Source organism: Mesorhizobium sp. LSHC412B00 (assembly GCF_000503035.1).
In the GTDB taxonomy this organism is placed as follows: domain Bacteria; phylum Pseudomonadota; class Alphaproteobacteria; order Rhizobiales; family Rhizobiaceae; genus Mesorhizobium.
Window position 1 is genome coordinate 173,015 of the sequence record NZ_AYWB01000004.1, and the last position, 115,343, is coordinate 288,357.

Genomic DNA, 115,343 nt, shown 5'->3' on the forward strand with positions numbered 1-115,343 from the left:
GCAATGTGGCGGTGAAACTGCCGCTGCCGGCCGGCTGCCTGCCGACGCTGTGGAATGCCGACGAGCGTTTCCGGCAAGCCTATCTCGAGGAATTTCCCGGCTTCTACAAGACGGCCGATGCCGGCATGATCGACGACGACGGCTACCTCTATGTCATGGCGCGCACAGACGACATCATCAATGTCGCCGGACACCGGCTGTCGACCGGAGCCATGGAGGAGGTGCTTTCAGCGCATCCCGATGTTGCCGAATGCGCCGTCATCGGCGTCGCTGACGCTATGAAGGGCCAGGTCCCGCTCGGCTTCGTCGTGCTCAATGCCGGTGTGTCGCGCGATACCGCTGCCATCGAAGGCGAAGTGGTGGGGCTGGTGCGCGAACGGATCGGCCCGGTCGCGGCCTTCAAGACCGTGGTGACGATCAAGCGCCTGCCCAAGACGCGCTCCGGCAAGATCCTGCGCGGCACCATGCAGAAGATCGCCGACAAGGAAGAATGGACGATGCCGGCGACTATCGACGATCCCGCCATTCTTGACGAGATCACCGCGGCGCTCAAAGCCCGCGGCATCGGGGTCTGACGGCCCCAGTGGCGTTGTTCCAGCGATCCAGGCCCCCCCGGCCGGCGCCGCGCGAGCGCCTGGAAATGGATATGGACGACACCGTCGTCTACGCGATCGGCGACGTGCATGGCTGCTACAAGGAATTGCTGTCGCTGGAGCAGAAGATCCAGCTCGACGCGCTGCAATTTCGCGGCCGCAAGATTATCGTCATGCTCGGCGACTATATCGATCGCGGGCCGCAATCGGCGCGCGTGCTCGACCACCTCTTGGCGCTGCCGCCAACAGGGTTCCTGCGCGTCTGCCTGGCGGGAAACCACGAAGTGGCCATGCTGAACTATCTCGACGGCTATCTGTCGCGGGACCGCTGGCTGGCGGTCGGCGGCCGCGAGACTCTGTTTTCCTATGGGGTCGATCCGGCGCGGCTTGCCAGCCTCTATGCCTCGAGCGACGCGGTCGACCGGCGCGTGAAGGAGGTCATTCCGGCCAGCCATATCGACTTCCTGCGCAGCCTGCCGGTGCTGCTCTGTTCGGATAAATTCGTTTTCGTCCATGCCGGCATCAGGCCGGGCATCGACCTGGTCGCACAGGATGAGCAGGATCTGCTCAACATCCGCGACGAGTTCTTCAAGGCCGCACATCTGCTCGACCGCCTTGTGGTGCATGGGCACACGCCGGTCGATATCCCCAGGCTTGACGGGCGAAGGCTCGGCATCGACACCGGCGCCTTTCAGAGCGGACGGCTGACAGCGCTCAGGATCGCGGGTAAGTTCGGCAAGCTGATCTTTTCCTGACCTGCCGTGCTTCTTCGTTTGAGCGTGATCTTTTCCGAAAACCGGATCCGCTGTCCGGATCACGCTCCTTTTCAGGATCGCGCTCCGTTCAGGCGGCGGTCTTGGCTCGCACGTCCGATTTCTCCAGATAGTAGGTCGAATAGCGGTCGAAGAACTTTTCCGAGCCGCCGAGCGAGCCGTATTTCGGCAGCTTCTTCAGATCGACCTTGTTGAGCACGGCGCCGACGACCTTGCTTGCGACGTAGGGTTCCTGCTCCAGCAGCGAGCGCACCATGGCGCGCGGCGTGCGGCCCCATTCGGCAACCAGCACGAAGCCGTCGACCAGCGGCGCAAACGCCTTGGCGTCGACCACGGGGCCGAGCGGCGGCAGGTCGACGATGATGTACTCGAACGTCTCCTTGGCGTTGTCGATGAAGCGCCGCATGCCGGCCGACGACAGCAGCTCGCTGGTATGCGAGAATTGCCCACGCAGCACGGCCGGGATGATCGCCAGCTTGGTCTGGCGGTCGACTTTGCCGACCGACTGCCAGGTCTGGCCGTTGACCACGGCCTCCATCAGCCCCTGCTCGGCTTCCATGCCGAGGTTGCGGCTGAGGCCAGGATTGCGCAGATCGGCGTCGATCAAAAGCGTCTTCGAGCCGTTGGCGGCCAGCAATCCGGCGAGATTGGCGGCGACCGTAGACTTGCCCTCGCCGGGCAGGACCGAGACCACGCCTATGACCCGGCTGCCTTGCCCTTCCATGACGACGTCGAAGGCGATCTTGGCGTTGCGCAGCGTTTCGGAGAACATTGATGCCGGCGCATCGACGCTGACCCGCATGCGCGCCCGTTTCTCGGCCGCCGACAATGTGTTGGCGCCTTTGGCATCCGCCGCACCGCCGTCGGCGTCCTTGCCGAGCCTGCCGCCGATCATCGGCAAATAGCCGAGGAATTTGAGGCCGACGCGATCGCGAATGTCCTCGCCGGTCCTGAAGAAGCGCTCGTTGAACTCATTCAGGCCACCAAAGCCGGCGCCAAGCAGCACGCCAAGCACCATCGACAGCGCCAGCACCCTGGAGGTGCGCGGGCTCGAGGCGGAAAGCGGCGTTGAGGCATCCGAGATGATGCGGACCTTGCCGACCGGGAAGGATTGCTGCTGCGAGGCCTCCTCGTAGCGGCTAAGGAAGGTCTGGTAGAGCGTGGTCAGCGCCTGCGCCTGCTGGTCGAGTTCGCGCAGTTTGACCTGGCTCTGGTTGTCGATGGAGCTCTTGCCGGCCGCGTCGGCGATCTTCTGCCTCAGTGAGGTCTCGCGTGAAAGCGCGACTTCATATTCATTGCGATAGCTTTCGGTCAGTTGCTTCAACTCGCCGAAAATCTGGGTCGACAGGTCGGCCTTTTCCTTGGCCAGCGCCACCGCCTGCGGATGGTCGGCGCCGAAATTGGCCGTCACGTCCTGCAGCCGCTTGGCCACTGCGAGATAGCGGGTCTTGAGCGTTGCAATGACGGAGCTTGCCGGCTGATCGCTTGAGATGGCGGAATCGTTGAAGGCATTGTCCGAGCCGCTTTCGACGATGGTCTTGTATTGCTGATAGCGGGCGCTGGCGCGCGCCGTATCGGCCTGCGCGACGATCAGTTGCGCGGTGAGATCGGCAATCTGCTTGTCGCTGATCAGCTGGCCGTCGCTGTTGGCGGCCAGACCATGCTCGGCCCTGAATTTCTCGACCGCCATAGCGGCCGCCTGTGAGTTCTGACGAAGCTCGGTCAGCCGGCCCTGCAGCCAGACCGCAGCGCGCTCGGTGGCGTCGAAGCTGGCATTGAGCTGGTCGGCGAGATAGGCGTCGGCATAGGCCTTGGTGATGGCGGTGGCGAGCGCCGGATTGGTCGACTGGTAACCGATGGCGAGCACATAGGAGCGGCCGTTGCGCTGCGCCAGCACCTCGCTCTGCAGCTTCAGCACGGCATAGTCGTGGCGCGCCGTCTGCATCATGGCCTGGCGTGTCGCCTCATCGACGTTTTCCATGCCGGGAATCTGCTCGGCGGAACTTGAGCGGAAATAGCCGATCACGCCGCGCACGAAGCCGATGCCCTTGACCAGCGCCGATTGCGGCGGGTTCATGAACTCTGCGTTCTGGTCGAGTTTCAGCTTGTCGACCACCACCGAGGCCAGCCGCGCCGAGGTGATGATTTCGATCTGGCTGAGCAGGGCGGCGTCGGTCTGCATGGTGACGGATGCAGCCGAGATGTCGTCGATGACCTTGTTCAGGCCTTCGTCGATCAGCACGCTGGCGACCGACATGTATTGCTTGGGCGTGGTCTGCAGATAGAGCAACCCCAGGAACAGGCCGATGATGGCGCAGACCGCCACCACCTTGACCTGACGCGCCGCCATGCCAAGCAGGCGCTCGACGTCGATGAAGTCTTCACCCTTTTCCTGATCGGGGTTGGGCAATGGCATCCTCTTGTCGAGAGGAAAGCTGGCATAATTCATCTTCGATCCAATTCTAGGTTACAGGCGCCGGAGCGAGACGGGTCAGGTCCCACCTCGTCCGAAGCTGCGGAGATCGGGGGCAAGATATGCAACGCAAGCTTCATGCCATCCGGCGCCGGGCCTGAGCGGCCAGGCGTGCAGGCATGAGCCGCGCCATCGTCCAAACGCATATGCCCTCGAAAGATGGGCATTATGCGGCCACTTCCTGACGCTCATGCGACCGCACGAACGCCTGCAGCATTTCCAGCACAGGTCCCTTCATGTCGTCGCGCGCCAGCGCGAAGGCGATGGTCGCCTCTATGAAGCCTTCCTTGGAGCCGCAGTCGAACATGCGGCCATTGAAAGGCTGGGCAAAGAAAGACTGGCTTTTCGCCAGCCGCACCATGGCATCGGTAAGCTGGATTTCGTTGCCGGCGCCGCGCTGCTGGTTGCCCAGCAGCGAGAAGATCTCGGGCTGCAGGATGTAGCGGCCGTTGATGTAATAGTTCGACGGCGCATTGGCCGGCGCCGGCTTTTCGACCATGGCCGTCACCTCGAAGCCGCTGCCTGTCTCGGCGCCGCGCCCGACGATGCCGTATTTGCTGGTCTCGCTGGGATCACAGCGCTCGACGGCGATCACATTGCCGCCGGTCTGCTGATAGAGATCGACTGTTTCAGCCAGGCAACCTCGGCGACCGAACGACACCATATCGGGGAGCAGCAGGGCGAAGGGCTCGTCGCCGATGACTTCGCGTGCGCACCACACCGCATGGCCGAGACCATGTGGCGACTGCTGGCGGATGAAGCTGGTGGCGCCGGCCACGGGCAGCATGCTTTCGAGCGCCTCCAGCTGGGTCTTCTTGCCGGTTTGTTCGAGCGTTCCAATCAGTTCGGGGTGCAGGTCGAAGTAGTCCTCGATGACAGCCTTGTTGCGGCCGGTGACGAACACGATGTGCTCGATGCCGGCTTCGAAGGCCTCGTCCACCGCATATTGGACGACCGGCCGGTCGACCACGGGCAGCATCTCCTTCGGAATCGACTTGGTTGCCGGCAGGAACCGTGTTCCAAGCCCCGCCACAGGGATGACTGCCTTCCTGATTTTCTTCATCGCAAATTCCTTCTGAGCAGATCGATTTCAGCCTGTTGCAGGCCACGAACAAACGTCTTCATGTACTCGCCCTCCTTACTCCGCGCCGACAGCAAACTGCGCCGCCACCCTTTTGAGGCGGACGGCGATCGGCATCGACATGTGCCTGACAGCCGCCGGATCACTTAGCGCGGTGCGTATCGCTTTCAACGGCGAACGCGCCTTGATGTGCTGGACCAGCGACAGGAACGATGCCGCCTTGCGCAGGCTGCGGGCGCGTTTGGCGAAGGCGGCCGCAGCAGCAGCGTCCATGGAATTGGTCTCGGCGAAGACCGCGTCGGCCTTGCGCATCGCCTCGATATGGTGAAGCTCGAGCACGCGCGAGATCGAGCCCGTGCGGATGTGGTAGATATAGCCGGTCGTCGGCTCGACGACGCATTTTCCGCCCTTGGCCAGCGCGTTGGCGAGCAGGATGTAATCCTCGCCTATGCTCAGACTTTCATCATAGCGAAGCCCGTTTTCGATCAGGAAACGGCGCTGGAAGATCGGCTTGAGATAGCCAAGGTTGAACGTGGATTCGAAAACGATGTTGCCAGCGATGTAGTCGGCGAGCGTGATTTCACGCAGGCCCTCCAGATATTCGGCGGGAAACATCGTCGCTTCGGCAATGCCGTCCTCGCGCACCACCTGGAGGTTGTCGACGGCGATCACAGCGCCCGCGCTTTCGGCCCGCGCGATCATGGCAGAAAGCCGCCCGGGCAGGACGGCATCGTCGGAATCGAGCACCGCGACCCAGCGGCCGGAAGCCAGTTCGAGCCCGGCATTCCTGGCGCCGCCAGGGCCACGATTTGCCGGCAGCGCAACCACTTTGACGACATCTTTTGGATAGGCTCTTGCGACGTCGAGCGTGTTGTCGCGCGACTGGTCATCGGCGACGATGATTTCGACGCTGACATCGCGCTGGGCCATGGCGCTTGCGATCGCCCGGTCGAGCGTGGCCGCGGCATTGTAGGCTGCGATGACAAAGGAGACGTCAGGCTGCACGCTTGCCTCCTTGCTGCGGGGAAGACAGTCCGTATTGGCGAATTTCGCTGATACCGACCAGGCCGCTGACGACGCCGACATGCATGATGCCGCGCAGCACGCTGCGGTTGCGGCGGACCGGGCTAATCGCGGTCAACGCCGCCATGCCGAAGCAATAGACGGCCTTGGCCGAGGCAAGGCCGACAGCCTTCGCACGCTCTATCACGCCTGCGTCATGGCCGATGAGGTGGCCGTGCGTCTGGCCGAAGCGGAAGCGGCGGCGGCGCAGCCAGTCGAAAGCGGCTCGCGAACGCGGCACGACTTCCTCGACCCACGCCTCCGGCGCAAAGGCGATGCGACCGCCTGCCTTGACCATGCGGTTGAAGAATTCGGTGTCCTCGCCGCCGCTCTGGCCGCGCGCCAGGCTGAAACGACGGTCGCGCAAGCTGTCGGCGCTCATCCTCAAAAGGACGTTGCAGGTGTAGCCGGTGCGGATTTCGCCCTGCACCCAGACCGGCAAGGTCGAATGGAAATCGCCCTTGCGCATCCAGTCCGGCGCATCCGGGCGGTAGAGCGCCCGCACCGGACCGAGCACGGCCTCGGCGCCCCTTGTCTCCGCGATAGCAATCAGTTCGGCCAGCCATTGCCGGGAAGCGGTTTCATCGTCGTCGATGAAGGCGACAAAATCGGCCGTGCTGGCATCAAGACAGGCGTTGCGGGCAACCGAGATGTTGCGCGCCGGAGCGTGCCGGTAGCGGGCCACGAGCTTCAATTCGCTCGCCAGCGCGGTCACCAGCGGCTCGGCGGTCGGCTCGTCGTCATTGTCGGCGACGATGACGCCGATGCCGAAACCGGCAGGCATATCCATGGCAGCGAGCGACCGCAGCGTGTCGGCCAGTTCCGGCCGCCGGAACGTGCAGACGCAGATGTCGATTCGGCGGCTGTCGGCGACCATCATGCCACCCCGCGCTGCGATCGCGAGCCGAGCAGTTGCAGCCAAAACCCGAGCGACCAGCCGAAATGCATGACCATCGCCGAAATGCCCGCCAGCACATTGTTGGGACTGCGCTGGCTGATGGCGGTCACAGCGCCGTAGCCCAGACAGACCGAAGTCCAGACCAGCAGCGGCACCGCCGCCAGCCAGTGGATAAAGGAAAATACCGCGAGAAGGACGACCGGCGCCACCAGCAGCGGGATCATCTGCCGAACTTTCGGGATCATTCGGTGCTTGAGCACATTCTTGGCGCGGCCGCGGCCATAGCCGAGATATTGGAAATACAGGCCCTTCAGCGACGAACGCGGATAGTAGACCATCTGCGTCTTGCCGCTCATCCAGATGCGGTAGCCAGCCTGGCGCAGCCGGTAGTCGAGTTCGGCATCCTCATTGTGGCTGAAGCTCTCGTCATAGCCGCCGACCGCGGTGAAGGCCGAAATCCGGATCAGCGCGTGATGGCCGTGGTCGACCCATTCGCCGGCCGAGAGGTGCCGGTGCTTGGAGCCGCCGGTGCCGAGCTTGGAATTCTGCGCCGCCGCGACCGCTTTCTGCACCGCGCCGCTGCCGCTGGTCAGCATCGAGACGACGACCGAATCGGCTGAAGTGGCGAGCGCCTCCTCGACCAGCCGGTCGCAATAATCGGCGGGATAGCCGCCATGGGCATCAATGCGGATCAGGTATTCGGCGCGGTCACCGAGGCTGGCGACGGCGAGATTGATCGCCGCGCTCTGGATACGTTTTGGGTTGTGCAGGAGGACGACCTGAGGGTCCTTGGCCGCAACCGCTTCGACAATGGCCAAAGTACCATCGGTGCTGCCGCCATCGGCAACGACGATGCGGGCGCCGAGCCTTAGCGCTGCCGGCCTGAGCTGCTCGAGCAACGCGCCGATATGGGCTGCCTCATTCAGGCACGGAATGACGATCAGGCTTGGCGGCAGCGCTTCGGTTTGCGTCATCGGCGCCTTCCCATGCTCTGTACTTTTCCCATCATCAGCCATCGCTAAGCCAGCGCTTCGGTGACGAAGGGACCTGGGACCGCCGCCAGACCGCGCAGCCTGTCGACAAAGGCGCGGCAGTCGCTGCGGTCGTAGCTCCAGGTTCGTGGGTTGCGGGCCAGCACACGCGCCTTGGCCTTGCCGAAGTGCTCCTGGTCCATGCGGCCGAGCGCGGTTTCCAGGATTTCGGGCGTGGCATCGGAAAGCAGGACGCCAATGTCCTGCTGGTCGAGAAAGCGCCCGGTCTCGGTATTGCCCATCGAGATCGGCACGGCGCCGAAGCGGCAGCCCTCATAGAGGCGGTTGGGCAGCAGCCATTCCGAATTCTGCCCTTCCTCGAAGAAATCGATCGCCCAGGAAAAATGCACTTCGCCGTAGATCGCGGCCATGTCTTCCGGGTTGCGGTAGGGGCCACGAAAGGAGAGATAGGGTTCGGCCTCGACAAAAGCGTGGAAATCCGGGAATTCCGAGAGTGCCGGACGGCCCCGGAGGACGACCTCGAAGCGCCCGCCCTGACGGCGCGTGAAGTCGGCCAGCAGCTCCAGCGAGCGGCGGCAGCGCAGCGCGCCGAACCAGCCGATGCGCCACGGGGGTGCTGCAGGGTTTTCGGCCTTTGACCTGTCATCCAAGGCGATCGGCGCGGTTTCGAAGTATTTGTTTTCGACCAGTTCCACCGGTGCGGCGACCTGCCCGAACGGCTTGAAATAATTGGCGATGAAGGCCGGTGAGCTCGTCACCAGAAGCTTCACGTCGCGGGCGAGATAACGCTCCGCTGTGCGCAGTGCTTTGCCCAGCATGTCATTGCGCAGCACCAGGCGATGGATGTCGAGGCATTCGTAGACGATCGGCACGCCGCCGCGAAAGGCGGCCTTGGCGCGCCTGGCCAGCGCCAGCATTTCCAGATTGCGCGCGATGATGAGGTCGGGCTTCGGCATCGCCGCAAGCTTTGAGCCTATCGACAGCGCCGCCTTGGCGACCGCCGCCAGACGCTGGCCGAATCGGCCGTCACGCGTCGCGCCGAGGTCGACCGGCTGCAGCCCCTCGACGTCGGGAACAGCATTTGTGGTCCGACGGAAGCCGGCCAACGTGACCCGCGCGCCGCCTGCCTTGAGCATTATGATCCGCCGGCGCACCGCCGGGTCGGAAACATCGTGCACAAGGTACAAGACATGCAGCATGAAAACTCGACCGCTGTTGGCCCACCCACGGGAATGCTAACCCAGCTTTTGCTGCATCGCAACATTTTTGGTGCGCCGTAGCATAAGTGCACGTTTTTTGTTGCACTGCAAAATTGATGCGTTACCCTCCGTCGGGCTTGAGCGCCGCTCTGGCTGGTCACCCAGCCCGATGCAGCGATGGATTGTGACGCGAGCCGCATCGGGATCGTCCTGGCGTGGGTATTTTCGGTCGCCATGCCCGTCCTAGGCACCGCAGGCCACGCCGCGGAATCTGCTGACGAAATGAGGTATCCCATGAAGATCGTCGTTGAAAACACAGTCTGCCTGAATACCGGGGATGCGGCCATTCTGCTGGCGATCCGCCACATTCTCAAGACGATCGTGCAAGGCGACGTGCGGTTTGCCGTCTTCGACAGCCAGCCCGAGGTTGCGGAACGACTCTATCCGAAGACGGATTATCCCGACCTCGAATTTCATAAGCTGCTGTCGGAATCCCTGTTCCGATACAAGAATGGCAGCGGGCTGAGGGACCGGTTCAAGCCGATCTACAATCGGCTCGTTCTCCAGGCCCTGCGCTGGTTTGGCAGCAGCGCGCTAGGCAATTTTTTCAGCCATCGCGACCGGCGCGGTCTCGATATCTACGCCGACGCGGATATGGTGGTCACCACAGGGGGAACCTATCTCGTCGAGAACTACAATCTCGAACGACGCCTCAATCAGTTCAGGCTCGATGCCGTATTTGGCAAAGATCCGGTCTTCTTCACGCAATCCCTCGGTCCGTTCGACAAAAGTTACAACCGCCAGGAGCTCGGCCCGATCTTTGACCGCAGTCCGCTCATCCTGTTGCGCGACGAACGGTCGCGGACCCATATCCGGGACTTGGTGAAGGATCTCGGCAAGTGCCACGTGGTGGCCGATGCGGTATTCGCCTTGGCCGATACCGACAGGATCCGCAAGCGTCTCGCTTCCAGCCAGCCGCCGGCGTCGACGGGCCGCGTCGCTATTTCGGTCCGCCACTGGAACTACGTCAGCGACGGTGAGGGCGGCATGCGCCGCTATCTGGATTCGATCCGCGAGATCGCCACAATTCTTGTCAGGGACCTTGGCAAGGAGGTGACCTTCGTCTCCACGTGTCAGGGCGTGCCGGAATATGCCCATGACGATTCCAAGACCGCGCAGGCCATCCTTGCCGAGCTCGATCCTGAGATCGCCAGCCACGTAACGGTGGACGCTTCGTTCCACACGCCGGACCAGTTGATGGCGCTGGTGAAGGGCTTCGACTTCGTCGTCGCGACGCGCATGCATATGATGATCATGTCGCTTTGCGTCGGCACGCCGGTGCTGCCGATCGCCTACGAGTTCAAAACCAAGGAAGTGGCCAAGCGAATCGGTGTCGACGATGTGCTGCTCGACATCGACACCGTGACGCCCGAAGAGGCGCGCGAAAAGCTCGGCCGGTTTGCGGGAAATCTCGACCGCTATCGCAAGACAAGCCTTCAGGCCGTGCTCGAAGAACATGCTTCGGCAATGTCGGCCACAAACCTGCTGGCGCCGCTGATCGCCGGCCGCTCAGCGGATATTGCGCGCGGCGTTGGACAGGGTGGTGAACAAGGCGCGTCGCGACTGCGGGACGGCAAGCATGAAAACGAGACCGATGCCGTAGTTGAGGGCAAGCGCCAAAAAGACCGCGAGCAGGTCTGACTGGCCCGTTAGAGACGCCGGCAACCACAGGTACAGGAACCAGGCAAGCAGGGACGAGGCGATGAAAAGCCCCTGCATGAGCAGGAAGTCGGCGGCGGTCACCGGACCGACGCGATGGACCAGTAGCGCCAGCACGGGAACGCGCAGCACGTAACCGCTGATGGCATAGGCCGCGGCAACGCCGACGGCGCCCCAGTGCAGGCCGACGACGAAGGCAGCGACGGTCGTCAGCGACGAATAGATGCCCCAATGGAACATGGTCTTCGTCTTGCCCTGACAGATGAATATCCATCCCGTCGTGCTTGAAACGGACTGGACCAGGCTGGCGATGCCCAGCCAGGCAAAGATCGGTGCGACCGGTGCCCAGCCCGCGCCGAAGAGAAGTCCGACGATCTGATTGGAGGTCAGCGTCAGCGCCGCGATGCCCGGCATGGTAACGGCCGCCAGCATCCAGTTGGTGCGCACATAGATATCGCGAAAGCGGGCCTTGTCATCGTGGATGCGGCTGAGCAGCGGCACCATGACCCGTGTCAGCGGCTGGTTGATGTTCTGCAGCGGGAACAACAGGAGCTTGTAGGCGCGGTCGTAATAGCCGAGTTCGATCGCACCGGAATATTTGCCGATGAGAATGTTGTCGAGATTGCGCGAGAAGAAGTTGGCGAGGTTGAAGCCGGTCAGGTTGGCGCCGAACGACAATATATCGGCATCGACCTTCAGGTCCGGCCGCAAAGGCGTCCAACGCGCCACCAGCCAGGCGGCAGCCAGGGCGATAGCTGCCGAAACCGCCGGGCCGATGACCAGCGACCAGTAGCCCAACCCCGCATAGGCCGCGATCGCGGCGGCCAGAAGTCCGGCGGCGGCGCTTATCACGTCGTTCAGTGCGAGCTGGCCGAACTGCAGGTGCCGGTTCATCAACGCCAGCGGCACTGCGGCGAGACTGCCGAGAAGCAGCGGCAGGGCGGAGCCAAGGGTGATGCCGGACATACGTTGATCGCCATAGAACGCGGCGATGGCAGGCGCCAGGCCGGCCACTACCACGGCACTACCCAGCCCGACGAGCGCGCTGATCCAGAACACCTGGTTGAGCTGCTGGTTGCTGATGTCCTTGCGCTGAACCACAGCCTGCTGCAGGCCCAGATTCTGAAGCAGCCCGACGAAGGCCACGATCGGCCCGACGGAAGCCACCAGACCGAAATCCTCGGGGACGAGCAGACGGGCCAGCACGATGACGGAGAGAAACTGGATCGCCATCTTGAAGCCCTGGGCGCCGATGGTTACCAGCCCGCCGCGCAGGGCGACACGACCGAACTGGGGGGGCGGATTGGCGTTCATGCAAGCGACCTCGTTTCGCCAAGCCGCATGGCGATTTCCACGAAATGTTGGTTCAGCAGATCGGAGTTGAACTCCGCCTCGATCTTCTTGCGCGCCGCGAGAGCGATCCCTTCACACGGCTTCGGATTCTCGGCGATCCAGGCAAGCTTGCCGGTCAGCGCCGCAACGTCCCGCTCAGCCACGAGAAAACCCGTCTTGTGATCATCGATCAGTTCAGGGATCCCGGAATGATATGTGCTGACCACCGTCAGGCCGGCGGCCATCGCTTCCATCAGCGAAACCGGAATGCCTTCCAGATCGCCATCGCGGGCGCCGACGCTGGGCAGCAGGAACACATGCGCATCGCGCAGACGCTGTTTGACTTCGCTGTGCGGCCGGGGCCCAAGAAAATTCACCCTGTCGGCAATGCCAAGCTCTGCGGCGATCCCGTTCAGCTGCTCGAGAAGTTCTCCGCCGCCGATCACCGAGTAGATCCAGTCTCGCCGCGGCAGGCCAGCAAGCGCGCGAAGCGCATATTCGATGCCCTTCTTTTCAGTCAGGCGGCAGACCGAGATGAAAGAGAGCGTAGCCTGCTCCCATGAACGCCACCGATAGTCGATGTCACTCGGCCGCACCCCCATATGGTGAACCACAACCTGCTCCGGCGATGCACCGACCTCAATCAAGGCATCGCGGAAAAACGCATTCACCGGCAGTTGAAGAACGCCCTTTTCGAACACAATCTTGTAGCGCGCGAGCGTATTGTCATGCAGCGGTTCGCCGACATCACGGCCGTGAAATATCGTCACCAGGGGAGCGGAAATCCTCCCGCGCTTGATCGCGCGGGCCACGCGCATGCCGTTGTTGCCGAAATGGGCAACGATGACGTCGGCGCCCTGCAGTTTTCGCGCATGAGCAATGTCGATGGCGGTCGAGAGCTTGTCCCAGAACCTGCCGGACCACTTCCTGAGCAGCGGGCGATAGCGACCCAGGCCACCCCACCAGCATACGACCTTTCCTGGCAACGCCTGCCAGCGCGGATCATCGATGTTGCTGTCCCTGCCGAAGGGCGTCTCGTTGCAGACGACGCCGACTTCCATGCCGCGCTCAAGGCATCCGGCTATCTGGTCGAGAACAAAGGTTTCGGACAATGAGGGAAACTTGTCGACTACAAAGCAGATCTTCATCGGCAGGATGCGCTCGTCCGGGGAGCCGGTGTCCCTTTGACAAAAGCCGGGCCGAAGACAGGGTGGCGGAAGCACAAGACATGCAGCATGGAACTCTACCGCTGTTGGCCCACCCGCAGGAACGTTAGTACAGGTCTTGCTGCACTGCAACATTTTTGGTGCAGTGTAGCAAGATTTCCCTCAGCTTGGCGTGCCTGCCGATCAAACGCAGAGGAGCAGTGTCAGCCGGCAGATGAAGGATCCGCCAAGCCCTCGGAAACGCCGACATGACCGGTGGGTGCATGCGCAGGGCTCGATGTGGCCAGTTGGGTAACGATCTGCGCAAAACGTTCATTCAGAACATCTGCGTTGAAGTCCTCCTCGACTTTGCGGCGTGCGGCAAGCGCGATACGCTCGCATTCGGTCGGGTGCTCCGCGGCCCAGGCAAGCTTGCCGGCAAGCGCTGAAATATCTCGCTCGGGCGCAAGCAACCCCGTCTCCCCATCCTTGATGAGCTCCGGGATTCCCGAATGATACGTGCTGACCGCAATCAATCCGGCGGCCATGGCCTCCATGAGCGCGACCGGAATGCCTTCCATATCCCCGTCGCTGGCAGTGATACTTGGCAGCAAAAAGAGATGAGCCATGCGAAGCCGTCTTTTCACCTCTGCGTGAGGGAGGCTGCCGAGGAATGTTACGCGACCAGCCAAGCCCAGCTCTACGGCCAGCTTCTCCAGATTCATCCGCAGAGGACCGTCGCCAACAATGTCGTAACGCCAGTCTAGCTGCGGCTGGGAGGCCTTGAGAGAGGCCAGGGCTCGCAAGGCGAACTCGACGCCTTTCTTTTCGACCAGGCGGCAAACCGTCGTCACGACCAGTTGGGTGCCTTCCCACGATTCCCAGCGATAGCCGATTTCGCGGGTGTCAATTCCCATATGGTGGACCGTCGTGCTCGCCTGGGACAGGCCGGCTTCCAGCAGCATCGTGCGGAAGTAATCGTTGACGGGCAGGTTCAGGGTCCCATGCTTGGTCAGCCCGGCATATTGTGTCGCGAGCACTGCCTGCCGCGCCGGGATCGCCACGTCCGCGCCGTGAAAGATGGTTATGATCGGTGGTTTGAGCACCTTCCATTTCTTCAGTGCGGCTGCTCTCTCGCCGTTCTGTCCGAAGTGGGCGACAATCACGTCGCAGCGGTTCAGGCGGCGTGCAAAGGCGATGTCGAGAACGGTCGAGGCCTTGTATCGCAGACGCGGCGGCAGACGCTGTACAAATTTGCTGATTACAGCGGCCCATCGCCACCAATGTCGGGTTCTGGCGAGCAGCGTCGCCATCGGCTCGCTTTGCCGGTCAATTCGGTGGTCACCTTGCATCTTTTCGCAGACCACTTCAACCTGAAAGCCCCGCGCCAGCAGCCCAGCCATCTGGTCCACGACGAAGGTTTCCGAAAACAGAGGGAATTCGCCGACGACAAAGCCCACGCGCATGACCCGCCCATAAGGTTGGGGCTTGCTCGGACCAAGCGGTCCATATCGCACAAGCCCTAATGTAGACAGGCAGAATACACGTTGATTGCTGCAGTGCCACAAAATATTGCACTGCAGCAATTAAAAGTGATCCGGACGGGCGCACGACGCCTGGACCTGGCTAACGGGAACTTTGCGCGACCACGGTCGTGCAGCGTCTCAGCTGAACTGCAACACGACGCGTTTAGGCTGCGCGCTCCAAACCGACACGTCTTGCGCGGTCGAGAACGCCCATGAACGTTGCGAACTGGCTGTCGGGGTTCATTTGCCGCCGCTCCGAAAACTGACGTGCTGTCGCTGACAGCCGCTTGTACTCGGCCTCGTCGCTCCACAGCCGCCTGACCGTTGCGACCCAGTCGGCGAGCGGGGCGTCGTAGTCCAGTACCACGCCGCCGGCGCCTATCGCTTCCGGCAGACCGCCGCGCCGCGAGCCGACCACGGGAATGCCACTACAATGCGCTTCCGAGGCCACCCGGCCCCAGGCTTCTTCCCATTTGCTGGGCGCAAGCAGGATTTTCGTGCGGCCGTAGACCGTCTTCATGTCGCTGGTGCGGCTTTCCAGCTTGACGTTCTGGAGGGGAGAGATTGTTGCTTCGATCCGGGCTCGATGATCGTCGTCGAGCTTCCAGCTTTCGACGAACAGGAACGGGATCTCGGGACAGGCGGCGGCAATGCGCACCGCAAGATCGAAGCCTTTTTCCTCATATGGATTGATGAGCGTGACAAATTCACCGGTCGTCGGTGTGCTGTAGAACGCGGGATTGATGGTCGGCGGAATAACCGTCGAATCGATATCGAATTTTGCCTTATAGGCGCGCGCGGTGAACTCGGAGTTGGCGATATAGACCGCCGAATGGAGCTCACGCAGATCGCCGGCCAATTCGTCGAATTCGACATTCCTCAGATAGACGGTCAGCGGCACGCCAAGCCTCTGCAACTCTCTGCCGATCGGCACCGAATTGTGGCACTGCACGACCGCGACATCCGGCCTCAACTTTTTGACGGCGAAGTCGGCCGCTTCCCAGGGGAACCACGCCCGTACAACCGGATAGCCCGGGAAATTGTCGATGACCGCGCGCTGACGAAGGAGCTTCATCTTGGCGCGCGCCCTGAAGCCGAACATGCCGTCGCCGAACAGGGCTGCCAGAACGGATGCCTCGTGACCGTTTTCGCGCAATTGCTCGACCAGGTGGTGGGTGCTCGACTGGACGCCCCCGCTGAATTGCGGCGTGTAGCCGGTGCCGCCTGCAAACAGAACTTTCATGAACCTGGCTCCGCGTTGTGCCGCCCTGCCTTCACGCCGCCATCCTGCCGATCGAGAAATACTCGATGCCGTGACGGGCGATGACCTTGGGATCATAGAGGTTACGGCCATCGAAGATGACCGGCGTGGTCAGGGCATCCTTCACCGCGTCGAAGGACGGGGCGCGGAAACTCTTCCATTCGGTGGCGATCAGCAACGCGTCGGCGCCGCGCAGTGCCGCCTCCTTGGTGCCGCACAACAAAAGGTCGTCGCGCAGGCCGTAGATGGCCTGGCATTCCTGCATCGCCTCGGGGTCGTAGGCCTGCACATTGGCGCCGGCCTGCCACAGCGCCTCCATCAGGACGCGCGCCGGCGCCTCGCGCATGTCGTCGGTGTTGGGCTTGAAGGCGAGGCCCCAGAGCGCGAAGGTCTTGCCCTTGAGACTGCCCTTGAAATAACGGTGCACCTTGTCGAACAGCACCGACTTCTGGGCATTGTTGCGCTCCTCCACGGCGCGCAGCAGCTTGGCGTCGAACTTGACACCTTCGGCGGTCTTGATCAGCGCGCGGACATCCTTGGGAAAGCACGAACCGCCATAGCCGAGGCCGGGATAGATGAAGTGGTAGCCGATGCGCGGATCCGAGCCGATGCCCTTGCGTACCTCCTCGATGTCGGCGCCGAGCTGCTCGGCCAGATTGGCCATTTCGTTCATGAAGGAGATCTTGGTCGCCAGCATGCAGTTGGCGGCGTACTTCGTGAATTCGGCGCTGCGCACGTCCATCACGATCATCTTCTCGTGGTTGCGGTTGAACGGCGCGTAGAGCTCCCGCATCACCGCCTCGGTGCCCTCGCTGTTGGTGCCGACAATGATGCGGTCAGGCTTCATGCAGTCGGCGACGGCGGAACCCTCCTTGAGGAACTCAGGATTGGAAGCGACGTCGAAAGCCAGGTCCTGGCGCCCGCGCGCCTTCAGCGTCGCGGCGATTTTGGCCTTCACCTTTTCGCAGGTGCCGACCGGCACGGTCGACTTGCCGACGACGATCTTGGGACCGTCCATTTCGCGGCCGATGGTCTCGGCCACCGCCAGCACATATTTGAGGTCGGCCGAACCATCTTCGCCGGGTGGCGTGCCGACCGCAATCATCTGGATCTCGCCATGCTTGACGCCGGCGGCGGCATCGGTGGTGAACTTGATGCGGCCGGCGGCGTGGTTCTCCTTGACCAGGGCCTCCAGTCCCGGTTCGAAAATCGGCACCAGGCCCTGGTTGAGCCGCTCGACCTTCTTTTCATCGACATCGACGCACACCACCTGGTGCCCGACCTCCGCCAGCACCGCGGCCTGCACGAGACCGACATAGCCAATTCCAAAGACCGTCAAATTCATTCGGGTTAATTCCTGTTCACGCCCTTTGGCCTTATATAGCCGGGCCGGTTCAGATCTACTTTATGCTGCTTACACTGCATGCCAGCGATTCCGGAAACTGGCACGGCTGGCCGAGCGCGGTGAAGGCGACGCGCTGCACCTGCATCGTCACCTGGCGGCCGGGGTCCGAAAAGGCGCCCATCCAGTTTTTCAGCGTGTCGCTGCCCCAGAGGCTGAAGAATATCTTCTGCGAGTGGGTCGGCAATTGCTCGGGATTGGTCACTTCCTGGACCAGCTTGCCGTTGACGTACCAGCGCAGCCGGTCCTTTTCCCAGATAAAGGCATAGTCGTTGAAGCCCTTGTCGGCGCCGCCTTCGACCTCGGCCAGCTTCTCGTTCTTGGGCTTGCCGGCGATGTAGCTGTTGACCTGCACCTTGGATGTATCCTTGGTCAGCACCTCGAAGTCGATCTCATACCAGGGCTGTTTGTCGGCAGGGCCGATATAGGTGAAGAAAGCGGCGTTGAGACCGGATCCGGTGTCGGTCTTCATCCGTGCTTCATAGGTCCCATAGCCGAAGCGCTGCTTGGTCTGGATCTCGGCGCAGGCGAACTCGCGGTCCTTCAGTTTGCGCTTTTCGAAGCCGAGCGTCAGCATGTTGTCGGAAAATTTTACCAGGCTTTTCGACCAAGTGCAGTTCTGGTGATTGCCGTTCGACCAACCGTCGGAGACATACCAGCGCGAACCATCGAAACTCTTGAAATCGTCGACGAAGGACGGTGCGCTTTGCATCTCCGGGGAGGCGTCCTGGGCGCGGGAGGGGTGGGCGGCGCCGAGCAGAGCTGCGGCTGCCGCCAACAGAAGCGCACCAACGGATAGAAGACGCGTTGGGTTTACAAGACGCATTGGCCGATTTGGCCGCGTCGAAATCATGGCATCGATTGCCGCCATGGGCGTCGTCTTCGGATCTGCGTTCATATCAATTCACCTTTGTGCTGTTCCGCCCCAACCCAAAGTCACCGATTGGCCCACATTGCTAACGGGCCGATCCCGATCCTCCGTCCCCGAACTTTCTCTTCTGTGTCTCGTGTGACCGTGTTCAGCCGAAGCGACCTGCGGGTTTGACATATTCCCCGTGCGAATCAGAACTCTGGCCATCCTCGCCGACGATCGCGTCGAGTGAATGACGCAGTTCCTTCATCCGGCTCGTCTGGCGCACCAGCTCGGCGATGCGCTGTTCGCAGTTCAGGATGGACTTCGTCAGCTCGCCGACTTCCGACAGCTTGCGTGCCGACGCCGAGCCGTTCTCCATCGACTCGACCAGGAAGGCCGCGTTGGTGGACTTCGACCGGTAGCGGGCCTCCAACCCGGTCTTCTCGGCCGCAATCTCGGCCGTGATCTGATCCAACAGCTTTGCCAGACGGTCGAAACGCGCCAGATCGGTCTGCTTGTCGCGCGCTGGGTCCCTGGACCTGAAGCCGAAAATTGAAGCCATCCGGTTGGCCTTCCAAAATTGCTGCACCGCAACATACAGTGCCATCGTCGGGGCGTGTAGGCAACCTCCGAGTTTCAGAAAGGCAATTTTTTCAGCCTTGCGGCCGCCGTCCCGGACTTGGCGGAGCCTACTTTTGCGCCGCCGTGCTGGTACCGGCCATGAGGAAGCGCAAGGGCGGCACCGGCTGCTGCCGCGGGGACAGACCGGCGTGGCGAAACAACGCATCGAGCTTGTCGGCGGCCACGCCGACAACGATGGGAATGAAGTTCGACTGGCTGGCCAGCGCATAGGCGGCGGCAGACGCCATGCCGCGCTCGGCCTTCACATCGAGGAAATTGCGCAGCCGGTATTTGTCACGCACATGCCGCTCGTGCTTGCGCAGCAGGGCCTTGGAGCCTTCCGGCAGGCTGTCGATCTCGAGCAGTGCCAGATCCGCATCGGCGAGGCGCTTCAAATCCTGTGTCTTGTGGCGCCCGCTCAACGAATCGGCGCGCACGATCGCGCCATAGCCGCAGGAACGGATGACCTTGAAGCGTGCGCCAAGGGCAAAGGCGCGAGCGTAGAGTTCGTAATCTTCGCCGAGACGCAGGTTCTCGTGGTAACGCAGCCCATGCCTGTCGAGGAAAGCTCTTGATATCACCGGCTTGAGAAAGCCGAGTTCGCCGCGCTGGACACGCCGTCTGGAGATGTTGCCCTCGATGAACCGCTCGAAGTCGAGGAATTCCGGGTCCGCCGAAAAGGACGGGGCGACGATCTTAGAGACGTCGGTCGCCGTATCGTCACGGATCAGCATGATGTTGTCGGCGGCGAAATCCCAGTCGGTGCTGGCAAACAGCTGGCGAAACCGTCCCTGAAGGAAGAAATCGTCGGCGTCGAGAATGCTGATGAAAGGCGATTTCGACCCGGCAATGGCGGCATTGCGAGCGAAGGACGGGCCGCGATTGACGTCGAGCCGGATGACCGAAAGCCGACCGCTGCCATCGTCGGCAGCGCTGGCCACTTTTGCGGTGTCGTCGGTGGAGGCGTCGTCGACGACAACGACTTCCGCCACCTCCGGCTCGCGCAGCGCCGAGGCGATGGCTGCGGGAATGGTCCGGGCCGCGTTGCGCGCCGCGATGATCACGCAGACCCGGGATTCTGTCATGGACATAGGGTGGCCTTTCGATTGCATAAAGTGTCGCATTGGTCCCTCGCCCTCCCGGCGCGCGGCGCCGGACCCAGATCCATCCCCCGATCCATCCCCAGCGGATCGGGACGGAACGTTATCTGCCTGCTGCATGACGACCCTCATCGTCACCGGCTTTCCCGCTCGAAAATCCGCCGGCTGAGGTCGGCTGACGCGGCCCAGCCGGCCTCGGTCAGGTAGCGGACAGGTTCGCGGCCGCACAATTCCCACAAAACGGTGCGCCGTTGCGGCCATCTGAGCGACGACAGCCACGGCGCGATGACCATGTGGAACAGGTCTTCATTGCCGATGCGTGACAGGATCCTGGTGGCCCGATCCGACAGCAGCGTGCCGGCGCCACCAAGCAGCACATCGGCGGCGCGCAGGCCCAGCAGCAGGGTGTCAGCCAGCCCCTGCTCGGCCGCGTAGTCGAGCACAGTCTGCTGCTCGGCCTCGCTCAGCCGACCGGCAGCGGCCCGGATATCGCAGACATAGCCCGCGCATGGCTCGCGGTTGAACAGCGCCTTTGCGACACTGATGCAGGACAGAAGCAAAGTGTCGGAGGCCGAGATGAACGGCACGCTGGAGCCGGCGATCGCAAGCGCGCGCTTGCGGCGCAGGAACCCTTCCGTATCGCGCGGGCTGGGCGATCCCGGCTGCTGGAGCCGGTAATGGAGATCGACGGTGGACAATTTCCGACCTTGGCTGCGAACCATGTGCTGCTCGCCCAGAAAGCGCACCCACCAGACGGAGCGGGACTTGCCGGCGACCTCGTAGCCGATCGAGCGCAGCGCATCGCGAGCTCTAAAGAAGCCGGCCGGCGACACCAATATGTCGACATCTCCGGACGGCTTCATGAAATGGTCGCCATAGAGCAGTTGCTGCTGGAGGGGGCCCTTCAGGAAGACGAAATCGATGCCGCTGCCGCGCAGCGCCTTGTCGATGGCCATCGAATCCATGATGCCGGACGAGTTCATCGCAATCGTGCGCCGGCGATAAGTGTCGAGCCACTCGAGCAATCCCGGCGGCGTCTCGCCCGCCGGTGGGCGCGACAGCGCCTTCAGCATGAAGGTGGCGACCTTGTTCAGCCTGGCGATGTCGCAAACATCGGCAACGGAGATGGCCGGTGCAGGCGCGGCGCTGGGGCTCGCCCTGGAGGCGAAGAACAGCCGCAGGCAAGCCTGCACATAGGCCACTTCGTCGGCGCAGCCAGCGGCGCGCAACCTTTCGAAGGTCCCTTCCTGCAATGCCATATGCTGCAGCATCTCCGCAAAAAATTCGCCAGGCGCGTTATATTGCAACTGCGAAGCAAAGCATCGCCAAATTCATGCGCCGCGTCCAGTTTTTCCTTTGGCGCCAATTTTCCTGCAACCTGAACGTTTCGCAACACAGTCCTACAACGAGATGCAAGGCGCCGCCTGATCGGGGCTTGTGGCGGGTACGTCAGCAACAATTTTGTGGGAATGCGCCAGCGCCCAAGTGAGGAGCATTCGAAGGAAAACTTAACGTAATTAAATCAGATACTTAGTTGATGGCCTCGGACACTCTGCTGAATTCTCCTGGGATGTGAAAATGCAAAGCGCTTTGATCACCATTGAAGGGAGTCGCAACCGAGAATTGATTAACGGCTGGTAAATCAGGCTTGACTCATAAATGCTGCCATGCAGCTATTGCGGTGCAGCAATAGCTCGCTGCCGGCAATCGACAGGCCGCTTCCAGTCCACAAGTGGAGAGTAAATTGGAACAGAATGTTGAAAAGCATGAGTACGAAACCCCTAGCCTGACGGTCCACGGCTCGATCGAGACCATCACGCAAGGCGGTAGCGGTACTACGGCACTCGACGCCTCGTTTCCGGCACATACGCCGGTCGGCGAACTCACCTTCTCCTGAGTATTCTCTCGTTGGGGTGACAAAGTCCGGACTCTGCAAACAGAGCGCACTAAGGAGAGTCGGGGGTCAAACCCCGGCTCTCGCGTCTTTGTCCGGAATTGCCGAAGCGTTGGTTGTGAGCGAGGTTTAGGATGGACTGGAACCCCACGGACCATGATCGGATGAGCGCGAGCAAGGATGCCGTGGCCTGCGAATTCGGCAACGGCCTGGCGCTGCTCGATATGAGGTCCAACATCTATTACAGCCTGAACGGCGTCGGCGCCTATATCTGGGAGCTGATCCAGGAGCCGCGGCCGATTTCCGAAATCCGCAGCGCCGTGCTGGATCGCTACAATGTCGATCCGGAACGCTGCAAGGCCGATGTCGATGGATTGTTGAAGGGCTTGGCGGACGCCGGGCTTGCGAGGCTCCATGATGAGGAACTTGTCTAGAGCTTTCTCACTGAGCGGGCCGGAGATGCTCTTTCTCGCCCACTGCCTTGCGGTGGTCGTGTCGGTGCGGCTGGGGCTGACGCTGCTTTCCTACAACAAAGTGCGCCGCATGGTGACCCGGCTCGACGCGCGCGAACCAGCCGACATCGGCGATCTCAGGCGTGTCGCCTGGGGCGTGGCTGCGGCTGCCCGCCTGGTGCCTGGCGCAAGCTGTCTGACCCAAGCGCTTTCCGGCCAATATTTGCTTGCCCGCCAGGGCAACGCCTCAAAAATCCGCATCGGCATCGAGCGCGATACCGGCACCGAGTTGAAGGCGCATGCCTGGCTGGTCAGCGGCGACCATATCGTGCTCGGCGGCTCGCTTGGCAGGTTTAACCATCTCGTCGACCACGGCCAGTGAGCGATGAGCGGCGTCGCCGGAATTCTGCTGAGGCAGGAAGGCAGGCAGGCCGCCGCGGCCGACATCCAGCGCATGCTTGCCCGCATGCAGCATCGCGCGCCTGACGGCAGTTCGTGGTGGATCGACGAGGGCGTCGTTCTTGGCCACGCCTGGCTCAACACCACCGATGAAGCCGGCCCCGGCCCGCTGACCATGGCCGGCGGCAAGCTCGCAATCACCGCGGATTGCCGGCTGGACAACCGCGACGAACTCTTGGCCAGGCTCGGCATCCGGGACAATTCGGTTGCCGACGCCGTGCTTGTGATGAGCGCCTATCTGCGCTGGGGCGAAGCCTGCCCCGAGCATCTGCAAGGCGACTTCGCCTTTGCCATCTGGGATGGCGAGCGCCGGCAGCTGTTTTGCGTGCGCGACCATTTCGGCGTCAAACCGTTCTACTATCATTCGAGCGACCGGCGCTTCGTCTTTGCCTCGGAGATCGGGCCGATCCTCGATGCCGGCGGCGTCGACATGCGCATCAGCGAACACCAGATTTCGGGATTCCTGGCCGGGCTGCCCGACGATCCGCAGTCGACAGCCTATGCCGATATCTTCCGCCTGCCGGCGCGCCACAGTCTGACAGTGACCGGCAACCAGGTGGTGCTGCGCCGCTACTGGCAGATCGAACCCTCGCCAAGGCCGATGCGATCGGACACGGCCGAGGAATTCCGGCATCTGTTCTCGCAATCGGTCCGCAACCGCATGCGCGGCACGCCTGCGGTCGGTGCTATGCTGAGCGGAGGCCTCGATTCCTCCTCGATCGCCTGCGTGGCGGGCCTGCAGAATGCCGCCCAGCAAAGATCGAGGCTGCCGACCTTCTCGCTGGTGTTCGAAAAGGGCTCGCCGATGGATGAGCGTCCGTTCATCGAGGCGGTGCTGGGCCAGCAGAAGGTCGACGGCACTTTGATTTCGGTCGGCAATTATGCCCCCTTCGCCGAATTCGACCGCATCCTGGAGGAGCAGGAAGAAACGTTTCTTGCGCCCGGCCTGTCGCTGACCCGCGACATCTACAGGACCGCCGGCGGCAAGGGCATGAAGGTTCTGCTCGACGGCCATGGAGGCGACGAGGTGGTTTCGCAGGGCCACGGCCATCTGCACGAACTCGCCTATGCCGGCAAATGGATGGAGCTGTGGCGCGAGCTGCGCAGCGCCTCCAACACTTATGGCGATGGCATGCTCGGCCTCTACTACCAGTTCCTTACCCTTTACGGGCCGGCCTGGCGCATCGCGAGAATCAAGCGGTTCGCGAACCGCGTGCTTGGCAAATTGCGGCGCCATCCCACTGGGCGGCCGGCGACGAGCTGGCGCGCCCTGATCAATCCGGACCTGGCGATGCGTACCGACCTCGTCGAACGGTTCCGCAGGGCCGGCTATATGCCGCCCGCGGTCAGCGCCAGCGAGACCTTGACCCATCGCTGGCTGCTGTCGAACGGCATGGTGCCGCACGCCTTCGAGGTACTCGACAAGGCGGCGGCGAATTTCGGCGTCGAGCCGCGCTACCCCTTCTGGGACAAGCCTCTGGTCGAGTTCTGCCTGGCACTGCCCGGCGCGGAAAAGCTGAACCAGGGCTTTGGCCGCTCGGTGTTGCGCCGTGCCATGGAAGGAATTTTGCCCCCGGCGGTGCAGTGGCGGCGCGACAAGATCGATTTCACCTCCAATTTGGTCAAAGGCATGCTGGGCAACCACCGCGATCTCCTGGACAAGGTGCTGGTGAAAGATGCGGCGCGGATTGCCCCTTACGTCAACCTGCCTGAGGTGACCGCCGCCTATGGCCGCATTTCCAGCCAACCCGAGGCCGCGACCTTGCCCGATGTCCAGTATGTATGGCGTTCGATTTCGCTATCGTTGTGGCTGCGGCAGGTGCAACAGCGCGGGAGCCACTGATGATGCCGGCCAACATGCCTCTTGCCGCTGATGACCGCCATGCAATTGCTGCTCGCGCACAGCACTTGTACAAAGCCTATGGGCTGACGATCGCTTCGCAGGTCGAACTGCCTGAGCTAGAGCCGAGCGAACCAGCTTGCGTCGATGTGCTGATCACGGTCGGCCCGATCGACCTGCCAAAACCCTCGCCCGAGACCGGAACCGCTTTCCGTTTCGAGCCGCGGCAGCAATATTTGGCATGGCAGACGGTCGGCGCCTTCCTGATCACCGATGCCTGCCGGATCGAGGTGGAGCCGGCGCCCGATGTCGACGATGCGCTGCTGGCGTTTCCGCTGCTCGGTCCGGTCATGGCACTGCTCCTGCACCAGCGCGGCCTGCTCATCCTGCACGCCAGCGCCATTGCGGTCGGCGGCAAGAGCGCTGTCTTCATGGGCGACAAGGGCGCCGGGAAATCGACGACCGCGAGCGCGATGATCCGCGCCGGGCATCGATTGCTGACCGACGATGTCGTGGCGCTCGATCTCACGGACCGGCCGATGATCGTTCCGGGTTTTCCGCAGCTGAAACTCGCCGCCGATGCGGCCGCCGCGTTTCCCATCCGCCAGGCAGAGATACGCCCGCAGGTGCATGCGGCGATCGACAAGATGCAGCATCGCCTGCACGCCGGATTTGCGGCAGACGCGGTGCCGGCGACCCGGATCTATATCCTCGAGCGCAGCGACAAGGCAGCGATCACGCCGCTGCCAGGCATCGGCGCCCTGCCGGCCATCATCAAATTTTCCTATGTGACGCGTTTCGGCCGTCCAGCCCTGGTCGGCGATTTTGCCACGACACATCTTCGCCAATGCGCGGCCCTGGCCAGCCAGATCGGCGTCTGTCGCCTCGAAGTGCCCACCGGGCTCGACCGTATCGGCGAAGCCGTCGCCCTGATCGAAAACGATCTGGCGGCCGACAAAGGGCCGCGGTGACTGACATGTCCGCATCGCAGATCCTGCGCTTTTCGTTTTACCGCGATGTCGCCGGCTTCGGCGCCGCCATGGCCCGGATCGGCGGGCGCAGGACCTTCACGGCATTGCTGTTCCTGATCCTGGGAAGCCTGACCGAAGGCATCTCGATCCTGCTTCTGGTGCCGCTGCTGCATCTGGTCGGGCGACCCGAGCAGAATTTCGCGGTCAGGTTGCCTGACCGCGACTGGGTGCGCTGGCTGGCTCCGGACGGAACGCTGCAATTGACCACGGTGCTTTGCCTGCTGGTCGGGCTTGTCGCGCTGCAGGCAGCGTTCAACCGCTATAAATCCGTCTACATGGCGCGGCTGCTGCTCGACTTCATCAATCGCCTGCGCATGAACCTGTTCGAGAGCATCGGCAAGGCGCGGTGGGGGATATTCGCGCGCATGCGCAGCTCCGATCTCGACCATGCGCTGACCGGCGATATCGACCGCGTGCAGTCGGCGGCGTTCTCCCTGCTGATGCTGGTGCAGATCGCCGTGCTTCTGGCGGGTTATCTCGTTGTCTCGCTGTTCATTTCGACAGTGATGACGGCGTTTGCCATTGTCGTCGGCATCGTCACCTTCCTGGCGCTGCAGCCGTTTCGGGCACGAGCCAGCGCCTTCGGCCGGGTTTTGACCAGCAATCGCCAGGAGCAGTACCGAACGGTCTCGGAGTTCCTCGGCGGCATCAAGGTGGCCAAGAGCCTGAATGTCGAGGCGACCTATTACGCGCAGCTTCGCGCGACACTGGAGAAGATGAAGGCCGACAACATCAACTATGTGCGCAACAGCACCATCGGCACCGCTCTGTTCCAGGTCGCCAGCGTCATTGGTCTGAGCCTGTTCATCTATGTCGCTTTGGTGCGCTTCAACCTCTCGCTGGCCGAGATCGTTGTCCTGCTTCTGGTGTTCATGCGCATTGCGCCGCGCTTCATGGACATGCAGATGCAGGCGCAGCAGGTGCTGATCAATCTGCCGGCCTATGCCTCGATGCGCGACATGCAGGCGCGTTTCGATGCCGAGCGCGAGCCGGCAAACCTCGAATCGGATGCCAAGCTGTCGCTCGATGTCGGGCTCAACATACGCAATGTCTCCTTTGCCTATGAGGCGGGCGGCAAGCCGGTGGTGAGCGATGTCACCTTTGGCCTACCCGCCGGCAAGGTAACGGCGCTGATCGGTCCGTCAGGATCGGGCAAGAGCACGCTTGCCGACATGCTGCTTGGCCTGCTCGAACCGAGCGAGGGCAAAATCCTGGCCGATGGCGTCGAGATCGGCGCCGCCAACCGCCGGCGCTGGCGCGACCAGGTGGCGTATGTGCCGCAAGACGTGTTCCTGCTGCACGATACGATCGCCGCCAATCTGCGCCTTGCCGCGCCGCAAGCCAGTGACGCGGAGCTGTGGACTGCACTGCGCGCTGCGCATGGCGCCGACTTCGTCGAGCGGCTGGAGTTGCGGCTCGACACGGTGGTCGGCGACCGCGGCGTCCGGCTCTCGGGCGGCGAACGCCAGCGCATCGCGCTGGCGCGCGCGCTGCTGCGCAAACCTTCGCTGCTCATTCTCGACGAGGCGACCAGCGCGCTCGACTGGCAGAACCAGTCCCTGATCGCCAAATCGATCGACGGCTTGCGCGGATCGATGACGATCCTGACCATTGCGCACAGGCCATCGATGATCGCCTTCGCCGACTGGGTGGTTGCAGTCGAAAACGGACGAATCGTCGAAGTCGGGCAATATCAGAGGTTGAAAGCGAAGGCCGGCAGCCGCCTGTCGAAAATGCTTTCAGGCGAGCAATCGGAACCCGAGCCGGCCGAAGCAGGCTGAGTCCGGCTGCAAGATGATCCGAGGCCGACCTTGCGGCTTCAGACTGTTCAATGCACGCTGCGCCTCGCCGAGAGCTTCTCGCCTTCAACCGCCTTGTCGGCGCCGAGGCTTCTTTCGGCGTCGCGAGCCCTGTCGGCCGATGTCGGCGCGCTCCTGGCGATCATAACATACACCAGCAGGAAATAACCGACTTGGATGAGGACAGCGCAGCCGATGACGCGAAGCACCGTTGTGGTGACCGTCGCGCCGTCGACATAGGACCACGCGACCACGATCGCGAGGGCGAAAACCATTCCAATGACGAATTTTGGTAATGACATGTTCGGCGGCCCGTCAACCGGCCCGAGCATGCAAAAGCGATGACTTACCCACCCGAGTATCTCCCCATTCGCCATGCGAGCTTATTTAGCTGCTCTTTTTCGGCCGGTTGCTTCCGGCCTTCCCAACCCATCCAGACTCTATCAGGAATAATTTGCGACTCTATTAAGGCGCGAAACTGACGGCAAGGGCAACCTGCAATAATTTTCGGCTTGGCGGCGGCTTGGACTCCGCCATGCTGCGATGCACACGCAGGGGTGGTGACCTAACTCGTCATGCGCTTTATACTACAGTAGAATCTACAACGTTGATTAGTATTTTACTTGATTAATTTAGCAAAGCCAGTGATTCGAAAATCAGTTAAAGCCGTTCCCTCTGCGGCAAAGGACGATTTGCCCAAAACCCGCCGAAAAAATGCATTACATTTCCTACGGTTGCTAATTATTCGTCACAAACCCGCCATAAAGGGCAAAATTTGGGCAAGGAGGGTTTATTATTTAGTCAATTCCTGACGTGACTATTTCAGCCATATGGGAAATTGTGTGTTGCGCTGCAGCATTTTTTTGGTATCGTGGCATAAACCATCCGTTCAACGTATGGAGCTTTTGCATGAGGGACGTTGCCAAGTCGGCCAATGCGGCATTTTCGCATGTCGGCGTAGATTTTCCGCCACCCATCGGCGGGCTGCTGAAGCGCAGTTTCGATATTTTCGGTTCACTTGTCGGCCTGGTGGCGCTTAGCCCGCTGTTCCTGATGGTGGCCCTTCTGGTCAAGCTTTCCGACGGCGGCTCGATCTTCTACGGCCACAAGCGCATCGGACGCGGTGGGCGGATTTTCCCCTGCCTCAAGTTCCGCACCATGGTCGAAGACGGCGAACGTGTGCTGGCCGCCTATCTCGCGGCCAATCCGGAAGCCAACGCCGAATGGATCGCGACCCGCAAGCTGAAGAACGATCCGCGCGTCACCCGCGTCGGCGCCGTTCTGCGCAAGCTCAGCCTCGACGAGCTGCCGCAGATCATCAACATCCTGCAGGGCGACATGAGCCTTGTCGGGCCTCGCCCGGTGGTGCGCGACGAGCTTGAGATCTACGGCAGCGCCGCGGTCTATTATTTGAAGTCGCGGCCGGGCCTGACCGGGCTCTGGCAGGTCAGCGGACGCAACGATGTCTCCTATGACAGTCGCGTCGCGTTCGACCGTCACTATGTCGAGAACTGGTCGCTGTTCGAAGACGTTCGGATCATCCTCAAGACCGTGCCCGCGGTGTGGATGTCGCGCGGTTCCTACTGACCGACCGCAACTGGTCAGCAATCGGGCCGGCACGGCCCAAAGCCAATCCGGTCCAAAGCTATTCGGCGATGGGCCGGTCTCGCATTGCAGCCATAGTGTTCTGCCAGGTTCCGAAGGAGGCACTCGGCAGCAGGCCTATCGGGCGGATGGGGCCAAAACGGATCGGAAAAGTTCAGTTGAAAACAGACATATCAGCGTATTTTCGCCTTGCCGGCCCGATGCGGCCGGCACGGCTCGTCGCCACGTGCCTCGCTCTGTCGCTCGCGGTTCCAGCCATGGCCGACGAGTACCGGCTCGGCTCGCAGGACAAGCTCAACATCCGCGTCGCCGAGTGGCAGACGGTGGAAGGCACGTTCCGTGACTGGTCGGCGGTAAACGGCGAATATTCGGTCGGTCCCGCCGGCAATTTGTCGGTGCCGTTCGTCGGCGAACTGCCGGCCGCCGGCAAGACCACGTCGGAGGTTGCGGCCGCGATCAGCGTCGCCCTGCAGCGCAAGCTTGCCTTGTCGGACAAGCCGGAAGCCTCGGTGGAAATGGTGCAGTTCCGGCCGTTCTACATCTCGGGCGAGATCCAGACGCCTGGCCAGTTTCCCTATGTGCCGGAGCTGACCGTGCTCAAGGCGATCAGCATCGCCGGCGGCATCCGGCGCAACGCCGATTTCGGCACCCAGCTCGGCAAGGACCTGATCACCGCCAAGGGCAATTTCGACATTTATGACGACCAGCGCGTGCGGTTGATCGTCAAGCGTGCCCGCATCGATGCCGATCTCGCCGGCAAGGAGAGTTTCGAGGCGCCTAAGGAAGTCGAGGGCGACCCGCGCCTGGCGACAATCGTCTCCGACGAAATGCAGATCCTGATCTCCGACCAGAAAGCGTTGAAGCTGAAGCTGCAGGCGCTTGACGATCTGAAAGGGGTCCTGCAGTCCGAAATCGAGGCGCTGCAGAAAAAGATCGTCAACCAGCAAAAGCAGGTCGACCTGGCGCAGCAGCAGGCGGACAGTATCGGTCCGCTGGCGCAAAAGGGCCTGGTCGCCAACGCACGCCTGCTTTCCTCGCAACAGTCGGTCACCGATCTGCAGGGCAAGATCCTGGACTATGAGACGGCGATCCTCACCGCCAAGCAGTCGGTCAGCAAGGCGACGCAGGATGCCATCGATGCCCAGAACACGTTGAACTCGAGACTTGCCGCCGACCGGCAGCAGGTCGAAGCAGACCTCAACGAAGCCGCACTCAGGGTCAACATGCAACAGGGCCTGATGGCCCAGGCATCGGACCCGGCCACGACCGCCGCCATCACAAACAACAATGAAGAGCCGGCGCTCATCTATTCGCTGGTGCGCGTGACCGACGGCAAGACCAGCGAGATAGACGCCAAGGAAGATACACCGGTGCTGCCGGGCGACGTCATCAAGGTGAAGCTGGCGCCGACGGCCAGCCAGTAAGTTCCTGTCTCGCTCAGCTAGACCGGAACGACGGAGGGGCGGGATGAACAAGTTCGGCTCGTTCGCGCCAGGGTGCGGGCGGGAACTTCCGTTTTTCGACCGCTTGAAGGCATTCCATGCAGCCCGCCGCACCGCGCCACGTCTACCTCAATCTCGATGCCATCCGCGGCGTCGCGGCGATCAGCGTCATGCTCTACCACTTCTCGCCGTTCCTGGCCGCCGGCAAGGTGCTGCCGTCGAGCTATCTGGCGGTCGACCTGTTCTTCCTGCTCAGCGGCTTCGTCATCGCGCATGCCTATGACCGCAAGATAGAAAACGGCATGGGCTTCGGCACCTTCGTGGCGATCCGCCTGATACGCCTCTACCCGCTCTACCTCGCCGGCACGCTGCTCGGTTTCTTCTATCTCGTCGTCAAGAACCGGCTGATCCCGGCGGAATACATGCCGATCTCCGAGATCGGCACCATGCTGACGACGGGCATGTTCTTCATCCCCCTGGTCAGCGATGCCTATCACACGATCTTTCCGCTCAACCCCGCGTCGTGGTCGCTATTCTTCGAGCTGATCGTCAACATCGCCTATGTCGCCGTCTTCTTCCTGCTGACGAAACGCGTGCTGAGCGTGCTCATCGCCGTAAGCCTGGTGCTGCTGGTCATCGCTTCGATCGTGGCCGGCACCCTCGACTTCGGCATGACCGGATCGACCATCATCAGCGGCCTGCCGCGCGTCTGTTTCTCGTTCTTCCTGGGCGTGCTGCTTTGCCGGTCCATGACACGCTATCAAAGCGGGCTCGGCTTCCTGCGGGGCGGCTGGTGGGTCGAGGGTGCGATCGCGCTGACGCTCATCGTCTTTGCCATCGCGCCGGCCGGCGGCGCGCGCGTCGCCTACGATCTCGCCTGCGTCGTCCTGGTCTTCCCGGCGCTGGTGGTGGTCGGCACTATTGCGCCGACGGCGCCGCGCCTGTCAGGCCTCTATGGCTGGCTGGGGCGGATTTCCTACCCGATCTACATCATCCACACGCCGCTGCTGATGATCATCGCCGGGGCGGGCAAGGCCGCAGCGATCGACCCGTTCGCGCATCATCCCTGGTTCGGCATCGTCATGGCGGTTTCGGTCATCGTCATCGCCGACATCGCCACGCGCCTCTATGACGAGCCGTTGCGCCGCTTCCTGCAGCGGCTGATGCTGCGCAAGCGCGCCGTCGCCTGAGATAAGCAAGTCAGACGCGCGCCGGCATGCGGCCGTTGGCGGTGTTCTCGTCCGGCACCGGAACATAGGCCCGCCTTGCCCTGGCGAGCGGCACCGGGCGCAGCTTGAACAGGCCGTAATAGACGATGAACGAGGCCATGAAATAGGGGCCGAGGATCTCGACCTCGAAGAAGGAGCGGATCAGCATCATGCCGACCGCGCCGGCGAGCACCACCGAATCGGCGCTCCAGTCACCGAACACCACCTTCGAAACATGGCCCCAGAAGGAGCGCAGGATGATCAGCGCCAGCATCGTCACGCCGATGAAGCCGAGCTCGACCAGCGTCTCGATATAGGTGTTGTGGAAATGGAAGCCGGTGCGGGTGGAGATGTAGAACTCGGCCCAGAGCCGTTCCGGATCGGCAAAACCCTGGATCCAGTAGGCGGCATAGCCATAACCGAGCACCGGACGCTGCTGCGCGGCGGCCCAGCCCTGTTCCCAGAGATAGGTGCGGCCGGTCAGCGTCGAATCCTTGCCGAAGATGCCGAGCACGACATCGAGCAGGCCAAGGTTCAGCGCAGCCATCACACCGCCGACCAGCGCCGTAGCGCCGACGACGAACAGCACGCGGCGGTAGCGGCGTGACAGAACCTTGCTCATGGCAAGCAAGGCAACGACACCGATCACCGCCGGAAGCGAAGCGATTGACGTCGCCGAGTGGGCGATCGCCAGCATATAGACCGACAGCAGGATGATCGGCGCGGTCCAGACGAAGCTCATCCAGTTGCGCCGGTAGAAGGCCAGAAAAGCGAAGCAGAAGAAGATGCCGAGCGAGGCGAAGAAGCCGATCTGGTTCTTGGAGCCGAAGGCGCCGACGAAATTGGTGGTGCCGTCGATAGTGTCGAGCGCATAGGCGCCAACCTTCAGCGAATACAGCAGCACGATGAAGATGCCGATCAGCGAGCCCAGCACCAGCGTGCGCGTGCTGATGGTGCGCGCCGCGATGTAGGCGCACAGCATGTGGGAGAAATATTGCAGCCCCGCCCGCGCGCTGGTGCCGGCCGCTTGCGACCAGAACAGCGACAGGCAGACATAGGCCGCAAACAGCAGCGGCAGCCAGGCGCTGGAGAGATCGCGGGCGAAACGCCGGTAATCGACGAACAGCAGCGGCAGCCATACCAGATAGTAGGCGAGGATCAGGATCTGGCCGAAATTGGTGGAGTAGGCGAAGGCAAACACCGACACCGCAACGGCGAAGGCGGCATAGGCCTTGTTGTTGTCCGGATCGATCAGAATGGATTTCGGGATCTTCATATCCGTACCGGATTTCTCATGCTGCCGCCTTTCGGCTGGGCTGAAGCGCCCATGGTCGGCTTTTCTGCGTCAGGTCCGCCCTTGCTGCAGGCGCGACTGCCGAAACGGCCCTTACCGGAACCCGCACAACGGGCATCCATTGTGCAGTGCAATATAACCTCTATTGCCCGTCACTCAATGGTAAATTTGCCGCGAGGGGTAAAGTTGCCGCAGGCAGGGCCAAAACGACCATGCAACCGACAAATGGCGTTAATGCGGCTCGCTCGTTCGAAAATTCAAACTGTGGCCGCTACCACAGGGCTCCGCCGGTGACCTGGATGTTTTCCATGGTGATGCCCTTGGCCAGATCCGAGCACAGGAACACGGCTAGAGCCGCGATTTCCTGCGGCTGCAGCATGCGCTGCTGGGGATTGCCCTTGGCGATCTCGGCCATCGCTTCCTCGGCGGTTCTGCCGTTGCCCTCACGCTCGACCACCTGCGCCACGTTGCGGCGCATCAGTTCGGTCTCGACCCAGGTCGGGCTGATCATGACGCAGGTGACACCGTGCGGGGCGCCTTCCAGCGCCACGCAGCGGGTAAGGCCGAGCAGCCCGGCCTTCGAGGCGCAGTAGGCCGGGTTGTCCTTCCAGCCGACGGAAGCCGCTGTCGAGCCGATGTTGACGATACGGCCCCAGCCGCGCGCGATCATGCCGGGCAGCACAGCTCGGGTGACGCGGAACGCTCCGCTCAGATTGGTGTCGACGATCTTGTCCCACAGTGCGTCGGAATGGCCGCAGACCGGCTGTTCGGCGGTGGTGCCCGCGGCATTGACCAGTATGTCTCCCGGGCCGATGGCGGCTTGTGCGTCAGCCGCAAACCGGTTGGTCACCTCGCTGTCGCGGACATCGAGGTGGGCGGCATAAACCCTGGTGCCGTGTGCCGACAGGGCCAACCGCACGCGCTCGATTTCATCGGCGCCGGGATAGTAGGCGGCGTCGGTTCTGTCGGCGCCGGCGGGGGCGATGTAGGAGCCGACCGCTACATTTGCGCCGGCCTGCGCCAACGCCGTCGCAATGGCGAAGCCCATGCCGGAAAACCCGCCGGTGACGATCGCGCTGCGGCCGGAAAGGTCTGTCATGGGCAGTGAATCTCCGATGCCGACGTTTGATGCCATAGTCTTAGACCCAGCCCGGTGACGAGCGCTACCTTGCCTGCAGCGCTGGTCACCACGTCGCTAAAGCGGTTTGCCCAGCCACTCGCGATAGAAGCCTTCGAGATCGGGTTCGAAGTCGTGCACGATGGGGTAGCCCGGAGCCGCCGCCTCGACCTCGTGCATGGTGCCGCATTGCGGGCAGATGAATTCGCGGATTTCCATCCATTGCGGATCGGGGATATCGCTATTGGGATAGATCTCGCGCAGCGCCTCCTCGGTGTTGCGCACGTTGATCGCGGCCTTGAGCTTCCAGTTCTTGCGATAGTCACCGAAAGAGTGGCCGCATTCGCAACGGGTGATGCGCTCGTCGCCGCTCTGGCAGATGAACAAATGATCCGAGACCGGCAGCAGGATCGGGTCCTTCCAGGTGACACGGTCCTGATAGACGGCGAGCATCTTGAAGAAGCGGTCGTCGTCCTTGTAGGCGCTCATGATGCGCTTTGTCTGCGGCCAGGGCAGCTTGCCGGCTGAGAGATCGCCGAGGACTTCCTTGCTGTACGAGGTCATGGCTTTGCTCCCGGCATGAAGATCGATCTGGCGTCGACGGTCCAGAAATCGCTGAAATCCCTGGTGAAGCGCGACGATAGCTTGATCGCGCTGGCATACATTTTCTTCACCTCGGGCGCGAAGTCGGCCTTCTCGACACGGCCGCGTTCGGCAGCGATCCAGTCCGGAACCGGGATCGCCTTGGCCAGACGCTCTCTGCGCATGGCGGCACGACGTTCGACGGTGGCGTCGATATCGGCAACCGGATAACCCTCGGCGTCGTCCTTCAGCACGATGCCGAAAATCTGGACCGCCGCCTGGCGGGTGAGAAAACCGTTCTCGACATCCCAGGCGGTCTTGACCGGATCGCGCTCCAGCACGTCGCCGTAACCGCCGCCACCATTGTAGGAATGGCTGAAGATGTCCCCCGACTTGTGCGGCGAGGTGATGTAGGGGCCTTCGACCACGGCATGGTCGCCGCCGATGTTCTTCTCGTAGTCGGAGACATGCGGATCGATACCTGGGGCATGCGCGAGCGGTTCGCCTTTTGCCGCCAGTTCATGGATGTTGGAATTGCGTACCGCGCGATGCTTCTGGCAGGTCGGCGCGGGATAGCCGCCACACATGCCGCCATTGTCGAATACCCGCGAGGAGTGTTCCGAGGTGTGCAGTCGCAGGTGCGAGGTCTTGTTGATCAGCCAGGTCGAGACGAAGGAACAGCCGCCGCGATATTTGCCGGCGCCCCCTGAATTGGGGACGATCGAGCGGCCGATATAGACCATCGGCATCGATTGTTCCCAGACCTCGATGTTGCCCATGTCGGATTCCGGATTCCAGCCGACATAGGCGGTGTCGAGGCCATCGGCGATGGCCAGCGCGCCGGAGCCGGCGGCGGCGCATTCGAAATGCGCCATGCCGAACGGCGTACCGTACTGGCTTTCGCCGCCCATCTCGATCATCGGGCTGTTGACCTGGCCAACGAAGGCTTCCTCGACGAAGCCGCGCGCGACGAAGCCGCGCGACAAAAGGCGCTGGAACACGCCATAGGCCGGCAGCAGCAGCGCCCAGGATGTGGCGGTCGCCACCATCTCATTGTCGGGGTTGGTCCAGGTGCCGTGCGGCAGCTTCAGCTCGGTCGCCATCCAGGCGCCGTCATTGACCAGGCCCTCGAAATTCATGTGCTGGGTCAAGGTGACGAACATGCCGCCATCCATGCCGGCCGGCGTGCAGTTCATCGAATGGTAGCCCCAGGGCTGCGTGCCCTCGAAGTCCATGGTGATCTTGCCGTCGGTGGTGATCTCCATCTCGATCGGGATGTTGTAGAGCCAGTCGGGATCGCCAAGCAGCTGGAAGCCGGGCTTGCCCGCCGTGACATGGCCGTAGAAGGTGTGGCCGCGATAGATGCCGGGCACGGTGAGCTGGCGGGTGCGGGCGAGCTGGGCACGACGACCCTCCTCGATGAACTCCTTCGATACCTTCATCCAGTAGTCGAGGCCGATCTCCGAAATCAGCTGCTTGACGCTTTCGCGCATGTCGATGCAGGAGGCAACCTTGGCCTTCTCGTCGAGCACCCAGTAGATCGGCATGCGCAGATTGCGCTCGCAGCGGATGACGTAGTCGCGGCGGATCTCGTCATTCTCGCCGATCTTTTCGGCGCAGACGAACAGGCCTTCGGTGAAGCGCTCCTGCGCCAGGCAGACGTCGCCGCCGGGCGTGATGCCGCCGGCCTCCAGCTCGTGGCAGACGGCACCTGCCCAGCCGACCAGCGTGCCTTCATGGAAGATCGGCACCACGTCCATGACGTCGGGCACCTGCACGGTGCCGATGAAGGCATCGTTGTTGGCAAAGATGTCGCCTTCGCGGATCTTCGGGTTTTCCTCGTAATCGTTCTTGATCATCCACTTGATGAAGCGGCTCATCGTGTGGACGTGGACCATGATGCCGTTGGACAGCGCGATCGCATCGCCCTCGGGCGTATAGATCGCCACCACCATTTCGCCGACTTCGCGCACGCCGGGCGAGGCCGAGATGCGGCGGGCCATTTCGCGGGCCGAGACGCAATAGGCGCGCAGCTTGGTGTGCAGCGTCTCGAATTTCAGCGGGTCCTGGTTGCGTAGCGTGAGCTCGGTGATGCCGTCATAGCAGCCGGTCTCTTCCATCAGCCGTTCTGAATCGAGCAGCCGTTCGCGAAGGCGCAGGGCCGAGGCAGGTCTGTCCAACATGGCGGTGCCCTTTCAAGAATGGGTGTAATGCAGCAGCGTCCACTCATCGACGTGGACACGGTCCTGCGGATGAACAACGAGCGTGGTGGCGGGATGTTCGATGATGGCCGGACCGATCACCTCATGGCCGGGCTGCAGTAGGTCCATCTCGTAGAGATTGGCCTTGTGCCAGCGTCCCCCGATATAGGCCTCGCGCACGCCCTTGTGCGCTGCTGCCGGGGCCGACTTGCCGAGCGGGCGCTTCAAGAGCACCGGCTTGACCTTGTCGGCGGTGGCGATCAATCCGAGCTCGGTGATGGTGAAGCCGGCTTCGCCATAGCGCGAAACGCGATGGTTGACCTTGGCGTAGACCGCCTCGAACTCGTCAATGACCCTACGCATGTCGTCAGCCGAATTGACCTCGGCGAGCGGTGCCATGACCTCGACGTCCTCGAGCTGGCCGGTGTAGCGCATCATCAGGAACGGCACGGTCTTGATCTTGTCTCTGATATGGCCGTCGCTGATCATCTCGTCGACCGCCGCCTTGGTGAGATCATTCCAGACGTCGGTGACCTTCTTGCCGAAAGCGAGCAGCTCGTCATCGCTTGCGCGGGCGCCAATGTCGTGCTGCGTCGACACCGAATGCCGACGCATGAAATCGGCGGTGGTGCAGCCGAAGGCCGAGAAGGCGGCGGCAAACTGGAAGGTGATGATGTCCTTGAAGCCGATGCCCCTGGAGCAGCCGGCCAGATGCAGCGGACCCGAGCCGCCATAGGACAGCAGCGTGAATTCCGAGGGATGGATGCCCTGGCCGGAAATGACCCGGCGCAGCGCGTTGTTGGCATCGGCTTCCAGCATGTCGATCATGCCTTCGGCAGCCTCCTCGACCCCGACGCCAAGGATGCTGGAGCATTTTTCCTCAAACGCTTTGCGCGCCTTCTCGACCTGCAAGACGACCTTGCCGCCGAGGAAATAATAGGGGTTGAGGCGGCCTAGTATGGCGTCGCAATCGGCGATGGTGGGTTCAGTGCCGCCCTTGGCGAAGCAGATGGGGCCGGGGTCGGAACCGGCGCTTTCCGGCCCGAGCGAGACTTTCTTGGTCAGCGGGTCGACCTTGAGGATCATGCCGGCGCCGGCGCCGATCGTGTCGAGATGCAGCGTCGGCACGTTGAGCTTGAAACGGTCCATCAGCGGCTCGTTCTCGATCCGCGTCTGGCCGCGCGAAATCACGCCCATGTCGAAGGAGGTGCCGCCCATGTCCGAGCAGATCAGGGAGTCGTTGCCGATGAGCTTGCCGACATAGGCCGCGCCGAGAATACCGCCGATCGGGCCGGAAATCATGGTTTCGTGCAGGCGCGGATGGTTGATCGAGGTCAGGCCGCCAAAGGACAGCAGCGTCTGCACGCCGTATTTGAAGCCGTATTTCTTCGAGACGTCCTCGATACCCCTAAGCTGCTTGCGGCCGCGCGACGTCGCGTAGGCCTCGATCAGCACCGAGTTCAGCCGCGACTGTTCGCGAATGACCGGGCGGACTTCGTGGCTGGTGTAGACGAGAATGTCGGCGCCGGCCTTCTGCACTTCCTCGCGGCAGATCTCGGCGATGCGCTTCTCGTGCACCGGATTGACGTGCGAGAAGATGGTCATGATGCAGATCGCCTCGACCTTGTCGGCGATCAGCTTCCTGGCTGCAGTCGCGACCTCATGCTCGTAGAGCGGCAGCACGATGTCGCCGAACTGGTCGATGCGCTCGGTGACGCCATGGGTGCGGCGGCGTGGCACCAGCGGATCGGGATGGTGGTGGGTGACCGCATGCAGCCTGTCGGCATAGGAATAGTCGGCCCAGGCCTGCAGGCCGCGGCCCATCAGGATCATGTCTTCCAGACCCTTGGTGGTGATCAGGCCGAGTCGGCGGCCGGTGCGCGACAGCAGCGTGTTGAGCATGCCAGTGCCGGAATAGAGCACGACGTTGACGCCGGAAAAGAGCTGCTCCAGCGAGATGCCCCAGGCATCGGCCGCATCCTCGGCCGAGGCCAGGAAACCCTCGGCCTCGTTCTTCGGCGTGGTTGCCGACTTGCCGATCTTGAAGTGGCCGTCCTGGTCGACAAGGATCGTGTCGGTCATGGTGCCGCCGGCGTCGATGCCGATGACGATTGGATTGCCGACGATGGGGCTGGTGAGGTTGGGTCGGGTCACGGTCGCCTCAGGATTGCTCTAGGATGGCTCAAGCTAGATTCCTTGGGCGGCCTTGCGCCATATGCCAAAAGACACAATGACTGCCGGACCGGGATCGCCGAGAAAAGGGCATGCGCATGGGCAATATCTGGGGGCCGCTCGCCAGGGCGATTGCCGCCGCCGGTACGGACAGGCATGTCGACTGCCTGATTGACCTGATCGGAGCCGATATCGAGCACGATCTCGTCACCGTGACCCGATATTCGGCGACGCAGACGCCGGAATTCATCAAGCACCGGCGCTTCTCCGACGAGATGGTCCGGCGCTATCTCGACAATTACTACGTCTTCGACCCGTTCTATGCCTCGTGGCGGCGTGAACGCCGGCTGGGCATCCTGCCGCTGAAGCGGCTTGCCGACGACGAGGCCAAGCGCGGCCAGTACATAGCGGGCTTCCTGGCGCAGTCGGAAATCTGCGACGAGGTCGGCATCATGCTGGCCGATGGCGGCGACTGGTGCCTCGGCATCTTCCTCGACCGCTCGACCTCCACCTTCAAGGAGAGCGAGATTGCCCTGCTGGACGAGCGGCTGCCGGTGTTCGAGGCGCTGCATGCACTCGACATTGAGGCGCGGGGGACGGAATTCTCCCGCACATCGGCGCCGACCGGCCCCGGCGCCTCGCCCCGGCAGGAGCCGACCATCCCGGCGAGCCTGTGGCCGGAGCTGTCGCTGCGCGAGCGGGAATTGGTGCAGTTGATCCTGGCGGGACATCCGACCGCCAACATCGCGGAACGGCTCGGCATCGCCGTCGGCACGGTGAAGAACCACCGCCGCCGCATCTACGAGAAGCTCGACATAACCACCGAACGGGAGCTGTTTTTGCAGTTCTTCCAGCATCGGGCAGACGGATAGTCCGCCATCGATATGGCCGTCAGTCGTGCAATTGCTTGGAAATCGGCGGGCCGACAGTAAAGCCGGAGAATGTTACCTCAAACCCTTCGCGCTGCGGCGAGCAGCACATCATGCCGACATCGACGGATTTGGAGATCGGGAAATAAGCCAGCCGCACCGGCTTCCACTTGCCATCGGTGGTATCAAGATATTGGATGCGGATCGCCTCGGCATGGCGGGTCAGCCGGATGCGCACGCCGTCGGGGCCGGTGGGAATGCTGAGCAGCGACCAGTCCGAGGTGTCGTTGGTGACCACAACCGAAAAGTAAGCCAGCCCGTCGGTGTATTCGATGCCGGCCTTGATCCAGTGCGTTTCACTCAGCCGCAGCATCAGCCCGGCCTGGTCGTAGAGCACCTTGTAGTCGCCCTTGACCGTGACTTCGGCGCTGAAGTCACCCTCGACCGGCCGATACAGGAAATGGCCATTGTCACGCCAGAAACCGTAGAAGGTTTCGCGCCAGAAGTCGGTTTCCCCGGCGGTGCGCACATGCACGATGCCATCGCCGAAGGCATGGTGCGGCGGCGGGTTGAGCCAGGTCAGGTCCTCTTTCGCCGCTGCCATCGGGTCACCCGTCGATCAGCCGGCGAATGTATAGGCTGTCTTCACCGTGGTGTAGAACTCCGCGGCATAGCGGCCCTGCTCGCGCGGGCCGTAGCTCGATCCCTTTCGGCCACCGAACGGGACGTGGAAATCGACGCCGGCGGTCGGCAGATTGACCATCACCATGCCGGCCTCGGAATTGCGCCGGAAATGCGTGGCATGCTTGAGGCTAGAGGTGCATATCCCGGAGGTCAGGCCGAAGGGCGTGTCGTTGGCAACCGCAAGCGCCTCGTCATAGTCCTTGACGCGAATGACGTTGGCTACCGGGCCGAAGATTTCTTCCCGCGAAATGCGCATGGCGTTGGTGCTCTCGGTGAACAGCGCCGGCCGGAGGTAGAAGCCGGGCGTTTCGCGATCCAGCCGCTCGCCGCCGAAGGCGAGGTTGGCGCCTTCCTGGCTGCCGATGGCGATATAGTCCTCGTCCTGCTTCAGCTGGCTCGCATCGACGACGGGCCCGATCTGGGTCTTGGCATCAAGCGCATCGCCGATGACAAGTTTTTCCAGGCGCTCCTTGAGCACGGCAACGAAGCGGTCATGAATGCCTTCGGTCACCACCAGGCGCGACGAGGCCGTGCAGCGCTGGCCAGTCGAGAAATAGGCGCCGTTGATGGCGCACTCGACCGCCGTGGCGAGGTCGGCGTCGTCGAGCACGACCATCGGATTCTTGCCGCCCATTTCGAGCTGGAACTTGCGCATGTGCTCGACGCTTGCGGCGGCGACGCGTTTGCCGGTGCCGACCGAGCCGGTGAAGGTGATGGCGTTGAGGTCGGGGCTGTCAAGCATGGCCTGGCCGACCACCGAGCCCTTGCCCATGACCAAATTGAGCACGCCTTTCGGCAGGCCGGCGCGGTGCAGGATGTCGACGATGGTCCAGGCGCTCTCCGGCACCAATTCGGCCGGCTTGAAGACGATGGTGTTGCCGTGGGCCAACGCCGGCGCGATCTTCCAGGTGGGGATGGCGATCGGGAAATTCCACGGGGTGATGATGCCTACCACGCCGACGGCTTCGCGGGTGATCTCGACGCCGACGCCCGGGCGCACGCTGGGCACCAATTCACCCGACAGGCGCAGCGTCTCGCCGGCGAAGAAGTCGAAGATCTGGGCGGCGCGGATGGTCTCGCCAATGCCCTCGGCCAGCGTCTTGCCCTCTTCGCGCGACAGCGCGCGGCCGATCTCGTCCTTGCGCGCCATGATCTCGTCCGACGCCTTTTTCAGCACGGCGTGGCGCACCAGCGGCGCCGAACGCGACCAGGCCGGGAAGGCGGCTTTGGCCGCCGCGATGGCCTGCTTTGCCTGCTCGGCGCCGGCCGAGGCATATTCGCCAACGACATCGCCCGTGTTCGAGGGATTGATGTTGCGCGAGCCGGCCTCGCCCACCCACTCGCCATCGATCAGATTTTTACGAAACAGGCTCATGTCGCGGTTTCCTTGTATTGGTTCGCTGGGGGTGCCGTATGCCTGAATCATTTATCAGACAAATGACGACACTGTGAGGGCTGAAATCTAGCTGCGGACTGGATAGCCGATGGCGCGCGGCTATGAAAGCCGCGACCTCAAGATGGACAATATGAAGCGGCCCTGTCAGGTCGGAAAAGTCCAGAACAGGCAAGCCAGCGTCGCCGCGGCGAAGATGACGAAGAACAAGCTCCTGAGCAGGATGTTGCGGCGCAGCTCGTTCATGGTGAAATGGCTGCCAACGATGGCCGCGGCGAACAGGAAACGCCAGTTCAGGAGCGCCCACAGTACGCTGCTCTGGCCGAAAGCCCAGCGGGCGACGAGACAGCCGACAATTGTGGCGAACAGGGCAATCACCGCCCAGAACAGCGCATCCGCAGCATGGGTCAAGACGATGCCGGCGGCGCGGATCGGCAGGATCATCATCAGCATGGCGCCGAAAAAATAGACGGCGGCGAGTGGCAGGAACGACCCGGCATCGGCGATGCCGTCCAGCCGCCTCACCCCGATCGCGCCATAGGGATAGCCGTGCCTGGCGACCGCCAGGCTGAGCGCCATGAGCAATGCGGTGAGCACCGCGACCAATGCGAATGTAATGAGGGCCTTGCTCATGCCGTTCCTTGCTTTGAGGCCCTGTCAGAGCCGAATCACGAGGAACGATTTTAGCGCACGGTCCGCGATTGCGCGTCAGCTTTGCTGAGCGTTCCGCTCTTCACCGGTCGCTGTTTTCGAAGGCCCCCATGCCTTGCGCGATCAGATTGGTTGCCATGACAAGCGAAACGATGGCTGCGGAGTTGAAGATCACCACCCACCATTTGCCGCCGGTCAGGAAGCCGTAGCCGTCGGCGACCGCCAGNGGTTGCCATGACAAGCGAAACGATGGCTGCGGAGTTGAAGATCACCACCCACCATTTGCCGCCGGTCAGGAAGCCGTAGCCGTCGGCGACCGCCAGTCCCCAATCGGCTGAGGGAGGCTGGATGCCGAGGCCGAGGAAGCTCAGCGTGGCGATCGAAAAGAAGGCGTAGCCAAGCCTTGTGACCAGCTCGATGAGGATGGTTTCCCTGACATTAGGCAGGATCTCGAGGAACATGATGGAAAGAGCGCTCTCGCCGCCGAGACGAGCGGCGCTGACATAGTCGCGTTCGCGCTGCTCGCGCACGGCGGCACGCACCGTCCGTGCCACCAGCGGGGCATAGGCGATGCCGATCACAAGGATGACGGTGAGGTTCGATGGCCCAAGCGCGACCAGCGCCATGGTGACGAGGACGATGAAGGGAAAGGCCATCAGCGTGTCGAGCAGCCTGGCGCCGATGGCGTCGATCAGCCCGTCGAAATAGCCGAGCACGAGGCCAAGCACGCTGCCGGCGGCAACGCCGAGCAGTGTTGCTGCCGGCGCGACCAGCAGGATGTCACGCGAGCCGACGACGATGCGCGACAGCACGTCGCGGCCAAGTTGGTCGGTGCCGAACCAGTGCGCGGCATCAGGCGGCGCCAGCATGACGAGGAAATCCTCGGCATAGGGATCGTAGGGCACAAACAGGCTGCCTAACACGGCGCAGCCGACCCAGAACAGCAGGATCAGCGATCCAACGATCACCGAGGGCGGCAGCTGCGAAACAGTCTCGCGGATGCGACTTGCTGCCCGCCAGCCCAGCGTACGGCGCTCCGGCAATTCCATCAGTTCCATCATGGCGAAACACGGCGGCGCTGCCGCGGATCGAGCAAGGCATTCACGAGATCGCCTGCCGCGGCCGACAGCACGAAGATGGTCGCCATGACCAGCACGCCGGCTTCGAGCATCGGGAAATCTCGCGCCTTGGCGGCGTTGAGGACAAGGTTGCCGAGGCCCTGTATGCCGAACAGGGCTTCGATGACCACCAGACCACCCAGCATGTAACCGGTCTGGGTCGCGAGCACGGCGATGGTCGGCGTCAGCGCATTGCGCAGCACGTGCCGGATGAGTATCTCGCGACGCTCAAGGCCTTTCAGGACGGCGGTGCGCGTATAGTCGGCGGCCAGCGCCTCGATCACACCGGCCCGCGTCATGCGGGTGATGTAGCCGGCAAGGTTCAGCACCAGCGGCAGCGCCGGCAGGATCAGATAATAGCCACTGACCCACAGCCCGGCGCCATCGGGAGCAGCGCCGGTGATCGGGAACCAGTTCAGCCACAGGCCGAAGACGATGAGCAACAGCAGGCCGGAGACGAAGTCCGGGACGATGCCGAAGGACACGCCGGCGAGTACGATCAGGCGGTCGATAAAGCGGCCCTGGTTGAGACCGGCGACGATGCCGGCGCCGATGCCCAGCGGCAACAGAAAGACGAGGATAATTCCGGCAAGGGCCGCCGAGCGCTTGAGGCTTTCCAGAACGAAGGGCGCCACCGGCAAACGCAACGACAGGGAGGTGCCGAAGTCGCCTGACAGCACGCTGCTGAACCAGTGCCAGTATTGCACGAGCACCGGCTGGTCGGCGCCGAGCTGCCTGTTCAGCGCCGCGACGGCCTCGGCATCGGCGAACGGCCCGAGCATGAGGCGACCGACATCGCCGGGCAGAACCTGCCCGGCGAAGAACACCAGCATGCTGACCAGCCACAGCGTGAGCAGAAGCGAGGCTGCCCGCACCAACACAGTGCGGCCGGTCAGCATCGGATTTTAGTGCCCGGAGTGGCTGGACGTCTCGCAATCATGCCTGGGCGAACGTCACGCGATCGAGCAGCAGATGCGAGATCGCCGTGAAGCGGACGCCCTCGACCTTCGACGAGACGATGCGGCTGTATTGCGAGAAGTAGCTGATGATCAGCGGCGTCTCGTCCAGCAGCAAGGTCTGGATCTTGCCCGCGGCAAGGCGTTGCGCCTGAAGGTCGCGGGCCTTGCCGTATTCGAGCAGCAACCCGTCATAGGCCGGGTTGTTGAAATGCGCCGCGTTCCAGGCGCCCGAACTCTTCAGCGTCGCATTGAGGAAGATGTCGGGCGTGCCGCGATGGCCAAAATCGGTAATGCCGAGATTGGAATCGAGCCATGGCGACGAGCCGAACTTCGCCGAGCCATAATAGGCGTCCTGCGGCAGCACGTTGAGCTTGATGTCGATGCCGGCCTTCTTGGCAAAATTCTGGATCAGCACGGCATAATCGGGAATGTCATAGGCGCGCTCGGTGGTCAGCGTCACCGGGAAGCCGTTCGGCACGCCGGCTTCGCTAAGCAGGCGCTTGGCCTCGGCGATGTCCTGCTTGCGCTGCGGTACCGACGGATCGGCCGAGGGGAAGATCGGCGCGAACGGGGTGTCGTTGCCGACGATGGCGCGGCCCTTGAGCAAGCCCTTGACCACCGCCTCGCGGTCGATGGTGAGCGCCAAGGCGCGGCGGATGCGCTTGTCGGTGAACGGCGCCTGGTCAGTCCTCAGATGCACCTCGTCATGCGAACTTGCCTGCACGCTGAGCAGCTTGAAGTTGGGATTGCCCTCGATCGCCAATTCCAGCCGGGTCGTGCTCGGGATGACGTCGAGCTGGCCGGCCTGCAGCGCCAGCACCTGCGCCTGCTCGTCGTCGAAGAACTTGATTTCGACGCGGTCGGGCAGCGCCTTGTCGCCCCAATAATCAGGGTTGCGCACGAAGCTGGCGCCCTGCTTGGGGCGGAAGGATTCGAGCTTGAACGGGCCGGTGCCGTTGAAATTCTTCTCGAAATCGCCGGCATAGTCGGCCGGCAGGATGACGGCATTGTAGACGTCGGACGAGACATAGAAGGGGAAGTTGCTGTTGGGCCCGTCGAGATCGAAGGCGACTGTCTGGTCGTCGACGACCTTGGCGCCGCCCTTGGACAGGATGCCCTTATAGGCCGACAACGCGGACGAACCGCTGGCCGGATCGACCAGCCGCTCGAAGCTCGCCACCACATCCTTGGCGGTGACGGTGCGGCCGTCGTGGAATTTTACGCCCGGCCGCAATTTGAAGGTCCAGCGGCTGGCGGTCTCGTCGGCCTCCCACGACAGAGCGAGCTTGGGCTGCAGACCGTCCTTGGGATCGTCGAGGATGAGATATTCGCCGACCTGGCTGATGACGCCGATGCTGGCCGGATCGGTGATGGAGACGGGATCGATCGCCTTGGTCGGCTGTCCGAGCCCAACGCGGACCGTGCCGCCGGCGCCGGCAGCGCGCGCCGTGCCGAAACCAGCAAGTCCCTGCGAGGCGGCAAAGCCGGTGAGGCCGATCAAGGCTGCGTATTTCAGCAGATCGCGGCGCTTGAGGAAGCCGGCCTGGTGCTCATCGACGGCGACGTTCCAGATGTCGCCGGACAGATTGCGAAGCGTATTGATGTCGTTGCGTTTGGTCATTCTGGAACCCCTGTCTGAAATGACTGTTGAATGGCTTAAGCGACTGGTTCGCCGTCGAGATGGATGCGGTCGACGGCTTGCGGGTAAAAGGCGATGAGGCCCCTGATCTTGGGCATTTCGGCAATGGGATCGCGGTAGCTCCAGGCGACATCGGGGCTCACCGAGCCGTCGGCGCGCCGGCCCGACCAGTAGGAGGCGATGCCTTTGTAGGGACAGCGCGTCGTGCTGTCCGAGTCGACCAGACGGTCGAGCCTGACATCGTCCGGATGCAAATAGAAACGCGTCGGCAGATGCGTTTCGAACAGCAGCACCGGGCGATGGCTGTCGGCGATCACTTCGCCGTCGAACCAGATCTGGACATGGCTTGAACTCTGCAGAGCGTCGATGCGGGCGTATGGGTCGCGGGCGTGGACGAAGACTTCTTCCTCCTCCTCGAACCATTGGTCGACCGCTTTCCAGGTGAAGGCGATGCGGCCGGCCAGTGGCGACAGGCTTTCATCCTGCGGCGCGACAAACGACCAGGCCGCATTGGGAGAAGCTTTCGATCCCGTCTCCAGGTCCCAATAGGTGGTTTCGCCGCCGACTGGATGCGGCTGGCGATGCTCGGACGGCTTCAAGAGCGAGCGGTCCACCGAGGAGGCCGGGAAGAAATAGATCGGCAGAAAATGGTTGGAGCGCAGCACCAGGACGTTGCGGCTGTCGGCGATGGTGCGGCCGGCGAATTTGACCCGAATGCGCTTGGGGCTGTGCAGAACATTGATGAGCTGCGGAGCCGTGGCTTCGCGGGGCTGAAGTTTTGGCGCTGCGGTCATATCAGTTGCCCCAAGTCAGGATACGGCGCGCACATTGTCGCGCTGTTCGGCGAAGCGGTTGGCCGGCCGAGCCAGGCCGAAACGATCACGCAGCGTCCCCGGCGCATATTCGGTGGGGAATACGCCGCGGCGCTGCAGTTCCGGCACGACCTGCTCGGCAAAATTCACCCAATCCTCCGGGAGCAGCGGGAACATCAGGTTGAAGCCGTCGGCGGCACCTGCCTCGAACCAGTCCTGCAGCTGATCGGCGATCTGGTTCGGTGTGCCGACGACGGTCGGCACCGAACCGCTGTTGGCGAGCTTGCGAGCGATCTCGCGCAGAGTGAGGTTCTGCTTCGACCATTCCTTGACGCGATTGAGCGAGGTGCGGCCGCCATTGAAGGTGCTCTCGTCCGGCAGCGGCGGCAGCGGGCCGTCCGGCGGATATACGGAGAGATCGACGCCGCTCCAGCTAGAGAGAAGGTCGATGCCGACCCGATCGGGAAGCAAGCTCTGCAGATACTCCTGCCGCTCGCGTCCCTCCGCTTCGGAAGCTGCGACGATCGGCAGGATGCCCGGCAGGATCTTGAAGCTCTCGGGCTTGCGGCCGTAACGGGCGAGGCGCTCGTTGATGTCCTGCCTATATTTGATGCCGTCTTCCTTGGTGCTGTAGATGGCAAAGTGCGCATCGGCATGCGCGGTAGCGAAATTCTTGCGTCTTCGGACGAGCCGGCCTGGACGATCAGCGGATGGCCCTGCGGCGGGCGCGAGACATTGAGCGGTCCGCGCACCTTGAAGTGCGGGCCCTTGTGGTTGATCGCATGGACCTTGTCGGGATCGGCGAAATAGCCCGATGCCTTGTCGATAAGCAGGGCTTCGTCTTCCCAGCTGTCCCACAGTGCCTTGACGATATCGAGGAATTCGGTGGCGCGCTCATAGCGAAAGGCGTGCTCGATATTGCCGTCGCGGCCGAAATTGCGGGCCTCCTCGTCCATGGCCGACGTCACCACATTCCAAGACGCCCTGCCCTTGCTGATATGGTCGAGCGAGGCAAACATGCGGGCGACATTGTAGGGCTCGCTGTAGGAGCTCGAGGCGGTGGTGATGAGGCCGATATGCCTGGTCACGCCGGCAAGCGCCGACAACAGCGTCAGCGGTTCCAGGCGGGCATTGGCGTAATGGGCTACGCCGCTCTGTACGGAATCCCAGATCGCGACATGGTCGGCGACGAAGATCGTATCGATCCTGGCGCGCTCGGCAGACTGGACGAGATCGCGGTAGAAGTCGAAGTCGAGCACTTCGCGGCCCGGCGCGCGCGGATGGCGCCACGACATGCGATGATCGCCCTGCGGATTGAAGAAAAACGCGCTGAGGATCATGTGGTCGCGTGCCATGCCGGTCTCCTTGCAGAACTGCTTCAGGCGACCGTCGCGATGCCTCGACCGGCTGCGACAATCTCTCCTGAGCGGTGAAAGGTAGATTGCGCTCCAGCTTAATTCGAGTAATTTTATAGAGATTGTGCGGCGCGAAAGCGGAAGCGATTGCCCTCGAAGACCGCGCCGAAAGAAAGTGGTTTCAGCAAGACATGTCGTCATCGGTTCTGAACGTCGAGCAGCTCACCGTCGCCTATGATGAACGCCGGGGATCGCATCCGGCCGTCAACGGCGTGTCGCTCACCATCGGCGAAGGCGAAGCGCTCGGCCTTGTCGGCGAGTCCGGCTCGGGCAAAAGCTCGGTGGCACTCGCTATTCTGCGCTATCTGCCGAATAACGCCCGGATCGCCGCGTCGGCGCTCGAGTTCCAGGGCCGCGAGATCCGCAATCTCTCCGGCGAACAGCTGCGCCGGCTAAGGGGCGATCGCATCGCGGCCGTCTACCAGCATCCGGGTGCGGCGCTCAATCCGGCCATGACGATTGGCCGGCAGATCACCGAGACGATCATGCGGCATCGCCCGGTTCGGCAGGACGAAGCACGCACCCGCGCCGCCGAGCTGCTCGGCCGCGTCAGGGTGAGCAATCCGGAGCGGGTGCTCGATCTCTATCCGCACGAATTGTCGGGCGGCATGCAGCAGCGCGCCAACATCGCGATTGCCATTGCGCTCGACCCGTCGCTGCTGGTGCTGGATGAGCCGACGACGGCGCTTGACGCCAGCGTCCAGTCCGAGATCGTCGCCATCCTGCAGGACTTGCGCCGCGATCACCAAACCAGCGTTCTGCTGATCAGCCATGACATCAACATGGTCCGCCGGGCCTGCGATCGGGTGGCCGTGATGCAGTCGGGGACGGTGGTCGAAAGCGGCATCGCCAACGATGTCTTCGAGAACCCTGTTCACGCCTACACCAAGGCGCTGATCGCCTCGATCCCGGCGCTCAACTTCACCAAGCGCGACGGCAGGCTGGCCGAGATGCACACAACCGGCCCGTCGAAGCCTGTCCGCAGCGATCAACCGGAAGCCGCACGTCCGATCGCCGTCGCCTGCAAAGGCATCAGCCGCGCCTTCGGCTCCCAGGCCGTCCTGCACGATATCGACCTGGAGATAGCCCAGGGCGAGACGTTCGGGCTGATCGGCGAATCCGGCTCCGGCAAGTCGACATTGGCAAGGATCGTGACTGGCCTCCAGACGCCGGACGCTGGGTCGGTCGAGCTGTTCGGCAGCACTGTCGCGCCGCGCGTCGAGAAAAGAAGCCTGAGCGAACGGCGCGACGTGCAGATGGTGTTCCAGTCACCCGACCGCACGCTCAATCCGCGCCAGCGGATCGGCAGGATCCTCGGCCGTCCGCTGCGGCGGCTCGCCGGCTTTGGCCGCAGCGAGGTGAAGCAGCGTGTCGGCGATCTCCTGGCCTCGGTTCGTCTTGCCGCTACGACCGTCGACCAGAAGCCGAGATCGCTGTCTGGTGGCCAGCGCCAACGGGCGGCGATTGCGCGCGCCTTTGCCGGCGTGCCGAAGCTCGTGGTGTTGGACGAGCCGACCTCTGCGCTCGACGTTTCCGTGCAGGCGACCGTGCTCAATTTGCTCAACGACCTGCAGCGCGACAAGGACACCACCTATCTGTTCATCAGCCACGACCTCAGGGTGGTGCGCTATATGGCCGACAGGATCGGCGTGCTCTATCGCGGCCGGCTGGTCGAGACGGGATCATCCGAGCAGATTTTCCGTGGCCTCAACCACCCCTACACGAAGCTGCTTCTGGCCGCGTCCTCGGATGAGACGGCGCCGAGGGCTCCGGCTCAGCTCCACGTCGCGGCACACGATGCCGAGACCTCCGGATGCTCCTTTGCCGCCCGCTGTCCTGTCGCGCTGCCCGATTGCCGAAAGGCGCAACCACCCGTCAGGCAGGCCGGCGACGGTCATCTGATCGCCTGCTGGAGAGACGCAAGCAGTCTCTGATTGCGAAGCGGGCAACTGACAAGCCTTCTTTCGAGGAGATGTCCCCCGGCCGATGCGGCCGGAGGACAGGCTTGGGAGGCGCCTGACGTCGGCTGGAAATTTCCGGCGATGGTTTTGACCAGCGTCGATTTGCCGGCGCCATTGTCGCCCGTCAGGCCGAGAACCTGGCCCTCATTGATGTCGAGCGAGACATTGTCCAGCGCGCGAACGGCACCGAAATCCTTCACGATGTGTTCGAGACGCGCTAGAACCGGCATCGCATCCTCCCATGCCAATTTGTAAGTTTCTGATACAAATCATCGTTTGAAACTTGGGTCAATGGGCTTTGGGATGCTGAATATTTGTTGCAATGCACCCCACCTTGGGTCTTTCAAATCGCCTAGAAATTCTATTAGTATGTCAATCAAACAAATTGTGGAGAACGACGTGCTGGTGTCGACCGATCTTCGGCCGAACGAAACGCGGGCACTTGCGGCGCTGTTTCGTGCCGGCGCGTCGAGCCGAGCGGCGCTCGCACGCAATCTCGGCCTGACCCGGTCGACCACCGGCGCCCTGGTGCTGGGGCTGACCGAAGCCGGTCTGGCGCGCGAGCGGTCGGATGGAGCGGATGACGAGCAGGATAGCGAGGGTCGGGTCGGCCGTCCCGGTATCCTTGTCGAGATCGAAGGCAATGGCGGCTTCTTCCTTGGCGCTTATATCGGCGTCAACTGGATCGCAGCCGTGGCTGTCGACCTTGCCGGCGCGCGGCGTGCGAGCGCCTCTAGGGCATTTGCCGACCCGGGCAGCACGCCTGAAGCCGCGGTCGACATCATCGGGGAACTCGTCGCCGAGATCCGCTCGCAATTGCCTGCGGGCACGCGCCCCTACGGGCTCAATGTCGCCGTGCCCGGCTTCCCCGCCGCCGACGGGATTTCATACCATGCCACCATCCTTGGCTGGCACGGGGTCAATCTGGCGGAGCTTTTGCGCACTGCCTTTGGCGCGGACTTTCCAATCCTCTTGGAGAACGATGCCAATGCCGTGGCGGTGGCCGAGACATACCGGTCGCAGCCGGGCAAGGACCATGAGGATGCTCTGGTCATCCTGATCGAGAACGGCGTTGGCGGCGGCATCATCAATGCCGGCAGGCTGCATCGCGGCCGGCTCGGCGGCGCCGGCGAAATCGGTCATCTTCGCATTGGCGACGAAGGTTTTGTCTTCGACGCGAAGCGCCCGGGGCGGCTGGAATCCTATGTCGGCAAGGATGCGTTGCTGGCGCGCTATTTGCACATAAGCGGACTGCGCGCCGGCCTGCATGAGTTTGTGGCGGCATTGGCCGACGGCGATCCGCCAGCCGTTGCCACGGCGCGCGACTGGGCGCTCTGGTTCGGTCGCGGGCTGGCGACACTTGCCTGCACCTTGCAGCCGGAGCGCATCATCCTCTCCGGCTCGGTCAATGCTGTCTATCCCTTTGTCTCCAAACAGGTGGAAGCTTTCCTCTCGGACTTCCTGGCTGAAGGTTATCCGGTTCCCACAGTCGAACTGTCGCGCGTCGGCGCCGACGGTCCGGCATTGGGCGCTGCCTGTCTGCTGCATCAGGCAGCTTTGTCGGGCGATCCGCAATTTCAACTTCGCGGCCTCGCCGCGCGCTAATCAGGAGAGATTCAATGCCTCGCAAAGACGAAAAGCGGCTGCGTGTCGGCGTGCTCGGCTGCGGTCCGATTGCCCAGGCGGCGCATTTCGAGTCCTGCACCAAGGCATGCAATGCCGATCTCTATGCCATCTGCGATGTCGCCGACGATCTGCGCGACAGGATGGCCGCGACCTACGCGCCTGAAAAATCCTATGCCGACTACGGCCTGATGCTGGCCGATCCCGACCTCGACGCCGTCATCATCGCGACATCGGACATTTTTCACGTCAAGGCCGCGGAACTGGCGCTCGATGCCGGCAAGCATGTGCTTTGCGAAAAGCCGCTGGGCGTTTCGGTCGAAGAGGTCGAGCACTTGCGGGCCGCGCTCCACAAGAGCGGCAAGGTGCTCCAGGTCGGCCATATGAAGCGCTTCGATCCCGGCATCCAAGCGGCGAAGGCTTTCGTCGACGACGAAATGGGCGAGCGGCTGGCGTTCAAAGGCTGGTACTGCGACAGCACCCACCGCTACCCGATGACCGATGCGGTGCAGCCGCTGATCATCACCAGCGCCAAGGCGCGCAAGCCTGCCGTCAATCCCAAGGCGGATCTGCGCCAGTATTATATGCTGGCGCATGGCAGCCATCTCCTCGATACGGCGCGCCATCTGCATGGGCCGATCGAAGCGGTGGAGGCCCGGCTCACCGAGCGCTATGGCGCCTATTGCTGGTTCATCACCACCATCTTCGCCGACGGCATGATCGGCCATCTCGACCTGACGGTCGCCGTGCGCATGGACTGGCACGAAGGGTTCCAGATCTATGGCCAGAACGGCAGCGTTCTCGCGAAGACGTATAACCCCTGGTACTACAAGAGCAGCGAGGTCGACATTTTCCGCGAGGCCGATGGCAGTTGGCACCGGACGCTTGGCGCGGATGGCCACTTCTATCGCCGGCAGCTCGAAGGCTTTGCCGATGTCGTGCTGAATGGCGCGCCGATGATCGGCGCCGGCATCGAGGACGGCATCGCATCGGTCAGGGGCATGGCTGCCATCGCCCGCTCGGCCGCTGCCGGCGGCCGCGCCGTCCGTCTGGCCGATGTCGACGGGGTCGTGTGATGCAGCTTGGGATTTTCGCCAAGACCTTCGCCACCACCGGCGCCTTGCCGGTGCTGCGCGCGGTCGCGGACGGCGGCTACACGGCGGCGCAGTTCAACATGGCGTGCCTTGGACTGCCGTCGATGCCGGACAGCATTGAGCTCGGCGCGGCCCGGTCCGTCGCTGAGGCGAGCGGCGAGGCCGGCGTTTCGATCGCGGCGGTTTCGGGAACCTACAACATGATCCACCCGGATCGCACGGTTCGCATCCAGGGACTTGCCCGGCTCGAGGTCCTGGCCGCGTCATGCGCCGATATGGGCACCCGTCTGATTACGCTGTGCACCGGCACAAGGGATGCGCAGGATCAGTGGCGCTGGCATCCCGACAATGCAAGCGAGGCGGCATGGAGCGATCTGCGGACGGAGATGGAAGCGGCGATCGCGATTGCCGAGCGCTTCGACATCGAGCTTGGCATCGAACCGGAACTGGCCAATGTCCTCTCCAGCGCCCGGGCCGCACGCCGCCTGCTGGACGAAATGAACAGCACGCGGCTGCGCATCGTGCTCGACCCGGCCAATCTGTTCGAAGTGGCCGACAGCGCGGAGCGTCATCGCCTCATCGGCGAAGCCATCGATCTGCTGGCCGCCGAGATCGGCATGGCCCATGCCAAGGACCGCCATGCCGATGGCAGTTTTGCCGCAGCCGGAAAGGGCGTGGTCGACTTCCCACATTTCATCGGCCGCCTGAAGGCTGCCGGGTTCGACGGCCCCTTGATCACACATGGCCTGACAGAGGCCGAGGCGCCAGGTGTCGGCGCCTTTCTGCGCACCGTACTGGAAGAGAGCGAGCTCGCGTGAAAGAGACCTTCAGCCGCGATGGCGTCGACCTTGCCTACCGGGACGTCGGCGCCGGGCTTCCCGTCATCTTCCAGCATGGGCTGGGCGGCGATGAGGCGCAGGTCGCCGACGTGTTTCCCGATCTGCCGGTGACCCGGCGCGTGACGCTCGAATGCCGTGGCCAGGGTGGATCCGGCTACGGGCCGGTCGAGCGGCTTTCGATCGCGACGTTTGCCGAGGACGTCGATGCACTGGCCGACGATCTCGGCCTAGGCCCGGCCGTCGTCGGCGGCATCTCGATGGGCGCGGCGCTGGCGCTTCGCCTGGCGGTGCACAGGCCGGCGCGGGTGCGGGCGCTGGTGCTCGCCCGGCCTGCGTGGGTATCCCAGGCTGCACCGGCCAATATGAGGCCCTATGCCGTGGTCGGCGATCTCTTGATGCGGCATTCGCCCCAAGACGCAAGGCGTCTGTTCGATGACAGCGCTGTTGCCGGCGAACTGGCCAGATTGGCGCCGGACAATCTCGGCAGCCTGCAAGGCTTCTTCACTCGCCCGGACCCGGTTCTGTTCGGCAGGCTGCTTTCGGCGATCGCCGGCGATGGTCCCGGCGTGAGCGAGGCGGACATCCGCGCTATCGCGGTGCCGACCCTTGTCATCGGCCATGAGCATGACCTCGTCCATCGACTGGACGACGCACAGACGCTGGCCGGGCTCATTCCGTCGGCCCGGCTTTGCACCATCACAGCCAAATCGCAGGATCGCGCCGCCTACCGGCTGGAATTCCGCGCCTGTCTTTCGGAATTCCTGGAACCGCTCGCATGACCGACAAAACGGCGGATGAGACCATCGCCGTGGTCGAGATCGGCGGCACGTCAGTCAAGGTTGGCTTTGCCGATCGCGGCCACCCGGTGGATTTCGCCCGCACCTACCCGACCGCGCAACTGCGCCAGGGCGCGCCGGTGGCGGGGTTGGCCGATGCGGTCACCGCAGCCTGCCGCGATGCCGGGCTCAAACCTGCACGGGTCGTTGCGACGGTGCCTGGGTTCATCGACCGCGACTTCGACACGGTGCTGCACACGGCCAACATTCCCGAACTGAACGGTATCCGGCTGGGTACGGTACTGGCATCGCGGCTCCGCGTTCCCGTGCGGCTCGAACGCGACGTCGTGCTGCAATTGCTGGGCGAAAGCGTTGCCGGCGCGGTGAAGCGGCAAAAGGAGGTGCTGGCGGTCTATCTCGGCACCGGCATCGGTGCGGCCTATCTCGGCAAGGACGGCATTTTCAGGGGCGGCGGCTGGGCGCTGGAAATCGGCCACATGCCGATCTACCGGCCTGACGAAAGCGGACCGCCAAACCGGGTCGAGACCTACGCCTCAGGGGCAACGCTTGTCGAACTCGCGACAGACTACGATATCCCGGTGGCCGATCTGTTTTCGGCGGCCGGGCAGCCGCCATCGCTGCGCGAATGGCTCGATGAGATCGTCTGGCAGCAGGCGGTGACCATCGCAACGGCAGCCGCTTTGTTTTCCCCGCAGACGATCCTGATCGGCGGCGGTATCGTCGACATGAAGTCCTATCCCCGCCAGGCGCTCAAGCAGCGCATCGCGGACAGCCTGCCGCATTCGCTTGTTGTAGAGCCTCTGGACATACGCTGGGCGGCCCTGGGCTGGCAGGCGGCGATCCATGGCGCGGTGCTGCTCGGCGCGGTGTGATCGCCGTGGTTGCTGTCGGCGAAGGATTACTTGATCGTCTTGCCGTCCGCCCCAAACCGGTATGTCTTACCCGGCTCGGGCGTTGCATACAGCGTCGCACCGGGCTCGGCGTCGTAGACACCGAAAATGCGGACCGTGATCAGCCCGGCCTTTTCGCAGTCGAGATAGAGGTTGGTGTCGGCGCCGAGATGTTCGGCATGCACCACCGTTCCCTTCCACGCGCCGGACCTTGGATCCACGGTCAGATGCTCCGGCCGCACGCCGATCGTCTTGGCCGTCTCGCCCAATCTGGCGCCGTCGATGAAATTCATCTTGGGCGAGCCGATAAAGCCGGCGACGAACTCGTTTGCCGGCGAATTGTAGAGCTCCATCGGGCCGCCGATCTGCTCGATCTGGCCGGCGTTGAGCACGACGATCTTGTCGGCCAGCGTCATCGCCTCGACCTGGTCGTGGGTGACGTAGATCATCGTCGCCTTCAGCCGGCGATGCAGCTGCGCGATCTCCAGCCGCGTGTTGACGCGAAGCGCTGCGTCGAGGTTCGACAAGGGCTCATCGAAGAGGAACAGTTTTGGCTCGCGCACCACGGCGCGGCCGATGGCGACGCGCTGGCGCTGGCCGCCCGACAGCTCCGCCGGCCGCCGCTCGAGATACGGTTCCAGCGACAGCATCGACGAGGCGACGCCGATGCGGCGTTCGATCTCCGGGGCGGGCGTGCCGGCCTGCTTGAGGCCGAGGCCCATATTGTTCGTCACCGTCAGATGCGGGTAGAGCGCGTATGTCTGGAACACCATGGCGATGCCGCGTTTTGCCGGGGGCGTGGCCGAGACATCCGCGCCGTCGATCACCACCCTGCCGGAGGTCGAATCCTCCAGCCCGGCGATGACCCTGAGCAAGGTTGACTTGCCGCAGCCAGATGGGCCGACGAAGACGACGAATTCGCCGTCGGTCACTTCGAGGTTGATGCCTTTCAGCACCTCGACCGGCCCGAAGGCCTTCTTCACATTCTCGATTACCAGCGAGCCCACGGCTTCGTCCTTGTTCTAGAGTTTGCCCTACTAGAGCTTAACTGGGGCGCCGCTGCGCACGCTCTCATCGGCGGCAAGGCAGACGGCGAGCGATTTCACCGCGTCGTCCATGTGGCGGGTCAGGTCAATGTCTTCCCGGATCGCCTTCAGCACGAAGGCCTGTTCGAGATCGCAGAGGTCCTGGTGGCCGGGTTCGCCGTCCATCGACAGCATCTCGTCCGGCCTGGCGAACTTGCCGTCCGCGCCGGTCGCCGCACTGTGCAGGCGGATGGTCGAGGTCTTGGTGTGGGTGTCGATGTCGTCCGACTTCACACCTTCCTTCATGACGATCGACACGCAGCCATTGGGCGAAATCACGTCCTTCACGAAGAACGCTGTCTCCGAGATCATCGGGCCCCAAGCCGCCTCGTACCAGCCGACCGAGCCGTCGTCGAACAGCACCTGGAGATGGCCGTAATTGTACATTGTCGGCGCGATCTCCTCGGTCAGCCGCAGCCCCATGCCGCGCACCTCGACCGGCCTGGCGTCGGTGATCTGCAGCATCACGTCGAGATAGTGCACGCCGCAATCGACGATCGGCGACGTCGTCTGCATCAACTGCTTGTGCGTCTGCCAGGTCGGGCCTGACGATTGCTGGTTGAGGTTCATGCGAAACACGTAAGGGCCGCCGAGCTTGCGCGCCTCGGCGATCAGCCTGACCCAGGACGGGTGGTGGCGCAGGATGTAGCCGATCACCAATTTTCGGCCATTGGCCTTGGCCGCGGCGACGACGCGCTTGGCGTCCGCCACCGTCGTTGCGAGCGGCTTCTCGACGAAGACGTGGCAGCCGGCCTCGAATGCCTTCACCGCATAGTCGGCATGGCTGTCGGAATAGGTGGCGATGCAGGCGACGTCGGGCTTTTCATCGCGCAATGCATCGTCGAAGGAACGACGGATGTCATAGCCCGACAGTCCTTCCGGCAATGGCACGTCGGAGCGGTTGATGAGTGCTGCGATCTCGAAACCCGGATTTGTGTGGTAGGCCAGCGCATGGCTACGCCCCATATTACCGAGGCCTGCGACGACGACGCGAAGGGGCGATTTAGAGGTCACCTAACTACTCCAGATGTTCCAGTTGTTCCTTCTGAGAGGGTGTCACCCCACCCGGCGCTTCGCGCCGACCTCCCCATCGAGGGGAGGTAGGACGTTGGCGCGAACACCCTCACTGCCAAAGAAGCTTCTCCGAAAGTCGCCCTTTGGCGGTCGTGAATGAAGCCACGACCTTTTACCTCCCCTTGATGGGGAGGTCGGCGCGCAGCGCCGGGTGGGGTGAAGGCTCCAGCAGAGATTTGTAGGGCTCCGCTCACTTGACGGCTCCGGATGTGATGCCGCGGATCAGCTGCCGCGAGAAGATGACGTAGAGGGTCAGCACAGGCATGATCGCCAGCGAGAGTGCCGCCAGGATGGCGTTCCAGTTGGTGACGAACTGGCCGAGGAAAAGCTGCGCGCCGAGCGTCACCGTCTTGGTCTCTTCCGACGGCGCCAGGATCAGTGGGAACCACAGATCGTTCCAGATCGGGATCATGGTGAAGACGGCGACCGTCGCCATCGAGGGCCGCACCAGCGGCAGCACTAGTCGGAAGAAGATGGTGTATTCCGACAGGCCGTCGATCCGGCCGGCATTCTTCAGATCGTCGGACACCTGCTTCATGAATTCCGACAGGATGAAGACGGCCAGCGGCAGCCCCTGCGCGGTGTAGACCAGGATCAGCGCCGTCAGCGTGTTGACCAGCCCGCTCGCCACCATCAATTGCAGGATGGCGACGGTGCCGAGCCGGATCGGGATCATGATGCCGAGCGCGAGGTAAAGCCCCATCAGCGTGTTGCCGCGGAAGCGGTATTCAGACAGCGCGAACGCCGCCATGGCGCCGAACAGAAGCACGAAGAACAGCGAGGCGACGGTGACGACAAGGCTGTTCTGGAAATAATGGATGAAATCGCCCTGGCCGATGACCGTGGCGTAACCGATCAAGTCGAAGGTTTTCGGCGTCGGCGGCGTCAGCGGCTCGCTGAAGATGCCGGCGCGCGATTTGAACGAGTTCATGATGACCAGGATCACCGGAAACAGCGCGATCGCCGTGTAGGTCAACAGGATCGCGTGGGCGCCGATGGTGCGGGGCAGCGAACGGGTGGCGGTGCTCATTGGAAGGTCTCCTGACGAGCGATGACTGTTGAGGTCGGCACCAAGGCACCCCCCTCTGTCCTGCCGGACATCTCCCCCGCAAGGGGGGAGATCAGATGCCGCGACTGCTTTCGCCAATCGCCAACGTTGCAAGACGAGCGGCAAGGCCAGAGCTGCCAATCTCCCCCCTTGCGGGGGAGATGGCCGGCAGGCCAGAGGGGGGTGTTCAAGCTCGACATCTCGCCCCTCAGAACTGGTAGCGACGCAGGCGCGTCTGGACGAGGAACAGGTAGACGCAGACGCCGCCGAGGATGATCAGGAACATCATCGTGGCGATCGCCGCACCCATATTGGGATCGCCGGTCTGCAGCTGGAAGCCGAAGAAGGCGCGGTAGAGGAAAGTGCCCAGAATGTCGGTCGAATAGTTCGGGCCGGCCAGCGCCCCTTGCGCGGTGTAGATCAGGTCGAAGGCGTTGAAATTGCCGACGAAGGTCAGGATCGAGATGATGCCGATCGAGGGCAGGATCAGCGGCAGCTTGATCTTCCAGAACTGCGACATGCCGGTGATGCCGTCACACTCGGCCGCCTCGATCACCTCTTCGGGGATCGACAGCAGCGCCGCATAGATCAGCATCATCGGAATGCCGACGAACTGCCAGACCGAGATCAGGCTGAGCGCGGTCAGGGCATATTGTTCTTTGCCGAGCCACGGCGTGAACAGGCTTTTCAGGCTGACCAGATCCATCAGATGCGGCGCCACGCCCCACAACGGCGACAGGATCAGTTTCCAGGCGAAACCGACGATGACGAAGGACAGGATGGTCGGCACGAAGATCGCGGTGCGGTAGAACGCGGCGAATCTCAGCCTCGGGCTGGACAGCAATGCCGCCAGCATGACACCGATCGGGTTTTGGACCGCCATGTGGATGATGAAGAACCAGGTATTGTTCCGCAGCGCGTTCCAGAAGCCGACCGACCAGTTGGGGTCGCCGAACAACGTACGGAAATTAGTGAAACCGACGAACACCTGATGCTGATCGACATTGCGGAACAGCGACAGCTGCAGCGTGCCGGCGAGCGGCAGGATCATGATCGCCGTATAGACCAGCAGCGCCGGCGCCAGGAAGACGCCGATATGCCAGCGGAACGGTCGTTTCGGTCGTGTTTGTGCGGCCATGAGTGCGGTCCCCGCCGATCAGGTTTAGCAATGCCTTCGACGGCAGCGCTGCCCCTCACCCTTACCCTCTCCCCGTGAAGGACGGGGAGAGGGGGCGCCTGCGTTTCGGCTGATCCTTCTCCCCGTCACTATACGGGGAGAAGGTGCCGGCAGGCGGATGAGGGGCGGCGCCGTCGTTCGCAGTCGATGATGCTATCGAAAAACGCAGGGCCGTCCACTTGGGGCCCTGTCTGTCTCTGAGCTTACTTGCCCGGCTTGTACCAGCTGTCGAGGCCGTCCTGCAGCTTCTTGGCGGCAGCTTCCGGCGTGTCGGTGCCGTTGATGACGTTGGCCGATTCAACCCAGGTTTCGTTCTCGAGGTTCGGCGTGCCGCGCGACAGGATCTGGTAGGTCGAGCGGATCGTCGACTTGCACTTGTCGCGCCAGGAGACGAATTCCTGCGCCAGCGGGTCTTCCATCTTCACCGGGGTGGAATTCAGGCTGAAGAAGCCCGGCAAAGCGTTGGCGTAGATAGTGGCGAAGTCCGGCGAGGCGACCCAGGACAGGAAGGTCTTGGCCGCGTCGGCATTCTTCGACGCCGCATTCAGGCCCATGCCGATATCGGTATGGTCGGAGATGTAGCAGGTGTCGCCGGCCTTCTCGACCGGCGGCGGGAAGGCGCCCATCTTGAACTGCGCCTGGGTGTTGAACAGGCCGATCTCCCACGATCCCGCCGGGTAGATGGCGGCGCGGCCAAGCGTGAACAGGTTCTGGCTGTCCGGATAGGTCTGGGCCTCGAAGCCGTCGCCGAGATAAGGCTTCCACTTGGCCAGTTCCTCATAGGGAGCAACCCAGTCCTTGTCGGTCAGCTTCTGGTCGCCCTCGATCAGCGCTGCGCGGCCCTCTTCGCCCTTCCAGTAGTTCGGACCGATGTTCTGATAGCCCATGGTCGCGGCTTCCCAGAGGTCCTTGGTGCCCATGGCCATCGGGATGTAGGTGCCGTCGGCCTTGATCTTGTCGAGCGCGGCGAAGAACTCGTCACGCGTCGTCGGCACCTTGAGGCCGAGCTTGTCGAAGGCGTCCTTGTTGTAGATGAAGCCGTGAATGACCGAGGCCATCGGCACGCAGAAGCTCGCCTTGCCGTCGTCGGTCTGCCAGGCGGCCTTGGCAACGGGCGAAAAGTTTTCCATGCCGGGCAGCGCCGACAGGTCGGCAAGGTTGCCCTTCTTGAACAGTTCGAGCGACTTGTCGAACGGGCGGCAGGTGATCAGGTCGCCAGCCGAGCCGGCGGCGAGCTTGGCGCCGAGTGCGGCGTCATACTCGGTCGGCGCCGACGGTGCGAACACCACTTTGATGCCCGGGTTCTTGGCCTCAAAAGCCGGGATCAGCTTGTCCTTCCAGATGGCAAGGTCGTCGCCGCGCCAGCTTTCGATATTGAGCGTTACGCCATCGGCGTGAGCCAACCCGGCGGTGCCGAGAATGCTGGTGCCGAGAAGCAGTGCCGTCAGTAATTTCGTTGTCATGCTAGTCTCCCTGTTGACCTTTTTCAGGTTCGGTTTTGAGAACAGGGGCCTTCGCGCCCTTGTTCCCCTCGATCGCGGAAAGGGCTGGCCGCAGCTTCTGGCCGGTCCCTTCCAGTATCTTCTCGGCCGCAACGGCGTTGGCAGCGCCGGCGGCGAGCAGAATGGCTGTCTTGACGACGCCGCCGCTCGCTTCGAGCAGCCGCACGGCGTCTTGCCGGTCGCGGCCGCTGATGGCGGCGACGATGCGAGCCGCGCGGTCGCGCAGCTTGATGTTGTCGGCGGTGAGATTGACCATGTAGCCGTCATGGACATGGCCGAGATGAATGGCGGTAAGCGTCGACAGCATGTTGAGCGCGATCTTCTGGGCAGTGCCGGCGCCCATGCGCGTCGAGCCGGCAATCACCTCCGGTGGCGTCTCGAGCAGGATGGCGACGTCGGCCAGCCTGAGCAGGGGCGTGTCCTTGTTGTTGGCAATGGCGATGGTTGCCGCGCCCCGGCTGCGCGCATCCTTCAGCGCCTGCACCGCATAAGGCGTCGAGCCGCTGGCCGAAATGGCGATCAGGCAGTCGCCCTTGCCGATGCCGGCGCCGGCAATTGCCGTCGAGGCTTCGTCGGTGTCGTCTTCCGGTCCGCCGGCCAGGGTCTTGAAAGCGTCGTCGCCACCGGCGATGAGGATGGCGATGCGTTCGCGCTTGATGCCGAAGGTGCCGGGCAACTCCAGCGCGTCGGCCAGCGCCATCAGGCCGGAGCTGCCGGCCGCAGCATAGGCGAGCTTGCCGCCGCCGTTCAGCCGCCCGGCGATGATTTCGGCTGCGGCGGCGATGGCGGGAATGGCGTCGCGCACAGCCTTGGCGGCCTCGATCTGCGCATTGACCAAAGAAGAAAGGATGGCGTCCGGGGCCTGGATGTCCAGTCCCTCGGCATTGCTGTGAAGCGCTTCGGTGCGCGGTTCGGTCATCCCTGTCCCTCCGATGGAAGAACAATACCAAAAAAATACCACTTGTCCACACGCATTAACGAAATTGCGAACTGGAAATCGTTGAGCCGGCAAAATTCCCGGGTTTTTCAACCTGATGCGCCTTAATCTTTTTGAAACGGAAATTAATCCTTGGCTATTGGTATTTTATTGGTATTATCCGCCCGGAGGAGACATCGCGTGAAATTCGTGCTCGGTATCGACGGCGGCGGCACCAGCTGCAGGGCAGCCCTTGCGACAGGCGATGGCGTTGTCATTGGCCGTGCCAAAAGCGGCGCCGCCAACATCCGCACCGATCTCACCGGCGCTCGCACCCACATCGTCGAGGCTGCTCGCCAGGCCTTCATCGCCGCCGGGCAAGATCCGGACCTGATCCCGCAGACACCAGCCATTCTCGGCCTTGCCGGCGCCAATGTCGGCACCTATCGCCAGCAGCTTGAAGCGATCCTGCCGTTCAGCATCAGCCGCGTCGAGACGGACGCCGAGATCGCGCTCGAAGGGGCAGTCGGCTCTGGTGACGGCGCCATGGCCATCCTCGGCACCGGCACCGCCTATATGGCGCGCAAGGGCGGCACGTCGCGCGCCATCGGCGGCTGGGGCTTTCAGGTCGGTGATCAAGGCAGCGGCGCCCGGATCGGCCGCGACCTGCTGGAGCAGACGCTGCTCGCCCATGACGGCGTCCGGCCGCGCTCAGCCCTGACCGACAGCATGATGGCCATTTTCCGCAACAATCCCGAAGACGTGGTCGAGTTCACCACCAATGCCAAGCCCGGCGATTTCGGCGGCTTCGCGCCCAAGGTTTTCGAGCATGCCGAGAAGGGCGACAGCGTCGCCAACTGGATCGTGGACAAGTCGGTTGCCGATGTCGAGGCGTCGCTCCACGCGCTCGACCTCTCTGATGGCGCCCCGCTCTGCCTGCTCGGCGGGCTGGCGCCGCTCTATGGGCCGCGCCTTTCTCAGCGCTACCAGGCGCTGCTGAAAGCGCCGCTCGACGATGCGCTGGGCGGCGCCGTGCAGATGGCGGCCCGCATCTTCGTCAAAGCGGAGGCGACGCGATGAGCGATGCCGCCGACCAGATCTTCGCCACGCTGAGGCAGTCGTCGCAGAGCGGCGCCCCGCTCTACCTGCAGCTCAGGAAAAGCATCGAGGACGCCGTCAATCGCGGCCTGATCGGGCCGGGCGATGCGCTGCCTTCCGAGCGCGACATCGCCACCAAGGCCGACATTTCGCGCGTCACCGTCCGCAAGGCGGTGCAGGACCTGGTCAAGGGCGGCATCCTCGTGCAGCGCCACGGCTCCGGCACCTTCGTGGCGCCGCGCATGGAGCGCGTCGAGCAGTCGCTGTCCAGGCTCACTTCATTCACCGAGGACATGGCAAGGCGCGGCATGGCGGTGCGTTCAGCCTGGCTCGACCGCGACCTCTACCCGCCCTCGCCCGACGAGATGATGGTGCTCGGCCTGTCCTCGAACGAGCTGGTGGCGCGCGTGGCGCGCCTGCGCATCGCAAACGACACGCCGCTGGCCATCGAGCGCGCCTCGTTGTCGGCCAGCGTGCTGCCGGATCCGGCCGGGATAGGCTCGTCACTCTATGCGGCGCTGCAACTGACCGGCAACCGGCCGGTGCGGGCGGTGCAGCGCATTTCCGCCGCCAATCTCGGCGACGCCGATGCGCGTCTGCTCGAAGTGCCATCCGGCATTGCCGGCCTGCACATCGAACGCATTTCCTATCTCGCGAGCGGCAAGGTGATCGAGTTCACCCGCTCCATCTACCGCGGCGACGCCTATGATTTCGTCGCCGAACTGCGCCTGACAGGGCCGAGCGAAGAGGGCCGACCATGATCCCCAAGACCACCCATATGCGGCGCGAGATCGACGAAATTCCGCAAGCCGTCGCGCGTCTGCTCGATGGCTCGGCGGCGGTGCTGACCGAGGCCGGACGCGGCATTCGCGAGCGCGATCCGAGCTTCGTCGTTACCGTCGCGCGCGGTTCGTCCGACCATGCCGCCACCTTCATGAAATATGCCGTCGAACTGACCGCCGGCCTGGCCGTGGCATCGGTCGGTCCGTCGATCGCCTCGATCTACGGCGCCAAGCTCAAGCTCGCCGGTTCCGCTTGCCTCGCCATCTCGCAATCCGGCAAGAGCCCTGACATCGTCGCCATGGCCGAGACGGCACGGGCCGGCGGTGCGCTCACCGTCGCCATCACCAACACCGCCGATTCGCCGCTGGCGCGGGCTTCGGATTTTGCCATCGACATTCTGGCCGGCCCCGAGCGCAGCGTCGCGGCGACCAAGACATTCGTCAATTCGGCGGTCGCCGGCCTGGCGCTGATGGCGCATTGCACCGGCGACGACAGACTGCTGGCCGCCCTTGCCCGCCTGCCCGAGCATTTCAGCAAGGCGATCGCCTGCGACTGGATGGCGCTGGCCGGCGCGTTGGAGACGCCGCAATCGCTGTTCATCCTCGGCCGTGGCCCGTCGGCGGCGATGGCCGACGAGGCGGCGCTGAAATTCAAAGAGACCTGCGGCATGCATGCCGAGGCCTACAGTGCAGCCGAAGTCATGCACGGCCCGCTGGCGCTGGTCGGGCCAGGCTTCCCGGTGCTGGCACTCGCCGCCCGCGATGCCTCCGAGCCGTCCGTGGCAGAGGCTGCCGACAACCTTGCCGGCAAGGGTGCAGCAGTTTTTGTAACCTCGGACAAAGCCAAGAGCGCGGCGCGGCTGCCGCATGTCGCCACCGGTCATCCCTTGACCGACCCGCTGACGCTGATCGTCTCCTTCTACGGCTTCGTCGAAGCCTTCGCCCGCCATCGCGGCCTCGATCCGGACGTACCGCGCAATCTGCGCAAGGTGACGGAAACCGTATGAGCGACCGTTTTGCCCTGACTGGCGCCCGAATTTTCGATGGCGACGACTGGCATGATAACGCCGCCCTTGTCGTGCACGGCGATGTGGTCGAAGGCATTCATCCCGTCGGCGCCATTCCGTCGGGCGTTGCCCGGATCGACGCCGGGGGCGGCATGCTGGTGCCGGGTTTTGTCGACCTGCAGGTCAATGGCGGCGGCGGCGTCATGCTCAACGACCATCCCGATGTCGCCTCGCTGGCAACAATCTGCCGGGCGCATGCGCCGTTCGGCACGACCGCACTGCTGCCGACGCTAATCACCGATACGCCTGATATCACCGCCGCGGCCATTGCCGCCGGCACCGGGGCGGCACGGCAAAAACTGCCGGGATTTCTCGGCCTGCATCTCGAAGGGCCGCATCTCTCCGTCGCCCGCAAGGGCGCGCATGACCCGGCGCTGATCCGGCCGATGACGGATGCGGATGAAGCGGCGCTGGTCGCGGCACGCAAAAACCTGCCGGTGCTGCTGACGACGATAGCACCTGAATCCGTCGAGCCTGCCCGCGTTGCGGCCTTGGCCAAGGCCGGTGTGATTGTCAGCCTCGGCCATTCCGACACCGGCTATGCCACGGCCAGAGCCTTTGCCGATGCCGGCGCCAGCGTGGTCACACATCTGTTCAACGCCATGAGCCAGATCGGCAACCGTGAGCCGGGGCTGGCGGGTGCGGCCATCGACATAGGCAGTCTGTCGGCCGGGATCATTGCCGACGGCATCCATGTCGATCCCGCCACCATGGCAATCGCGCTGCGCGCCAAGCAGGGGCCGGGCAGGATCGTGCTGGTCACCGACGCCATGGCGACGATCGGCACCGACATGACGTCGTTCACCCTCAACGGCCGCATCATCTATCGCAAGGATGGCAGCCTGAGGCTGGCCGACGGCACGCTGGCCGGCGCCGATCTCGATATGATCTCGGCGGTTCGCTACGTCCACCGGATCGTCGGGCTGGACCTGTCGGAAGCGTTGCGCATGGCCTCGCTCTATCCGGCGCAGGCGGTCGGCCAGGCCCACCGGCTCGGCCGCTTCGCCAATGGCACGGCTGCCGATATCGTCGCTCTGTCGGACGCCCTCGACGTCAACGGCGTCTGGATCGGCGGCGACAAGGTTTTTGCAGGCGCGGACAGTCCGCGCTAAAGTCCACCCATGCATGATGTCGACTGCGTTGTCGCCGGAGCCGGTGTTGTCGGCCTCGCCATTGCCCGCGCGCTGGCGCTGTCGGGCCGCGAGGTGCTGGTGGTCGAGAAGGCCGCAGCCATCGGCACGGGCACCAGTTCGCGCAATTCGGAAGTCATCCATGCCGGGCTTCATTATACGCCGGGCAGCCTGAAGGCCCGTCTCTGCGTCAACGGCCGCGAGCGTCTCTATGCCTATTGCCGCGAGCACGACGTCGCCCATCATCGCACCGGCAAACTGATCGTTGCCGTCGAACCCGACCAGTTGGACAAACTGCAGGCGATCCAGATCAACGCGGCGCAATGCGGAGTCGGTGACCTCAAGCTTTTGACGCGCGCAGAGGCCGAAAGCCTGGAACCGGCGCTGAGCTGCGCCGGCGCGCTGCTGTCGCCGTCAACCGGCATCGTCGACAGCCAGGCGCTGATGCTGTCATTGCGTGGAGACGCGGAAGCGGCCGGCGCATCTTTCGCCTTGCTCACCGTTGTCTCAGGCGCGAGCATCGGAGCGGACGGCATCCGGATCGACACGCGCGACGCCGATGGCGAGGGTTTCACCTTGAAGACCGGCGCCTTCATCAACGCCGCCGGCCTCGACGCGCAGGCGCTCGCCGGCCGCATCGAAGGCCTCCCGCAAGACCGTGTTCCGCCGCTGTGGCTGGCGCGCGGCAATTATTTCGCGCTTTCCGGCCGCTCGCCCTTTTCGCGGCTGATCTATCCGGTGCCAGTCCATGGCGGCCTCGGCGTGCACCTGACCCTCGACATGTCGGGGAGCGCGCGCTTTGGCCCGGATGTCGAATGGATCGATCGCGTCGACTATACCGTCGATCCCGCACGAGGCGCTGCCTTCTACGACGAAATCAGGCGCTACTGGTCCGGCCTGGCGGACGGCGCCCTGCAACCGGCCTATGCCGGCGTCAGGCCGAAACTGTCGGGTCCGGGACAGCCGGCCGCCGACTTCGTCATCCTGGGACCGGCTGACCACGGGGACGGCCAGATCGTCAATCTGTTCGGCATCGAGAGCCCTGGCCTTACCGCCAGCCTCGCCATCGCAGAACATGTCGTTGGGCTTTTATATCCGCAATGACGGGCGTTTCCTGAAACGTCGGGCAGGCGCATACCATGAAACCTTTTGATATGGAGGTCGTTGTCGGGGCATATGTCCGAGGCAAAACCCAAATCGAAACCGGCCGACGGCATCGAAGCGCGCGATGCCACGAAGTCGCGTCGGGAAAAGCCGTCACGGCAAACGCGCGGAGATGGACCGCGCGAGGACACGCCGCGCGAGAAAAAAGCATCGGCCGCCGAAGCCGCGTCCGAGCCCGTTGGCGAGGCTGCGCCGCCGCCGGATGCCGTCGAACCCGATCCCAAGCTGACGCCCGAGCAGGCCGAGCAGGCGCGCAAAAAATATCTGCTGCGGCGTTTCTGGATCAGCGGGCGCGGCTATTGGGGGAGGCATGGCGACAAGCTCGCCTGGCCTTTGACGATCGGAGTGCTGCTGCTGATCTGCATCAACATCGGTTTCCAGTATGGCATCAACGTCTGGAACCGCTCGATGTTCGATGCCCTCGAGCAGCGCAACGCCCGCACGGTCTATCTCCTCAGCGCCGTATTCGTGCCGCTGGTGATCTGCAGCGGCAGCCTTGTCGTCGCGCAGGTCTATCTGCGCATGACGATCCAGCGCCGCTGGCGTTCCTGGCTGACCACCGGGGTCGTCGCGCGCTGGCTGGCAAACGGCCGCTACTACCAGCTGAACCTCGTGGGCGGCGACCACCAGAACCCCGAGGCCCGCATGACCGAGGACCTGCGCATCGCCACCGAGTCGCCGGTCGATTTCACCGCCGGCGTCCTCAACGCGTTCCTGTCGGCCTCGACCTTTATCGTCGTGCTGTGGACCATCGGCGGCGCGCTCACCCTGCCGATCGGCGGCGAGAGCATCACCATTCCCGGCTTTCTGGTCATCACCGCGATCATCTATGCCGCCATCACCTCGACCTCGATGGTGGTCATCGGCCGCGATTTCGTCCAGCTCTCCGAGCGGAAGAACCAGGCGGAGGCCGAACTGCGTTACACGCTGACGCGCGTGCGCGAAAACGGCGAGAGCATCGCCTTGCTGGGAGGCGAGGACGAGGAGCGCAGCGGCATCGACAGAAATTTCGGCCACGTGCTGAGGCAATGGGCTCTGCTGACCGGACAGCACATGCGCACGGCGGCGGTGTCGCAGGGATCGAGCCTGTTTGCGCCGGTCGTGCCGATCCTTTTGTGCGCGCCAAAATTCCTCGAAGGCTCGATGACGCTTGGCGAGGTGATGCAGGCGGCGTCTGCCTTTGGCATCGTGCAAGGCGCGTTCGGCTGGCTGGTCGACAACTATCCGCGCCTCGCCGACTGGAACGCCTCCGCGCGGCGCATTGCCTCGCTGATGATGTCGCTAGACGGGCTCGAGCGCGCCGAGCAGAGCGATGCGCTCGGACGCATCAACCGAGGCGAAGCCGAAGACGGCGCCATCCTCAGCCTCGACAATCTTTCCGTGACACTCGACGACGGCACCTCCGTGGTCAAGGAAACCGAGGTCGTGATCGAGCCGGGCGAGCGGGTGCTGGTTTCAGGCGAATCCGGTTCAGGCAAGTCGACGCTGGTGCGGGCCGTCGCGGGCCTGTGGCCATGGGGCGGCGGCAGCGTCAATTTCCACACCGACAGGCGCCTGTTCATGCTGCCGCAACGCCCCTACATCCCTTCCGGAACGCTTCGCCGCGCGGTCGCCTATCCCGCGGCGGCGGACAAGTGGACGATCAAGCAAATCAAGGCTGCCCTCGACAAGGTGGGGCTTGGCTATCTCACCGGCAGGATCAAGGAAGAGGCGCCATGGGACCAGACGCTGTCGGGCGGCGAAAAGCAACGCCTTGCCTTCGCGCGCCTGCTGCTGCATCGCCCCGATATCGTGGTGCTGGATGAAGCGACTTCGGCGCTCGACGAGAAGAGCCAGGACACAATGATGTTGACGGTGATCCGCGAACTGCCTGACGTCACCATCATCAGCGTGGCGCATCGTGCGGAGCTCGAAGCCTTCCACAGCCGCAAGATCACCCTGGAGCGGCGCGAGGGCGGCGCCAAGCTCGTCAGTGATGTCGACCTCATCCCGCGCAAGCGCAAACGCAGCCTGCTGAACCGCGCTTTGTGGGGTTCCGGCACTCGGGTGAAAAAGCCGCGCAGGTAAGAGGCGGCGCTGCCGGAACCGGGAACGGATGTCCAGTCGGAGCGCCTGGGCCGAGGTAATTAGCCGGCTTCTGATTAGCCGTAGAGACCCTTGTAGGTCTCGCGCAACAGGTTCTTCTGCACCTTGCCCATGGTGTTGCGCGGGAGTTCGTCGACGAAGATCACCTGCTTCGGATGCTTGTATTTGGCCAACTGGCCGGCAATGGCGCCAACGATCTCGGCCCCGGTGATCTGCGATGCCGGCGCACGCACCACGACAGCGGTGACGCCTTCGCCGAAATCGGGATGGGCAATTCCGATGACGGCACTTTCCGAGACTCCGGCAAGCGCGTCGATCTCGCTCTCGATCTCCTTGGGATAGATGTTGTAGCCGCCGGAGATAATGAGATCCTTGCCGCGGCCGACGATGTGGACGTAGCCGTCCGCGTCGATGATGCCGAGGTCGCCGGTGATGAAGAAGCCGTCCTTGCGAAACTCCGCCTTGGTTTTTTCCGGCATGCGCCAATAGCCGGAAAAGACATTCGGACCTTTGACCTCGATCATGCCGACTTCACCCTGGCCAAGCGCATCGCCGCTGTCAGGGTCGGCGATGCGCAGCGAAACGCCGGGCAGCGGGAAGCCGACCGTGCCGGCGCGACGCTCCCCCTCATAGGGGTTCGACGTGTTCATGTTGGTCTCGGTCATACCGTAGCGCTCGAGAATGTCGTGGCCGGTGCGCTCGCGCCAGGCCTTGTGCGTTTCGGCGAGCAGCGGCGCCGAGCCGGAAACGAACAGGCGGATGTTCTTCGCCGCCTGGGCATCCAGCCCGTCCTGCTGCAGGAGCCTGGTATAGAAGGTCGGCACCCCCATCAGCACTGTCGCGCGGGGCAAGAGCGAGACGATGCGGCCGGCGTCGAATTTCTGCTCGAACAGCATCGAGGCGCCGGCCATCAGGGTGACGTTGGTGGCGACGAACAGGCCATGCGTGTGGAAGATCGGCAGGGCATGGATCAGCACGTCATCCCCGGTGAAACGCCATTGCTCGACCAGCACGCGCGCATTGGAGGCCAGGTTTTCGTGGCTGAGCATGGCGCCCTTGGAGCGTCCGGTGGTGCCCGATGTGTAAAGGATTGCGGCCAGATCGTCCGGCCCGCGCGCCACGGCGTCGAAATCCGTGGGCTGTTGTGCCGCCAGTTCGGTCAGCGAGCCCTCACCATTGCTGCCAAGCGTGAAGGTGGCAGCACCCGACGCCTGCGCCAACGGCGCGATAGCGCCGGCGCGGGCCGGGTCGCAGACGACCAGCCGCGGCTCGGCATCACCGAAGAAATAGCCGAGTTCGGCCAGCGTGTAGGCGGTGTTGAGAGGCAGGAAGACCGCGCCGGCGCGCAGGCAGGCGAGGTAAAGGAAAATGCATTCAGGGCTTTTTTCGACCTGCACGGCAACGCGGTCGCCCGGCTCGACGCCGAAATGCCTCAGCGCATGTGCCAGCTGTGCCGATTGCGCCAGCATGTCGCCATAGGCGATCGCGCGTCCGTCATCGGTCGCGATCAGGATGCGCTCGGAGGCTGAAATCCGGCTGCGGAACGCGTCGAACAGGTGATTGGTCATGCGCATTCCCTAGAGATGATGCCGAAAAGTGTGAAGCGGTTTTCGGAGGACATCATGCTCTATCCCTTTGATTTAGAGCCGGATGGCTTTGGAACAAAGGAAACGATTTCGCCTCCGTCCGGCAAAAACGTGAAATCGGGTTTGCCGCCGATCAGATGAAGGCAAGCGGACTTGGATAACGGGCGATTTTGGATAGCGGGCGGATTTTGGATAGCGGACCGGAAGCGCTTCTATCTGCGGCTGCGCAGCGCCTTGGTGGCGCTCACGCGTGGATCGCCGCTGTCGTTGAAGCGCTCCATGCACATGGCTGCCGTCAGACGGTAGTGGTTGAGGAGGGCTTCAACGGCGCCGTCGGCATCGCCATCCACCGTGCGCTCCGCAATCAGCCGATGTTCACTGATTTCGTCGCGCTCGCTGCCGTCCTGGGAGATCAGCCGGTAACGGGAGGCCTGATCCGAAAGCTGGTCGCAAAAGCCGGTCAGCCAATGCGAGCGGCAGCCTGCGATCAGTGCCCGATGGAAGGCGCGGTGCAGCTTTTCCCATTCCGGATTGTTCGAGGACGGATCCTCCGGCAAGCGGCGCGGGGCACGCGCCAGGCGATGCAAGGCCAGCACGAGCTGCTCTTCCCATTCGCCGGTGCGGTTGGCAATGGATTCACGCAGCGCCCGCTCTTCCAGCCAGCAGCGGGTGCGCGTCAATTCCTCGAGTTCCGGGGCACTGACCGGCATGATGAAGAAACCGCGCTGGTCGTGGCGGCCGAGCAGGCCTTCCGAAGCAAGTCGGTTGAGGGCCTCGCGAACCGGTGAGGCGCCGGCGCCGTAACGGGAAACCACCCATTCGACACGAAGCTTGCTTTCACTTTCAAACACGCCGCGCAGGAGATCGTCGCGAAGCTGTTGATAGACCGTACTAGCGAGTGTGCTCTTGGGTCCCGCGCCTTCGCTCACATCGGCAGATCCGTAGGTCAATATGACTCCTGTAGCTCTCCCATGCTCCGCTAGCCCGTTCGCGAAGCAAACGATTTCCCCTGTAAATTTACTGTAACTCCTAAGGCATCCGCCCCTCAAGCGAAAGATCACGATATTCGACTTAAAGAGGAAGGTTGACCGCATCTTATCCGCCGGAAGTAACTAAAATCGTGAAAAACTTGTTCTTCTGAAGAAAGTTTGTCTGCCAGCATGGCAGGTGCCCTCGAGAAACAGCTTCGAGATCCCGAATACGGATAATTTTTTCTTAACGCGCGTCATGCCGCCGGATTGACCTCTCCCCGCATGCAGATCCCTTCGGCAGTTATCCACTAGATTTATGGGCCAAAACTAGTGCCGGATGCCGCGATCCTGTCGCTTGCCGCGATGCCCTTGCGGCTGCCACCCGTTGACGGCTTTTTGGGAGATCGAAGGATCAGGCAGGGAGATCAGGCCGAGGAGAACCGACCAGCCGGGAACTTGCCCTGGAACTGATGTCAGCCGGCAGCCCGGTCGGCCGCGGTTCGGATGGCTTCTATATTGGCCCGGTAGGCTTCGACGCTGCCGCCCTTGAAGATGGCGGCGCCCGCCACCAGCACATCGGCACCGGCTGATGTGACCAGGTGGGCGGTTTCCGGCGACACGCCGCCGTCGATCTCGATGCGAATCGGCCGGTTGCCGATCAGCGCTTTCACCCGCTTGACCTTGTCGACCATGGCCGGGATGAAGGCCTGGCCGCCAAAGCCCGGATTGACGGTCATGATCAGGATCAGGTCAAGCCGGTCGAGCACATATTCGATCGCACTTTCCGGCGTCGCCGGATTGAGCGATACGCCAGCCTTCTTGCCGAGATCCTTGATGGTCTGAAGCGAGCGGTCGAGATGCGGTCCGGCCTCGGCATGCACGGTCATGCCGTCGCAGCCGGCATCGGCAAAGGCGGCCAGATAAGGATCGGCCGGCGCAATCATCAAATGGCAGTCGAAAAAGGCCTTGGTGCGGTTGCGGATGGCCTTGATCACCGGCGGGCCGAAGGTGATGTTGGGCACGAAATGCCCGTCCATCACGTCGAGATGAATCCAGTCGGCGCCGGCCGCCGCCACCGCCTCGACCTCGTCGCCGAGCTTCGAGAAATCCGACGCCAGCACCGATGGCGCGATCAGGGTCTTCCTGCTCATGATGCGGCCCCTTTGGGCGCCCTGTTTGCGGGCGCGGCCTTGACGACTGCTAGAGCAATTCCAGGAAAAGTGGGAACGGCTTTCCGTCCGGAATTGCGTGAAAACAAAGAGATAGAGCGGTTCGGCGTTTCCACGAAACGATGAACTGCTCTAGACCATGATCCCGGAAAGGGAAAGTCGGTATTTGCTGCGCCCGGCAGCGGGTTCGGCGAATACCTGGCCGCCCGATCGCCGCAGCGCGCCCAAGGAAAACCCCGCCGGATCGCTCCGACGGGGCTCTGAATTTTGACTCGTATCCAGATCCTATGGCTTGAAGTTGGCCGCCGGATCCCTTTGCGGCTGTACCTGCGTCTGCGGCGTGCGCTTCGGTATGAACTGCTGAAGGACACCTGGATTGAGCAACAGGGTCGGATCGAGCGACGGCTGCTGCCGGATCGCCCTGCAGTTCGGGAACCGACCAACCGTGCCTTCGGGGCAGCGCCGCTTGATGATCGGCACGCACTGGCCGCCGACCATCTGCGAGCCCGGGGCGCAGTCTCCCACCTGCGGCCTCGGCTTGCGGCATGCGCCGTCGATCACCTGGGTGCCGCGCGGGCAAACACACTCGCCGCGCTTGTTGTGCACCTGGCCGCGTATGTCGCACTGTTCCAGCACAGGCTTCTTCTGCCGGCAGGCATTGCCTTGCACCTCGGTACCCCGCGGGCAGACACAATTGCCGTTGGCGTCGTGGACCTGGCCGCGGATCGAGCACTGCTCGGGCTTCGGCCGGATCGGCCGGCAGACCTTGCCCCTGACTTCTGTGCCGTCCGGGCAGACGCAATCGCCATTGGCGTTTTGGATCTGACCACGGATCGAGCATTGTTCAGGCTTTGGCCGGATCGGCCGGCAGGCTCCATTGCGCACCTCTGTCCCACGCGGGCAGACACAATCGCCATCGGCATCATGAACCTGGCCGCGTATGCCGCACTCCTCGGGCTTCTGCTTGTCGCGCACGCAGGCATTTGCCTGTCGGTCGAGATGCGTACCTTCCGGGCAGTAGCAGCCATTGCCGTCCGACGTCGGGACCGAACCGGGGATGGCGCAGCCAGGCTTGTCGGTCTTGACGCAAGCGCCGTTCTCAAGCTCGGTTCCGCGCGGGCAGACACAGCGTCCATCCTCGGTGCGAATCTGGCCCTTGAGCAGCACGCAGGGCCTCGGATCCTTCGGCTGGATGATGACGCCGCCGTCGGGCGAGCACTGGCCGTTGCGGAACGTCGTGCCTTCCGGACACACGCACCGGCCGGCATCGTTCATGACGAAGCCTGGCGAGCATTCCTTCTTCACCTCGCGCTTGATGGTGAACGGATGGCAGGCATAGGCCTTGCCGCGATCGCCCTGGACGTTGGTCAGGTCGCCGGGCAGTACGTCGCCGCCGCCTTGCACCCTGGTGTCGGGAGACAAGACGCCGACGCAGTTCTGGCCGCTGACGTTGCCCCGCAGATTGACCAGGGGAGCGTCGGGAAGGACCACGGTGACCTTGTGCACATGGCTTTCCCCGGCGCCGAGCGTCAGGTTGGCAATGCAGGTCAACGGCAAGGTCGTCGGTTCGGGCGAGCAGCCAAAGGGCGGTTCGATCGAGGTGATCGCGACGCCTTGCAGCCGCCCCAGCCCGTCCACCCCGATCGCATCGCCGATGCGGACCGGACCGGAGAAGGCGGTCTGGCCATCATTGGTGATGGTGATCTCGAACGAGCAGGGTTGCCCCGGCTGGCACTCGGCATCGCCGGTCTTCTTGACGCTGATGGTGGACGTGCCGCCGCCCTTGGCGCAGGCCTGGCCGATCGGGTAGACGACGTCGTCTCCAGGGGCCGGGCCGTATGAGCCGCGTGCGCAGTTCTCGAACGCGCCATTGGCCAAGACCGTCACGTCGAAGTGCCTGGAGGTCCCGGGCGTCATCGCGGCGCCGGGTATCTGGCATGACAGCGCATTGGCCGGAACCGCTCCGCAGGCCCATTCCGCACCGTCGGGTGTGACGGTCTGGATCTGGACCGGCGCGCCACCCGATATCAGCGTGGCAGCATCGTTGACCCGCACCGGACCGGTGGGGGCAGAGGTGCCAAGGCTGATGACGGTGATGCGGCAGGAAACCACCGCCGCACCGGCGAGCGAGCCATTGCAGACCTTGGTGATGCGTAGGGTCGGCTTGCCGCCATTGGGATGACGGAAGCGTTCCTTGGCGCAGGCCTTGTTGTTGGTGAGGTCGACCTCACCGGGGACGGGCTTCAGCGCCGCGCAGTTCTCGACCGAATCCGACTGGTAGCCGGCCGGCATGACCGCCTTGACGACGATCGGCGTCGAGGCGCCCGGCATCAGCACGATGCCTGCATTGTCGCAGCGGAACTGGCCGGGACCGTTCGGTCCGCATGTCCAGGGCGGAGACGGGCCGAAGGTCGAAGAGGCCGGCGCGCCGCCCGGGTAATTGTCGATAACCGTCAGCGGCCCATTATAGGGGACGCTGCCATTGTTGATGATGTCGATCACGAAGTAGCAGATGCCGTCGGGCGTGCAGACCGGGATGCGGGCACGCTTCTTCAGGATCAGGTCGACCTTCTTGTCGACCGGGGGCCAGCAATCGCGGTCGCGGTCGCCACGCCGGCAGATCGGGATCGAGGCACAGCCGCGATCGTTCTGCTGGCTGCCGAACAGCGGCTTGCCGCTGGCGCCGTAGTTATAGGTGGCGCAGTTGCGCAGTGCGCTGCCTTGCCAGCCGCCCGCCGGCTTGAAGCCAAGCTTGAGGTCGACGGAAGCGCCCGGACTGAGCGTAGTCACCGGATAGGTGCACGTCATCGGGGTCACGCCGGGCACGCAGACCCAGGGCGGATTAGGCCCCGAATCCAGCGTCGAGCCGGCCGGCAGCGTCACCTCGTCGAGCACGATCTTGCCGTGATACGGCCCGTCGCCGACATTGGTGACCCGGATGGTGAAGTCGCAGCCGCCGCCCATCGTGCAACGCGTCACATCGGCGCGTTTCTCGACCTTGAGGTCCGGTTCCTTGTCCTTGGGCGGACATCTCAGGTCACGCGGGATGATGATGTCGATGGTCTGCGTGCAGCACAGGCCCCAACCCTCCTTCGGGCCGGCATAAGTCTCGATGCCGGTGACGATGAGGTGGATGACGTCGCCGGGCGATGCGCCGACGATCTTCCAGTTCAGCACACCGCCGCCCGCCGGCACCAATTGCGTGTCGGGGATGATGATGATGCCTGGGGTCGTCGTCGATACCTGCACCCATTTGCCGCCCATCTCCGGGCCGACAGGCATGTGGTAGATGAACGCGCCGCCGCCTTGCACGCAATCGACCGTGCCGCGCTCCACCTTGAAACATTCCCGGTCGGGAGGCGGAGGCCGCTTGTCACAGTTGGTGAGGTCGATCTTGATCGAGGTCTTGGCCCCGGTCTTGTAGTAGCCGTCGTCGGGCTTGCCCGGATCCTGCGACGGGATGATGGCCCCCGTGCCGACGCCCGGCGTCACCTTGATCATGCCCTGGTTGTCGACGATGGTCGGCGAAGGAAACGCCGCATGGTCGATCTTGGCGGTGATCTTGAAATTGATGACGCGTTCATTGCCAGCCCCAGCGCCGTCGAGATCGGTGGCGGAAATCCGGAAATCGGAAACCATTGCCGTATCGTTCGGATTAGCCGAGGTGCTGATTGTCGCACCCGGCAGCGGTCCGCCAGACGCATCCGTGCCGTCGCCGGACACGTTGACGTTGACGATCGCAAGACCGTGCGGAAGCTGATCCTTGAAGTCGAGTTGGAGTTTCTTCAGCCTGGCCGAAAAGCTTGGGTCGGCAAAGCCTTGCGGGTCGCCGCGCAGGCCAAAGCTCAGAGAGTAGACGACGTAGTCGCAGCTCCTCTGTGTGCCTGTTTTGGTGAAGAACGGCACGATCCGTTCCGGCCTCGGATTGACGATTTTTGAATTGTCGAGGTCGAGCCGCAGTTCCGGAGTGATCGGGACTGCATCTTCGGCGTGGCTTGCCACAGGGGTGAACATGGCGACCGCGATACCGGCCGCCATCAGCCAGCGCGCGCCGCGCCTGGCATATGACAGGGGTTTCATGATGGTCTCCATGACGGTTGGCTGCTTGCCGGTGGATTGACTGCTCTTCGCGGTCGGGGAAAGTGCGAGATTTTTCATCTTTCCCTCCTCAACGTTCGCAGCTGACGGCTGGGGTTCTGAGCGGCAGAGTCATCTTGCAGCAAGGGTAGTAGCCACCCTTGTCCTTGTCGGACTGCCTGTAGAAGCAAAGTCCAACATCGACTCTGTCGCCCGGAGAATGGCCGGTGATGTCGACCGTGTAAGGCTTGCCGTGAGCATGCGACTGGGGTGATGTCACCCCGACGCCTGGTGTCATGGACTGGACTTTGATCGAATCGCCGCCAAAGCCGGCATGGTCATGGAGATAGAGGTCGGCCTGGAGGCCGCGAGGCGTGCAGTAGAACTGAACATCCTCGACATCGATGCACGGAGGCAGATCGCCGGGCGGTGGGAAGCCCGGCGGATAGAACGGCGGCAGATAACCGCCTGGGATCTCTTCATAATAGCCGGCACGGCCGTCGCAGGGGTGCCAGACCTCGACGTCGCCGACATGGCCTTCCACTTCTGGGTCTTCGAAATAGCCGTCGAAGTCGACGAACCACGAGCCGAAAGGCGGCACGTTGGCAGGCTTGACCAACGGCGTCGGCGTGATCTGCACGCCGTGCACGGCAAGCGGCCCGCCGGCGGCGAGCTGGTCGGCAAGTGTCGGGTTGTCGCGCAGCTTGTCGCCGGTGTTGACCAGCGTGTCGGTGCACACGCCGGTGTCGAGATTGCCGTCGGCGTCATAGCCATATTGCAGGTCGAGCCCACCGGCCGACTGCCGGTTGCCTTGCGGGAAGCCGACCGCATATTCCTGCGGCTCTTCCACCCAGACCGATTCCGTCGCCGGATCGTCCGGGTTTTCGCGCCAGTAGCGGATGACCTCGCCCTTGCCGGAATCGGCGAACTGGCTGTAATCGTAGCGATTCTCGACCGGGCCGCGCTGCGCCAGATACATGAAGCCCTGGTTGTCGAAGGCGATGTCGGTGACGGCGTAGTCCTTGTCGGCCTTGACCGTCAGCTCCCAGCGCGGATCACCGGCAAAGCTGCCATCGCGGGCAATGCCAACCGACCAGATCTCGGCCTTTTCGCCGACCGAATAATAGAGCCGGCCGCCATGATAGGCGACGGACCAGACGCGGCGTTCGTCCTGCGTGTAGCCCCATGTGTCGGGGTCTTCCGAGTCGAAGGCAGCACCCTGTATGTCCATCACCGCACCGTCATCGGCGACGGGAGCCAGCCCATGCGCCGGCCGCCCGGCAACGCCGTGATCGAATGTGTCGATCAGCGTGCCGTTGGCGTCGAGGCGGTGGATGAAGCCCGTGTCGAGGTCGCTGGCGAAGAACTCGCGGTGATTGCTGTCGAAGCTGATGTCGCCGATGCCGGAACCGCTGTTGGTGTCAATGTCGGCGAATTTGGAGACCGCGCCGGTGATGCCGTCGATCTTCCAGATCGTGCCCGGACCGCCACCGCTTTCGGTGCCGAACTGGCCGTCCATGAAGACGGCGCCTGCGGTTCCGCGGCGCTGTCGCTCGAGCCGACCGTCGGCATCTTCGTCCGGGGTGACGATACGGATGCCGTGCAGCGAGGTCGCGCCGGCATAGAGGTTGGGGACGCCCGTGGGAACGCCGTCGCGCACACCGTCATCATAGGTAATGGCGAACACCTGGCCGATCTGTTCGGCCGTCACCTCGAAAGGCGGCGGCGTGTAGACGAGCTGGCCGGAAGCCGGTCCGCCGAGCGCCGAAACGTCGAAGACGCGCAAGGTGGCGCGCGTCGTGTCGATGAAGGTTTCGTCGACCGGGTCGACGCCGGGCGGCAGCCCCCCCCTTTCGGAATCGGCAGAGTCGAAATTGGGAATGACGGTGCCGGAAAATCCGGTGACCGCCATCGAGCCGGGATAGATGATCTGGGTTTCCTGCGCTTGGGCGGCTGTGTCCAACCAGAGCGTGGCGCTCAGCGCCAGGGCAAGCAAACCGCCGGCCAGATGGAGCGAACGGCGCAAACCGCCGCTTGGAGACGACATGGACGCGCCGCGATCGCAGGACATAAAACTCCCCCCGAAGTTTTCGGGAGGAACATCCGGTCCGGCCGCGCGAAACAGGGCAAGGCGCGGCGTTCCGGCACGTTCGTCCCTGATCGAATTGTCTGCTTTCCTCATCTTCACGATACGCCTGCTCCTGCGCAGGGTCAACGGAATCAGCCGAAAGCCCAGCGCATCGACTCCATCCCGAAGGCGGTGGTCGCGCTGAGCTTGCGTTGGTCCCGGAGACCGTGGAGCCTCTGGGGTCCTGGTCATGGGGGCATCCTTTCCGGCCCGCACCATGCGGCGCCTGGTCGTCAGTCGCAGGCTGGAGCGGAAAGGTTCATGCAAAACGGCGGCCGGGTCTGTCCGCCATTTCACAGAGGCGCGGCCAATTCCTTGTGTCAACTCAAGGTGGAAAACAGTCTTGGCGCGCGAAAGACCGGCCGGCTTACTTACCGTCAGTGCCGGCTTCTGCTAGCGTCTTCCCAACCCTGGGGGGATCATGACACGCAGGCACTTCGTTCTCTTGCTGGCGGCGCTTTTTCCATGTGCGTTGCCGGTCCATCAATCCGTAGCCAAGACCTTGGTCTACTGCACCGAGGTTAGCCCCGATACGTTCGATCCCGCACTCGCCTCCGGATCCCGCGACGCCTCGGCCACCGCTCTCTACAACCGCATGGTCGAGTTCGAGCCCGGCACCACCAAGGTGCGCCCCGGCCTTGCCGAAAGCTGGGAGATTTCCGACGACGGCCTCACCTACACATTCCACCTGCGGCACGGCGTGAAGTTCCACAGCGTCGAGGGTTTTGCGCCGAGCCGCGACTTCAACGCCGATGATGTGCTGTTTACCTTCGACCGGCAGGCCAACGCGCAGAACCCGTTCAACAATTACGCCAAACGCCAGTACATTTACTTCGACGGCATCGGCATGCCGGATCTTGTCGCCGGTTGGCGCAAGCTTGACGACCATACTATGGTGATGAAGCTGAAGGCGCCGCATTCGCCGATGCTTGCCGACCTGGCGATGGATTTCGCTTCGCTCGTTTCCAAGGAATATGCCGACAAGCTCGTCGCAGAGAAGCGGCTTCTCGACTTGGCGCTGAAGCCGGTCGGGACGGGTCCGTTCCAGCTTGTCGACTACCAGCAGGATGCAGTCATCCGCTACAAGGCCAATCCGGACTACTGGCGCGGCAAGCCGAAGATCGACGATCTCGTCTTCGCCATTGCCACCGATGCCAGCATTCGCATGGAAAAGCTGCGCGCCGGCGAATGCGATCTCATGCCCTATCCAAATCCGGCCGACCTGGAGGCGATCAAGGCGACGCCCGGAATCAAGGTCATGCGGCAGGAGGGCCTCAATACGGGATACCTCGCCTTCAACACCTTGCAGAAGCCCTTCGACGATCCAAGGGTGAGGAAGGCGATCGCCATTGCCATCGACACGCAGGCGCTGGTCGACGTCGTATTCCGCGGCACCGGCGAAGTCGCACGCAATCCGCTGCCGCCAACCTCCTGGGCCTATGACAAGACGAGCCCCGATCATGTCTTCGACCCCGCTGCCGCCAGGCAGGGGCTCGCCGATGCCGGCGTAAAAGACCTGCACATGAAGATCTGGGCGATGCCGGTGCAGCGTCCGTATAACCCGAATGCGCAGCGTATGGCCGAAATGATCCAGTCCGACCTGGCAAAGATCGGTGTCACCGTGGAAGTCGTGACGTATGAGTGGACTGAATACCTTGCCCGGTCGAAGTCACGCGACCGCGACGGCGCCATGCTGTTCGGCTTCACCGGCGACAATGGCGACCCCGACAACTTCCTGTCGGTGCCGCTTGGCTGTGCCGGCGTCGGCACCACCAATCGTGCCAACTGGTGTTTTCCGGCCTTCGACGATCTGCTCAAGCAGGCAGCCGGGATCGTCGATCCCGCTGCCCGCGCAAAACTCTATTCGCAGGCGCAAACGATCTTCAGGGAGCAGATGCCGTGGGTCGCTATCGCCCACTCCGTGGTCTCGATCCCGATGCGCGAACAGGTGACGGGCTATGTCATGGACCCCTTTGATCACCACGATTTCTCGGGCGTCGATATCAAGGAATAGCGTTCGGTGTCTGCCGCAGATCTCGATGTCTATGTAGAGAGCCTGCGCAATTTCCGACTGGTGCGGAGCTATTGCATCGCGCAGTTACTGCCTTACCTGGAACAGGCTGGATTGAAAGTGCGCCTGCTCGACCGGCCGGCCGGCCGAGATCGGGCGCCGGTGGCCTTTCTGCATGTCGACCTGACAATCGTGCCGCCAACGTACCGCGGTCTCGGCCACCTCTACGACCGCACCATCAATGGCCGCGCGCTGTCCATCCACCGGCACCTTTATTCGACACTGAAGCTGGAGGCCGGCGACAGCCACAAGGGGCCGGTTGTCGTCAAGACGGTCCTCAACTCCAGGGGCCGACCAGAGCAGCGCTGGTGGCAGCATCGCAACGGCCTGACCAGGAGCGCGCATGCCATCCGCAAGCTCTTCGAACCCGGCTACAAGGACCGCCTGTGCCCGCCCTATAAGGTCTACCAGACGATCGGCGAGGTTCCGCGGGATGTATGGCGCAACAATCGCCTGATGGTGGAAAAGTTCGCTTTCGATACGCTCGACCTGCCCATCGTCAAGCACCGCTACATGTTCCTGCTCGGTGCCGAGGTCAACATGCGGCAGGTCTACGACGATGTGTTGTGCGCCGGCTCAAAAATCCTGAGCAATGAGGTGGGCGGCGCCGTGCCACCGGAAGTGCTGGCGGTGCGGCAGCGGCTCAACCTGGACTTCGGCGCCATCGACTATTTCATTGTCGATGGCAAAGGCGTTGTCGTGGATGCCAACAAGACCGTCGGCTCAAACCCTGAATGGCTGAAGAAAAACCGCTTTCGTCGGGAATTCAACGATCGCATGGCTGAGGAACTGATCGCCTTTGTCCGCGGTTGAGCCGGATCACCAGATCCAGTCGCCCTTGCCCAGCACCGACACCGCTTCGACGATACGGTTGAAGCTGGCGCGGGCCCGGCCGACCGTGTGCCTGGCCCGGAGATAGCCATGCACCAGCCCCGGCTCCTCGGACCAGCTGGCGTGTCCGCCTGCGGTAAGGATGCGGTCGCGGTAGGCCTCGCCGTCGGACGACAGCGGGTCGCATTGCGCGGTGATCAGCACGGTTGGCGGCAGTTTGGTGAAATCGGTGTCGGCGAGCGGCGACAAGGTGATGTCACCAGTACCGTCAGCGCCGCCGGTGCGGATGTGCTTGTAGAATTCGAGATCGCGCATGGTCAACATCGGTGCTTCGGCGTGCGCGACATACGAGCCCTTCGAACGGTCGCCGCCGAGGCCCGGATAGATCAGCACCTGGCCGATCGGCTTTTTGGCATGGCCACGCGTTGCGTGAGCAACAGCCGCGCAGAGATTGCCGCCGGCGCTGTCGCCGCACAGCAGAATAGGGCGGTCGTAGGTTTTGGCTGCCCATTCGAAGGCACGTAAAGCATCGTCGAAAGCGGCCGGGTGCAAATGCTCCGGCGCCAGCCGGTAATCGATGGAACCCACCTCGTAACCGGTGCGGGCGCAGAGCTCGGCGCAGACATCGTCATGGCTGTCTAGGCCGCCGAGGATGAAACCCCCGCCATGGATGTAGAGCACCATCGCCGCCGTGTTCGGGGTAGCGCTGCGATAGATGCGGATCGGGATGTCGTGTGATCGGTTGGCAATGAAAGTCGTTTCCGCCGTCACACCATTGGGATAGCCGGCAAAGAACTCGCGGCACATCCGGTCATAAATCGCACGCTGCTGGGCGATGGTGTAGTCGATCGTATCGGGCGGGTAATAGGAATTGGTCCGCTCGATGAAGGCCCAGGTCTCGGCATCGATGAGGGTTTTGTAGTCGGTCATGCAGCTCCTTTACCTCCCCCTTGATGGGGGAGGTCGCCGCGAAGCGGCGGGNGGGGGGGGGGGTTGGTGGCGCATCACCCCACCCCGGACCTTCGGTCCGACCCTCCCCATCGAGGGGAGGGTAAAGAGGCTACTTCCCCTTCCACACCGGGTCGCGCTTCTCCGCAAACGCCCGGAACCCTTCCATACCGTCCTCGGAGCCATAAAGCGCATCGACCGTCGCCAGTTGCCGGCGCGTGACGCGGTTCATGGCATCCTGGAAGGTCAGCGCCTCGGCCACCCGCGCCGTCTCCTTGATCGCGGCAAACACCAGCGGCGGGCCGCTGGCCAGTAGCCTTGCGACCTCCCAGACGCGGTCTTCAAGCTTTTCCTTGGGCAACACTTCGTTGACCAGGCCCCAGCGATGCGCTTCCGCTACATCCATCCAGCGGCCGGTGAGCAGCAAGTCCATGGCGACATGATAGGGAATGCGCTTCGGCAGTTTGATCGTCGCGGCGTCCGCTAGCGTGCCGGCGCGGATTTCGGGCAGTGCGAAGGAGGAGTGGTCGGAGGCGAAAATGAGGTCGCAGGACAGCGCCAACTCGAAGCCGCCGCCGACCGCCATGCCGTTGACGCAGGCGATGACCGGCTTGTTCATGTCGCGCAGCTCCTGCAGGCCGGCAAAGCCGCCGACGCCATAGTCGCCGTCGACCGCGTCGCCACCGGCGGCTGCCTTCAAATCCCAGCCGGCGCAGAAGAACTTGTCGCCGGCGGTCTTGACGATGGCGACGCGCAGTTCCGGGTCGTCGCGGAACGCCTTGAAGGTCTCGCCCATCAGCCGCGAGGTCTTGAGGTCGATGGCGTTGGCCTTGGGCCGGTCGAGCGTGACCTCGAGGATGGTGCCCTCGCGGCGGGTGGAAATGACGTCAGACATTCTTCTTCTCTCCCAGCACCAGCAGCGCGTCGGCGATCCAGGCGCCCTTGCCCTCGGCGCAGACGATCAGCGGGTTGATGTCGAGTTCCTCGATCTCTCCGGCATTCGTCTGCACGAAGCCGGCAATGCCCGCGATGGCGTCGATGGCCGCGGCGACATCGGCCTTCGGCCGGCCGCGATAGCCCTCAAGCAGAGGGAACAGTTTCAGGCCGCGTAGCGCCGCCTCGATATCGTCGCGCGTTGCCGGCAGCATCAAGGTCACGCTGTCGCGCAACAGCTCGACCAGCACGCCGCCAGTTCCCAGCGTCATGACGGCGCCGAACATCGGGTCGCGGGTAAAGCCGACAATCAGTTCGGCAACGCCGTCGCGCACCATGCGCTCGACATAGAGCCCGGTGCCGAGCGGCAAGAGATCGTGCGCCGCGGTGCTGACGGATTCGGCGTCCTTGAGGTTAAGCCTGACAGCGCCGACTTCCGACTTGTGGGTGACGCCAAGCGCCTTCAACGCCACCGGGAAGCCGAGCGCCATCGACGAAATCACCGCTTCGACGGCATTGGCGGCGCGTTCGGCCTTCGGCACCGGCAAGCCGGCCTCGATCAGCCGCGCCTTGGCTTCGGCCTCGTCAGGGGTGACATGATCGCCGCCGGCAGCACCTGCAGCCGACGTGTCGATCGGCTGCGCCTGCGGCTCGGCCCAGGCCCAGCCGATGAAGGCCGCCGCGCCTGCGGCATCAATGGCCTCGGAAATGCCGAACAACGGCACCATGCCGCGCGCCATCAGCTCGGCGGTGTATTCCTCCGGCAGGTTCTCCGGCAGCGACGAGACAATCGCGCCATGCGCCTTGTTGGTCTTCAGCGCCGCCTCGAAGGCGCGCAGCGTCGCCCACCAGTCGGTGACCGAGCAGCGGTCGGGGCGCGGGAAATCGAGCACCAGCATGTTGAGGTCGAAACCGCCCGACACCATGGCGGTGAAGGTGGCGGTCATCGCCGGTTCATTGTTCCAGATGAAGGTGTGATAGTCCAACGGGTTGGCGACCGCGACCAGCGGCCCGAGCGTCGATTTGACATGGGCGCGGTGTTTGCTGGTGAGCTCCGGGAAATTGACCCAGCGGCCTTCGGCGCTGTCGGCCATGACAGAGGCTTCGCCGCCCGAGCAACTCATCGATGACAGTCTATAGCCGGGCAGTGGTCCTGTGACGTGCAGAAGCTTCAGCGCCTCGATAAAGGCGGGGATGGAATCGACGCGCGCAATGCCGAGCCGCCGCAGGAAAGCGCCCGAAGCGGCATCCGAACCGGCGAGCGAAGCTGTGTGCGAGACGGTCGCCTGCCTGGCCTGTTCGGACCGGCCGACCTTCATGGCGATGATCGGCTTCTTCAGTTCGCGCGCCCGCGCCGCCAGCTTCTCGAAGCCGGCTACCGAATCGAAGGCTTCGATGTGCAGGCCGAGCGAGGTGACGCGCTCGTCCTCGATCAGGCCGAGCGCCATTTCGGAGAGGCCGGTCTGCGCCTGGTTGCCGGCGGTCATCAGGAAGGCGATCGGCAGGCCGCGCTTCTGCATCGTCATGTTGATGGCGATGTTGGAGGACTGGGTGATGATGGCGACGCCCTTGGCGCCTTCGGGCAGCCTGATGCCGCCATGCTGGTCGGGCCATAGCAGCGCGCCATCGGCATAGTTGATCAGGCCGTAGCAGTTCGGCCCGATGATCGGCATCTGGCCCGCGGCAGCCACCAGTTCGGCCTGCAGCCGCTCGCCGTCATCGTCATAGGCCTCGGTCTCAAGAAAGCCCGCGGCAAAACAGACGGCGCCGCCGGCGCCACGCTTGGCCAGCGCCTTGATCACCTCGATGGTGAGATGCCGGTTTACGCCGACAAAGGCGGCGTCGGGCGCCCCGGGCAATTCGGCGACCGAGCGATAGGCCTTGCGGCCGGCGACCTCGTCCTTGTTCGGATGCACCGGCCAGATTTCGCCGACAAAGCCCATCTTGATCGATTGGGCGACGACGGCGGCGGCCTGGGCCCCGCCGAACACCGCGATGGATTTTGGGCGCAACAGACGCTCAAGCTTGTGCATGGGTTATGCCCCGAACGGGCGCAGCAGCGCCCGCGAAATGATGTGGCGCTGGATTTCCGACGTCCCTTCCCAGATGCGCTCGACACGGGCGTCGCGCCAGATTCGCTCCAGCGGCAGGTCATCCATCAGCCCCATGCCGCCATGGATCTGGATTGCTTCGTCGGCAACAAAGGCGAGCATTTCGGTAGCCTTCAGCTTCGCCATGGCCATGTCCTGATCGGTGACGGTGCCCTGATCGTACTTCCAGCCGGCTTCGAACACCATCAGGTCCGCCGCCTTCAGTTCCGTCGCCATGTCGGCGAGCTTGAACGACACGCCCTGGAACTTGCCGATCTGCTGGCCGAACTGCTGGCGTTGCGCCGAGTATTCGATGGCGTGGCCGAGTGCCCGCTCGGCGCGGCCGAGACAGGTGGCGCCGACCTGCAGGCGCGTGGCGCCGAGCCAGGAATTGGCGACGTCGAAGCCCTTGTGGACCTCACCCAGCACCTGGCTTGCCGGCAGGCGGCAATCGTCGAATTCGAGGATGGCGTTGGTGTAGCCGCGATGCGAGACGTTGCGGTAGCCGTCGCGCACGGTGAACCCCTTGGTGCCCTTGTCGACGAAGAAGGCGGTGATCTTCTTGCGCTTGCCGCGCGGCGTTTCTTCCTCGCCCGAAGCCATGAAACTAATTGCGAAATCGGCAAGATCGGCGTGGCTGATGAAATGCTTGGTGCCATTGAGCACCCAGTCGTCGCCGTCCTGCACGGCTGACGCCTTCATGCCGCGCAAATCGGAGCCGGCGCCGGGCTCGGTCATCGCCAGGCAGTCCCACTTCTCGCCACGAATACACGGGAACAGGTATTTTTCGCGCTGCTCGGGTGTGCCGGCGAGCAGGATGTTGGAGGGGCGCGCGACGCAGGTCCAGTGCAGCGCATAGTTGGCGCGGCCGAGTTCCTTCTCGTAGAGCAACCAAGTCACCGTATCGAGGCCGGCGCCACCGACATCGGCCGGCATGTTGGCCGCATAGAGCCCGGCTTCGATTGCCTTGACCTTGATCTCCTCGATCAACTCGCGGCGCAGCACGCCGGTGCGCTCGACCTCGCGTTCATGCGGGTAAAGCTCATTCTCGACGAACGCGCGCGTCGTCTCGACAATGAGCTTCTGTTCCTCCGAAAGACCGAAATCCATGGTCCTCAGCCCTTCTTCTTTTTCTTCGGCTTTTCCGCCTTCTTCACCGGCTTCGATGCCTTGGCCTTTTCTGCGGCCCTGGATGCGGCCGGCTTCTTCGCCGCCAGCTTGGCCAACTGCTTGGTATAGTCCTTGTGCAAGGCGCCGGCGCCCCAGCCCTTGCCTTTGTTCTGTTTCGACAGAGCATCCATGATCGCGACCAGATTGTCGTCGCGGATCTTTTCCAGCTCACGGATCGACAGGCCATGCGCCTGGTCGTCCGACTGGGTGGCGATCAGATCGACCAGCTCGTCGTTGAACTCCGGCACGTCCATCAGCTTGGTCCACGGCCATTTCAGGCACGGCCCGAACTGCGCCATAAAGTGGCGCATGCCTGCCTCGCCGCCGGCGACGCGGTAGACCTGGAACATGCCCATCTGCGCCCAGCGCAGGCCGAAGCCATAGCGCATGATGTCGTCGAGTTCCTCGACCGTGCAGATGCCGTCCTTGATCAGCCACAGCGCCTCGCGCCAGGCCGCCTCCAGCAGGCGGTCGCCGACAAAGGCCTCGATCTCCTTGCGGATCACCACCGGCTTCATGCCGATCGAGGCATAGATTTCCTTGGCAACCTCGATCGCTTCGGGGAACGTCTGCTCGCCGCCGACGATCTCGACCAGCGGCAGCAGGTAGACCGGGTTGAAGGGATGTCCGACAACCAGACGCTCCGGATGCTTCTTCATCGCCACCTGCATGTCGGTCGGCTTGATGCCCGAGGTGGACGAGCCGACAATGGCGTTGGCCGGCGCGTAGAGATCGATCTCGGCCAGTACGCGGTGTTTGAGGTCGAGCCGCTCCGGCACGCTCTCCTGGATGAAATCGGCATCGGCCACCGCCTCGGCGATGGTCTTGGCAAAGGTCAGTCTGCCTTCCTTGGGCAGGCCGCCGGGAACCATCTGCCTGTAGGCGCGGCGCGCGCCCTTCATCACTTCCGAGACCTTGCGCGACGCTTCCAGGTCCGGATCGAAGATCGACACATCGATGCCGTTGAGCAGCAACCGCGCCACCCAACCGGCGCCGATGACACCGCCGCCAATGGCGGCTGCCTTGTTGATGATGCTCATGGTCAGGCTCCGGTTTTTGTCTTGGCGGTTTGAGGGTCGATGAGAGGCACGCGCTCGCCAACGCGGATCACGGAGGGGTCGTAGGCCTTGCGGGCGAAGACTTCGAGCACGAAGGGCCGGAAGAATTCGATCGGCAGCGTGTCGTAGTCCGGGTCGAAGCTCGACTGGTCCCAGCGTTCGCAAAACTGGTCGCAATCGTCGAAATAGGCATGGCCGGCGAAGCGGTCGCGAGCATGGCGGTTGCCGCCGAGATGATGCGCGTAATAGAGCCGCTGGAAGTCGCCATGCTTTTCCACCACCCAGGTGCATTGCTCGCGCACGAAAGGTTTCAGGATCGAGGCGGCGTATTCGTCGTGATTGTACGGTGCGTAGATGTCGCCGATGTCGTGCAGCAGCGCGCAGGCGATCCAGTCGGTGTCGGCGCCGTCGCGCCAGGCCCGCGTCGCCGCTTGCAGCGAATGGCCGAGCCTGGTGATCTTGTAGCCCGACAGGCCTTCGTCGAGTTGCACCAGTGCGTCGAGCAGCCGCTCGCCGGTCCTGGCGGCATAGTCGATCTCATGGGCGGTCAGGAACTCATAGTCTTGCCTGTCGCCATCCTTCATCGCAGTGAATTTGACGGTAGCCATGATCCGCTCCCGTCTTAAGCAGCCGCTGCGATCGGCGCCCGCTTGGTGAGGTTGAGCTTCCTGCGCACTTCCTCCGGCCCCAAAATCCTGGCGCCGAGATTGGTAACGATGCTGGCCGCGCGCTCGACGAGCTGCGCATTGGTGGCCAGCACGCCCTTGTCGAGCCAGAGATTGTCTTCGAGACCGACGCGGACATTGCCGCCGGCGAGCACTGCAGCGGCTGCATAGGCCATCTGGTTGCGGCCGATGGCGAAGGCCGACCAGTTCCAGGTCGACGGCACGTTGTTAACCATGGCCATGAAGGTGTTGAGGTCGTCCGGCGCCCCCCACGGCACACCCATGCAGAGCTGCACCAGCGCGTCGGGATTCAAGACCTTTTCTTCGACCAGCTGCTTGGCGAACCAGAGGTGGCCGGTATCGAAGGCTTCGATCTCCGGCTTGACGCCGAGCGCCGTCATCATGCCGCCCATTGCGCGCAGCATGCCGGGCGTGTTGGTCATGACATAATCGGCCTCGGCGAAGTTCATGGTGCCGCAATCCAGCGTGCAGATTTCCGGCAGGCACTGGCGCACATGTTCCATGCGGTTGGTGGCGCCGCCCATGTCGGTGCCTTTTTCATTGAGCGGCAGCGGCGCTTCCGGTGAGCCGAACACCATGTCGCCGCCCATCCCGGCGGTCAGGTTCAGGATCACATCGACTTCTGCCGCGCGGATGCGGTCCGTCACTTCGCGGTAGAGATGGACATCGCGGCGCGGCTTGCCGGTCTCGGGGTCGCGGACATGGCAGTGGACGATGGCGGCACCGGCCTTGGCCGCGTCGATGGCAGAATCGGCGATCTGCTTGGGCGAGCGTGGCACATGCGGGGAGCGGTCCTGCGAGCCGCCGGACCCGGTCACGGCACAGGTAATGAAAACCTCACGGTTCATCGCGAGCGGCATGGACATCTCCTCCCATAGAAACAGACCCAACAATGACCGACTTGCCGGAAACTGTTTTGCGATTTACGAAGCTCTCATGATCAAAAGCGAAAAACCGACCATCTTTCGCGCCGAGCGATCGCCGCTCAAGGTGACGCTGCTGGTGTTTTCAGGCTCGTCCATCATGTGCGTGGCGTCGGCCGTCGACCCGCTGCGCGCCGCCAATCGCATCTCAGGCGAGACGCTGTTCGATTTCAAACTGGTCTCGGTCACCGGCGAGGCGCCGGTCACCACATGCGGCCTGCCGGTGGCGGTCAGGGGCCGCTTCGATGCGGCCGAGCCGAGCGACGTGCTTGTCGTCGTCGCCGGCTTCGGCACCCAGAATTACGCGACATCGGCTCTGCTTTCCGGATTACGGCGAGCGGCCCGCGCGGCTCGCGCCTGCGGCGGCGTCGAGGCCGGCACCTGGCTGGTGGCGCGCGCCGGCCTGCTCGAAGGCCGCAGCGCCACCACCCACTGGGAAGACATGGAGGATTTTTCCTCCGCCTTTCCCGGCGTCGACGTACGCCCGGACCGCTACGTCATCGACGGGCCGGTGTTCACCTCCGGCGGGGCGTCGCCGACCTTCGACCTGATGCTGCATCTGATCCGCACGCGGCTCGGCATGGCCGTGGCGCTCGATGTCGCCAGCGTCTTCATCTACGACCAGGCGCGCGCCGCCAACGATGCGCAGCCGCTGGTCTCGCTCGGCCGGCTCGACGGCTACGATCCGCGTCTGGCGCAGGCCATCCGTCTGATGGAATCGCATGTCGACCAGCCGCTCACCATCGACGCGGTGGCGAAACGCGCGGGCGTGACGGCCCGCACGCTGGAAAGCATCTTTCGAAAATCGATCGGCGAGACGCCCGGCGCCTACTATCTCAGACTGCGGCTGGGCGCGGCGCGTCGGCTGGTGGTCGACACGCGAATCGCCATGGCGGATATTGCCGGGCGGACGGGGTTCTCGTCCGCCGCGGCATTTTCCAGAGCGTTTTCAAGAGCGTTCGGCGAAGCCCCGGTCAGGCTGCGCCGAGGTTGATGCATGTCGCCCAAAAGTGTGTCGCGGTTTTGGGATAACGACATGCACAGACAAAGGGAGATCAGGCTGCGTTCTGTCGTTCGCCGCCGGCGTCCATCTGCGAGCGGATCTGCCTCGCCAGACGGAGTTCAAATCGGCTGCTGACAGCCCGATCCCATTCGTTTTTCACGCTGTCGGTCGGCCGCGGCAGCGCCATCAGCCGGTCGATGATCGATCCGGTCTCGCCGGATGAGAGCAGGGCGTCGATTTCGCGTTCGTATTGCATTATCGGTTCGCCTCCTTCCTTTCACCCCGCCACAACGGACCTCTTATACGAGATACGTGACGGCAGTTTGAAGGCAAGAGCGAGGTCATTGAGGGGCGCCAAAGGGCAAACCCTTGTCGTCGGATAGGGTCTTGCGCAAACCCCATTCCGGGGCGGCCGGAATGTTATCCAGCCACCCTTGAGCACAACGAATCGGCTTTCCGCCCTCAGACGTAGCGGTTGACGATGTTTTCCAGCAACTCCTGGCGGCCGGAGCGTGGCTGCGGCTCGATCTTCTTCTTCACCACGCGCTCGGCGATGTCTTCCAGCGAGCGCTTGCCCGACAGCATCGCCTTGCCCTCGGCCGTGTTCCAACCGGCATAGCGCTCGGCCAGCGGACCCGACAGCGCCTTGTCCTCGACCATCTTCGCGGCTGCCTTGAGACCTCGTGCGCACGAATCCATGCCGCCGATATGGCCGATCAACAGGTCCTGCGGGTCGAGCGACTGGCGGCGCAGCTTGGCGTCGAAATTGGTGCCGCCGGTCTTGAAGCCGCCGGCCTGCAACACCTGATAATAGGCCAGCGCCATCTCCGGCACATTGTTGGGGAACTGGTCGGTGTCCCAGCCCGACTGGTAGTCGTTGCGGTTCATGTCGATCGAGCCGAAGACGCCGAGCGCATTGGCCAGCGCCAGCTCGTGCTCGAAGGAATGGCCGGCAAGTATCGCGTGGCCCTGCTCGATGTTCAGCTTCACTTCCTTCTCCAGCCCGAAGCGCTTGAGGAAACCGTAGACCGTGGCAACGTCGTAGTCGTACTGATGCTTGGTCGGCTCCTGCGGCTTCGGCTCGATCAGGATCGTGCCTTTGAAGCCAATCTTGTGCTTGTAGTCGACGACGAGATGGAGGAAGCGCCCGGCCTGCTCCTGCTCGCGGGCAAGATCGGTGTTGAGCAGCGTTTCATAGCCCTCGCGCCCGCCCCACAGTACATAATTCTCGCCCTTCAGCCGCTTGGTGACGTCGATGCAGCTTTTCACCGTCGCCGCCGCATAGGCGAAGACATCCGGATCGGGATTGGTGGCGGCGCCCGACATGAAGCGGCGGTTGGAGAACAGGTTGGCCGTGCCCCAGAGCAGCTTGACGCCGGTCTTCTTCATCTTGGCGGCAAAATAGTCGCCGATCTCGTCGAGCCGCGCGGCACTTTCGGAGAAATCCTTTCCCTCGGGCCGCACGTCGGCGTCGTGGAAGCAGAAATAGGGGGCGCCGAGCAGCGAGAACATCTCGAAGGCGACGTCAGCTTTCAGCTTGGCCAGCTCCATCGTGTCGATGCCGCCAGCCTTGGGAAACCAGGGCCGGTCGAAGGTCTGGCCGCCAAAGGGATCGCCGCCCGGCCAGGCGAAAGAATGCCAGTAGGCGACGGCGAAGCGCAGATGGTCTTCCAGCCGTTTGCCGGCCACCACCTCGTCGGGATTGTAGAAGCGGTAGGCCAGCGGATTGGTCGAATCCGGCCCCTCATACTTGATCGCTTTGATGTCGCCGAAAAATCCGCTGCTCATGATTTCTGTCCTCTCTCGAATAGTTCGCCCTGATTACCTCAGGCGTAATTGGTTTCGCTCTCGCTTGGGGTGAAAAGGCTCGTGTCAAAGCCACTCAACGAAGGAGACAGACCATGACCGACCTCAACACGATCGCCGAGAACTACATCACCGCCTGGAACGAGGCCGATGCGGATCGCCGTGCCGAACTGCTCAAGGCCACCTTCACCGAAGACGTCAGCTACCGCGATCCGCTCATGCAGGGCGACGGCCACGCCGGCGTTGCTGGGCTGATCGACGGCGTACAGCAGCGCTTCGCCGGCTTCCGGTTCTCGCTGAAGGGTACGCCGGACGGGTTTGGCAACCGCATCCGCTTCTCGTGGAATCTTGGGCCGGAAGGCGTGCCGTCGGTTATCGAAGGCACCGATATCGGTGTTATCGAGAACGGCCGTCTGAAGAGCGTCACCGGGTTTCTCGACAAGGTGTCGGCGCAGTGATCGATTAAGGGTGGCGCGAGACACCCCCCTCTGCCCTGCCGGGCATCTCCCCCGCAAGGGGGGAGATTGGCTGGCATCCACGCCTTCGCTAATCACCCACCTTACAAGACTGGCATACCCGCCGACGCTGCCGATCTCCCCCCTTGCGGGGGAGATGCCCGGCAGGGCAGAGGGGGGTGCCTCGCGCTCACTCACGCCATGGCGCCCTTGATCGCCGGATACAGCGCCCGGTAGCGCTGATAGGCATCGGCATACGCCCCGCCAAGCGGGACATCCGGTTCGATCGTCGCATCCGTCCTCGGCGCCGTACACACCGCCAGCGGATCGGCTCCGATTGCAGCGATCAGCCCAAGCCTTGCCGCCCCAAACGCCGCGCCGAAATCGCCGTCGGCCGGAATGTCCACCGGCACCTGCAGCGCCGTGGCGATCGCCTTCAGCCAGTAGCGCGAGCGCGAGCCGCCGCCGATCGCCGTCACCCGCGTCAAGATCGTGCCCGCCGTCTTCAAGGCTTCGAGACTGTCTCGGAAGGCGAAGGCGACGCCTTCTAGCACGGCCTGCGTCAGCACTGCGCGGCCGGATTCATGCGCCAGTCCGGTGAAGGACCCACGAATGGCGGAATCATTGTGCGGCGTGCGCTCGCCCGAGAGATAGGGCAGGAACGACACCCCGCTCGGCGCTTTCAGCACATCGCCAAGTTCGGCGGTCAATTCGCCGGCCTTCTTGCCTGAAATCTCCGACAGCCAGTTCAGCGAGTCGGTCGCAGACAGGATGACCCCCATCTGGTGCCAAGTGTTGGGCAGGGCATGGCAGAAGGTGTGGACCGCACTTGCCGGATTGGGCAGGTAGGAAGCGTTGGCGGCAAACAGCACGCCAGATGTGCCCAGCGACACAAAAGCGTGGCCGGCGCCGACCGTGCCCATGCCGCAGGCCGAAGCAGCATTGTCGCCGGCGCCGCCGGCAACCGGGGTGCCCGATGCTATGCCCCAGCTGGCGGCCAGTTCGGCGCGCAAGGCTCCGGCCTTCTCCGTGCCTTCGACCAGCGACGGCATCTGCCTTTCGTCGAGCGATGTCGCCGCAAGCAACTCGGGGGACCAGCGCCGTTTGCCGACATCGAGCCAGGAGGTGCCGGCCGAGTCGGACATTTCTGAGATATGCTCGCCGGTCAGCCACAGCCGCAGGAAATCCTTCGGCAAAAGCACCTTCGCCACTTTGGCGAAGACGGAGGGCTCATTGTTCTTCACCCAGGCGAGTTTCGGCGCCGTGAAGCCGGGGAAGACGATATTCCCGGTGAGTTGGCGAAAGCGCGGGTCGGCATCGAGCGCCGCGGCCTCAGCGTGGCTGCGCGTATCATTCCACAGAATGCAGGGGCGCAGCACCTGGTCGCCGGCATCGAGCAAGGTGGCGCCATGCATATGGCCGGAAAGGCCGATGCCCTTGACCGCGGCAAGCTCTTTCGGGTGCGAGGCTTTCAGCTCGGCAATGGCCGTCTCGCAGGCGCGGATCCAGTCCGTGGGGTTTTGTTCGGACCAGCCGGGATGCGGCCGCGATACGTCAAGCGAAGCATGGCCGGAGCCGATGATCTTCTGCCCGGCATCGATCAACAGCGCCTTGACGCCCGACGTGCCGAGATCGAGGCCGAGATACATGCATTCCTCCCATTGCCATTAATTTTTTCGGGTCTCGAAAAAATCTGGCTTGCCATTTTTTAAAACAAGATCCGCCGCGGGTCAATTCTCTGACAAATTGGCGGCGCGTTGCGAAAACAGCGCCGAAAGCGGACTGTCCGGCCGGGCCAGTGCGCGCTCGGCCGTCAACGCCCGGGCAAGCGCTGGGTCACCGGCGCGCAACGCCGCCTCGATCAGCGTGAGATCAATCACATCGCGCTGGGCGTGGCTGCCGCCAAAGCGATGGGCAATGGCGCGGATCGGTCGAATCAGGCGCACCGCTTCGCTGTAATTGCCCTCGCCGAATGCCTTGATGCCTTCCGTCAGTGGCTGGCCGACATCCCGGGTAAAGGCGGCGTTGTCGTCGCTGCCGCGCATCGCCTCGTGCTGGGCTTCGAGCAAGATCTTGGCCGGCCCTTCCAGCCCGGTGCCGACAAATGCCATCATCGCATGCGCATCGTTGAAGGCGTAATTGCCGGCTCCAGCCTTCGGCGCCCAGTTGGCAGCGAGCGCTGCCCAGCGGTCGCCGACATCGGCACCGCCGAGATAAAGCCGCCACAGGATCGCGGAGGCGTCGACCATGTTCAGCGCCAGCGTCGAACGCTCGCCATAGATCGGCCCGTCATAGAGTTTGAGCACCTCATCGGTCTCGCCGAGATCGTAGTGGAACAGCGCGAGATGCCACCAATTATGCACCTGCAGGAAGTTTTCTTTGGTCCACGCCTCGGGGTTGGCGCGCATCCAGGCGATGCCGTCCCGTTGCCGGCTCTGCATCTCCATGACATGGGCGACCGCATGCTGCGCCCAGCCGTCTCGCGGCTCGATCTCGATCGCCTGTCGGCCGAAACTTTCGGCTCTGATATAGTCGCCCATCTCCTCCAGACCGAAGGCCTGCATACCGAGAATGGCGTGGTAACCTGGCATGCCGCTCTGCCAGGACGGCAGCGCGCGGCCGATACGGTCGCGCAGCATGCGGGCATTGCCGGTGAAGAAGTCGATCTGGTGGCCGACCTGCAACGCCACCGCGTCGAGCGGGTTGTCGATGGCGATATCTTCGAGCAGGCGCGCGGCGTCATGCCAGCGTCCCGCGGCAAGGTGGCCAAGGGCCGCCACATGCGCCTGTTCGCGCGGCGTCGCGGCAAGCGGCAGTGCCGCAGCATGGCATGCCTGGGCGACCGCCGTTGCCTCGCGTTCGGTGGCGAGGCCGAACAGATACCCCTTGAAGACATGCGCCATGACGAAACCGGGATCCGCCGATATGGCGCGGTCAACGGAGCCGACCGGGTCGCCGACGAAGCATTGCAATTCATGCACGGCCTGGCTGTAGGGTGAAAACCCGGCCTCGGTCGCGCCCGAAAACATTAGGCCGAATGGATCTCTTACTGCCATATCGGCCCTGATGCTCCGCAGTTCCTAATTGCCCGAGCGCATCGCCACCGTGGCGATGCCGGCGCCGACCAGCAGCGTGCCGCCGGTGCGGTTGAAGATGCGGATCGCCTTGGGGTTGCGTACTACGTTGCGGGCGCGCGCCGCGATCAGCGCGTAGCCGAAGGCATTGGCGAAGGCGAGCGCCAGGAAGGTCGCTTCGAAGATCAGCATCTGTGTCCAGAAATCGGCTTCCCGGTTGAGGAACTGCGGCAGGAAGGCGACGAAGAAGGTGATGCTCTTCGGGTTGAGTGCGGTGACCAGCCAGGCGTGCGCCATCATCTTGGCGGCCGAGACGGCATCTGTGCGTGGTTCGGCTTTGAGCGCGCCGCCGGCGCGAAACAGTTTTACCCCGAGATAGATCAGATAGCAGGCGCCGATCAGCTTCAGAATGGTGAACACGGTCGCCGACGCGGCCAGCAGCGCGCCGATGCCCAGCATCGACAGGGTCATGGCGGTGAAGTCGCCCAGCGCCACGCCGACGGCCATCGGCAAGGCAGTGCGCCAGCCCTGGCCCAGCGCATAGGACACGACCAGAAGAATGGTCGGGCCCGGAATGATGAGCAGGACGGTGGAGGCGGCGGCGAAGGCGGCCCAGTTTTCGAACGACATCTTTGTCTCCTTGAGCGCAAAGAAAAGGATAAATCCTCGTGTGCGGAGGAATGTAAAGAGCCCTCTCCCAAAAATGCACGGCGGACCATTTCGCCAGATCGCTGCGGCTATTGGCGGCACAGGCTTAAGACCGGTCGTTGGGCCTTCACCCTTTTTCAACCATGTTTGGCGAAACTGCCTGCTATCCGGCCGGACCGTGTTTCCCGCCGACAGCGTAGGGTTTGGGTGCATGCGTGAGTTGCCGCAGAATGTGACGCCGCCAGCAAATGGCGACGCAAACGAGACCGAACATCTCTATTCCCGCCGCTTCGTCCTGTCAGGGGCCGGCGCCATGACGCTGCTCGGCATGGCCGGCTGCAGCACTTCGACGCTCGAGCTGCCGCAATTCCAGCTGGATGACACGGTCACCGGCTCGGTGCGGCCGATCCGTCCGGCGATCAGCGTCGACAAGAACGTCACCGGCCCCGATGTCATGTACGCTTCGCTCAACGATGGCGGCTTCGAAGTGCCGGCGGTGCCCTATCAGAAGGTCAAGCCGGAGTTCCGCCGCCAGATCGTCGTCAACGAGACCGGCGAGGCGCCCGGCACCATTGTCGTCCATCTGCAGGAGCGAAAGCTCTATCTGGTGCAGGAGGGCGGCGACGCCATCCGCTACGGCGTCGGCATCGGCAAGGACGGCTTCCGCTGGTCCGGCCGCGCCAACATCCAGTACGGCAAGGAATGGCCGACCTGGACGCCGCCGCCGGAGATGATCCAGCGCAAGCCGGAACTGGTGAAGTGGCAAAACGGCCAGCCCGGTGGCCTCACCAACCCGCTCGGCGCACGCGCTCTTTACATCTACCAGGACGGCAAGGACACCGGCTACCGCATACACGGTTCGCCGGAATGGGCGAGCATCGGCCAGGCGATGTCGTCGGGCTGCGTGCGCCTGATCAACCAGGATATCATCGACCTCTACAGCCGCGTTTCCAAGAAGAACCCGGTCGTGGTCGTCTGATCCTGTGCGGCGGTTTGGCGCCGCTGGAAACTCCCGTTGCGCGATGCGGCAAGCTAGGCCAAGGTGCCTTGAAAACCACAGCGCCGGGAGAGATCGAGCATGGCTGGAACGTTTGTCATCGCACAGGGCGGCGGCCCGACCGCCGTCATCAACCAGACGGTTGTCGGGGCCACGCTGGAAGTCCGCAAGCGCCATCCCGGCGCCAAGGTGCTGGGCTCGCTCCACGGCGTGCGCGGCATTCGTGACGGCAACTATGTCGACCTCTCCGCCATCCCCGAGGACCGGCTGCGGCTGATCGCCGGCACGCCGAGTGCCGCGCTCGGCTCGACACGCGACAAGCCCGACGCTGCCTATTGCGAAGTCATCCTCAACGGGTTGAAGAAGGCCGGCGCCGACGCTTTCATCTACATCGGTGGCAACGACACGTCGGGCACGCAGCAGATCCTGACCGACGCCGCCGGCGGCAGCATCGCTTTCGTCCATGCGCCAAAAACCATCGACAACGACCTCGAGGAAAACGACCACACGCCGGGCTTCATCTCGGCGGCCGAATTCGTCGCCGGCGCCTTCCTGTCCGTCGATCTCGATTTCCGCGCATTGCCCGGCATCTATGTCGGCATCGTCATGGGCCGGCATGCCGGCTTCCTCACCGCGGCGGCTGCAGCCTGGCAGCTCGATCCCGACAGCGGCCCGCATCTGGTCTACGTGCCGGAACGGCCATTCTCCGCCGCCGGTTTCATCGACGACGTGCGCGCCACGCTCGACCGCCACAAGCGCTGCATCGTCGCCGTCTCCGAAGGTGTCAGCACCGCCGACGGCAAGGCGCTGGTCGAAAGCCTGGTGCCGCCGGACAAGCTCGAGCGCGACGCGCATGGCAACGTCAAACTGTCGGGCAGCGACCTGCCGTCAGCTCTGGAACGTGCGCTCGCCGAAGGCCTGCCGGGCAAGCGCGCCCGCGTCGATGCGCTTGGCTACATGCCGCGCGGCTATGTCGGCTCGATCAGTGCCGTCGACGCGCAGGAGGCTTTCGACGCCGGCGCCTTCGCGGTTGCCGTTGCCGGCGAAGGCGGTGGCTCGGTGGCGCTGCAATATGACGGCACGAAAACCTTGCTGAAGAAGGTGCCGCTGAAGAACGTCGCCGGCAAGACGCGCCATATGCCCGACGATTTCATGAAGCCCGATGTCAACCAGCTGTCGGAAGCGGGCATGGCTTACCTGAAGCGGCTGGGGCCGGAAAAATACAAGGTGGGAAAGCCCTTCGTCTGATGGGCGGCCGTTTTGGCGGCACCCGTTTTGGTGGCGAGCGCGTTGTCGGCGACTGGTTCGGCAAGACGATCATCGACGACCGCACGACGATGCTGACCGAGCCGTTCGTGCATGATTTCGTGCGCGCCAACATCTGGCATTTCAGGGGACGCGACGCCGACCTGCTGGTCGACACCGGCATGGGCATCTGCCCGCTGGCGCCTGAGATCGACACGCCCGAGGGCAAGCCGCTCATCGTTGTCGCCACCCACATCCATCTCGACCATGTCGGCTCGCTGCACGAGTTTCCGCTGCGCGCCGGGCCGCGGCACAGTGCCGAGCATTTCGAGACCATGAACGATCAGGTGACCTACGCCTACATGTTTTGTAATCTCGACGGCGCCGTTTCGAAATTGCCGGCGCCGGGCTGGACGGCGGCCGACTACAAGATTCCGCCGGCGCCGCTGACGCGCACGCTGGACGAGGGCGACATCGTCGACCTCGGCGACCGGCAGTTCCGCGTCCTGCATCTGCCCGGACATTCGCCGGATTCGATCGCTTTGTTCGACGAGGCAGACGGCCTGTTCTTTGCCGGCGACGCCATCTACGATTCCACGCTGATCGACGACCTGCCGGATTCCTCCCGGCCTGATTATCGCCGTACCATGCAGCGGCTCCTTGACCTGCCTGTTCGCCTCGGCCATGGCGGCCATGGGCCGAGCTTCGACGGCAACCGGATGCGCGAGATCGCCACAGCCTATCTCAGGCGCACCGGAGGCCTCTGACGACATTGGGATTGGAACCAGCGTGGCGCCGTGGTCGAGCGCGTCAATCCGGACAAGGCAGCTGCCAATGCCGGCCTGCAGCCGGGCGACGTCATCGTCGCCGTCGACCGGTCGCCCGTGCGGGATGCGCGGCAAGCCAACCAGGCGATCGCCGAGGCCGGCAGATCGGGCCGGAAGTCGGTGCTGCTTTTGGTCGACCGGGGCGACGCGCAAATCTTCGTCGCCGTACCCTTCGCCGCCGGTTGAGTCATGATGCGGCGGGCTCGCTGAACGATCGGCAGGCCTGCCGCACGGCGTCGCCAAAATTCCTGTTGCCCGCTGCGACATCTTCGAGAACATTACGGCAGGCCGGCAATGGCCTGCTAAAACGGACGGTCCGATGGTCACTCGCGGTTTTTCCTCCGGTCGAAAGCCTCCGACGGAGACCGATGCGCGCATTCCGCCCGGTCAGTATCTCGAACAGGGCTTTCCGGTGCTGTCGGCGGGGCCGACGCCGCGCGTGCGCACCGAGGACTGGTCGTTCACGCTCAAGCACGGGCCACGCCCGATCAAGAAATGGAACTGGGCCGAGTTCAACGCGCTGCCCTTGACCAAGATGACGCGCGACATCCATTGCGTTACCGCCTGGACCAAGTTCGATACCGCCTGGCAAGGCGTGCTGGTCGACGACATTCTTGCCGACGCCGGCATCGAAGCGCCGACCGGCTTCCTGCTGGCGCATGGCTATGACGGCTACACCACCAACGTGCCGGCTAAGGATCTCACCGCGGGGAAGGCGATGGTGGCGCTGCTTTATGAAGGCAAGCCGATCACTGCCGACCATGGCGGCCCGGCGCGGCTCCTGGTGCCGCATCTCTATTTCTGGAAATCGGCCAAATGGCTGAACGGGCTGCAGTTCACCGAGCGCGACGAGCCGGGCTTCTGGGAATTGCGCGGCTATCACATCTATGGCGACCCGTGGCGCGAGCAGCGCTATAGCGGCGATCCATGAGCGAAGCGCCGCAATCTCCCTGGCAGACGGCGAAAATCACCCGGATCGAAAAGCGGACGCCACGCGTCACCAGTTTCTTCTTCGCGCTGTCACGGCCATTCGCCTATCGCGCCGGACAGCATGTCGATGTCAGGCTGACTGCGCCTGACGGCTACCAAGCGCGCCGCTCCTATTCCATCGCCTCGGCGCCGGAGAGCGGCGCCACGATCGAGCTGGCGATCGAGAAGCTCGACGACGGTGAAGTCTCGCCCTTCTTCCACGACATCGCCGCGGTCGGTGACGAGATCGAACTGCGCGGGCCGCTCGGCGGCCATTTCGTCTGGTCCGATGGGGATGGCGGGCCGCTGCTTCTGGTCGGCGGCGGCTCCGGCGTCGTGCCGCTGATGGCGATGGTGCGTCACCGGACCTTGCGCAAATCGGCGGTGCCGGTGGCGCTGATCTTTTCGGTGCGGGTCTGGGACGAGGTGATCTTCCGCGACGAGCTGATCGGTCTCGGTGACCGCCGCGACGGGTTCGAGCTGGTGCTTACGCTGACGCGCGAGGCGGCACGGCGCCCGTCCGACTATTCGAGGCGCATCGACACGGCAATGGTCATGCAGGCGCTCACGCGGCTGCCGCGGCCGCCGGCGCTCGCCTTCGTCTGCGGGTCGAACACCTTCGTCTCGGCGGCTGCCCGGGCGCTGATCGACGCCGGCATACCAGCGGAAATCATCCGCACCGAGCGCTATGGCGTCTGAGAGGGCCACAGTGGTTCACCGTTTCATGGAGACAGCGAACCGCTCTTAGGCGGGTGAAAACCTTGCCGACAGCAATTGGAACGGCAGCGCGCCATAGGCGGCGACTTCGGCCTCATTGTCCCAGTTGCGGAACTGGCGCGATGGCCGTGCCTCGATCACCAGAGGCCGGCCGGTGTCGTCCACCGTTACCTTGCCGCGAAAGCGCAGCACACGTCCGCCGCCGGCGCGGCTGATCACCATGGAACGCAGGCGGGCGACATGGCCGCTGCCGGCATTGATTTCCATCTCAATGCGGCGCCGGATTGGTGGAACGACGATCCTGACGGTGACGTCCAGCACCATCGCTCCAGTCCTGTCCGGACGCGGCAGGGGCTGGGAAAGTGCAAACGGCGCCGACGTCGCTCTTGCCTTGCGCAATGTCGGCCTGCCGCGCCAGACGGCGGGCGTCGGCTGCTGCAGGCGGCCCTTTTTGCGTTTGAGGCGCAACTGCTTGGCAAAGCCGCGCGACAGCCAAACGAGGCCGCCGAAATCGGTGCGCGGCTTGGCCTGCAGCACCGAGGACCAGCGCGACAGGCCGGCGCGGTCGGCCAACTCAATCGTCTTTGCAAGTTCGGCCTCCGGCACCGCAATGCCGATCTCCAGGCAGAGATAGGAGAGCGCCACCGCCGCGGCGACGGCGAGGCCCCGCTTGGCGACGATGTCGGCGAACACGCCCCAGTCGACTGCGCCACTCTCGATGGCGACCGCACAGTCGACCAGCCAGTCGCTGTGGGTGTGGGCATCGAGGCCGCCATGTGCGATGGCGAGCGCCATGCGGTCGGCCGGAGAGGGCACAAGCACGCGGACGCCATTGAAATCGGCTGACAGCGCCCGCTGCCAGATCGCCAGATCATCTTCCGCGCTTTGCTGCGACCCGTCATAAGCGAGCTGGTGCAGGTCGATGTCGCCGAAACTGCCCTTGAAAAAATTCATCGAACGCAAGGACGCCAGCCTGGTGCGCAGATATTGCGGACTGACGCCGGTGGCGATCTGCCAGTCGCGTTCGCTAAGCACATCGAAGGCGGCAATCATGGCCTGCGGGCGCACCAGTATGTCGATGTCATGCGCCACCCGGCCGCGCTGCGCCGACGCGTTGACGGCGATGCGGCTGGCGCCTTTGATAAGCATCACCGCGCAGCCGGCGTCGATCATGGCCTGTAGCGCCGGCTCGGCCTCGCGCGCAGCCAGTCGCGATTTGGTCCACAGCATCTTTTGCAGGCCGACAAGACGTGGATAGGCTGGATGCCCAGCGAGCTTGCGGCCGAACCTGTCGGAGATCGCGGCCAGCAGCCGATGCTCGCGGAAAGCAGCATGGTCGATATCGTTCTCGTCGAGCCAGCGCGCCGCATAGCCCCCGGCCGCCTCTTCATCGGGGAGCAATGCGGCCTTCAGCAACTGGTCGAGGCCGCCAGTGGGCCATGACCAACCATAGTCCGGAAACCGACGGCCGATACGGCGCATGGCATTGGCCATCAGTCGGCGCTCGCCTTTTTCGCTGCTCGCCTTTGCATGGCCAGCCTTACGACTTCGACATAACCGCGGTCGCGCACGGGGTCGCGTCCATAGGACATGCTGTCGGGCCGGATGCGGCGCAAGGTTAGGACATCGTCGAGCATGGCAAGCGCAAAGCCCGCCTCGCGGACACGGGCGATCCAGTCGACCATGTCGCCGCGACCGCCTTGCGGGTCGATGATCGGACCGACGGCCTCGGCTACCTCCCGGCGGATCATCATCGTCGTGCGCGACCAGCCCGCCACGGCCACGTCCTGTTGCACATCGGGCTTGTCATCGCGAAACGTCCGCCAGTGGGCAAAGACTCCTGCCGTCGCGGGAAACCGCTCGAATTGCTCCAGCTGCCTTTCGATCTTGGTCGGCAGCCACAGATCGTCCGCATCGAGCGTGGCGACGAAGGTCGTCGCCAGCGCGGCGATGCCCCTGGTGGTGGCGCTGCCTGGTCCGGCATTGTCCTGGCGCAACACCTGCACCGGCATGCCCAGCGAATTGACCACCGCGACCGTATCGTCGGTCGAGCCGTCATCGACGACGATTATGGCGTCGGGCTGGACCGTCTGGGCCGCGACCGATCGCAGCGTCTCGGCGATGGTGGCGGTCGCGTTGAAGGCCGGAATGACGACGCCGTAGCTGGCCATCACAGGAAACGCCAATTCGCAAGTTCCTTGAAATCGAAGATGCCGTCGACAGGGTGCAAGGAGCGGTCGGCCTCGCGCCGTTTCATCGACTTGTAGACGGCGCGCATGAATTCGCGAAAAGGAACATCGGCCTGCCTGGTCATGTTGCCGGGATGGCGCCGGTAATAGAGCGCAACAGTGTCGGGCATCGTGAATTTCGGCCCGCTTTCGAAAGTGCGCAGCAGATAGTCGGTGTCCTCGGCCTGGTGGAAATCCTCGTCGAAGCTGCCGATGCGTTCGACCAATCGCCGGACGAAGATAGCGGGAGACAGGTGAATGCCGCGAACCGTCACCGAGTGGCTGTCGGCTGTCGGCTCCAGCGTATCGTCATCTATGTCGTCGACCAGCGTCATGCGCGAATAGGTGAGCTCGAGGGTGCGGTCTGCGTCGAAACAGGCCAGATCCGCCTTGAAGCGGCCCGGCGGGGAAATGTCGTCGGAATCGAGAAACGATACCAGCCCGGTCTGCGGCAGCAATTGCCGCAAGCCCGCGTTGCGTGCCCGCGTCACCCCGGCATTCTGCTGCTGGAAAAGGCGAATGCACGGCGCCTCCGCGATCAGCGAGCGCACGACCGCCACCGAACTGTCGGTCGAACCGTCATCGATAACGATGATGTCGAGATCGGCGGCATCGCGCTGCCTCAGCAGCGAGCGCAGCGCCGAGCCGACATGGCGTTCGCGGTTGTAGACCGGCATGATCACGCTCAGCTTCACGCACGCATTCCAGGCTGTGATCTATTCATTCTTTCACCACTCTGCCGGGCGCTTGATCTCGAAAAGCCCCTCGACCGGGCGCCGCGACGGATCGGCCTTGCGCCGCCGCAAGGATTTCTGAATTACACGTAGGTATTCGCGCACCGCCACATCCCTTTGCTTGGTCAAATTGCCGGGGTGGCGCCGGTAGTATACCGCGACGGTGTCGGGAAAAATGTGCTTTGGGCTGGTTTCGAAAATGCGCAGCAGATAGTCGGCGTCTTCGCCCTGCCGGAACTCCTCGTCGAAAGCACCTGTACGGTCGATGAGTGCCCTGCGGAATATCCCGGCGCTAAGGCTGACGCCGCGCACGGTGGGACCTGCGCCGCCCGGTGCCGGCTGAAGGGCTTCGTCGTCCATGAGATCGACGCGCGTCATCAGCGAGTAGGTCAGCTCGAGCGCAGGGTCGGCCGCGAACAGGGGTAGGCCAGCCTTGAATCGTCCAGCCGGCGAGACGTCGTCCGAATCCAGGAACGACACCAGTTCGGTTTGCGGCAGCAACTGCCTCAGCCCTGTGTTGCGGGCGTTGGCCACGCCCTGGTTGGCCTGCTGGAACAGGCGGATGCACGACGCTTCCCGCATGATGGCGCGGACGGCTTCAACGGAGCTGTCGGTCGAGCCGTCGTCGACAACGATGATATCGAGATCGGCATCGTCGCGTTGCCTGAGCAGGGACCGCAACGTCGAAACGACATAGATCTCCCGATTGTAGACCGGCACAATGATGCTCAACTTCATGCAGCGCCCCGAAGGACGAAATCCGCAATCGTGCCGGCGATCTCGCGCGGCTCGGTCCCCAGCGACAGCCGGTAGCATGGCAGGTCGCGGGTAAGCTCGCTGAAAAAGCGAAAGCCCGCTTCCCGCTCGCCCGGCATCTGCACGATTCCTGACGGGGCCAAGGCGATCATGGCATCCTTGCGCGATATGGGCATGACCGAGCTTCTCGCACCTCCCCTGATATGGGGCACTATCAAAGCAATAATGTCCAGACTTGCAGGAGTTGGTCGAGGCGCGATCTCGTTGATGTGAAAGGCATGCTTGCCTTGCCAGTTCAGCGGTTGGTACGACTTTAGCCGCTCCTCCAGCTTCAGCCGCTTGAAGCCCTCCGGATCCTGCTTGAGCGTGGCAAACAGCGGATAGGCCGTCACCCCCCCGGTCCGGTCGATCAGCACATAGTCGTCGCCGACGCTATCGAGCCCATTGAGCAGGCCGGCGACGACCGTTCCCGATTTGCCGGCTCCGCCGGAGCCCGCCAGCAACACGCCCTTGCCATCGATGCCCAGCGTGCCGGCATGGGTGAGCCGCATGCCGCGCGCCGCATATTCCCAATGCAGGAAGGCGCGCAGCGGCGCCCCTTGTTCCCATGGCGGAAAGGCGTCGGCCGACATCATCAGCTGCGCCCCGACATGGCGTTGCGGATCATGGAACTGCCAGAAGTCGAGATCATGATAGTAGCTGCCGCGCAATCCGGCCTCTTCCAGCCGGTTGGCAAAGGCATGATGGTTGTAATCGCCTCGGCCCCAGGTGGCCGGGGCGGGGACGCCATCGATGGCCGGGTGGGCGACGAAAATGCGGCAGCCGTCAGATGCAGACGGATTTTCCGGGGCCGGTATGAAGGCATGGCTCATGGCTTCCGCCAGCGTGCCATGGTCGAGGTGGACACTCAGGTCCAGTCCCGGCAACCGCACCCCGGCGGTAACGGGATAGAAGGCGGCGGCGCTTTCCGCGGCCGCCAGCACATGGCGGGCATAATCCGGCAGGGTTTGCAGCGTGATCAAAGGCATGTGTTCGTTGTTCCAGCGTCCCGAATTGCGCCGGGTCGCCTGATGCATGTCGCTCGGGGTGGCCCCGGTTTTGAGACGACGACATGCATAAAATCAAAGATCTAAACCGCGTCGCCTGAGTCCGTTCAAACGCGACGCGCTTTAGGGAAACGATTATGCCTGTTTCACCGCCGGCCAGCCGAGAGGTTCCTCGACCTCATGGATCGGGTCGACAATGATGAGATCGGCAAGGTCGTCGTGGACATCGACCTTGAGCGGCTCATTGCTGGCAGCAAGCGCAGACGACAGCTCGCCCGAAAGCGGTTGCGCCGGTGTTTCGGCTGGTGCAAGCAACCCGAAATCGAGCAGTCGGGCAACGAAGCTTTCGAGGTCGGCCAGGCTTATTTTTGCGGCGGCCGCGGCAGCTCCGACCAGCGCTTCAGTGGCGACGCCGGACGACAAAGCCTGCCAGACCCGGCTGCCGGAATCGGAAAAGCCGAAATACTTACCGTTCGAAAGATCGAGAACGACGGCTTCGCCATCGAATGATTCGAAAACGATGTCCTTGCTTGCGACCGCGTAGACCCGCTGTTGCATCGCTCTGTCCCCCGTTCCATGCGCCCATGAAGGGATGCGCCAGTTTCACGGCCTGCCAGCCCTTCCTAAGTGCGTCTAAATCACTCGGCCTATGCTTGGCAAGACAAAGACCCGCGAACACCGCCTGCGTCGGCGACCCGTTGCGGCGAAGTCGACCGGCTCAAGCCTCGATTTCGAGCGCCGACAACGGTTTCGAGCAGCAGGCAAGGATGAAACCGTCATCGATCTCGTGGTCGAGGATGCCGCCATTGTGGCTCATCTCGACTTCGCCGGAGACCTTCTTCACCTTGCAGGTGCCGCACAGGCCGAACTCGCAGGCGGCGGGAATCCGCACGCCCGAGCTGCGCGCGGTCTGCAGCACGGTCTGGCCGGCGACGCAGCCGGCATCGACCTCCGAAAGCGAGAAGCGGATCGGCGTCACGGCTTCGACAGGTGCAGCGATGCCGTCCTCGACCGGGGAGGCAAACGGCGCCGGAATTTCCTCCATCACAGGCGCGGCAAAGCTCTCCTGATGGTATTTCGTCATGTCGAAGCCGGCGGCATCCAGCATGCCGCGCACGGCGCGCATGAACGGATCGGGGCCGCAGCAGAAGATTTCGCGCTCGCGGAAATCCGGAGCCAGCAAGGGCAGCCGGATCGCATCGATGCGCCCCATATGGCCGTACCAGCCTTCGCGGCTGGAACGTTCCTCGATCATGAAGCCGAGCGACAGGCCGGGCATATGGCCGCCGAGCAGTTCGAGTTCCTTGCGGAAGATGATCTCTTCGGCACGCCGCGCGCAGTTGACGAAACCGACATCGGTCCATGGCGCGCAGTCGTTCAGCCAGCGCAGCATCGACATCATCGGTGTCACGCCGGAGCCAGCCGAAATGAACAGATATTTGGCCGCCGGGTGGCTGTGCAACGAGAAGTCGCCCGCCGGTCCATAGGCCTTGACGTGCGAGCCGGGCACCAGTTGGTCGAACATCCAGCGTGTGCCGATGCTGCCCGGTTGCGCCTTCACTGTCACCGCGATCGAAAACGGCCGCGATGGTGACGACGACAGCGTATAGGTGCGCATCAGCGGCCCGTCCGGTGTCGGCAGTTCCAGCGTCAGGAACTGGCCCGGCTTGTAGCGGAACCAGGTCTGGTTGTCGGAGCGGAAGGTGAAGGTCTTGACGTCAGGCGCCTCGTCGCTGACGCCGATCACTTCCAGCACCTGCAGCCTATCGTTCCACGGCGCCATCTGGTCGAGATGGCGATAGAGCCCAAGATCCGTCATCGCATTCATCCTCCGGTCCTTCTTCGCCTGCTCCAGCTCACGCGACGCTGCGCAGCGCCGGCCTGCCACCTTCGGCAAGGCGCGGGCCGATGAAGGCCGCGTACCATTCGACGAACTGGATCACGCCGCCCTCGTGCAGCTCCGAATAGGGGCCGGGCTCATAGGCCGGAGACAGGATGCCAAAGGCGTTTTCCTCGACGATGCGGCGGTCCTGGTCGTTGGTCTCGGTCCAGACATGGGTGAGCTCCTCAAGGTTGTAGTCGACCCCCTCGACCGCATCCTTGTGCACCAGCCACTTGGTCGTCACCGCGGTTTCGGTGGCGCTGATCGGCAGCACCCGGAAGGTGACCGCATGGTCGATCAGTATGTGGTTCCAGGTCGTCGGATAGTGGTAGTGCATCAAGGTGCCGATGCGGTCGGCGGCAACAGTGTCGGACAGGTTCTTCGTCACCGCGCGCTTTCCCGACATCGTGTAGCTGACGGCATCGCGCAGCAGCGGCGCGCGGGTGGCGCGGTATTGCCCGGCCGGATCGATGCGGAACTTGCTCGGCAGGCCCGCCGCCTCGCATTTCGCCCAGTGCGCCAGCATCTCCGGATCGCTGTCGGCGCCCTGCACGCCGGTCACCGTCGGCGCTTCGGGGAATGTCTTGCACAGCTCTGGATGATTGCCGGCGCAGTGATAGCATTCGCGGTTGTTTTCCCAGACCAGCTTCCAGTTGCCCTTCTCGATGATGGTGCTCTCGAAGGCGACCTTGGCTTCATTCAGCCGGTGCGGCTTGAGGTAGGGCTCTATCATGGCGCGCATCGGGGCAAAGTCGGCAGGTTCTTTTGCCAGGCAGATGAAGATGTAGCCGCCGACGCTCTCGCAGGCGACGGGCTTCAGGCCGAACTGGCTCTTGTCGAAACCGTCGGCCATCTGGCGGGCAAACAGCAGCCGGCCGTCAAGCTCGTAGGTCCACTGGTGATAGGGGCAGACAAGCTTTGCCGCCATGCCCTTCTCAGTGTTGCAGACACGGCTGCCGCGATGGCGGCAGGAATTGTGAAAGGCGTTGATGTTGCCCTTCTGGTCGCGGACCAGCACCACCGGATAACCGCCGATCTGCACGGTGATATAGCTGCCGGGCTTCGGCAGTTCGCAATCATGGCCGATGAACAGCCAGTCGCGATACCAGATAAGCTCCATGTCGAGCTTGAAATAGTCCGGGTCGGTGTAGAAGGGCTGTTCCAGCGAAAAGCCTTGCTTGCGGCCGTTCAGGAGCCTCAGCATGTCGTTGCGCGTATCCATAGTTCTGTCCTCGTGGTTTAAGGACTGAACTTGGTGGTGATGGAGGAAGGATCGGACGCAGGCCGGCGCGGCGCCGGACATGCACTATCCACCTCTTGACCGCCCACCGCGATCAGTCGAGTCTATGCATCTCGGGCTGGTTTCCGGGCTCTGGAGTTGTCCTTGCGGACCATCGCGACACCTTCCCAGGCTGCTGCCCAGTGGTCTCCCGTTGCGACTTCAACTCCACCACCGTTGCGGGGGCAGCGCCGGATTCTGACCGGCTTCCCAATTCTCCGCTGCGTCGTCACGAAGCGGCACCTGAGATGCGATCATCTAATCACGGCAGCGATCGCGACGTCGGCATGAAAGCGACATCATATCCATGCGGCGCGACACGCGCGGCATACGCCCCCCGCCCCCGGGTCAAAGAGCTGAGACGTTTCTTGCGACGCCATCATCGCCGTTTCGAATCGCTGCCGATCCAGTTCGATCGCGGGCAAAAATGGCTCAACGGTATCGAAAAGTTACTATTAGCAATCTCTAATCGAACCGAACGGTTCGTTTCTGTTGACAATGCGTGCAGGACAGTGTGAACGACGGCCCGGAAACCGACATCGGAGCGAACCACTCGGTTCGGCATAAGCGACTGAAAACAATGCGATAAATGACCATAGAGGAACTTCATGGCACAATTTCAAGGTGCAGGACCGTGGTCCACACGGAACAACTTCGTGATTGGAAACCAGCCTATGGCTTTCCCACATCGGGGCTGTCCGAACGACGCGAATTCCTCCCAAGACACGCCGCTAGACGGACAGACAAACTGGAGTACTAAAAATGAAAAAGATCATCCTCACTGCCGCAGCCGTTTTGGCGATCACCGGCAGCGCCTTCGCCGGTAGCGACAATTACGGTTCCAATGGTGCGAACCAGCCAGCCGTCTCGGTCGACAGCTCGTATACGGCTTCCATTCAGAAGCCGGCGCACGCTGACAAGCAGCCTGTCGTTCAGGGCGCCGACCGCGACCTCTACGGCAATCGCTGATCCCGACCAAAGAAGGGCGGCTAACCCGTCGCTCTCGGGATCCCAAAAAATTCAGGAGTATTTGAAAATGAAAAAGATCATCCTTGCTGCCGCCGCCGTTTTGGCCATCTCCGGCAGCGCTTTCGCCGGCAGCGACAACTACGGTTCGAACGGCGCCAACCAGCCTGCGATTACGTCGACCGATAGTGGCCATACGGCTTCGGTTGAGAAGTCGGCTCCAGCCGAGCAGGCGCCTGCCCACGGTGCCGACCGTAACCTTTTCGGCCGCTAAAAGCCGGTTTCCAGCACGTGGCGGGCTTATCCGCTGCAGCTGGCGGCATCAGAAAAATTCAGGAGACTAAAATGAAGAAGATCGTTCTTGCCACCGCAGCCGTTCTGGCTGTTTCGAGCGCTGCCTTTGCCGGCAGCGACAATTATGGCTCCAATGGCGCCAACCAGCCGGCCGCTGCCGTCGACACCACCCGCACTTCGTCGACCGGCACCAACTCGGCGGTCTACAAGCTGCTGAACTCGTCGGACGACCAACAGAAGTTCGTTCCTCAGAGCAGCGACAGGGATCGGTTCGGCAACAACTAACAGCCGAAGCTTAAAAAAAGAGCGGCGGGCCTAGCCCGNCCGGCCCGCCGAGGTGGACAGTTGCCCGCCGCTCTTTTTTCATGCCTGTACAACGCAGCTATCTCAAGCCGCCTTCACTTCCACCGGCTTGAGCGAGAAGGAGTGCCCATCGGCGTCGAAGATGTGCAGGTCCCCGGCATCCGCGGTCAGCCGCAGCTTTGCCCCGCGCTTGACCTCGACATTGCCGGGCAGCTTGGTCACCAACGGCAGGTCGGCGCGACCGATATCGATATAGACCAGCTGCACCTCGCCGAGCTGCTCGACATAGTCCACCACGCCCTCGAAAAGATATTCCGTGCCGGTGGCGACCGACAGATCCTCCGGCCGCACGCCGAAGCTGACTGCCGCACCCTTGGCTGACGCCGGCGTTGCAATCGGCACCGTGGCCTTGCGGCCGCCGACATGGCTGACGATTGTCGGGTTGCCCGTCTTGTCGATCGTTGCCGGCAGGATGTTCATGGCCGGCGAGCCGATGAACTGAGCAACGAACAGATTGCCGGGCTTCTTGTAGAGGTCCATGGGCGTGCCGACCTGCTCGATGTGGCCATCCTTCAGCACGACGATGCGGTCAGCCAGCGTCATCGCCTCGACCTGATCGTGGGTGACGTAGATCATGGTCGTGGCAGGCATCGATTCCTTCAGCTTGGCGATCTCGATGCGGGTGGCGACGCGCAGCGCCGCGTCGAGGTTCGACAGCGGCTCGTCGAACAGGAACACTTTCGGGTTGCGCACGATGGCCCGGCCGATTGCGACGCGCTGGCGCTGGCCGCCCGACATGGCCTTGGGCAGACGGTCGAGATATTTGGTCAGCTGCAGGATCTCCGCTGCCTGCCGTACCCGCTTGTCGATCTCGGCCTTGCTTTCCTTGCCGATCTTCATCGAGAAGGCCATGTTGTCGTAGACGGTCATGTGCGGATAGAGCGCATAGGACTGGAACACCATGGCGATGCCGCGCTTGGAAGGCGGCACATCGTTCACCACCTCGCCGGCGATCTTCAGCTCGCCGGAGGTGATCTCCTCAAGCCCGGCGATGGACCGCAGCAAGGTCGACTTGCCGCAACCCGACGGGCCGACGAAGACGATGAACTCGCCCGACTTTATGTCGAGGTCGATGCCGTGGAGAATGTGCAGATTGCCGTATGATTTCTTCACCTGTCTCAGCGTGACATCGGCCATAATTTCCTCCCAGTGATTTCCCTAGAGAACCTGGATTTCCTCAAAAAATCCAGTTTCGTCAAAAACTCAGTCGATGCGCCCGAACCAGGCGCCGTAGCCGCCGAGGCGGATGGAACCTGTGCCGGATTGTCCCGAAAAACCGTGCCCGGCCAATGGCAGCAGCGCCTGACCACCGAGATCGACCTCGGCCGGCTTGCTGGCCAGATTGAAGACGCAGACGATCTGCTCATTGCCCTCACGGCGAGTGAAGGCGACGGTGTCGCCCTCGCTTTCGATGAACTCGATGTCGCCTTTGGCCAGGGCCGGATGCTGGCGGCGGAAACCGAGAAAGCGCCGGTAGTGCTCGAGCAGCGAGGCCGCGTCGCCCTGCTGAACATTGACCGCTTGCGACAAGTGCTTGCCCGGCACCGGCAGCCAGGGCTTGGCCGTCGAAAAGCCGGCATTGCTGGCGGTTGCATCCCACACCATCGGCGTGCGGCAGCCGTCGCGGCCCTTGAATTCGGGCCAGAAGCGAATGCCGTAGGGGTCCTGCAGATCCTCGAACTGCAACTCGGCTTCGCCCAGCCCAAGCTCCTCTCCCTGATAGAGGCAGACCGAACCGCGCAGCGACATCAGCAGCGCCGAGATAACCTTCAGATAGGCGGCCGGGTCGGCCTCGTCGGCGGCCCAGCGCGAGGCCGGACGCATCACGTCGTGGTTGGAAAAGGCCCAGCACGACCAGCCGTCGCTGGCGACCTTGCCGAAGGCTTCCAGCACCTGGCGCACCTTGGCGGCGCTGATCTTTTCCGGCGCCAGGAAATCGAAGGAATAGCACATGTGGACGCGTTTGCCGCCGGCGGTGTAGGCGGCGACCACTTCCAGCCCGCGCTGCGAATCGCCGACTTCGCCGACCGCGGCGGCCGCCGGATATTCGTCGAGCAGCGCCCGGAACCGTTCGAGGAAGGCAAGGTTTTCCGGCCGGCTCTTGTCGTAGATATGGTCCTGGTAGTTGTAGGGATTGACCGCAGGTGCTGTCTGGTCGTTACGCTCTTCGGGCGGCAGCGGCGGATTGTTCTCCAGCCCCTGGCTGTGGAAGTAGAAATTGATGGTGTCGAGGCGGAAGCCGTCGACGCCGCGCTCCAGCCAGAAGCGGGTGACGTCGAGCAGCGCGTCCTGGACTTCCAGATTGTGGAAGTTGAGGTCCGGCTGCTCGGACAGGAAATTATGCAGATAATATTGCTGGCGGCTGGTGTCCCACTGCCAGGCCGAGCCGCCGAAGATCGACAGCCAGTTGTTGGGCGGCGTGCCGTCCGGCCTGGCGTCGGCCCAGACATACCAGTCGGCCTTGGGATTGCTACGGCTGGCGCGGCTCTCCTTGAACCATGGATGGTTGTCGGCGGTGTGCGACAGCACCTCGTCGATCATCACCTTGAGGCCGAGGTGATGGGCTTCCGCAACCAGCGCGTCGAAATCGGCGAGCGTCCCGAACATCGGGTCGACGTCGCAATAGTCCGAGACGTCGTAGCCGAAATCCTTCATCGGCGACTTGAAGAAGGGCGAAATCCAGATGGCGTCGACGCCGAGCGAGGCGATGTAGGGCAGCCTGCGGATGATGCCCTTGAGGTCGCCGATGCCGTCGCCATTGGAGTCCTGATAGGAGCGCGGATAGATCTGGTAGATCACCGCGCCCCGCCACCAGTCGCGATCGACGGCGAGATCGGGCTTCGAGGTCGCCTTCAAAGCGGCTTGCATAAGTCTCAACCTCCTTTGACCGAGCCGGCCAGCAGCCCGCGGACGAAATAGCGCTGCAGCGAGAAGAACACGATCAGCGGCACGATAATGGTGACGAAGGCCGATGTCGTCAGGATTTCCCAGTCGCCGCCGCGCGAGCCGAGCAGCGCGTTGAGCTTCGCGGTCAGCACGATCTGGTCCCCTTCGGTACCGAGGAAAACCATTGCCACCAACAAATCGTTCCACACCCACAGGAACTGGAAGATTGCAAAGGACGCCAGCACCGGGAAGGACAGCGGCAGCACGATCTTGACGAAGATTTCGAAATCGCTGGCGCCATCTATGCGCGCCGATTCCATGATCTCGCGCGGCAGGCCGGCAATATAGCTGCGCAGGAGATAGATGGCGAAGGGCAGGCCGAAGCCGGTATGCGCCAGCCAGATGCCGAGATAGGTTTTCGACGGCACACCGAAGAAGATGCCGACGCCGTTGTAGATCTTCAAAAGCGGGATCAAGGACATCTGCAGCGGCACGACCAGCAGGCCGATGATTGTGGCGATCAGCAAGG

Annotated in this window: 99 protein-coding genes, 4 pseudogenes and 1 riboswitch (2 of these 104 running past the window's edge); of the genes and pseudogenes, 38 read left to right on the forward strand and 65 right to left on the reverse strand. The window is 63.4% G+C overall.

The genetic code is table 11. The features are described 5' to 3' along the window. A protein-coding gene (locus tag X757_RS154995; protein WP_023689996.1) for a propionyl-CoA synthetase crosses the window boundary here: on the forward strand, nt 1-575 show its end. 1,333 nt of this gene lie to the left of the window's left edge; the window shows 575 of its 1,908 coding nt (coding positions 1,334-1,908); its start codon lies off the left edge, out of view; its stop codon occupies nt 573-575. A 71-nt stretch (nt 576-646) separates the two neighbouring features. Beyond that, a complete protein-coding gene (locus X757_RS154990) occupies nt 647-1,348 on the forward strand; it encodes a metallophosphoesterase family protein (protein ID WP_023689995.1) in 702 nt (233 codons plus the stop codon). A gap of 88 nt (nt 1,349-1,436) precedes the next feature. On the opposite strand, the gene X757_RS154985 is transcribed toward X757_RS154990, so the two are convergent. The 6 genes from X757_RS154985 to X757_RS154965 all read right to left on the reverse strand — a co-directional run bounded on the left by X757_RS154985 (nt 1,437) and on the right by X757_RS154965 (nt 9,071). Further along, a complete protein-coding gene (locus tag X757_RS154985; protein ID WP_023725857.1) occupies nt 1,437-3,815 on the reverse strand; it encodes a polysaccharide biosynthesis tyrosine autokinase in 2,379 nt (792 codons plus the stop codon). 190 nt (nt 3,816-4,005) lie between these two features. Beyond that, a complete protein-coding gene (galU, locus tag X757_RS154980; RefSeq protein WP_023668795.1) occupies nt 4,006-4,902 on the reverse strand; it encodes a UTP--glucose-1-phosphate uridylyltransferase GalU in 897 nt (298 codons plus the stop codon). 75 nt (nt 4,903-4,977) lie between these two features. After that, nucleotides 4,978-5,925, reverse strand: a complete 948-nt coding sequence (locus X757_RS0133715; protein WP_031196277.1) for a glycosyltransferase family 2 protein — start codon at nt 5,923-5,925, stop codon at nt 4,978-4,980. Then, a complete protein-coding gene (locus tag X757_RS154975) occupies nt 5,915-6,859 on the reverse strand; it encodes a glycosyltransferase family 2 protein (protein WP_196813586.1) in 945 nt (314 codons plus the stop codon). The genes X757_RS0133715 and X757_RS154975 overlap by 11 nt, the downstream gene beginning before the upstream one ends. Then, complete coding sequence (locus X757_RS154970) at nt 6,859-7,854, reverse strand: glycosyltransferase family 2 protein (protein ID WP_023725858.1); 996 nt, start codon at nt 7,852-7,854, stop codon at nt 6,859-6,861. Before X757_RS154970 ends, X757_RS154975 begins: the two co-directional genes overlap by 1 nt. Before the next feature lie 44 nt (nt 7,855-7,898). Further along, nucleotides 7,899-9,071 carry a glycosyltransferase gene (locus tag X757_RS154965; protein ID WP_023684222.1) on the reverse strand — a complete coding sequence of 391 codons (1,173 nt, stop codon included), beginning with the start codon at nt 9,069-9,071 and terminating at the stop codon, nt 7,899-7,901. A 294-nt stretch (nt 9,072-9,365) separates the two neighbouring features. Between X757_RS154965 and X757_RS1000000166365 the strand changes: the two are divergent. Next, nucleotides 9,366-10,415, forward strand: a pseudogene (locus tag X757_RS1000000166365) (polysaccharide pyruvyl transferase family protein); the annotation flags it as partial. A 225-nt stretch (nt 10,416-10,640) separates the two neighbouring features. Here the strand turns inward: X757_RS1000000166365 and X757_RS154960 are convergent. The 9 genes from X757_RS154960 to X757_RS154920 form a co-directional block, all read right to left on the reverse strand. Next, nucleotides 10,641-12,104 carry a lipopolysaccharide biosynthesis protein gene (locus tag X757_RS154960; RefSeq protein ID WP_023684224.1) on the reverse strand — a complete coding sequence of 488 codons (1,464 nt, stop codon included), beginning with the start codon at nt 12,102-12,104 and terminating at the stop codon, nt 10,641-10,643. Then, nucleotides 12,101-13,270 (reverse strand): glycosyltransferase, encoded by a 1,170-nt coding sequence (locus X757_RS154955; protein ID WP_023725860.1) that lies wholly within the window; start codon nt 13,268-13,270, stop codon nt 12,101-12,103. The genes X757_RS154960 and X757_RS154955 overlap by 4 nt, the downstream gene beginning before the upstream one ends. Before the next feature lie 221 nt (nt 13,271-13,491). After that, entirely contained in the window at nt 13,492-14,733 is a 1,242-nt protein-coding gene (locus X757_RS154950) for a glycosyltransferase (RefSeq protein WP_023725861.1), read from the reverse strand. A 223-nt stretch (nt 14,734-14,956) separates the two neighbouring features. After that, complete coding sequence (locus tag X757_RS154945) at nt 14,957-16,036, reverse strand: glycosyltransferase (RefSeq protein ID WP_023711257.1); 1,080 nt, start codon at nt 16,034-16,036, stop codon at nt 14,957-14,959. A 31-nt stretch (nt 16,037-16,067) separates the two neighbouring features. Then, complete coding sequence (locus X757_RS154940) at nt 16,068-17,399, reverse strand: UDP-glucose/GDP-mannose dehydrogenase family protein (RefSeq protein WP_023668805.1); 1,332 nt, start codon at nt 17,397-17,399, stop codon at nt 16,068-16,070. Between the two features lie 55 nt (nt 17,400-17,454). After that, nucleotides 17,455-18,354, reverse strand: a complete 900-nt coding sequence (locus tag X757_RS154935) for a glycoside hydrolase family 16 protein (RefSeq protein WP_023725862.1) — start codon at nt 18,352-18,354, stop codon at nt 17,455-17,457. A gap of 121 nt (nt 18,355-18,475) precedes the next feature. Continuing rightward, on the reverse strand, nt 18,476-18,871 hold the full coding sequence (locus X757_RS154930) for a hypothetical protein (protein ID WP_023668807.1): 396 nt from the start codon (nt 18,869-18,871) through the stop codon (nt 18,476-18,478). 127 nt (nt 18,872-18,998) lie between these two features. Next, a complete protein-coding gene (locus X757_RS154925) occupies nt 18,999-20,021 on the reverse strand; it encodes a glycosyltransferase family 2 protein (RefSeq protein WP_023725863.1) in 1,023 nt (340 codons plus the stop codon). A 143-nt stretch (nt 20,022-20,164) separates the two neighbouring features. Next, on the reverse strand, nt 20,165-21,289 hold the full coding sequence (locus tag X757_RS154920; RefSeq protein ID WP_023711260.1) for a nucleotidyltransferase family protein: 1,125 nt from the start codon (nt 21,287-21,289) through the stop codon (nt 20,165-20,167). A gap of 485 nt (nt 21,290-21,774) precedes the next feature. Here X757_RS154920 and X757_RS1000000166370 point away from each other — a divergent pair, with 485 nt between their 5' ends. The 6 genes from X757_RS1000000166370 (at nt 21,775) to X757_RS154895 (ending at nt 27,487) form a co-directional block, all read left to right on the forward strand. Further along, nucleotides 21,775-21,927: a lasso RiPP family leader peptide-containing protein gene (locus tag X757_RS1000000166370; protein ID WP_023684233.1), complete on the forward strand. Its 153-nt coding sequence runs from the start codon at nt 21,775-21,777 to the stop codon at nt 21,925-21,927. 161 nt (nt 21,928-22,088) lie between these two features. Then, nucleotides 22,089-22,358 carry a PqqD family protein gene (locus tag X757_RS154915; protein ID WP_245261370.1) on the forward strand — a complete coding sequence of 90 codons (270 nt, stop codon included), beginning with the start codon at nt 22,089-22,091 and terminating at the stop codon, nt 22,356-22,358. A 25-nt stretch (nt 22,359-22,383) separates the two neighbouring features. Further along, nucleotides 22,384-22,758, forward strand: a complete 375-nt coding sequence (locus X757_RS154910) for a lasso peptide biosynthesis B2 protein (protein ID WP_245263585.1) — start codon at nt 22,384-22,386, stop codon at nt 22,756-22,758. Between the two features lie 3 nt (nt 22,759-22,761). Beyond that, nucleotides 22,762-24,678: a lasso peptide isopeptide bond-forming cyclase gene (locus tag X757_RS154905; protein WP_023711263.1), complete on the forward strand. Its 1,917-nt coding sequence runs from the start codon at nt 22,762-22,764 to the stop codon at nt 24,676-24,678. Further along, the gene (locus X757_RS154900) at nt 24,678-25,646 is read left to right on the forward strand and encodes an HPr kinase (protein ID WP_023711264.1); all 969 of its coding nucleotides are present in this window, start codon (nt 24,678-24,680) and stop codon (nt 25,644-25,646) included. The genes X757_RS154905 and X757_RS154900 overlap by 1 nt, the downstream gene beginning before the upstream one ends. A gap of 5 nt (nt 25,647-25,651) precedes the next feature. Continuing rightward, nucleotides 25,652-27,487: an ABC transporter ATP-binding protein gene (locus X757_RS154895; protein ID WP_023711265.1), complete on the forward strand. Its 1,836-nt coding sequence runs from the start codon at nt 25,652-25,654 to the stop codon at nt 27,485-27,487. Nucleotides 27,488-27,534: 47 nt separating this feature from the next. On the opposite strand, the gene X757_RS154890 is transcribed toward X757_RS154895, so the two are convergent. Then, nucleotides 27,535-27,807 (reverse strand): hypothetical protein, encoded by a 273-nt coding sequence (locus X757_RS154890; protein WP_023711266.1) that lies wholly within the window; start codon nt 27,805-27,807, stop codon nt 27,535-27,537. 607 nt (nt 27,808-28,414) lie between these two features. Here X757_RS154890 and X757_RS154885 point away from each other — a divergent pair. The 3 genes from X757_RS154885 to X757_RS154875 all read left to right on the forward strand — a co-directional run bounded on the left by X757_RS154885 (nt 28,415) and on the right by X757_RS154875 (nt 31,742). Next, nucleotides 28,415-29,092 (forward strand): sugar transferase, encoded by a 678-nt coding sequence (locus tag X757_RS154885; protein ID WP_023668816.1) that lies wholly within the window; start codon nt 28,415-28,417, stop codon nt 29,090-29,092. A 218-nt stretch (nt 29,093-29,310) separates the two neighbouring features. Further along, nucleotides 29,311-30,534 (forward strand): polysaccharide biosynthesis/export family protein, encoded by a 1,224-nt coding sequence (locus X757_RS154880; protein ID WP_032896262.1) that lies wholly within the window; start codon nt 29,311-29,313, stop codon nt 30,532-30,534. A gap of 116 nt (nt 30,535-30,650) precedes the next feature. After that, nucleotides 30,651-31,742: an acyltransferase gene (locus X757_RS154875; protein WP_023725866.1), complete on the forward strand. Its 1,092-nt coding sequence runs from the start codon at nt 30,651-30,653 to the stop codon at nt 31,740-31,742. Nucleotides 31,743-31,752: 10 nt separating this feature from the next. On the opposite strand, the gene X757_RS154870 is transcribed toward X757_RS154875, so the two are convergent. The 5 genes from X757_RS154870 to X757_RS154850 all read right to left on the reverse strand — a co-directional run bounded on the left by X757_RS154870 (nt 31,753) and on the right by X757_RS154850 (nt 39,108). Further along, on the reverse strand, nt 31,753-33,036 hold the full coding sequence (locus X757_RS154870; RefSeq protein ID WP_023725867.1) for an O-antigen ligase: 1,284 nt from the start codon (nt 33,034-33,036) through the stop codon (nt 31,753-31,755). A gap of 289 nt (nt 33,037-33,325) precedes the next feature. Beyond that, nucleotides 33,326-34,153, reverse strand: a complete 828-nt coding sequence (locus X757_RS154865; protein ID WP_023725868.1) for an SDR family NAD(P)-dependent oxidoreductase — start codon at nt 34,151-34,153, stop codon at nt 33,326-33,328. 96 nt (nt 34,154-34,249) lie between these two features. Further along, nucleotides 34,250-34,735, reverse strand: a complete 486-nt coding sequence (locus tag X757_RS154860) for an acetone carboxylase subunit gamma (RefSeq protein WP_023725869.1) — start codon at nt 34,733-34,735, stop codon at nt 34,250-34,252. Then, nucleotides 34,732-36,936, reverse strand: a complete 2,205-nt coding sequence (locus X757_RS154855) for a hydantoinase B/oxoprolinase family protein (protein ID WP_023725870.1) — start codon at nt 36,934-36,936, stop codon at nt 34,732-34,734. The genes X757_RS154860 and X757_RS154855 overlap by 4 nt, the downstream gene beginning before the upstream one ends. 12 nt (nt 36,937-36,948) lie before the next feature. Beyond that, nucleotides 36,949-39,108 (reverse strand): hydantoinase/oxoprolinase family protein, encoded by a 2,160-nt coding sequence (locus tag X757_RS154850; protein WP_023725871.1) that lies wholly within the window; start codon nt 39,106-39,108, stop codon nt 36,949-36,951. Nucleotides 39,109-39,218: 110 nt separating this feature from the next. On the opposite strand from X757_RS154850, the gene X757_RS154845 reads away from it, so the two are divergent. Further along, nucleotides 39,219-39,998 (forward strand): helix-turn-helix transcriptional regulator, encoded by a 780-nt coding sequence (locus X757_RS154845; protein WP_023725872.1) that lies wholly within the window; start codon nt 39,219-39,221, stop codon nt 39,996-39,998. A gap of 19 nt (nt 39,999-40,017) precedes the next feature. Here the strand turns inward: X757_RS154845 and X757_RS154840 are convergent, their stop codons facing one another. From X757_RS154840 to X757_RS1000000169530, 9 genes and pseudogenes are all read right to left on the reverse strand, one after another. Then, nucleotides 40,018-40,599 (reverse strand): DUF1349 domain-containing protein, encoded by a 582-nt coding sequence (locus X757_RS154840; protein WP_023725873.1) that lies wholly within the window; start codon nt 40,597-40,599, stop codon nt 40,018-40,020. A gap of 15 nt (nt 40,600-40,614) precedes the next feature. Further along, on the reverse strand, nt 40,615-42,054 hold the full coding sequence (locus tag X757_RS154835; RefSeq protein WP_023696950.1) for an aldehyde dehydrogenase family protein: 1,440 nt from the start codon (nt 42,052-42,054) through the stop codon (nt 40,615-40,617). 165 nt (nt 42,055-42,219) lie between these two features. Next, entirely contained in the window at nt 42,220-42,705 is a 486-nt protein-coding gene (locus X757_RS154830) for a hypothetical protein (RefSeq protein ID WP_023694218.1), read from the reverse strand. Nucleotides 42,706-42,755: 50 nt separating this feature from the next. Next, nucleotides 42,756-43,784, reverse strand: coding sequence for an ABC transporter permease (locus X757_RS0133725; protein WP_245275048.1), 1,029 nt, complete (start codon nt 43,782-43,784; stop codon nt 42,756-42,758). After that, a complete protein-coding gene (locus X757_RS154825) occupies nt 43,781-44,740 on the reverse strand; it encodes an ABC transporter permease (protein ID WP_031198523.1) in 960 nt (319 codons plus the stop codon). Before X757_RS154825 ends, X757_RS0133725 begins: the two co-directional genes overlap by 4 nt. A gap of 37 nt (nt 44,741-44,777) precedes the next feature. Beyond that, nucleotides 44,778-46,421: an ABC transporter substrate-binding protein gene (locus X757_RS154820; protein ID WP_023725875.1), complete on the reverse strand. Its 1,644-nt coding sequence runs from the start codon at nt 46,419-46,421 to the stop codon at nt 44,778-44,780. A gap of 35 nt (nt 46,422-46,456) precedes the next feature. Beyond that, complete coding sequence (locus X757_RS154815; protein ID WP_023725876.1) at nt 46,457-47,233, reverse strand: DUF427 domain-containing protein; 777 nt, start codon at nt 47,231-47,233, stop codon at nt 46,457-46,459. A 15-nt stretch (nt 47,234-47,248) separates the two neighbouring features. Further along, nucleotides 47,249-48,100 carry an LLM class flavin-dependent oxidoreductase gene (locus X757_RS1000000169525; RefSeq protein ID WP_306413611.1) on the reverse strand — a complete coding sequence of 284 codons (852 nt, stop codon included), beginning with the start codon at nt 48,098-48,100 and terminating at the stop codon, nt 47,249-47,251. Continuing rightward, nucleotides 47,986-48,807: pseudogene (locus X757_RS1000000169530) on the reverse strand (NtaA/DmoA family FMN-dependent monooxygenase); the annotation flags it as partial. The pseudogene X757_RS1000000169530 and the gene X757_RS1000000169525, both read right to left, overlap by 115 nt. Between X757_RS1000000169530 and X757_RS154810 the strand changes: the two are divergent. Further along, nucleotides 48,798-50,600 (forward strand): ABC transporter ATP-binding protein, encoded by a 1,803-nt coding sequence (locus X757_RS154810; protein ID WP_023725879.1) that lies wholly within the window; start codon nt 48,798-48,800, stop codon nt 50,598-50,600. The pseudogene X757_RS1000000169530 and the gene X757_RS154810 sit on opposite strands and share 10 nt — an antisense overlap. A 77-nt stretch (nt 50,601-50,677) precedes the next feature. Here the strand turns inward: X757_RS154810 and X757_RS1000000166375 are convergent. Continuing rightward, a pseudogene (locus tag X757_RS1000000166375) lies at nt 50,678-50,857 on the reverse strand (ATP-binding cassette domain-containing protein); the annotation flags it as partial. Nucleotides 50,858-50,996: 139 nt separating this feature from the next. On the opposite strand from X757_RS1000000166375, the gene X757_RS154800 reads away from it, so the two are divergent. Genes X757_RS154800 through X757_RS154780 form a run of 5 tightly spaced genes read left to right on the forward strand, consistent with a single transcriptional unit; the run spans nt 50,997 to nt 55,852 of the window. Next, the gene (locus tag X757_RS154800) at nt 50,997-52,232 is read left to right on the forward strand and encodes an ROK family transcriptional regulator (protein WP_050593930.1); all 1,236 of its coding nucleotides are present in this window, start codon (nt 50,997-50,999) and stop codon (nt 52,230-52,232) included. A gap of 14 nt (nt 52,233-52,246) precedes the next feature. Then, the gene (locus X757_RS154795) at nt 52,247-53,326 is read left to right on the forward strand and encodes a Gfo/Idh/MocA family protein (protein WP_023725882.1); all 1,080 of its coding nucleotides are present in this window, start codon (nt 52,247-52,249) and stop codon (nt 53,324-53,326) included. Further along, nucleotides 53,326-54,162 (forward strand): sugar phosphate isomerase/epimerase, encoded by an 837-nt coding sequence (locus X757_RS1000000167890; RefSeq protein WP_023725883.1) that lies wholly within the window; start codon nt 53,326-53,328, stop codon nt 54,160-54,162. Before X757_RS154795 ends, X757_RS1000000167890 begins: the two co-directional genes overlap by 1 nt. Continuing rightward, entirely contained in the window at nt 54,159-54,962 is an 804-nt protein-coding gene (locus tag X757_RS1000000167895) for an alpha/beta fold hydrolase (RefSeq protein ID WP_023725884.1), read from the forward strand. Before X757_RS1000000167890 ends, X757_RS1000000167895 begins: the two co-directional genes overlap by 4 nt. Beyond that, a complete protein-coding gene (locus X757_RS154780; protein WP_023725885.1) occupies nt 54,959-55,852 on the forward strand; it encodes an ROK family protein in 894 nt (297 codons plus the stop codon). Before X757_RS1000000167895 ends, X757_RS154780 begins: the two co-directional genes overlap by 4 nt. Before the next feature lie 26 nt (nt 55,853-55,878). Here X757_RS154780 and X757_RS154775 read toward each other — a convergent pair whose 3' ends face one another. The 6 genes from X757_RS154775 to X757_RS154750 form a co-directional block, all read right to left on the reverse strand. Then, complete coding sequence (locus X757_RS154775) at nt 55,879-56,877, reverse strand: ABC transporter ATP-binding protein (protein WP_023725886.1); 999 nt, start codon at nt 56,875-56,877, stop codon at nt 55,879-55,881. Nucleotides 56,878-56,907: 30 nt separating this feature from the next. After that, nucleotides 56,908-57,969 carry a Gfo/Idh/MocA family protein gene (locus tag X757_RS154770; RefSeq protein ID WP_023725887.1) on the reverse strand — a complete coding sequence of 354 codons (1,062 nt, stop codon included), beginning with the start codon at nt 57,967-57,969 and terminating at the stop codon, nt 56,908-56,910. 250 nt (nt 57,970-58,219) lie between these two features. Further along, nucleotides 58,220-59,059, reverse strand: a complete 840-nt coding sequence (locus X757_RS154765; protein ID WP_023725888.1) for a carbohydrate ABC transporter permease — start codon at nt 59,057-59,059, stop codon at nt 58,220-58,222. A gap of 226 nt (nt 59,060-59,285) precedes the next feature. Next, nucleotides 59,286-60,215 carry a carbohydrate ABC transporter permease gene (locus tag X757_RS154760; RefSeq protein ID WP_023725889.1) on the reverse strand — a complete coding sequence of 310 codons (930 nt, stop codon included), beginning with the start codon at nt 60,213-60,215 and terminating at the stop codon, nt 59,286-59,288. Nucleotides 60,216-60,457: 242 nt separating this feature from the next. After that, the gene (locus tag X757_RS154755) at nt 60,458-61,717 is read right to left on the reverse strand and encodes an ABC transporter substrate-binding protein (protein ID WP_023725890.1); all 1,260 of its coding nucleotides are present in this window, start codon (nt 61,715-61,717) and stop codon (nt 60,458-60,460) included. 1 nt (nt 61,718) lies between these two features. Further along, nucleotides 61,719-62,675 (reverse strand): N-acetylmuramic acid 6-phosphate etherase, encoded by a 957-nt coding sequence (locus tag X757_RS154750; protein ID WP_023725891.1) that lies wholly within the window; start codon nt 62,673-62,675, stop codon nt 61,719-61,721. A 198-nt stretch (nt 62,676-62,873) separates the two neighbouring features. On the opposite strand from X757_RS154750, the gene X757_RS154745 reads away from it, so the two are divergent. The 6 genes from X757_RS154745 (at nt 62,874) to X757_RS154720 (ending at nt 69,980) form a co-directional block, all read left to right on the forward strand. After that, nucleotides 62,874-63,752 (forward strand): N-acetylglucosamine kinase, encoded by an 879-nt coding sequence (locus tag X757_RS154745; RefSeq protein WP_023725892.1) that lies wholly within the window; start codon nt 62,874-62,876, stop codon nt 63,750-63,752. Continuing rightward, nucleotides 63,749-64,531, forward strand: a complete 783-nt coding sequence (locus tag X757_RS154740; protein WP_023668847.1) for a GntR family transcriptional regulator — start codon at nt 63,749-63,751, stop codon at nt 64,529-64,531. Before X757_RS154745 ends, X757_RS154740 begins: the two co-directional genes overlap by 4 nt. Then, nucleotides 64,528-65,559, forward strand: a complete 1,032-nt coding sequence (locus X757_RS154735; protein ID WP_023668848.1) for an SIS domain-containing protein — start codon at nt 64,528-64,530, stop codon at nt 65,557-65,559. Before X757_RS154740 ends, X757_RS154735 begins: the two co-directional genes overlap by 4 nt. Next, nucleotides 65,556-66,731: an N-acetylglucosamine-6-phosphate deacetylase gene (gene nagA, locus X757_RS154730; protein WP_023725893.1), complete on the forward strand. Its 1,176-nt coding sequence runs from the start codon at nt 65,556-65,558 to the stop codon at nt 66,729-66,731. Before X757_RS154735 ends, nagA begins: the two co-directional genes overlap by 4 nt. Nucleotides 66,732-66,740: 9 nt before the next feature. Further along, complete coding sequence (locus tag X757_RS154725; RefSeq protein WP_023725894.1) at nt 66,741-67,853, forward strand: NAD(P)/FAD-dependent oxidoreductase; 1,113 nt, start codon at nt 66,741-66,743, stop codon at nt 67,851-67,853. 72 nt (nt 67,854-67,925) lie between these two features. Further along, complete coding sequence (locus tag X757_RS154720; RefSeq protein ID WP_023725895.1) at nt 67,926-69,980, forward strand: ABC transporter ATP-binding protein/permease; 2,055 nt, start codon at nt 67,926-67,928, stop codon at nt 69,978-69,980. Nucleotides 69,981-70,054: 74 nt separating this feature from the next. Here the strand turns inward: X757_RS154720 and X757_RS0133735 are convergent, their stop codons facing one another. The 5 genes from X757_RS0133735 to X757_RS154700 all read right to left on the reverse strand — a co-directional run bounded on the left by X757_RS0133735 (nt 70,055) and on the right by X757_RS154700 (nt 80,148). Then, entirely contained in the window at nt 70,055-71,566 is a 1,512-nt protein-coding gene (locus tag X757_RS0133735; protein WP_031251219.1) for a malonyl-CoA synthase, read from the reverse strand. A 230-nt stretch (nt 71,567-71,796) separates the two neighbouring features. Continuing rightward, on the reverse strand, nt 71,797-72,534 hold the full coding sequence (locus tag X757_RS154715; protein WP_023694237.1) for a GntR family transcriptional regulator: 738 nt from the start codon (nt 72,532-72,534) through the stop codon (nt 71,797-71,799). Nucleotides 72,535-73,028: 494 nt separating this feature from the next. Then, nucleotides 73,029-73,706, reverse strand: a complete 678-nt coding sequence (rpe, locus tag X757_RS154710) for a ribulose-phosphate 3-epimerase (protein ID WP_023689949.1) — start codon at nt 73,704-73,706, stop codon at nt 73,029-73,031. A 303-nt stretch (nt 73,707-74,009) separates the two neighbouring features. Next, nucleotides 74,010-77,882: a hypothetical protein gene (locus X757_RS154705; RefSeq protein ID WP_023725897.1), complete on the reverse strand. Its 3,873-nt coding sequence runs from the start codon at nt 77,880-77,882 to the stop codon at nt 74,010-74,012. Between the two features lie 10 nt (nt 77,883-77,892). Continuing rightward, complete coding sequence (locus tag X757_RS154700; protein WP_031201801.1) at nt 77,893-80,148, reverse strand: hypothetical protein; 2,256 nt, start codon at nt 80,146-80,148, stop codon at nt 77,893-77,895. A gap of 202 nt (nt 80,149-80,350) precedes the next feature. Here X757_RS154700 and X757_RS154695 point away from each other — a divergent pair, with 202 nt between their 5' ends. Then, the gene (locus tag X757_RS154695) at nt 80,351-81,943 is read left to right on the forward strand and encodes an ABC transporter substrate-binding protein (protein ID WP_023725898.1); all 1,593 of its coding nucleotides are present in this window, start codon (nt 80,351-80,353) and stop codon (nt 81,941-81,943) included. Nucleotides 81,944-81,949: 6 nt separating this feature from the next. Beyond that, nucleotides 81,950-82,813, forward strand: a complete 864-nt coding sequence (locus X757_RS154690) for a hypothetical protein (RefSeq protein WP_023696925.1) — start codon at nt 81,950-81,952, stop codon at nt 82,811-82,813. A gap of 6 nt (nt 82,814-82,819) precedes the next feature. Here X757_RS154690 and X757_RS154685 read toward each other — a convergent pair whose 3' ends face one another. From X757_RS154685 to X757_RS154655, 7 genes are all read right to left on the reverse strand, one after another. Next, nucleotides 82,820-83,761 (reverse strand): alpha/beta hydrolase, encoded by a 942-nt coding sequence (locus X757_RS154685; protein ID WP_023696924.1) that lies wholly within the window; start codon nt 83,759-83,761, stop codon nt 82,820-82,822. A 130-nt stretch (nt 83,762-83,891) separates the two neighbouring features. Next, on the reverse strand, nt 83,892-84,674 hold the full coding sequence (locus X757_RS154680) for a carnitinyl-CoA dehydratase (protein ID WP_023696923.1): 783 nt from the start codon (nt 84,672-84,674) through the stop codon (nt 83,892-83,894). After that, the gene (locus X757_RS154675) at nt 84,667-86,745 is read right to left on the reverse strand and encodes an acetate--CoA ligase family protein (protein WP_023702509.1); all 2,079 of its coding nucleotides are present in this window, start codon (nt 86,743-86,745) and stop codon (nt 84,667-84,669) included. The genes X757_RS154680 and X757_RS154675 overlap by 8 nt, the downstream gene beginning before the upstream one ends. 3 nt (nt 86,746-86,748) lie before the next feature. Further along, nucleotides 86,749-87,912 (reverse strand): acyl-CoA dehydrogenase family protein, encoded by a 1,164-nt coding sequence (locus X757_RS154670; RefSeq protein WP_023668860.1) that lies wholly within the window; start codon nt 87,910-87,912, stop codon nt 86,749-86,751. Nucleotides 87,913-87,917: 5 nt separating this feature from the next. Then, nucleotides 87,918-89,012: a 3-hydroxyacyl-CoA dehydrogenase NAD-binding domain-containing protein gene (locus X757_RS154665; RefSeq protein ID WP_023702511.1), complete on the reverse strand. Its 1,095-nt coding sequence runs from the start codon at nt 89,010-89,012 to the stop codon at nt 87,918-87,920. A gap of 2 nt (nt 89,013-89,014) precedes the next feature. After that, nucleotides 89,015-89,638, reverse strand: coding sequence for an HD domain-containing protein (locus X757_RS154660; RefSeq protein WP_023702512.1), 624 nt, complete (start codon nt 89,636-89,638; stop codon nt 89,015-89,017). A gap of 14 nt (nt 89,639-89,652) precedes the next feature. After that, the gene (locus X757_RS154655) at nt 89,653-90,576 is read right to left on the reverse strand and encodes a 3-keto-5-aminohexanoate cleavage protein (protein WP_023668863.1); all 924 of its coding nucleotides are present in this window, start codon (nt 90,574-90,576) and stop codon (nt 89,653-89,655) included. Nucleotides 90,577-90,652: 76 nt separating this feature from the next. On the opposite strand from X757_RS154655, the gene X757_RS154650 reads away from it, so the two are divergent. Further along, entirely contained in the window at nt 90,653-91,633 is a 981-nt protein-coding gene (locus tag X757_RS154650) for a GlxA family transcriptional regulator (RefSeq protein WP_023725900.1), read from the forward strand. A 61-nt stretch (nt 91,634-91,694) separates the two neighbouring features. Here X757_RS154650 and X757_RS154645 read toward each other — a convergent pair whose 3' ends face one another. Both X757_RS154645 and xylA read right to left on the reverse strand, forming a co-directional pair. After that, entirely contained in the window at nt 91,695-91,898 is a 204-nt protein-coding gene (locus tag X757_RS154645; protein WP_023702513.1) for a hypothetical protein, read from the reverse strand. 206 nt (nt 91,899-92,104) lie between these two features. Next, entirely contained in the window at nt 92,105-93,430 is a 1,326-nt protein-coding gene (gene xylA / locus X757_RS154640) for a xylose isomerase (RefSeq protein ID WP_023725901.1), read from the reverse strand. Nucleotides 93,431-93,543: 113 nt separating this feature from the next. Between xylA and X757_RS154635 the strand changes: the two genes are divergently transcribed. Beyond that, nucleotides 93,544-93,906 (forward strand): nuclear transport factor 2 family protein, encoded by a 363-nt coding sequence (locus X757_RS154635; protein ID WP_023725902.1) that lies wholly within the window; start codon nt 93,544-93,546, stop codon nt 93,904-93,906. A 191-nt stretch (nt 93,907-94,097) separates the two neighbouring features. Here the strand turns inward: X757_RS154635 and xylB are convergent, their stop codons facing one another. From xylB to X757_RS154620, 3 genes are all read right to left on the reverse strand, one after another. Next, nucleotides 94,098-95,552, reverse strand: a complete 1,455-nt coding sequence (gene xylB / locus X757_RS154630; protein WP_023703618.1) for a xylulokinase — start codon at nt 95,550-95,552, stop codon at nt 94,098-94,100. A gap of 81 nt (nt 95,553-95,633) precedes the next feature. Next, nucleotides 95,634-96,959, reverse strand: a complete 1,326-nt coding sequence (locus X757_RS154625) for a tetratricopeptide repeat protein (protein ID WP_023725903.1) — start codon at nt 96,957-96,959, stop codon at nt 95,634-95,636. A 24-nt stretch (nt 96,960-96,983) separates the two neighbouring features. Next, on the reverse strand, nt 96,984-97,607 hold the full coding sequence (locus X757_RS154620; protein ID WP_023696914.1) for a LysE family translocator: 624 nt from the start codon (nt 97,605-97,607) through the stop codon (nt 96,984-96,986). 229 nt (nt 97,608-97,836) lie between these two features. Here X757_RS154620 and X757_RS154615 point away from each other — a divergent pair, with 229 nt between their 5' ends. From X757_RS154615 to X757_RS154590, 6 genes and pseudogenes are all read left to right on the forward strand, one after another. After that, nucleotides 97,837-98,604 (forward strand): L,D-transpeptidase, encoded by a 768-nt coding sequence (locus X757_RS154615; RefSeq protein WP_023668871.1) that lies wholly within the window; start codon nt 97,837-97,839, stop codon nt 98,602-98,604. 99 nt (nt 98,605-98,703) lie between these two features. Beyond that, nucleotides 98,704-99,870, forward strand: a complete 1,167-nt coding sequence (locus tag X757_RS154610; RefSeq protein WP_023724176.1) for a diphosphate--fructose-6-phosphate 1-phosphotransferase — start codon at nt 98,704-98,706, stop codon at nt 99,868-99,870. Next, nucleotides 99,870-100,634, forward strand: coding sequence for an MBL fold metallo-hydrolase (locus tag X757_RS154605; RefSeq protein WP_031196287.1), 765 nt, complete (start codon nt 99,870-99,872; stop codon nt 100,632-100,634). The genes X757_RS154610 and X757_RS154605 overlap by 1 nt, the downstream gene beginning before the upstream one ends. 15 nt (nt 100,635-100,649) lie before the next feature. Then, a pseudogene (locus X757_RS154600) lies at nt 100,650-100,880 on the forward strand (PDZ domain-containing protein); the annotation flags it as partial. A 133-nt stretch (nt 100,881-101,013) separates the two neighbouring features. Then, nucleotides 101,014-101,625: a sulfite oxidase-like oxidoreductase gene (locus X757_RS154595; protein WP_023684287.1), complete on the forward strand. Its 612-nt coding sequence runs from the start codon at nt 101,014-101,016 to the stop codon at nt 101,623-101,625. Next, a complete protein-coding gene (locus X757_RS154590; protein ID WP_023725904.1) occupies nt 101,622-102,362 on the forward strand; it encodes an FAD-binding oxidoreductase in 741 nt (246 codons plus the stop codon). Before X757_RS154595 ends, X757_RS154590 begins: the two co-directional genes overlap by 4 nt. Before the next feature lie 45 nt (nt 102,363-102,407). On the opposite strand, the gene X757_RS154585 is transcribed toward X757_RS154590, so the two are convergent. The 8 genes from X757_RS154585 to X757_RS154550 all read right to left on the reverse strand — a co-directional run bounded on the left by X757_RS154585 (nt 102,408) and on the right by X757_RS154550 (nt 110,248). Further along, on the reverse strand, nt 102,408-103,874 hold the full coding sequence (locus X757_RS154585; protein ID WP_023725905.1) for a nucleotidyltransferase family protein: 1,467 nt from the start codon (nt 103,872-103,874) through the stop codon (nt 102,408-102,410). Next, nucleotides 103,874-104,566 (reverse strand): glycosyltransferase family A protein, encoded by a 693-nt coding sequence (locus X757_RS154580; protein ID WP_245275049.1) that lies wholly within the window; start codon nt 104,564-104,566, stop codon nt 103,874-103,876. Before X757_RS154580 ends, X757_RS154585 begins: the two co-directional genes overlap by 1 nt. Continuing rightward, nucleotides 104,551-105,303 carry a glycosyltransferase gene (locus X757_RS154575; RefSeq protein WP_023725907.1) on the reverse strand — a complete coding sequence of 251 codons (753 nt, stop codon included), beginning with the start codon at nt 105,301-105,303 and terminating at the stop codon, nt 104,551-104,553. Before X757_RS154575 ends, X757_RS154580 begins: the two co-directional genes overlap by 16 nt. A gap of 33 nt (nt 105,304-105,336) precedes the next feature. Further along, nucleotides 105,337-106,080, reverse strand: a complete 744-nt coding sequence (locus tag X757_RS154570) for a glycosyltransferase family A protein (protein WP_023725908.1) — start codon at nt 106,078-106,080, stop codon at nt 105,337-105,339. Next, complete coding sequence (locus X757_RS154565; RefSeq protein WP_023725909.1) at nt 106,077-107,126, reverse strand: hypothetical protein; 1,050 nt, start codon at nt 107,124-107,126, stop codon at nt 106,077-106,079. Before X757_RS154565 ends, X757_RS154570 begins: the two co-directional genes overlap by 4 nt. A 153-nt stretch (nt 107,127-107,279) precedes the next feature. Next, a complete protein-coding gene (locus X757_RS154560; RefSeq protein WP_023725910.1) occupies nt 107,280-107,702 on the reverse strand; it encodes a PqqD family protein in 423 nt (140 codons plus the stop codon). A gap of 160 nt (nt 107,703-107,862) precedes the next feature. Further along, nucleotides 107,863-108,963, reverse strand: coding sequence for a hybrid-cluster NAD(P)-dependent oxidoreductase (locus X757_RS154555; protein WP_023703626.1), 1,101 nt, complete (start codon nt 108,961-108,963; stop codon nt 107,863-107,865). Nucleotides 108,964-109,000: 37 nt separating this feature from the next. Beyond that, nucleotides 109,001-110,248 (reverse strand): aromatic ring-hydroxylating dioxygenase subunit alpha, encoded by a 1,248-nt coding sequence (locus X757_RS154550; RefSeq protein WP_023725911.1) that lies wholly within the window; start codon nt 110,246-110,248, stop codon nt 109,001-109,003. A 116-nt stretch (nt 110,249-110,364) separates the two neighbouring features. Continuing rightward, nucleotides 110,365-110,567: riboswitch (cobalamin riboswitch) on the reverse strand. A gap of 500 nt (nt 110,568-111,067) precedes the next feature. Here X757_RS154550 and X757_RS154545 point away from each other — a divergent pair. The 3 genes from X757_RS154545 (at nt 111,068) to X757_RS154535 (ending at nt 111,850) form a co-directional block, all read left to right on the forward strand. Then, complete coding sequence (locus tag X757_RS154545; RefSeq protein ID WP_023668885.1) at nt 111,068-111,274, forward strand: DUF680 domain-containing protein; 207 nt, start codon at nt 111,068-111,070, stop codon at nt 111,272-111,274. A gap of 67 nt (nt 111,275-111,341) precedes the next feature. Further along, nucleotides 111,342-111,545: a DUF680 domain-containing protein gene (locus X757_RS154540; protein WP_023668886.1), complete on the forward strand. Its 204-nt coding sequence runs from the start codon at nt 111,342-111,344 to the stop codon at nt 111,543-111,545. 71 nt (nt 111,546-111,616) lie between these two features. Continuing rightward, nucleotides 111,617-111,850: a DUF680 domain-containing protein gene (locus tag X757_RS154535; RefSeq protein WP_023694259.1), complete on the forward strand. Its 234-nt coding sequence runs from the start codon at nt 111,617-111,619 to the stop codon at nt 111,848-111,850. Nucleotides 111,851-111,952: 102 nt separating this feature from the next. On the opposite strand, the gene X757_RS154530 is transcribed toward X757_RS154535, so the two are convergent. The 3 genes from X757_RS154530 to X757_RS154520 form a co-directional block, all read right to left on the reverse strand. After that, the gene (locus X757_RS154530) at nt 111,953-113,065 is read right to left on the reverse strand and encodes an ABC transporter ATP-binding protein (protein WP_023725912.1); all 1,113 of its coding nucleotides are present in this window, start codon (nt 113,063-113,065) and stop codon (nt 111,953-111,955) included. Between the two features lie 66 nt (nt 113,066-113,131). Continuing rightward, nucleotides 113,132-114,796: an alpha-glucosidase family protein gene (locus tag X757_RS154525; RefSeq protein ID WP_031198273.1), complete on the reverse strand. Its 1,665-nt coding sequence runs from the start codon at nt 114,794-114,796 to the stop codon at nt 113,132-113,134. Between the two features lie 5 nt (nt 114,797-114,801). Continuing rightward, nucleotides 114,802-115,343, reverse strand: partial view of a carbohydrate ABC transporter permease gene (locus X757_RS154520; RefSeq protein ID WP_023668890.1) — the 3' portion only. The gene runs 613 nt beyond the window's last position; 542 of the gene's 1,155 nt are visible here — the last part of the coding sequence; the start codon falls outside the window, past its right edge — the gene reads right to left on this strand; its stop codon occupies nt 114,802-114,804.

Bases quoted from the DNA above. Each gene is read 5' to 3' on its own strand.
- X757_RS154990 (WP_023689995.1), top strand. From the start codon at position 647: ATGGACGACACCGTCGTCTACGCGATCGGCGACGTGCATGGCTGCTAC.
- X757_RS154985 (WP_023725857.1), bottom strand. From the start codon at position 3,815: ATGAATTATGCCAGCTTTCCTCTCGACAAGAGGATGCCATTGCCCAAC.
- galU (WP_023668795.1), bottom strand. From the start codon at position 4,902: ATGAAGAAAATCAGGAAGGCAGTCATCCCTGTGGCGGGGCTTGGAACA.
- X757_RS154975 (WP_196813586.1), bottom strand. From the start codon at position 6,859: ATGGTCGCCGACAGCCGCCGAATCGACATCTGCGTCTGCACGTTCCGG.
- X757_RS154970 (WP_023725858.1), bottom strand. From the start codon at position 7,854: ATGACGCAAACCGAAGCGCTGCCGCCAAGCCTGATCGTCATTCCGTGC.
- X757_RS154965 (WP_023684222.1), bottom strand. From the start codon at position 9,071: ATGCTGCATGTCTTGTACCTTGTGCACGATGTTTCCGACCCGGCGGTG.
- X757_RS154960 (WP_023684224.1), bottom strand. From the start codon at position 12,104: ATGAACGCCAATCCGCCCCCCCAGTTCGGTCGTGTCGCCCTGCGCGGC.
- X757_RS154955 (WP_023725860.1), bottom strand. From the start codon at position 13,270: ATGAAGATCTGCTTTGTAGTCGACAAGTTTCCCTCATTGTCCGAAACC.
- X757_RS154950 (WP_023725861.1), bottom strand. From the start codon at position 14,733: ATGCGCGTGGGCTTTGTCGTCGGCGAATTCCCTCTGTTTTCGGAAACC.
- X757_RS154945 (WP_023711257.1), bottom strand. From the start codon at position 16,036: ATGAAAGTTCTGTTTGCAGGCGGCACCGGCTACACGCCGCAATTCAGC.
- X757_RS154940 (WP_023668805.1), bottom strand. From the start codon at position 17,399: ATGAATTTGACGGTCTTTGGAATTGGCTATGTCGGTCTCGTGCAGGCC.
- X757_RS154935 (WP_023725862.1), bottom strand. From the start codon at position 18,354: ATGAACGCAGATCCGAAGACGACGCCCATGGCGGCAATCGATGCCATG.
- X757_RS154930 (WP_023668807.1), bottom strand. From the start codon at position 18,871: ATGGCTTCAATTTTCGGCTTCAGGTCCAGGGACCCAGCGCGCGACAAG.
- X757_RS154925 (WP_023725863.1), bottom strand. From the start codon at position 20,021: ATGTCCATGACAGAATCCCGGGTCTGCGTGATCATCGCGGCGCGCAAC.
- X757_RS154920 (WP_023711260.1), bottom strand. From the start codon at position 21,289: ATGGCATTGCAGGAAGGGACCTTCGAAAGGTTGCGCGCCGCTGGCTGC.
- X757_RS154915 (WP_245261370.1), top strand. From the start codon at position 22,089: ATGAGCGCGAGCAAGGATGCCGTGGCCTGCGAATTCGGCAACGGCCTG.
- X757_RS154910 (WP_245263585.1), top strand. From the start codon at position 22,384: ATGCTCTTTCTCGCCCACTGCCTTGCGGTGGTCGTGTCGGTGCGGCTG.
- X757_RS154905 (WP_023711263.1), top strand. From the start codon at position 22,762: ATGAGCGGCGTCGCCGGAATTCTGCTGAGGCAGGAAGGCAGGCAGGCC.
- X757_RS154900 (WP_023711264.1), top strand. From the start codon at position 24,678: ATGATGCCGGCCAACATGCCTCTTGCCGCTGATGACCGCCATGCAATT.
- X757_RS154895 (WP_023711265.1), top strand. From the start codon at position 25,652: ATGTCCGCATCGCAGATCCTGCGCTTTTCGTTTTACCGCGATGTCGCC.
- X757_RS154890 (WP_023711266.1), bottom strand. From the start codon at position 27,807: ATGTCATTACCAAAATTCGTCATTGGAATGGTTTTCGCCCTCGCGATC.
- X757_RS154885 (WP_023668816.1), top strand. From the start codon at position 28,415: ATGAGGGACGTTGCCAAGTCGGCCAATGCGGCATTTTCGCATGTCGGC.
- X757_RS154880 (WP_032896262.1), top strand. From the start codon at position 29,311: ATGCGGCCGGCACGGCTCGTCGCCACGTGCCTCGCTCTGTCGCTCGCG.
- X757_RS154875 (WP_023725866.1), top strand. From the start codon at position 30,651: ATGCAGCCCGCCGCACCGCGCCACGTCTACCTCAATCTCGATGCCATC.
- X757_RS154870 (WP_023725867.1), bottom strand. From the start codon at position 33,036: ATGAAGATCCCGAAATCCATTCTGATCGATCCGGACAACAACAAGGCC.
- X757_RS154865 (WP_023725868.1), bottom strand. From the start codon at position 34,153: ATGACAGACCTTTCCGGCCGCAGCGCGATCGTCACCGGCGGGTTTTCC.
- X757_RS154860 (WP_023725869.1), bottom strand. From the start codon at position 34,735: ATGACCTCGTACAGCAAGGAAGTCCTCGGCGATCTCTCAGCCGGCAAG.
- X757_RS154855 (WP_023725870.1), bottom strand. From the start codon at position 36,936: ATGTTGGACAGACCTGCCTCGGCCCTGCGCCTTCGCGAACGGCTGCTC.
- X757_RS154845 (WP_023725872.1), top strand. From the start codon at position 39,219: ATGCGCATGGGCAATATCTGGGGGCCGCTCGCCAGGGCGATTGCCGCC.
- X757_RS154840 (WP_023725873.1), bottom strand. From the start codon at position 40,599: ATGGCAGCGGCGAAAGAGGACCTGACCTGGCTCAACCCGCCGCCGCAC.
- X757_RS154835 (WP_023696950.1), bottom strand. From the start codon at position 42,054: ATGAGCCTGTTTCGTAAAAATCTGATCGATGGCGAGTGGGTGGGCGAG.
- X757_RS154830 (WP_023694218.1), bottom strand. From the start codon at position 42,705: ATGAGCAAGGCCCTCATTACATTCGCATTGGTCGCGGTGCTCACCGCA.
- X757_RS154825 (WP_031198523.1), bottom strand. From the start codon at position 44,740: ATGCTGACCGGCCGCACTGTGTTGGTGCGGGCAGCCTCGCTTCTGCTC.
- X757_RS154820 (WP_023725875.1), bottom strand. From the start codon at position 46,421: ATGACCAAACGCAACGACATCAATACGCTTCGCAATCTGTCCGGCGAC.
- X757_RS154815 (WP_023725876.1), bottom strand. From the start codon at position 47,233: ATGACCGCAGCGCCAAAACTTCAGCCCCGCGAAGCCACGGCTCCGCAG.
- X757_RS154810 (WP_023725879.1), top strand. From the start codon at position 48,798: ATGTCGTCATCGGTTCTGAACGTCGAGCAGCTCACCGTCGCCTATGAT.
- X757_RS154800 (WP_050593930.1), top strand. From the start codon at position 50,997: ATGTCAATCAAACAAATTGTGGAGAACGACGTGCTGGTGTCGACCGAT.
- X757_RS154795 (WP_023725882.1), top strand. From the start codon at position 52,247: ATGCCTCGCAAAGACGAAAAGCGGCTGCGTGTCGGCGTGCTCGGCTGC.
- X757_RS1000000167890 (WP_023725883.1), top strand. From the start codon at position 53,326: ATGCAGCTTGGGATTTTCGCCAAGACCTTCGCCACCACCGGCGCCTTG.
- X757_RS154780 (WP_023725885.1), top strand. From the start codon at position 54,959: ATGACCGACAAAACGGCGGATGAGACCATCGCCGTGGTCGAGATCGGC.
- X757_RS154765 (WP_023725888.1), bottom strand. From the start codon at position 59,059: ATGAGCACCGCCACCCGTTCGCTGCCCCGCACCATCGGCGCCCACGCG.
- X757_RS154760 (WP_023725889.1), bottom strand. From the start codon at position 60,215: ATGGCCGCACAAACACGACCGAAACGACCGTTCCGCTGGCATATCGGC.
- X757_RS154755 (WP_023725890.1), bottom strand. From the start codon at position 61,717: ATGACAACGAAATTACTGACGGCACTGCTTCTCGGCACCAGCATTCTC.
- X757_RS154750 (WP_023725891.1), bottom strand. From the start codon at position 62,675: ATGACCGAACCGCGCACCGAAGCGCTTCACAGCAATGCCGAGGGACTG.
- X757_RS154740 (WP_023668847.1), top strand. From the start codon at position 63,749: ATGAGCGATGCCGCCGACCAGATCTTCGCCACGCTGAGGCAGTCGTCG.
- X757_RS154735 (WP_023668848.1), top strand. From the start codon at position 64,528: ATGATCCCCAAGACCACCCATATGCGGCGCGAGATCGACGAAATTCCG.
- nagA (WP_023725893.1), top strand. From the start codon at position 65,556: ATGAGCGACCGTTTTGCCCTGACTGGCGCCCGAATTTTCGATGGCGAC.
- X757_RS154725 (WP_023725894.1), top strand. From the start codon at position 66,741: ATGCATGATGTCGACTGCGTTGTCGCCGGAGCCGGTGTTGTCGGCCTC.
- X757_RS154720 (WP_023725895.1), top strand. From the start codon at position 67,926: ATGTCCGAGGCAAAACCCAAATCGAAACCGGCCGACGGCATCGAAGCG.
- X757_RS0133735 (WP_031251219.1), bottom strand. From the start codon at position 71,566: ATGACCAATCACCTGTTCGACGCGTTCCGCAGCCGGATTTCAGCCTCC.
- rpe (WP_023689949.1), bottom strand. From the start codon at position 73,706: ATGAGCAGGAAGACCCTGATCGCGCCATCGGTGCTGGCGTCGGATTTC.
- X757_RS154705 (WP_023725897.1), bottom strand. From the start codon at position 77,882: ATGAAAAATCTCGCACTTTCCCCGACCGCGAAGAGCAGTCAATCCACC.
- X757_RS154700 (WP_031201801.1), bottom strand. From the start codon at position 80,148: ATGGTGCGGGCCGGAAAGGATGCCCCCATGACCAGGACCCCAGAGGCT.
- X757_RS154695 (WP_023725898.1), top strand. From the start codon at position 80,351: ATGACACGCAGGCACTTCGTTCTCTTGCTGGCGGCGCTTTTTCCATGT.
- X757_RS154685 (WP_023696924.1), bottom strand. From the start codon at position 83,761: ATGACCGACTACAAAACCCTCATCGATGCCGAGACCTGGGCCTTCATC.
- X757_RS154680 (WP_023696923.1), bottom strand. From the start codon at position 84,674: ATGTCTGACGTCATTTCCACCCGCCGCGAGGGCACCATCCTCGAGGTC.
- X757_RS154675 (WP_023702509.1), bottom strand. From the start codon at position 86,745: ATGCACAAGCTTGAGCGTCTGTTGCGCCCAAAATCCATCGCGGTGTTC.
- X757_RS154670 (WP_023668860.1), bottom strand. From the start codon at position 87,912: ATGGATTTCGGTCTTTCGGAGGAACAGAAGCTCATTGTCGAGACGACG.
- X757_RS154665 (WP_023702511.1), bottom strand. From the start codon at position 89,012: ATGAGCATCATCAACAAGGCAGCCGCCATTGGCGGCGGTGTCATCGGC.
- X757_RS154660 (WP_023702512.1), bottom strand. From the start codon at position 89,638: ATGGCTACCGTCAAATTCACTGCGATGAAGGATGGCGACAGGCAAGAC.
- X757_RS154655 (WP_023668863.1), bottom strand. From the start codon at position 90,576: ATGCCGCTCGCGATGAACCGTGAGGTTTTCATTACCTGTGCCGTGACC.
- X757_RS154650 (WP_023725900.1), top strand. From the start codon at position 90,653: ATGATCAAAAGCGAAAAACCGACCATCTTTCGCGCCGAGCGATCGCCG.
- X757_RS154645 (WP_023702513.1), bottom strand. From the start codon at position 91,898: ATGCAATACGAACGCGAAATCGACGCCCTGCTCTCATCCGGCGAGACC.
- xylA (WP_023725901.1), bottom strand. From the start codon at position 93,430: ATGAGCAGCGGATTTTTCGGCGACATCAAAGCGATCAAGTATGAGGGG.
- X757_RS154635 (WP_023725902.1), top strand. From the start codon at position 93,544: ATGACCGACCTCAACACGATCGCCGAGAACTACATCACCGCCTGGAAC.
- xylB (WP_023703618.1), bottom strand. From the start codon at position 95,552: ATGTATCTCGGCCTCGATCTCGGCACGTCGGGCGTCAAGGCGCTGTTG.
- X757_RS154625 (WP_023725903.1), bottom strand. From the start codon at position 96,959: ATGGCAGTAAGAGATCCATTCGGCCTAATGTTTTCGGGCGCGACCGAG.
- X757_RS154620 (WP_023696914.1), bottom strand. From the start codon at position 97,607: ATGTCGTTCGAAAACTGGGCCGCCTTCGCCGCCGCCTCCACCGTCCTG.
- X757_RS154615 (WP_023668871.1), top strand. From the start codon at position 97,837: ATGCGTGAGTTGCCGCAGAATGTGACGCCGCCAGCAAATGGCGACGCA.
- X757_RS154610 (WP_023724176.1), top strand. From the start codon at position 98,704: ATGGCTGGAACGTTTGTCATCGCACAGGGCGGCGGCCCGACCGCCGTC.
- X757_RS154605 (WP_031196287.1), top strand. From the start codon at position 99,870: ATGGGCGGCCGTTTTGGCGGCACCCGTTTTGGTGGCGAGCGCGTTGTC.
- X757_RS154595 (WP_023684287.1), top strand. From the start codon at position 101,014: ATGGTCACTCGCGGTTTTTCCTCCGGTCGAAAGCCTCCGACGGAGACC.
- X757_RS154590 (WP_023725904.1), top strand. From the start codon at position 101,622: ATGAGCGAAGCGCCGCAATCTCCCTGGCAGACGGCGAAAATCACCCGG.
- X757_RS154585 (WP_023725905.1), bottom strand. From the start codon at position 103,874: ATGGCCAATGCCATGCGCCGTATCGGCCGTCGGTTTCCGGACTATGGT.
- X757_RS154570 (WP_023725908.1), bottom strand. From the start codon at position 106,080: ATGAAGTTGAGCATCATTGTGCCGGTCTACAATCGGGAGATCTATGTC.
- X757_RS154565 (WP_023725909.1), bottom strand. From the start codon at position 107,126: ATGCCTTTGATCACGCTGCAAACCCTGCCGGATTATGCCCGCCATGTG.
- X757_RS154560 (WP_023725910.1), bottom strand. From the start codon at position 107,702: ATGCAACAGCGGGTCTACGCGGTCGCAAGCAAGGACATCGTTTTCGAA.
- X757_RS154555 (WP_023703626.1), bottom strand. From the start codon at position 108,963: ATGACGGATCTTGGGCTCTATCGCCATCTCGACCAGATGGCGCCGTGG.
- X757_RS154550 (WP_023725911.1), bottom strand. From the start codon at position 110,248: ATGGATACGCGCAACGACATGCTGAGGCTCCTGAACGGCCGCAAGCAA.
- X757_RS154545 (WP_023668885.1), top strand. From the start codon at position 111,068: ATGAAAAAGATCATCCTCACTGCCGCAGCCGTTTTGGCGATCACCGGC.
- X757_RS154540 (WP_023668886.1), top strand. From the start codon at position 111,342: ATGAAAAAGATCATCCTTGCTGCCGCCGCCGTTTTGGCCATCTCCGGC.
- X757_RS154535 (WP_023694259.1), top strand. From the start codon at position 111,617: ATGAAGAAGATCGTTCTTGCCACCGCAGCCGTTCTGGCTGTTTCGAGC.
- X757_RS154530 (WP_023725912.1), bottom strand. From the start codon at position 113,065: ATGGCCGATGTCACGCTGAGACAGGTGAAGAAATCATACGGCAATCTG.
- X757_RS154525 (WP_031198273.1), bottom strand. From the start codon at position 114,796: ATGCAAGCCGCTTTGAAGGCGACCTCGAAGCCCGATCTCGCCGTCGAT.